Below are 94,019 nucleotides of genomic sequence, written 5' to 3'. Positions count from 1 at the left end.
CGCTATGACGCAGGGCGCTTTTCCTTTAACGTTGCAAAGGGCCGCTGTCCGCATTGCGAAGGCGAAGGCTTCGTGATGGTCGAGTTGCTTTTCCTGCCGAGCGTCTACGCTCCATGTCCGACCTGCCACGGCGCTCGGTACAATGCTGACACGCTTAAGATCAAGTACCGCAATAAATCCATCGCCGACGTGCTCGGAATGACTGTTGATGCGGCCTGGGAGTTTTTCGCTGACGAGCCCCCTTTGCATCGTTCGCTCACGATCGTGCGCGAGGTGGGTCTGGGTTATCTGAGGCTGGGCCAACCCGCGACCGAGTTGTCCGGAGGTGAGGCGCAGCGGATCAAGCTCGCAACTGAGCTTCAAAGGGTCCAGCGCGGCGATACCCTCTATGTCCTCGACGAGCCGACGACCGGACTGCATCCCGCTGATGTCGAGAGGCTCGTGGCTCAGCTCGATGGACTAGTCGATGCTGGCAACACTGTCATTGTGGTTGAGCATAACATGCGCGTTGCCGCGAGAAGTGACTGGATCATGGATCTCGGTCCGGGAGCGGGCGACGAGGGTGGGTATCTGGTTGCATCAGGGCCCCCACACGAAGTAGCAAAAGCATCAGGCAGTCGTACGGCACCTTATTTGTCGCGAGTTCTTGTTTGATGCACTCCAAGCCTTCAGATATCCTTGGACCAGAGCCGGCCCAAAGCGCGAGGTTTTCTCGATCAGAACTTAAGATCCGGCGCGATCATACCCCCGGTTTGTAGGATTATCCGAGCCCTCATCACGGCGGCGAGCTTGAACGTTCCTTGTAGCACCTCAGGCCGTCCTCTCTTGTTTCTCGCGGATCAAACGACCTTAGTCCGCTTTAGCAAGTGGAAGCATAGGACCGACTATTCGGCTTGTACCCGCAGGAGGCGACTATTGCAGTGACGAATTCACATAGCGAGGCTGCGCTGGCATCGCCATCGGTGGCCCGTAACCGCGATCCGATCTTGGAGGTCCTCCGGCAAGTTCTCCCCAGAGCAGGGAAGGTTCTGGAGATTGCCAGCGGGACTGGCGAGCATGCGGTCTACTTCGCCGCCGCGCTGCCGCACCTGACATGGCAGTCAACCGATCAGGACGAGTACGCCCTGAGCAGCATCGCCGCTCATCGCGCGACATCAGGGTTACCCAATCTCCTTGCCCCGTTGCGCTTGGATGCTGCAACCCCGGACTGGCCCGTAAGTCGAGCCGATGCCGTCGTGGCCATCAACATGATCCATATCTCACCGTGGCGTGCGACTCAGGGGCTGATGGTCGGGGCAGGCCGGATACTTCCGCCTAGCGGCGTGCTGTATCTCTATGGAGCTTATAGGGAGAACGGCGCGCACACAGCTCCGAGCAACGAAGTATTCGATCAGGATCTGAGGGGCCGGAACCCAGAATGGGGCATCAGAGATCTTGAGGAGGTCGTGGAGCTCGCAGGTAACTATGGGCTCAAGCTTGTCGAGCGCATTCGTATGCCCGCCAACAACCTCAGTGTCGTCTTCCGGAAGCAGGGGACCTGAGGCCAGCGGCAATGTCAGGGCCGTCAGGATCAGAGGCGCGCTGCCTGCAGCGCATGGCTGGCGCGGCTGTCATGGTCGTGCGGGCTCGGCCCTATGGGGCCAAAGTCACCCCTCAGCGCCTTCAGGGCATACCGTTCCGTCTCGATCTCACGAGCCGTGCGAAAGCCGAGCCGCCGCAGGATCGGCAGAGGCGGGCACCAGCCCTGGACGGCATGCTGGAACAGGAAGGCAGTCACCAAAGCGGGCAGGGCGAGCCAGCGCTTGTCCACGGTCGCGCCGAGCATCACCCCGGTAAAGGCCAGGGTCGAGGCGTTGGCCTCCAATGTCCGTTCAACATCCCACTCCTGATCAAGCTCGTACAGCCGGCGGCCGATCCTCTCGGGATGGGCCGCGTGCCAGCGGACGCTGTCCGCGATCTGCATCTCGATCTGGCGGTTGATGTCCTGGCTGGTGTGCCTGGGAACGCGGTCTACGGTGCTTGCAACCATGGTTCAGTCTTCCTGCAACAGGTAGGGAACGGGACGTGGGCGGGTCGGTTCCCAAGCAAGCTAAAGGCCGCGTGCTGACCCTTGAAAATATATAAGATAATGCTAAATTAGCTTAGTCTTATGAAGACGGATGGCCTTATGCCTGGCGTGGAAATCGACCTCGAAACATTCGAACAGAAGGCGACCGAGGTCGCGGACATCCTGCGCGCACTCGCCAACGAGCGGCGGCTGATGATCCTCTGCAAGCTGGTCGAATGGGGAGAGGCCAACGTGACCACCCTGACCGAGGCGGTGGGGCTGTCGCAATCGGCTGTTTCGCAGCATCTTGCCAAGATGCGGGATGAGGGCATCGTCGCCACCCGGCGCGAGAGCCAGACGATCTGGTACCGTATTGCCGATCCGCGCATCGAGCAGCTCTTCGCCACACTCTATGAGCTCTATTGCCAGCCAGCCAAGGCCAGAAAGTCCCGCTGATCGGAGGTCGCCATGGAAAACTTTACTCCAATATCTGCGCTCATCGGCGGTGTCCTGATCGGCGCGTCCGCGGCCCTGTTCCTGGTGCTGAATGGGCGCGTCGCCGGTATCAGCGGAATCCTAGGCGGACTGTTCCATCCGGCCCGCAGCGAGATCGGCTGGCGCTTGGCGTTCCTTGCAGGCCTGTTCGTGGCACCGCTGGTCTATACCACCTTCGGCGGTGTGCTGCCGCCCGTCGAGCTCGATGCGTCCGTGCCACTCCTGATCGTGGCGGGGCTGATCGTCGGCTTCGGCACGCGTCTTGGAGCCGGCTGCACCAGTGGCCACGGTGTCTGCGGCATCGGGCGCGGCTCGCCGCGCTCTCTCGTCGCTACGGGCATCTTCATGGCGACTGCCATCGCCACCCTGTTCATCACCCGCCACCTCATTGGGATGTAAGCCATGCTCCTGATCCTGTCTGCCTTCGCCGCCGGCCTGTTGTTCGGCCTCGGGCTGATCGTCTCGCAGATGGTCAACCCGGCCAAGGTGCTCGGCTTCCTCGACATCTTCGGCGCCTGGGACCCGAGCCTCGCCCTAGTCATGGGCGGCGCGGTCGTGGTGTCCGCGCTGGGCTATCTCGTCGCTAAGCGCCGTGGCGTGCCCGTGCTGGCGCCGCGCCTGGAGATCCCAACCCGGCGCGACCTCGACCCGCGCCTGATCGGTGGGGCCGCTCTGTTCGGCATCGGCTGGGGTTTGGTCGGGTTGTGTCCGGGCCCGGCGCTGGTCGGCCTGACTTTCGGTCCCTGGCCGGTGTTCGCGTTCGTCGCCGCCATGATCGTCGGCATGGCGGTCTTCCGCCTCGTGCCAGCCGATTGGCCCCAGGTCACCTTCCGCCGCGAAGCTCCTCGCATGGATGGCTGAGGCTTAAGCCCATCAATCCGGATCCCAAACCCTGCGTCATCCCTTGAGAACAGGAGCAAGCGTCATGTCTGCCCAGACCTCTTCACCCTTGCGCGGCCGACCCATCGTGAAGGGCTTCTACGAAAAACGCACAGGCAGCGTGCAGTACGTGGTCGCCGATCCTGAGACGAAGAAATGCGCAATCATCGACCCGGTGCTCGACTTCGATCCGAATTCCGGCGCGACCGCCACGATCCAGGCCGACAAGCTCCTCTCCCACATTGCGCGTGAGGGCTACACCCTGGAGTGGATCCTCGACACCCACCCGCATGCCGACCACTTCTCGGCGGCTGGCTACCTCAAGGACAAGACCGGCGTGCCCACTGCCATCGGCGAGAAGGTGGTCGAGGTGCAGAAGCTCTGGAAGATGATCTACAACTGGTCCGACAGTTTTCCGACGGACGGCTCGCAATGGGACCGGCTGTTCGCTGACGGCGAGCGCTTCAAGATCGGCAATCTGGATGTGGAGGTAGTGTTCACACCCGGTCACACGCTCGCCTCTATCGCCTACGTCATCGGTGACGCCGCCTTCATCCACGACACGCTCTTCATGCCCGATAGCGGCACGGCCCGGGCTGACTTCCCCGGCGGCTCCGCGAAGACTCTGTGGCACAGCATCGAGCGGATAATGGCCCTGCCTGACGACACGCGCCTGTTCACCGGTCATGACTACCAGCCCGGCGGACGCGGGCCACAGTGGGAGAGCACGGTGGCGCAGCAGCGACGAGAAAACAAGCACCTCGTGAAGGCGAGGACGGAGGAAGAGTTCGTCGCGCTGCGCGAGGCGCGTGACCGCGAGTTGCCGATGCCCAAGCTCATCCTGCACTCGCTCCAAGTGAACATCCGCGGCGGCCGCCTGCCGGAACCGGAGAAAAACGGCAAGCGCTACCTCAAGATCCCCCTCAACTCACTCGATGGCGCCTCCTGGGGCGAATGAAGGAGATGGGCATCGGGAATGTGACGCATGTCGCGGGTGGCTCTGCTGCCTTTCAGGAGGCGGATGCATCCATCGGAGAAAGCCGCTGAGTAATGCGCCCGGCTGCTCAGCCCCCGTGCTCACGCACCCGGTGCGCAAGGAGGTGAGATGATGGTCGTGGATCCCGAACCCTTCGAGGCCATGGATCGGGTCGTACAGATAGTCGCAACATGGGCCGAGTGCCCCGCAAGCGGTGGCGATCACCTGGGGCATGTCGGCCTCGGAGCTGGGGCGCACATAGTTCGAGACCGAGCGGTTGTTCGTGAAGGCGATGCAGAACGTGCCCTTCGGCAGGTGAGGACCGTGCAGCTTGACCCAGCGCGGTACATGGGGCGCCGGTCACCATCTCATGCTGCTAGACCAACTCCGAACTACCTCCCGCGCCCAATGTGAAATCCGTGAGCGAACTTGACGTCTTCCAGCCTTATGCTGCGCTATGCCGCAATCTCTTGTAGTCCGAAATTCCTCTGGCAAGGTGTAGAGCGAAGGACGCATCTTCGACTAGCTCCTTTCTATGCGGCAAGCGAAGTTGCAATCCCGTTGGTGCGGATTTATGACCGGTCCCGGTATGGCGAAGCGGAGCGTGGAGTATGACTGACGGTGCTCGGGTCTTAGATCCTTCCTTGCGCAACCGGATCATGTCGGCTGACGAGGCCGCCGCTCTCATTCTCTCTGGCACAAACGTTGGGATGAGCGGCTTCACTGGGGCCGGCTATCCGAAGGAAATTCCGCTCGCCCTCGCACGGCATATCGTGGCCGCGCACGAGCGTGGCGAGGCGTTCAAGATCGGAGTCTGGACCGGTGCTTCAACGGCGCCGGAACTTGACGGAGCGCTGGCCAAGGTTGATGGCGTCGAGATGCGTCTGCCTTACCAGTCAGATCCGACCTGTCGGCAGCGCATCAATGCTGGCGAGATGGACTATCTCGATATTCATCTCTCGCATGTCGGCCAGTTCGTCTGGTCCGGTTTCCTTGGCCAGCTCGACGTTGCCGTCATTGAGGTTGCAGCTGTTCTGGACGGAGGGCGCCTGATCCCTTCCTCATCAGTAGGCAACAACAAGACCTGGTTAGACCAAGCGGATAAGATCATCCTTGAGGTGAACCATAGGCAAAGTCTAGCTCTCGAAGGGATGCACGATATCTATTATGGGACCCGGCTGCCGCCACATCGCCAGCCGATTCCGTTGACGCATCCGAGGGACCGCATTGGGATCCCATATCTCACCTGTGACCCTAACAAGATTATCGCGATTGTCGAAACGAACAAAGCCGATCGAAATACTACCTTCACGCCCCCGGATGAAAACTCGCAGCTCATCGCTGGACATGTGATCGAGTTCCTGCAGCACGAGGTCAAGAAAGGCCGTTTACCGAATACGCTGCTACCTCTGCAATCTGGGGTCGGTAACGTGGCCAATGCTGTGTTCATGGGCTTGAAGGACAGTCCTTTCGAGAACCTCACCGCTTACACGGAGGTGCTCCAGGACGGCATGCTCGATCTCCTCGCCGATGGCAAATTGACCTTTGCCTCGGCGACAGCCCTGTCGCTGAGCCACGAGGCATTGGCGCGGTTCGAGGCCGGCATCGAGGAGTTCCGAAGTAAGATCGTTCTGCGTCCGCAGGAAATCAGCAATCATCCCGAGATCATCCGTAGGCTCGGGATAATCGCCATGAACGGGCTGATCGAAGCTGACATCTACGGCAACGTGAACTCCACCCATGTGATGGGGTCGAGCATTATGAACGGGATCGGCGGCTCCGGCGACTTCGCACGCAATGCCTACCTCTCATTCTTCATGTCGCCATCAGTCGCGAAGGGCGGAACAATCTCGTGCATCGTGCCAATGGTCAGTCATGTCGATCATACTGAGCACGACGTCCAAGTCATTGTCACGGAGCAGGGTCTTGCCGACCTTCGAGGCTTGGCGCCGCGACAGCGGGCACGGCTTATCATTGAGAAATGCGCCCACCCCCATTTTCGCCCAGCGCTGGAAGAATATTACCAACGCGCTTTGAAGGAAGCACCGGGCCGGCACACGCCACACATTATGGACGAGGCTCTCAGTTGGCATGCGCGCTATCTTCGACATGGATCGATGTAGTTCCTGACAGGGCGCCATCAATATAACGGACCGATTGGTCTGTTGCATGAGCCTTCATAGGGATGGGTAGCCAAGTAAGAAACAGTTCTAAGCCTCTGTTCAGGCACTGCCGCTTTCCTGGCGCGAGCCTCCTACGAGATCAGCTATAGCGATCTCGCCGGGATCGATGCGGGAGCGTGTGTCGAGGTCGACCCATCTGTCCTCGTGCGGTCGGGTTTCCACGATACTTTATAGGTCAAGAAGAGAGTGCGCTCGAACGAATGATTTCGCTCTGGCTCCTTCTGTGTAGATGACAGATAAGTGCCGGTTTCACGGAAGAAAAAATGCCTTCACGACCCCGAGGCCTGCCGCGATCACGCTCCACGGCTCTCTAGGTATACCCGAGCTGCTTTCATGGCGCTTTGGCATTGTGGTGACGTGTTCAGCACGTCCTCTGGCACGGCTCTACCGGTCCAGACATCAAGGGCGGTTGCGATCACCCAGAGAGGCTCGGCATAAGCTCGCTCAGCCAGTCTTGGCAGAGCGTTCTCAGCACATGTTCTCACCTCTGCAATGATGGCTTGAGGCGCTCGAACCTCAGCCAATCGCTTGTTCATTTCACCGTAGAGAGGGTCGATAACAAGTAGGTTGATGAAGAAAGCGATAATGTCCTGGACCATGTCCATCTCCGGCACTGGCGGTAAGATCGATTAGGATCCGACATCACGTAGGCGCCAGGCGGCTCACGTCAGAGGGGCCCGGATCAGGGTCCCTCCAAACGTAAGTATGGAGCACAGAGGTTCAAGGGCTGCCGGACTTCGAAATCTGCAGCGATGAACATTGGTGCGCGTGAGGCTCTATAGCCGACATTCATGAGCGGTTGAGGGGCGACGCCACGCATTTTCTTCAACATATTCGTCTGTCGCATGGCTGATCACCCCTGGACTGCTCCGGTCTTTAGATCTGGCTTGCGCCGTGGTAGCGGGCGAAGGTGGTCTGGCCCGAGGGGCCAAAGAGGATGACCTCGTAGGTGTCTGGTTTTGCTCCTGGGATCTCCATGCCCGGCGATCCGACTGGCATGCCGGGAACGGCAAGACCCTTTCCGTGGGGCTGCTCAGCCAGCAGTCGCTTGATGGCTGCTGCCGGTACGTGCCCTTCAATCGCGTAGCCACCAACCTCCGCGGTATGGCAGGAAGCGAGCTCGTCCGGCACGCCGAGGCGAACCTTGACCCGGTTCACCTCTGGCGTAGTGACGACCTCCATCGAGAAGCCAGCCGCCTTCATGTGGTCGACCCAGCCGTCGCAGCAGCCGCAATTTGGGTCTTTGGACACGACAACCTTCGGCAGGGCCGTCTTCGCGAATGCGCCGCCCGTCGCGAGGGCCACGCTGGAGACTCCGAGAACGGTGAGAAAATGGCGGCGATCTAGCATGATGGTTTCCTTAGGCTGCAGTCGGCGTATAGCCAGCGTTGGTCACGATGGCCTTGATGAAACTCAAATCTGTGGTGCCGCTGACCCATGCGAGACTGAAAGGCTGGACTGGCTTCGACTTCAGCACCCGGCAGGCCGGTTGCGATGGTTTTCTTGAACGCTCCGACGCAATGGCCGCAGATCATGTCCTCGACCCGCGAGGTCACGGCGTCAGGGGGCACTGCCTGAATGGCGTGAGTGCTGCATCCGCCCATGGTGGCTTCTCTGGTTCAACGGGATGGTGCACATCCTGCACTTTCCCACGATGGCAAGGTCAAGCTCTCATTCCCATCAAAGCCTCGTAGGCTGTAATACGTCTGGCGCCGCCTCAGCCGTCGTCCTCATCATCACCATCATCGGATCCGCCAGGCATCCGAGAGCCACCGGTTCCCATCATTCCTCGGCCCATCATCCCCGGCATTGTCATACCACGACCACCCACTCGGACGAGCACCTGCAGCCGCCGCTTCTGAGCCTCGTCGAGTGTCGCATAGAGCGGTGACGCGACATCCGCGAGCTTACGCATCGCGTCCGCTCCATTGCTCATCCGGTCCGCCATGGCTCGTAACATCTCAACCGGATCACTCGCCATCATTCCACGAGCTCGGCGCATCCCCTGCATATGGCTTGCGTGAAGGCTGGCGAGGTTCCTGATCGCGGTCTCGACAGGGGGCCACAATTTTTCCTGATCAGCGGACAGCTTCAGACCGGCGTGGATTGCCGCGATGTGAGCGTCAATGAAGGCATTCATGTCCTCGGGCGAGAACCGGCTCATCATTTGGCCCATGGGCATTTGTGCCCCGCGCCCGGCGAGGGGCATTTGAGGCCGGGCTGAAGGCGTCGACTGAGCCTGGGCTGCGGTAGTGCTGCCTGGATGGTGCTGCTCGTGATCGGCGGGCGCCTGGGCCAGCGCGGGGCCGGCGAGGACAATCAGGGCAGCGGTGAGGATAGGAGTTTTCATGGCAGGCTCTCCTTTTGGACCCGGCTTCTGAGATTGGGAAATGAGTGGGCCCGCTTTCCGGTTCAGCACAATGGAACTGGTCAGATCACATCCATCATTCAGGCTGTGAGGCAATCCGCTGGGATGGCGAAGGCTCCACCAAGCCCAAGAAGTCATTGGCTTCCACGAGACAGCAAGCGCCGTTGGCCAAGGTCACGACCTACCCCGCTTTCTGTCAGAGCTTGACCGTGCGCAGACGGACGGCGTTGCCGATTACGCTGACCGACGACAGAGCCATCGCGGCCGCCGCGATGATCGGCGAGAGCAGGATGCCGAAGAACGGGTAGAGCACACCCGCCGCCACCGGCACGCCGAGCGCGTTGTAGATGAAGGCGAAGAACAGGTTCTGGCGGATGTTGCGCATGGTCGCCCGCGACAGCCGATGCGCCCGCACGATCCCGGTGAGGTCGCCTTTCAGCAGGGTCACGCCCGCGCTCTCCATCGCCACGTCCGTGCCGGTGCCCATGGCGATGCCGACATCCGCCGCCGCGAGTGCCGGGGCGTCGTTGACGCCGTCGCCCGCCATGGCCACCACGCGGCCCTCGCGCTTGAACTTCTCGACCACGGCGCTTTTCTGCTCCGGCAGCACCTCCGCCTCGACCTCGTCGATCCCGAGCTGGCGCGCGACCGCCTTTGCGGTGGTCCAGTTGTCGCCGGTGAGCATCACGACGCGGATGCCTTCTTCCTTCAGGCCCGCTAAGGCCTCGGGCGTCGTTGCCTTTACCGGATCGGCGATGGCGATGGTGCCCGCCACCTTTCCGTCGATGCCAGCGAAAATGGCGGTTGCACCATCCTCACGCAGCTTGTCGGCCTGTTCCGCCAAGGGAGCCACGTCGATGCCGTGCTCCGCCAGGAACTTGGCGCTGCCGAGCACCACACGCCGGCCCTCTACGGTGCTGAACGCCCCCTTGCCGGTGGGCGAGTCGAAGTCTGTCACCGGGGCCGTCGTGATGCCCTGCTTCTCGGCGGCCTCTACGATGGCGATGGCGAGCGGGTGCTCGCTCGGGCGCTCGGCGCTGGCCGATAGGCGCAGCACCTCGGTCTCCGTGAAGTCCAGCGCCGGGACGATGGCCGTCACCGCGGGCCTGCCTTCGGTGAGCGTGCCGGTCTTGTCGACCACGAGCGTGTCGACCTTCTCCATGTGCTCCAGGGTCATTGCTAGAATCCATGTCCGACCTGCCACGGCGCTCGGTACAATGCCGACACGCTTAAGATCAAGTACCGCAATAAATCCATCGCCGACGTGCTCGGAATGACAGTTGATGCGGCCTGGGAGTTTTTCGCTGACGAGCCACCTTTGCATCGTTCGCTCACGATCGTGCGCGAGGTGGGTCTGGGTTACCTGAGGCTGGGCCAACCCGCGACCGAGTTGTCCGGAGGTGAGGCGCAGCGGATCAAGCTCGCGACTGAACTTCAAAGGATCCAGCGCGGCGATACCCTCTACGTCCTCGACGAGCCGACGACCGGACTGCATCCCGCTGATGTCGAGAGGCTCGTGGCTCAACTCGATGGGCTAGTCGATGCTGGCAATACTGTCATTGTGGTTGAGCATAACATGCGCGTTGCCGCGAGAAGTGACTGGATCATGGATCTCGGTCCGGGAGCGGGCGACGAGGGTGGGCATCTGGTTGCATCAGGGCCCCCACACGAAGTAGCAAAAGCATCAGGCAGTCGTACGGCACCTTATTTGTCGCGAGTTCTTGTTTGATGCACTCCAAGCCTTCAGATATCCTTGGACGAGAGCCGACCCAAAGCGCGAGGTTTTCTCGATCAGAACTTAAGATCCGGCGCGATCATACCCCCGGTTCGTAGGATTATCCGAGCCCTTCACCACACGCATCATTTGCAGGATCAAACGAGCAATAGGCCCAAATGTACGGATCGGGCAGGCTCTCCAGCCTCGCCGCATATGTCTCATCATCCTCGCCGACTTCTTGGGGGTGCCGGCCTGTCTTGAGCAAGAACTTCAGCGCAATCTCAACTGAACAGCCGAATTGCTCTGCGAGTGATCGTACGAGGATCATCGTCTCATCATCAATTCGCTGATAGCTCCTGATCATCCCCTGGCCTTATGACGCGTTCCAATGATAGTGTTTAGAACGTGTGAGATCCAGCTTCGGTGCCAATTCACCATTCCACCAGTAGGATCCATCGACGGTCAACTCACAAATGGTTAGGCGTGCAGTTCTAATTCTGCACGTGAATGCTATTCGACTAAACCACTGTTTAAGGATGACTTCATTTCAGGATCTTAAGAATCTCCTCGACCGCCTGGTTCTCTTTCAGGCCCCCCTGCTCATACCTACGCAAAGTGTCTCTAATCCTTGCTCGCTTCGACCGTGTCCCGTTGACTCGTTGGTCAATATCCGCCGCATGCAAGAGAACCTTTAGAGGTGGTTCAGGTCTCCGGAAATACCTTGATAGCTTATGTAACATGATCACGCCCATTCTTGCTGTTCGGTTACTAGCGCGCGGTGCAGCGTGAACAATGCCTCAAAGGCCCTGTACGCCAAGTGATAGAGCACGGGGTCGGCCGTGATGTCTGGATGACCAGCGAGTTGGTCATCGACGGCTTTCATCAAAACGGATGCCGCATGTGATGCGTCCGGATATTGCCCTATGTTTTTGGACTGCTGAATCCCTCTGAGGCGATCAAGGCGCGTTTCCTCAATAAGTTGATCAGGGTCAGACTGAAGCACCTTTGTTCTCCACTAAGAGCTAGCGATATGCTCCTGTTACTTTCGCCGTAGTTCTATCAATAAATCGTTAACCATAATCAGCTTCACATTTGGGCCAGAGCGTCCAGGGCGACCGGAAAGGGTCGCATAGCGTCATTCACGTTGTGCAAAATTCGCATCGATCACCTTGAGTTATTTCGCATGCCAACAGGGCCTACTCAGGACGTGCAAAGCAACGCTGCGAGCATGAGCCTTGAACAAATTGGATGAAACGTCAGGCGATTCCATCTGCTAAGATAACCGCAGGTTAGATATGGCCGATCGTGAGCAAAGGTTTTTCTATTATGCTACTGAGACGTTAGCCTGAAGGCGGCAGTCCTTATGTAGCCAGCTCTGAAGGAGCCACGATGAATCAGGGTAAGGCAGGCGGCTTTATGGCTTCATATATTGCAGTCACAACGTTGTAGAGCTGATCCATTCCGTCGGCAGGTTGCGAGTTGGTCTGTATCGTGATCAAGATATCGTCCTGTGCAAACCAGACATAGAGGGTGCGGTAGCCAAGGGTCTCGCCCTCGTAGAACCAGTGCGCTCCCATCGGTCCTAGTATCGCCTGGACCAAGCTAAGGGAGAAGCCGCGCGGGTCTTCGGCCGTTAACCGGTCGAGAGGTTCTCCAGTCCGGGTCGAGATCATACGTACCACTCACCCTGCTGCTTTGCTGGCACCACCCGACCGCCGAACACCGCTCGCATCCAACGGTCGACGTCTCGTGGGTTCGAAACTGCGCCGCCAGCAGCCTGGGTCCAGGATGAGCTCATGGCGCGCACATCCCGGCCCACCAGTGGCAAGTTCCAGGATGTCGCACAATCCTTAGGTTGATAGTCGGTGCAGGCTGGATTCTCGAAATAGCCGTGCGCCAGCCGCTGGACTACAGCCTGAGGGTAGGTGCCACTCTCGTAGAAAGTCGAGTGGAGCCCAACAGCCCGGATCACCAGTTCTTGAACGAGATCCCGGAATGACTTTCTGCTTGCCGTTTCGGCAATCATGCTGGCCAAGATGTAATTGGTATTGGAGTAGTGATAGCCTGTGGTTATGGGAAGGCTGCTAGTGGTGGGATACACCATCCTCACAAGTTCCTCCGCACTGAGGTCGCGTTGGGGCTCCTCAACCCACAAGCGCGACATCGCTTCAGTTTCGGAATAGTTCGGGATCCCGCTGGTCATGTTGAGCAAACGCCTGATGCTGACATCCCGCCAAGCGGAATACTCCGGCAACCACTTACCAATTGTATCATCGAGCGAAAGCGTGCCGGCTGCCTCGAGTTTGAGGATCACAGCGGCGGTGAACGATTTCGAAGTGCTACCCATCTGAAATAGGGTGTCCTGGCTGATGGGGCCGTCAGAGGATGATCGACCTGTGGTGCCAGCAAACGCCTCGATGGCCGGTCCAGGATCCCCGAAGCTGATATAAGCAGCAATGCCGGTGACCTTCTCCAGCGGGGCTCTCTCTACGAGCCACCTTTCGAGCGCTGCTTGCACCTTCTCAGGCTTGCTTGGCTCGGCATCTGCGCCGAAAATAAGCATCGACCCGATGGTGCCGATACATGCAGACAGAAGGACACTTACCCTGGCCATGGTCGTCTCCCCGATGCTCCAGAGTCGGGTGCCATTACAGCAGATCTATGGCCAAGCCAGCAACGTCTCCGCCGAAACAAAATAACGAGGCGCATCGGACTCGCTTACATTAAGGCGGGGCTTTACCATACACCGGTTTGCGCCAAACTCTGGCTGACGGTTTGGTTTTCACCACAACACCGACGAACAATCGCACTTGCCACTTCTCGGCCCGAACCGAAGGGCTACTGATCTGCTCAAAGCCGCATTTTGGAAACTGGAGGGAACATCCCAATCGGTCTTGAGCAGGCTTTGTGATACAAATCGGCTAAGAGGACGTCGCGCTGCAGTCGTGAGCGACAAGGAGAGAAAGCATGTCAAGATCACCCGGGAGCCGTCGTCCATCTGATCCGCTTAAGGCCGCAGAGGCTGCCTTCAAGAAGGCGACGACAAAACCGATCGAAGGTCCTACGAAGGCTCCTTCGATACCAGGAATGAAGGAGACAGTTACCCTGCGCATTGATCACGAGATACTCGAATATTTCCAGCAGGATGGCCCCGGATGGCAAGACCGCATTAATGCGGCGCTGCGGAAAGCGATAGGCAAGTAAGAAATTATCCTATGCGCGGGGCACTCACTCTCCCAAGTATAGCTATCGTAATCGCACTCCTGCTGGGAGGCGCGACTGCAGGAGCTTCTGCCCAGGATGCAAAGCCTGTTCATTATAGCTGTGCGGATGGTACAAGGCTTAGAGCCATGTTCTCTCATCCTGGTATTGGTACGGGATCTGTTAAGCTGGTTGAGATCGAGTCCCTGACCGAGACGACCCTCTCGCAAGCCGTCTCAGCGAATGGGGGCCGCTATATCCACGGTGATGTGGAGTTCTGGATCAAAGGAAGCGGCGCTACGCTGACAAAATCGGGGATAGTAACAAGCTGCAATACTAGCGGGTAACCTGCATCTTGAAACAGGTGTGACCGTCTTTGTGCGTTGACCGAACAACCACAAGACCACATCCAAAGGTTGCCCGGGATCCGACGCCGACGCTCGATAAATTGCCAAATCGCTCCGTTTGGGGCCTCCAGCGACGGGATGAGGTGCGAACCATCTCCTGATTGGAGGGGCACTACAAGCCAAGGCATGTCAACCCGAAGGATTGGATATGTGTAATGATGCAAAATTTATGATTTCCGCGTCAGTGCGCCTGCCTCACGATCTCTCAGGCGAGCCAAGAGATTGAGCAGCAATGGATCGCGTGGAGCGGCATGACTCGTCGCGCCTTGTCCCTTAGGGTATATTCCTTCCACGAGCATCCCAACACGGAGCGCCTCATGACCACCCTCCATCACTCCCTTTGGCGGGCTCTCGGCCTCAGTTTACTGGCTCTGACTCCCTTTGTGATGCCCGGCGCTCAAGCACAGCCCGCGGCTCCCGCGCTCGAAGCTCCCGCCGGCCGCGCTGCCAAGCAGGCGGGCACCGCTGCGCGGGACATGGTCGCCGCTGCGAATCCGCTGGCCGCGCAGGCAGGCCGCGAGATTCTAGCAGCTGGCGGCAGCGCAATTGACGCGGCGGTGGCGGTCCAGCTCGTACTGAACCTCGTAGAGCCTCAGAATTCCGGCATCGGTGGCGGCGCGTTCATCGTGCACTGGGATGGTTCGGATGTCGTGACCCTCGATGGGCGTGAGGTAGCACCAGCTGCGGCAAAGCCCGAGCGGTTTCTCGGGCGCGACGGCAAGCCGATGCCCTTCTACGATGCCGTAGTCGGCGGCCGGTCTGTTGGAGTACCGGGCACGCTCCGCCTCCTGGAGGTCGCCCACAGGCGCTGGGGCAAGCTCTCGTGGCCTCAGGTGATCGCCCCAGCCATGCGCTTGGCAGAAGAAGGGTTTGCGATCTCGCCGTATCTCAATGGGATTGTCACCCAGGACAAGTACCTCCAGAACGACCCTATCGCTCGGACCTACTTCTACGGCGAGGACGGGAAGCCGAAGCCCGTCGGCACGATCCTGAAGAACCCGGCGTTCGCGCGCACCTTGCGGGAGATTGCCGATAAGGGCGCCGATGCTTTCTATACCGGCGAAATTGCGGCCGACATTGTCGCGACCGTGACGCGCCATACCACAAACCCCGGCGACATGACTCTCAGGGATCTTGAGGGCTACAAGGTCGAAGAGCGAGCGCCAGTCTGCGGATCATACCGGACCTACCGGGTCTGTGGCATGGGCCCACCGAGTTCGGGCGGCGTGGCCGTCCTCCAGATGCTGAGCACCCTTGAGCCCCAGGACATGGCCTCTATAAGGCCTGGCCCCGATGCGGCACATTGGATCTCCGAGGCCGGACGCCTCGCCTTCGCGGACCGTGCTCTCTACCTTGCCGATCCGGGTTTCGTGAGCGTGCCGGTGCGTGGTCTAATTGATCCTGGATACCTGAAAACCCGCGCTGGGCTGGTGAGCCCTGATAAGTCTATGGGCCGCGCCAAGGCAGGTGACCCGCCGTTCCAGAAGACCGAGTTCCGCTTCGCGCCCTCCGATGGCGTCGAGTTCGGTACGAGCCATATCTCCGTTGTGGATCGAGACGGCAAAGCGGTTGCAATGACTACCACGATTGAAGACGGCCTCGGCGCTCGGATCATGACGCGAAGCGGCTTCCTGCTCAACAACGAGCTTACCGACTTCAACTTCGCCCCCGAGGAAGAGGGCAAGCCGGTTGCGAACCGGGTTGACACAAATAAGCGCCCCCGCAGCTCCATGGCACCGACGCTTGTGTTCGACGCCGATAACAAACTCTACGCGGTAGTGGGCTCGCCCGGGGGCAGCCAGATCATCACCTACGTGACGAAGACGCTTGTCGGTATCCTCGACTGGAAGCTCGACCCACAGGTTGCCGTCGACCTGCCAAATTTCGGTAGCCGCAACGGACCAACCGAGATTGAAGCCGGTACAGAAGCCGAGGCCTGGAAGTCAGCCCTCGAAGCTAAGGGGCATCAGGTGAGGGCAATCAGTATGAACTCCGGCATTCAGGCCATCGTAATCGGACCAAATGGCCTCACCGGAGGGGCCGACAGTCGCCGTGAAGGTGTAGCGATTGGCAACTGAACGAGCTCGACAGCATCGCGCTCTTATTTTCGATCCTTCGCACGGTTGGGAATAGACGCAGGACACGCTCATGCAGAATTCATGATTTGTGTTAATGCACCCGATGCAAGACTCGCTCTCACATACCCTTACTTCCATCAACAGCCCCGAGCGGCTCGCGTAGTAGGAAGTACAGCTCAAGCGGGTAATAGCAGACCTCACAAGGACACCAGAGTTTCCTTTGGTGACTCAGTGCGGGCCCTCGTGATTAGCGGACTGCTCCTCAGCAGTCTTATTGAGACTGACAGGAAGCTCTGCACCATACAACAGCGGGTGGTCAGGGAGTGTGCGCCGGCGCCGCTGTCCCGGGCACCGGCAGTGATCGAGCGCGTATCCGGTCATGTGCAGGCACAGATCATCGCCTTCACTGGAAGGCAGATAGAGCCCCTGCCTGACTACGGTCACATGACAGATCTCCTGGTCGGTGCCTATGTCTGGGGTCTTTTGGAGGGCTGCCTCCGTAATCTGCCGGGCGATGACGTCCCTGTCGGGGACGTGCATGCACGGACCGCCGTCATGGCGGCGGAAGTTTGCTCGCGCGTGCTCGGTCGGAAGCGAATGCGTTGGGTGCGCGGACAGCTTCCGCAATGGGACGGGCCGCGGACCCGCAATCTCCCCTATCGCTGGGCGCTGTCGCGGATGCGGCGCGACGGTGCCCGCGATGGCCGGTACCTAGCGGCCAGCGACCCGCTCTGCTTTGCTAAAGCTGGCAGTCTGTTGGCCATGCTCCTCGCAATGGCGGAGAAATAGGGCTCGCCTGTAGCGACTGTGCCGTCCGGGAGCCCGTGGTCGCGCGCCATCGATGGGGCCGGGCCCATGACACTTGCGATCCATACTCTTGGCACCTGTGGCGACGTGCAGCCCTACGTGGTGCTCGCCCGCGGCCTCATGACGGCGGGGCGAGGTAGTGCTGGCTACTGCGGCCCGGTTTTGAGGGATTCGTCGCCGCCCATGGCGTTCTGTTCGCCCCTTACCGGATGGCTCCCTCGACTTGACGGGCACACCTGAGGACCAACCTGCCCCATGAGGACTGAACGGGAACGGAGTGACCGCGTTGGGTGAGCGTAGCCGCCCTTGCATCCTCCCCGGAAAGGATCGTCCATGCTCGACGCCGTCATCCAATGGACCAACACTCTGATTTGGGATTATTTGCTGATCTATGTCCTGCTGGGTGCCGGCGCCTACTTCACAATCCGAACCCGGTTCATCCAGTTTCGGCTTTTCGGCCACTTCTGGTCTGCCCTCTCGCACTCGCGCGAAGGGGCCGGGCAGGGGATCTCAGGGTTTCAGGCCTTCTGCATTGGCTTGGCCTCGCGGGTCGGAACCGGCAACATCGCGGGCGTGGCGATCGCGCTGACCCTTGGCGGCCCGGGTGCCATCTTCTGGATGTGGATTGTGGCCCTCGTCGGCATGGCGACGGCCTTCATCGAGGCCACGCTCGCCCAGCTCTTCAAGGTGTCCCAGCCCGACGGCACGTTCCGCGGTGGTCCTGCCTACTACATCGAGCGCGGGCTGGGATCGCGGCTGTGGGGTTGCGTCTTTGCCGTCCTGCTGATCTTCACCTTCGGTCTAACCTTCAACGCCGTGCAGGCCAATACGATCGCCGACACTCTGAACTCCGCTCATGGCATTCCGCCTCTCTTCACCGCCATCGGTCTGGTTGTTCTCGCTGCCCCGGTGCTGTTTGGCGGCATGCGGGCCATCGCTCGTGTGGCGGAATGGATGCTGCCGATCATGGCCATGGCCTACATTGCGCTCGCGCTGCTGATCATCGGGCTGCATGTCCAGAGGATCCCGGAGGTACTCGCCTTGATTGTCAGGTCAGCGTTCGGGTTCGATCAGGCCGCCGCCGGGGTTTTCGGCGGGATCGCTGCCGCTCTCCTGAACGGCGTCAAGCGCGGCCTGTTCTCCAACGAGGCCGGGATGGGCAGCGCTCCCAATGCCGCGGCCACGGCTACCATCGGCCATCCGGCCACACAGGGCTTCATTCAGTCCCTTGGTGTCTTCGTCGACACGATCATCATCTGCTCGGCGACTGCGTTCATCGTTCTCGTCTCTGGTGTCTATGATCCAGCCCAACCTACGGCAGTCGCCGGCGCGAGCCTGACCCAGGCCTCGGTCGCGGCTTGGTTCGGCGACATCGGCATGATGTTCATGACGCTGGTGATCTTCCTGTTCGCGTTCTCCTCGATTCTCGGCAACTATGCCTATGCAGACGGCAATCTTACCTATCTTGGGGCATCCGTCCCGATAATTCAGGTGTTCAGGGTCGTCGTGTTGCTGGCCGTGATAGGCGGCTGCCTGGGCGAGCTGCCGACCGTCTGGGGACTAGCCGACGTAGCTATGGGCCTAATGGCGCTGGTGAACCTCGTAGCCATCCTTCTCCTGGGGCAGTGGGCGTTCGGGGCGCTTGCCGATTACGAACAGGCCCTGCCGAAGGGCACGCCCAAGTTTGACTCGAAGGCGAACCCACACCTTCCCGCCGCGATCAAGACGGGGGTGTGGAGCCGAGGCTGACCGAGTCGTGAGGGCGAACGTCTCTTAATGGTGCAGGGGTTGAGCCTGCGTGCGGTCGTGGGGTGGACGCTCTAACCGCCCCGAGGCGGATCCGTTCCTTCCCGGCGCTGATGCCCGTCGGTCCAGCGAGGGTTAGGGTGATCTGACGAGAGACAAGCTTGACGATCAGAGCCACTGCCGCTTGCCTTCGGCCGCCACAAGACCGAGGCTAGCGGCCCATGCTGCCGAGGGCCGACTGACAAGCCTGTTCGCAGCGTCGGCAGGATTCCGCGCAGATGCGGCAGTGCTCGTGCATGCCCGCATGGCTCTCGCATTCCTCCGCGCACAGGCGGCAGGCGGTGGCGCAGGCCTCAAGCATCTGGCGGATCACCTCCTCGTTCGACCCAGTCCGGCGGGTGGCCACGGAGCCGGTGGCGGCGCAGACGTCAGCGCAGTCGAGATCCAGACGGATGCACTGCGTCAACCGCTGCACCATGTCCTCGCCCAGGCAGGCATCGGCACAGGACGTGCAGACCTGGGCGCACGAGTAACACTCCTCAATGCAGCGGATGAGGGCGTTGTTGGTGTCTCCTTTCACGTGCGGGTGCGTGCTGATCATCTCCTGGACGTGCATGGGTATCCTCCGGCAAGGGTGAATGTCTCGGATGCAGCCCGGCGAGAGCAGGCAGCAACCCGTGCCCGCGGACGTCGAGGCAACATGCCGGGTAGGGGTATTGTTCCGACCCGGATCGCCGCCGCTTGCGTTGAGGAAGCGAGGACCGCCACGGCTGGATCGCTGTCGATGACGTGCGGCAGATCCCCCGCCTGCGCCGGATCGAGGGCCAGGTCCGCGGCCTGCAACAGATGATCGAGGAGGGCCGCTACTGCGGCGACGTGGTCGATCAGATCAATGCCGCGGTCGCGGCGCTCCACCGCGTCCAAGTCGACATTCTGCGGGACCACCTCAAGGCCTGCGTCGAGGCCAGCCTGTCCCGTGACCTGTCCGAGGGGGAGTGCCGATGGCTGACTGAGGAGGCAATGCGCCTGATGGAGATCCTGCGGCGCAAGGCATGACATCGCAGGTCCGCATGGGTCAGTGGCGGCGTCTCGGCCGGGAGAACTCCTCGGGCTGACCCTATTCGCCCTCGCCCTCGCCCACGTGCTCGACGGTGACCTCGTTCAGATGGCGCGGGGCCGGGGGGCTGTCGCCGGCCGGCCAGCCCTCGCGCTGGCGCGTCCGGTCGCCGTCGGCCTCCTCGGTCTGGTCGTGCAGCAGCACCATGGTGGTCAGGAACGGCAGGTCGATGCCGGCCTCGCCCAGCGCCCGCTTGACCGACTCAATCACGCGGCCACGGGCATGCACCACGTCGGCCTGCTGCGGCTCGGTCCACCAGCGCACCCGGATGTTCACGCTCGAAGCGGCCAGCTCCCAGGGAATGGCCTCGGGCGCCGGGCTGTCCGACACGCTCGGTAAGCTCGTAAGCGCGGTGCAGATCACTTCGCAGGCTTGTGCGATGTCGTCGCTGTTCCCGATCCCGACGTCGTACTCGCTGCGGCGCTGCCCGAAGGCGGTGTTGACGGTCACGGACTCGGTGTAGACGCTGCTGTTGGGGATGATCACCCGTTTGCCGTCGTAGGTCCGGATCAGGGTGGCCCGCGCCTCGATCGACTCCACCGTGCCCTCGTGCCTGCCGACCACGATCTGGTCACCCTGGCGGAAAGGTCTTCGTACGAGCAGCAGCAGGCCGGCGAGCCAGTTCTGGAGGATGTCCTTGAAGGCGAAGCCGATGGCAATCGAGCCGACCCCCAGGGTGGCCAGGATGTCGGCGGGCTTGACCGACGGGAACACGATGGTGGCGACGACGAGCAGGCCGAGGCCGATGACCGACCAGCGCGCGAAGCCGGCTAACAGGGCGGCGAGATCGGGACGGCCGCGATGGTTGAAGAAGCGGGATACGCCCGCCCGCGCTCCCCAGGCCAGCCCGAGAAAGATCAGGAAGACCACCAGCGCGATGCCGAGGTTGGGCAGGATCCACCAGAAGCCCTGGATGAAGCCCTCGATCCGATCCAGCGTGATGCTGGTGTCCGTTTCCATGTCGTCGCTCTCGGTTTGCTCTTGAGGCTCAGGCGGAACGTGTCCGGGCTGCCCCCGTTCCGGCATCGACCTGGAACGGTCGACGGTGCGCGGATCGCAAGTTCGTGAGCACGGCAAGGGGACGGATGGCGGGAAGGTGTCGTCCGCAGCGACTGACGCTACGGCTTGCGGACGGTGAGCAGGGTCGGCTCGCGCGCGTCATGGTCGGCCCCCTTGATGACCGCCATGGTCCCGTCCGTCTCCAGGATGACGGCCGCAACGTCGGCGACATCGGTCACCCCATTCGAGCGTAGCGCCGCCATGACCTCGTCACGCGTGATCCGCTGCGATCGAATGGCGCCTTCCAGGAACCTGCCTTGGTGCATGAGCAGGGTCGGTTCGCTCTTCACCAGGTTCTGGAACCCCGGCGAGCGCACCGACAACCAAGTGATCACGAATTGCAGAAGGACCAGCAACGCCATGGCCAGGACACCCTCGGCCAGGGCGATGGACTTGCTCAGGAGAACGGTGGCGAGGGTGGAGCCGAGCGCGACCGTGACCACGAGGTCGAACGCGTTCAGCTTGGTCAATGTGCGCTTGCCAGAGATGCGCAGGATCGCGACGAGGGCGACATAAGCCAGCGTGCCGACGGCCAGGACGCGTCCCAGCCCGGCCCACGAGTCAAAGAACATGGATGGTTCTCTCCTTGGGGCGGCCGATGGCCGCGATCCTCGCCCGCTCGATCATGACCAGCACCGCCTGGCGGTCGCAAGGAGCGAGCCGCGCGCCTCCCGCCGTTTCCGCGAGCTTGTCGAGTTCGCGGACCACCGCATCCCGCGCCTCCCGGGACGGAAGCACCGGCGCAAGCTGGCCTAGGACGTCAGCTATACGGATCAGGACGCTGGGGATTTCGCGCGCCGCCTGCCGGATCGCGTTGAAGGCGGCGTCCATGAGGCCCTGCACGTCCGAGCGCTGGGCGATGACCCGTACTGCCTTATCGTGGTCGCACAACACCGTCGGCTGGAGCGACCGCCCGAGAAGCTCCTCCAGGGCCGCTCCGAGACGATCGACCACCGCCACGGCTGTATACGGATCGTTGATGCCGGGCGACAGCGCCCGCAGGGCGATCTCGACGAGCTGGCGCTGGCCATGCTCCAGGTCCTGCCGGGCTGCGTTCCTCGCCCACCACGAAGGCACCCCTAATGGCTTCGGCTGCTCCGTCGCTTGGCGGCCGTTCGGCGTGGACGACGACGTGCTCTCCGCCTTTAAGGACGAAGTGCCCCGCCCGTATCTTCACCTGGAGGACGGCACTCTCCCGGCAGGCCACCGCCACGAGCCGGTCGTAGTCGACCACCTGGACGTAGCCGCTCCTCTCCAGCGATACGCCGGCAGTTCGTGGCGGCAGCACGGCAGGTACGGCCCTGGCGGCCCCGCCTTCCTTCTGGAGCATGCTGTCGATGCTGTGGTGAAGATCGTGCGCCACCCGCGCGACGATGCTATCGGCGACGATGGCACGGGCGACCTTGTGCACGTAGAACAGCAGGGCGAACAGGCACACGATCGTGAGGACGCTGCCGATCGTCACCCCGATGTGCGGCACGCCCTCGGGACCCAAGGTCCCGTCCAGGCTGCGAAGCACGACCTGGATCTGGCGGTCGCCCATGAAGATGGGGATCAGGCGCGGTCCGAGCTGATTGGCTGCGAGCGTCAGTATGACGAAGGTCACCGAGACCACGAGTGACGTCATGGTCATCAGGCCGGACAGCAGGCTCGCCAGGAGCCCCCGAGCGGTGTCAGCGTCGCCGCCGTAGAGCCACCACAACTCGTCGGCGTCCAACCCCTCGGGCAGGGATGGGGCGGACCCAAGAACCCAATAGGCAAGGCCCAGCGCAAGAAGGATCATGACCAGGGGCACGATCCAGAGCTGTCCACGCAGGAGGACGATGATGTTGCGGATGCGCTCCATGCACGGTCAACCGCGAAGGCCGGGATGGGATCCATCACGGCTCCATCGGCGCGGAGCCTTGCGGGAGCACCCGGCAGGAGGCGTGATGACGCATGCCTCGTTCCGAACCGTCGCGCCTAAGGAGAACCGGATCCCGTCAGGTCACAGATCGGCTTCGACATCGTCATGGAGTTTCTCCCGCTCGCGACGGGACCGGATCTGGTGCGTCCCGACCGAATGCCCTTTCAGGAGCAACCGGCCGGGACGCCGGATCACCTCGAACCGGCGTGTCGCCCCGGCCAGGAGATCCTCGGAGCCGTGCACCGCCACCACCTTCAACTCCAAGGCGACGAGCTTCTCCAGGCCATTCGGAGCGACAGCACCCCCCGGAAGCGCGGGGTCGATCAGGCTTTCAAAAGATCCCACGTCGACGAAGTGTCCCGCCAGCAACGGACCTTGCCGTGTCTTCAGGTCCAGGTCCGAGCGGCCTTCCAGCATTTCTGTCACCGGGGAACTCCAGCGTCCCTCAGTTGTCTCGGCAGTCGCGATGATGCTTTCGATGTAGATCGCCTCGGCGCTCATATTGCTGATTAGGCACCGGGCCTCAAGTCCCGATCCCGCGCCACGGTTGATCAGGATATTAGGCCGCTTCTGCCGACGATAGCTGCTGACGAACACCTGCAAGTAAGCGATCCAGACAAACAGCATCGCGATGTTCGCCAGGGCGCCGATGACTTGGTGATTGCTCGCAATCCAGTTCCACATGATCGTCCGCTTGCGGTTGGTTCGATTTCCATCTCGCTCCTGGAGGCCCCAGCAAAGGGCTCCGTCACCGTGAGGGCGGATCAGGCTCGTGTTCCGGGGCGCCGTGGAGAAGTTGCGCCGCCGGCGATTGGACGAGCAGAAGGTACCGCTCGAACTGGACAAGGACGTCGGCGATGATCTGTTCCTGGCTCATGCCCATGATGTCATAGCCGCGCCCGCTGCTCGAGAAGTAGGTGCGGGGCTCGTAGGGGTAGTCCGGCTTCCCTGCATCCAACAGAAATGTGGGCATCACCTGGGCGCTGCGGCTGACGCCGTAGATGAAGTCGCGGACGCCCTCGGCTGGGGTGCGCGGGGCGATACCGCCGTTATCCTCATCGACCACGTGGGAGGGACGACCGCGCGTGCACAGCTCCTTTGCGACCTGTTCGAGCGCCGGACGCACCTGGGTGGCAATGAACCCATTCACCTCGGCCTCGGTGGGAGCATGGAGGATGGCGCGAGGCGGCGCTGCCAGGTCGGGCCTGTGGCCGGCTGAGCCGCGGGAATGTGTGCCCTGTTGGCTTGAGCCTCCTGCTGGGCAAGGTCCGCGCGCATGCCGACCAGAAGCGACCAGACGAGTGCCAGCATGACAAGGGTGAAGGGCAGGGCACTGGCCACGGTGGCGGATTGCAGGGCGCCGAGGCCGCCGGCAAGGAGCAGGCTGGCCGCCACAACACCCTGAAGCACGCACCAGAAGACACGCTGGCCGGTGGTGGTCCGGATTTCGCCGCCCGCCGCAATGGCGTCGACGACCAGCGAGCCGGAATCCGCGGAGGTGATAAAGAAGATCGTGACCAGCAGCACGGCCAGGGCGGAGGTGACGCCCGTAAACGGCAGGTACTCGAAGAACTTGAAGAGGCCGACCGACACGTCGTCGGCAACAGCGGCACCCAAGGCGCCGCCTGCCACGCCCGTGTCCACGAACATCGCGGTGTTGCCGAACACGGTCATCCAGAAAAAGGTGAAGCCGGCAGGGATGAACAGCACGGCAGTAACGAACTCGCGTACGGTGCGGCCGCGCGAGATGCGGGCGATAAACATGCCGACGAACGGCGACCAGGAAATCCACCAGGCCCAGTAGAAGAGCGCCCAGGCATCGATCCAGGGCGTCGGCTCGTAGGCATAGATGTTGAAGGTGCGCAGCAGCAGCGTGTCGAGATAGAGGCCCGTATCAGCCGTCGATGAAGGCGCGTCTGAGCGAGCTCGAAGCCGAGAAGGCGAATCTCGCGACTCTGCAAACGTCATGTTCAATTGCGCCGAACATTTCGATGCACCCAAACCTTGCGGCGGTGTACCGCAAGAAAGTTGAGGACCTTGAGACGCTTCTTGAAGACGCTGCTCATAAAGACGAAGCGATGGAGTTGATCCGCTCCCTAGTCGACAAGATTGTTCTGACCCCGAAGGAGGGCGGAGGCGTAGACGCGCTGCTGCATGGTGACCTCGCGCGCATTCTCGCTCTTTCCTCAATCAGCGCTGAAGAGGCGAAGCTCCCCCGTGCAGTCGCGGTGGCAGGCTCCAAACGCAACGAAGCCCTACGCTCTCGGTATCATGCAAAAACCCCTGACGTTTTCACGTACAGGGGTTTTGGCTTCATTTGGTTGCGCGGACCTGAAACCGCCGACAGTTGCGCCTCTTGACGCAGTCTAGGGCGTGTTAGGGCTTGAACTCACTGTGTCTTGAGGCGCTTTGCTCTTCCTCATCTGGTGCAACAGCACGGGATCCAGCTTGAAATGACGTTTCTGGACGGCACCAGCGTGCGCATTCATCAGAAGGCGGCCGGAGCGCGCCGAAAAGGGGCTCTCAAGCTCAACGAAACCATCGTGAGGTGCTTGGCCGGTCTCGTGGGGGCTATGGCACCAAGGCTTGCGTGATCGCGGATGGACTGGGCCGTGCCATCCGCCTTCCGCATCGCGCCGGGTCAGGCGCACGAACTGCCGCAAGCCCTTCCACTGCTGGATAGCCTACTAGGGGTTCCGAGCTGGGTGCGTCCGATCGCGGCTACACCAGCCAGGCCTTTCGTGCGCATGTCTGGAGCATAGGTACCGACTAGCGATCCCGCCGCAGCGGCATGAGACGCCGGTCGCTTAGCCAGACTGGATCGACAACAATCGCAATATCGTCGAGCGCTTCTGGGCCAGGCTCAAAGAGCGGCGGGCCGTTGCAACCCGTTACGAAAAGACAGCCTCATCCTTCACGGACATTCTCTGTCTTGCTGCCGCTCTCGATTGGCTCAAGCACTAACAAGACCTAGGCGGCTATTGGCCAATCGCAGCCCGCCCGAGGCGAAAGCGATCATTGTTCGGCTGTGCTATCCAGCGTCCAGCAGCGGCTGCCCTCTTCGCGACCGGTCGTCTGAAGAGGGCAGCTACAGTCAAAAAAGATCACTCATACCTTTCATGATAATATTTCATCATGACAATATAATCTGCAATGTATTTCGCGTCATACCAAACACCGAACAGGAAGCTCGACCGGCGCCTGGTCTGGAACGGTAGGCCCAGGAAATAAATACCGGGCTCCTTGGAGACACCGGCCTCGTGGATTGGGTTGCCGTGCTCGTCGAAAATATCGAGATCGATCCAGCTGTAATCGCGCTTGAACCCTGAGGCCCAGATGATCGAGGTGATATTCGCCTCAGCGACATTCAGTTCCAGGATGGGGTTCTTCTCGTACTCGGTCTGCGGCGGCAGATTGCGGGCTTCCGGATATTCGGGAAGGTCGAGACCGTTATATTCAATGTACCGGTCGATCGCGTCGAGCGTATCCAGATAACTCTTGTTTCCCTGCTCGATATTCTCGGCGAGGTCATTGCCGAATAGGAGCTCGCCATCGTCGTAACCGGCAGTACGGCCGACCAGAATGGCACCTTTGGAAGCCAGCAGGCGATAGTCGATCGGCATCTTGGTGTGGACGCCGCTGATGGCCAGCGCGATGTTGCGGACGTTCTTGTCGCGGTTGACCGCGTCCCAGCGGCCGAGCACGCCGGTCCAGTATGCGCCTTCGCGGTCTCGATAGAAGCGCGGCGGGCGGATGTGGCGGCCGAGCGAAAGGTAGACCTTGCGGCCAGCTTCAACCAGTTCTTCAGCGATCTGACCGCCGGAAGCACCGGCGCCCACGACGAGCACGGCGCCTTCAGGCAGCTGAGCCGGATTCTTGTAGTTGACCGAGTGCAGCTGCACGATACCGGAGGTATCAGGCACGACGTTGGGGATCACCGGAACCTGGAACGGTCCAGTCGCAGCGACGATGTTCATCGCCTCGAAATCACCGGCTGAGGTCGAAACGAGGAAGCCGAGCTTCTTGGGGAGCTTCTTGACCGATCGAACCTCCACGCCGGTACGGACCGGAGCCTTGATGCGCTCGGCAAAGTTCGCGAGATAATCGACGAGGTTCTCCTTAGGCGTGAAGACATCCTGCGGAACGCTGTCGATCCTCTGGCTAGGCAGGCGGTCATGCCACGCGGGACCATTGGCGCGGAGCGAGTCCCAGCGCGCCGAACGCCAGCTTTCAGCGACGCGGCCCTTTTCCAGAACCACGTGGCTAAGACCAGCGTTGCCAAGGTGCTCGCTCATCGATAGGCCGGCTTGACCCGCTCCCACGACTACCGTGTTAACTTTTTCCATGGTTTCTCAATACCTTTCTATGGAATCCCCTAGCTCTGCCTTCGGCCGCCAAGGTAACGAGAGCGCAAAGAGGCTCCCTTCCGCCAAACCCCCGTGGTTTGTCGGCGCGCAAATTCGAGTTGTTTCGAGCTGAATGCTTAGAAGCCGACTACCGCTGCATCCCCCAACAGGCGCCGCTGTTTCATGACCGGCATGTTTTTTCGAATGACGGGAAGGCTCTCCATATCCAACGTAGTTTGGATGATCTCCGCACCCTTTCCTGCTCGCGCCAGAACTCTGCCCCACGCATCGACAATGACGGAATGGCCGTAGCAGCTCTTCTTCTGGCCATCGACAACCACAGATCCGCCCAGACCGCAGGCAATGAAGTGGCATTGCGTTTCAGCGGCCCTTGCTCGGGCCAGCAGCTCCCAGTGAGCTTCGCCAGTGACAGTGGTGTAGGCCGCCGGCAGCGTAATGATTTCAGCGCCTCTCAGTCGAAGTGCGCGGAAGAGTTCAGGGAAGCGACCGTCGAAGCAGATAGCGGTACCGAAGACGGTGCCTTCGAGTTCCCATGTAACGATCTTGTCTCCAGGCTTGATGTAGTCGGACTCGCGGAAGGCGCCGTTACCCAGATCATCGATGTCGAAAAGATGAATCTTGCGGTATTCGGCAATCACCTCACCTTCCCGATCAAAAACGACACTCACGTTCTCCACGCGATCTTCGCCCGGAACCGAGGCAAGGATGGTACCCGCTTGCACCGCGACCTTGTGGCGTTTCGCAAAGGACTGCGCCATCCGGAAGCCTGGTGTTTCACGCAGAGGCTGCGCGAGTTCCACTGACCGTTTTTGGTCCAGTCCGTAGTAGGAGAAATATTCCGGAAGAATAAGAAAATCGGGCCGCTCTGCCGCTTGCATCGCAGCCGCCATGGCGGCTTCCGCCAGAGGCACCGTAACCTCCGGGGAGAGACCCATTTCCGTTTGAATTGCAGCGACTCTCATCGTGCCGCCTCCTCAGATGCAAGAAGTTCCAGTGAGTTTGTCGCGCGTCCGCCGGAGTCGGGTTCCAGGACACGCTCGACGAATGAGGCCTTCTGTGGCTCGTACGTCTCCCAAAGGCGACGCAACTCGCGCAGAGGCTTGGGGGAATAATCGACCCGTAGATCCACGGAACAGAAGCCGCCATGCTCAGCGACCTTGATCGCTGACGACCGTAAGGGGAAGATTTCGCCACCTGCCTCTTCGGCGGCTTCGAGCGCTGCGAGCAGCCGCTCGGCAATTGTCTTGCCATCGGCCTCCACGGCCGCTGCGACCATGGCAGCTGGCACCCGGTCGTTCCTCAAGATATTGCCGACGGCGACCATCCCAGCCCCGGTTGCGTTCGCGTAAATCGGCTGCTGGTGAGCACCCTGACGCAGAGCAGTAGAACCATTCCGATCGACAATGGCGAGCTCGCGCCATTCGATGCCGGGCGCGCCCACCAGTTTATTCAACGCTTCCGATGCCGAGAGGCCGTTCCTCAGGTAACGGAGTGCAGACAGACCCAGCCGCGGGTCGGTTCGGTGCTGCGTGATGACCGCGCCAGCATCGTGATCGACGAAGAGGCAGCGGGCACCCATTGAGATCGAGGACGCCGCTCCGGCGATTCCGAAATGCCCGGTCTCCGGGCAGCGAAGAGCGATGGAAAAAGTCATCATTTCAGCCTCAACATGGCCCTATCAGGGGAGAACGGTGTCAAATCGACGCTCGGCTTTTGTCCCGCCATGAGCTCCGAGACGAGCTTGCCGGTGATGCCGCCAAGCGTGAGCCCCAAATGACCGTGACCACACGCGTAGACGATGCGGGGATCCCTGCGGGACGGTCCGATGAACGGGATTCCGTCCGGGGTTGAGGGGCGGAAGCCAAGCCAAGTGTCCTGCCTTTCGCCAAGCGCGGGCAACATTCTCCTGGCCTTCTCCTCAAGGACCTTGAGGCGCGACGGGCGGCCAGGCTTGTCGAGCCCGCCAAGGTCCACCGTGCCTGCGGCGCGGATCTGATGCGACAGAGGGGTCAGGAAGAAGCCGTCCGACGGATACATGACGGCATGCGTCAGCAGTGGCTCTTTGTAAGCGAAAGCAACGTGGTATCCGCGCTCGGTGTTCATGTTGAGCACATCCCCGATCTGACGGGAGAGGCTACGCGACCACGCGCCAGCTGAAACAACAACGCGATCGGCCATGATGGTCGTACCCTCCACGTAGATGAGCACGCCGTCACTTTCGCTTTTGATGTGTTCGGCCTTGGCAGAAACAAAGCGGCCGCCGTGACGCTGAATGACCTCGGCCAGTCCGCGGCAATAGGCTTCCGGGGTGTCAAGAACATAACAACCGGGAAAAATGGTCCCGCCTACGTAACCAGGAGCAAGGTTCGGCTCCAGCGCAGCGATTTCGTCTCGCGTCAAGAACTGCGCATCGATCCCTTCTGCGCGGCGTCGATCGTTCGACTTCTTGGCACTCTCGGCCTCTTGGGCGTCACGATAAAGGTGGATGCTCCCCTTGCCGCGCCCAAGACGAATGCCCGCGACCTCTTCCATCAGAGGTCCATGCCCTTGCTCAATGACGCGCATGAGTGAAGCCAACGCCGAGATCAGGTGATCCTGCCGGCTGCGGAGAGAAGCGGATAGGAAAGCTGCCAGCCACGGCGCCAAATCCAAGAGGTCAGCCCAATAAAGCGTCAGTGGCCCATCACGACGCAGAAGCATGCCCGGCACCTTCTGGAGGATACCAGGGGCTGCCGTGGGAAATATTCCCGAGGGTGCAATCGTCGCTGCATTGCCGAACGAGGCGGCATTCCTGAAAGGAACACCCGGCAACGGCGGCGTCGGGTCAACGAGCACGACCTCAACACCGTTGCGCTGCAGCCAGCGCGCGGTGGAGAGCCCCACCACACCGGCCCCGATCACCGCAACCGTCAGCCTGCTGCTGTCGCTGGTTTGCATTTTGGAAAGATTCCTCAGATCGCAGCGGTTACGATGATCTCCACATCGTAGCCTTCAGCCGCAGGGGGGACGACGCCAGCGGCGCGGGACGGCTGATTTTCCGGATCGACCCACTGCTCCCAAACTTCATTCATGGCGTCGAAATGAGCCCGGTCCGAGATCCAGACCGTCGCACGAAGGATTTTGGATTTGTCGGTCCCGGCTTCCTTTAGCCAACGGTCGACCTTCTCGAGCGCGACGCGGGTCTGATCCTGAATCGATTCACCCTTGTTCCCGCACATCCCAGCAACGTACGCGATGCCGTTATGGATGGAGACCATAGAGGTACGCTTCAGTCGTTCAATCCGGACTACTTCAGTCATTGTACTTCACCGAGTTTTCGGCCTATCGAGGCGGTAAGTTTCAAGAATTTGTCCACAAGGGCTGACGCTACAGTCTCAAGCTCTTCTGGAATCCCATGGCCTTTTCGAGCAACGCGACCGCAATGACCGAAAGGACGATCAAAGCCGTGGACATTGCCGCAACCGTCGGATCGTCGAAGTCCTTAATGTACTGATAGGCAGCGACAGGCAGAACCTTCGTCCGGTCATCCGTCAGGAACACCGCAATCGAAAAGTTATCGAGCGCCTCGACGAAAATGAACACCGACGCGGCGAGGACACCTGACTTGAGCTGCGGAATGACAATGACAAAAAAGGTGCGGATAGGCCCTGCGCCCAAGTTGCGGGCAGCCTCTTCGATCCGTGGATCGATCCCGAGGAGATTGGCCGAAAGCGCCCGGATGGCGAATGGGAGTGCGAAGACAAGCATACCCAGGCACAAGCCGAAGAGCCCGATGCGCACCCCGCCAGCGGACAGAAGTGCCAACAGCGACACGCCCGTCACGACGCCCGGAATAATGAGCGGCGAAAGGATGACCTGCTGGATCAGCGCTTTTCCCCGGAAATCAGCGCGGACGAGCGCATAGCTGGCCGGTATGCCGATCAACAGGCTGAGCGGCGTAACGATCAACGCCATCGTGAACGAGTTTTTCGCCGCATCCATGAACATGGATGAAGCATAGAACTTCTTGTGCCAGTCCAGGGTGAACCCCGTCGGCGGCCACTGAAAATACCGTGTGGGGCTGAACGAATGGAGGACGACGAAAGCCACCGGCAGCAGCAGGAACAGGACTGCTATTGCCGCCAGTGAGATGACGGCGACGCCGTATTTCGCCTCAAGATCACGTCTAAACATCACGAAACGGCCTTCTCAACTTTCTTGGCGACGAACGAAATCAACCAAATCGACACGAACGCGCTGATGAGAAACACAACGGCCGTCGCAGCCGCATAGGGGATGTCGTATTCCACGAACATGCGGTCGTAGATTTGATTAGCGATCATTCGAACTTTTCCGCCACCCAGCAGCATCGGGAACAGGAAAGACGCGAGAGCAACCGAATAGACGAGGACCAGCGTGACCATGAGGCCAGGCAACAGCATCGGCATGGTGATCCGCCAGAAGACGGTTGCCCGCCCCGCACCAAGGCTGCGCGCCGCTTCCTCGACAGACGGATTCAGATTCCGTACGGCACCGATCAACGTGAAAGCCGCGAAGGGCAGCAGGTAATGCGAGATCGCGATTCCGACGCCGGTCCAGTTGTAAAGAAACCGGATTGGCGCATCGACAATGCCAAGTCCCGAGAGTCCGAGGTTCACGAGCCCTTTGTTGCCGAGGAGGATGAGCCAGGAATATGCCCGCGTCACACTGCCTGAGAGGAAGGTGACGGCGATCGCCAGCATGATAATGTTGCCGACCCACTGCCGTTTGGCGCGTACAATGACCATTGCCATTGGCACCGCGATAGCGATCGTGATTAGCGAGATGACAAGGGACGCCCAGAGCGTGCTCAGTAGAACATACTGGTTCGATCCGGTGAAGAGAACCCGCCGGTAGTTTTCGAGCGTGAGTTCGCCGACAAACTGCGTCCCTGGAAGCCCCTTCAGGAAGAGGCTCGAGAACGCGAAATATCCGTACGCTGAGACGATGAAGAGGCCAACAATCAGCGCAGGCGTTATCAGAAATCTCGTAGGATCACTGCGCTGCACTATCATGCCCTCAGAAGCACGGTGTGGGCGGGGTCGAGCACCAGCTTTACTGGATGCCCCACGGTGAATCTTTCGAAATTGCTGCTCCTCGGAGTGTTGGCCTCGAACTTCAAGTCGTTGACCTCAACGTGATAGACGACACGTTCTCCGAGTTCGTGGGCAGTCTTGACTACCCCGGGAAGTCCAAGTCGCCCATCATCAGCGCGCACAACTTCAATATGGGATGGCCGAATGGCGACCTTGCACTCCCCGCCAGCGGCATGGCCGTCCATATTGCTGACGGGCATGGTGTGTCCCCCAAGCCCAATCGTGGCGTGGTGGGCGTCGGTTGAGACGATCCTTGCGTCAAAGATGTTCGGCACGCCCAGGAAGCGGGCGACGAATTCGCTTCTAGGTTTGTCGTAGAGCGCGATCGGCGTATCGATCTGCTCGATCTGCCCTTGGTTCATGACGGCGATATAATCGGAGAGGTAAAGCGCTTCGTCCTGGTCATGCGTGACGAGAATGGAGGTAATGCCCAGCTTCTTCTGAAGCTCGCGTAGCTCAAACTGCAGCCCTTCACGAAGGTGCCGATCAAGTGCACCAAGTGGCTCATCAAGCAGTAGAAGTTTGGGCTTGATGACCACCGCGCGTGCGAGTGCCACGCGCTGCTGCTGACCACCGGAAAGCTGGCTGGGATAGCGGTCGGCGAGATGAGCGAGCTGAACCATCTCGAGCGCCTCGCGCACTCGGGTCACCTGCTCTTCCTTTGTCACGCCGCGCATCTTGAGGCCGAACGCTACGTTCGCCTCGACGGTCATGTGCGGGAAAAGAGCATAGTTCTGGAAAACCATGCCGATGTCTCGGAAGTTCGGCTCGCTCCTGCTGATGTCCTTGCCGTCGACGAGGATCTGACCTGAAGTTACGTTCAAGAAGCCGGCGATCATTCGGAGAACAGTGGTCTTGCCGCAACCGGACGGCCCAAGAAGGGTCAGGAGCGAGCCGCTCGGCACGTCGAGATCGAGGTCGCGTACCGCGTCAAAGGAGCTGTAGCGTTTTGTCAGCTTCCTAAGTTGCAAAGTACTGCTTTGCAGGTTTTCCATAGCCGCCGTTCCATCAGATAATAAAGGGGGTAACCGGGCAGGATGGCCGCCCGGCCCACGTTCGAACCTAATAGGTGAGATTGTTAGCGCGATACGATGCCTTCGAAGCGCGCGATCCAATTAGAGATCTGATCGGCAATCTTCAGATCATCCAGCACCATCCGAGCGTCATCGGCGGGCGTGGTTTCAGCAAGGGATTTCGGAAGCTCAACACTTGCATGAACCGGGGTCATGTACTCCGCCTTCGCCAAAGCAGCCTGTTCGCTCTCCGACGCGATGAAATTGATGAACTTGGCAGCATTCTCTTGATTCTTGCCGTTCAACATCATCATGACATCGAAGTACATCGGCGCCGGCGCCGGCGTAATCAGCTTGACGTTGAGCCCTTCATCCTTGAGACGTCGATAATGGGCTGACTGTCCGATGAGGATCTTGCCTTCACCCTGCGCAAACGCCTGGCGAGCCTGCGAGTCAGATGTGTAGTAAAGCGCAACATTCTTGTTCAACTTTTCCAGCGCTTCGAAGCCTGGATCGACATTGTCGATCGTTCCGCCGTTGATCTGATTGGCGACCATCAGCAGCGATCCTTGGTAGATCGACATGCTTGGAGCGATGATCGACTTGCCGACTTCGGGCGACCACAGGTCTGACCATTTGGATATCTTAAGCGGGGCGGCATCGGCATCGTATATGATCCCGATGGGATAATAATACATGGCGACCCAGTTTTCATTATAGCTTCCGGGGATGAGCCCGGCAGTATTCGGCACCTTGGCAGGTGGGATCTTGGCGAAAAGTGCTTCGTCCTTAGACGCCGTTGCGGCGACGGAATTTGTCGTGAACCAGACATCAACCGTCGGATTATTGCGCTGGGCCTGCAGCTTGGCCAAGCCTTCGCCTGACGTCGATTGCGTGACGACGTTCACTTTGATCCCGGTAGCTTCCTCGAACCGCTTTGACGCCGGCTCAACCAGGCTCTGCCAGGTAGAACCCCAGATCTGGACGGTGACCTCCTTAGCTTGAGATACGGTCGGCAACAGTAAGGCACAAGCCGTCAGCAGAATTGCGCTGTAGTTCATTTTGATCCCTTTGGTTGGTTGAAGCCGCGGATCACATGAGCTCTCATAATTTTTTCGGCTTCATCTGCGTTCCGCGCCCTGAATGCAGCAAGAAGTTTCACATGATCTTCAATTGCTTCTCGCGATTGCTCCCGGCTTAAAGCCGCGAGATTGGCTTCACTGATAAAAAACCCTGCATAATTGTCGATTGCGTTCTGGAGTTCAGAGACTCCACACGCGTTGTAGATCCTCCCGTGAAATGCTGTGTTGTTGCGCACGCGCTCAGTATGCGCCTCCTCCGGAAGCGACTGCGCCAGTTTGATAGAAGCCTCTAAGAATTCGAAATCTTCTTGGTTGAGATTGGGCACCGCGAGTCTGGTCGCGTAGCCCTCCAGTGCGATGCGAATGGCGCGGATGCCGTCGAGGCATGACTTAACATCCGCTACGATAACGCCGGATGATGTCCGCTCGAGGAGCCTGTGCGAGAGGAGCCGCGTGAACGCCTCTCGAAGCGGTGTTCGGCTCACTCCGAGTCTCTGAGCGATTTCCGCTTCTTTGAGACGCAGCCCCGGCTCCAGCCTTCCGTCCAATATTAACGAGCGCAATAACTCATAAACAACATCCGCCGAACTTACCGGTGACAGGCGGCGCCCTGCCAGATCGTCTATCGCCTCAGCCCCCATAGCCTGTTTCCCCCAAAGTCTCAGGTCGCTTTTCAAGTTTTGGTCGCCGTTAACAGTTGACACTAAAGCATGCCGCAGCACGGCAGCTCGCCTTCCAGGCAGTGCGAAGGTCGCCGCCGTCACGACAAACATGAAGGCCGCTGCTGCTGGTCATCCTTTTCACTAAACGTCTTCGCTTTTCGACAACTCTGCGATCAACGTGGCGAACACGGCCCCGCGCCCCACCAGACTTTCGACGACAATCGTTTCATCACGAGAGCAGATGTCATTGCAGATGGGGCCGAGACCATCAATCGTCGGCACTCCCAATGCGCCACAGAAGCTGGCGTCTGATCCGCCTGCGACATTGGTCAACTCGAAGCACGGGGCACCGATTTCTTCGGATGCCTTTGCGACGATGTTGAACAACTCCTGGGTTTCGGGTGTCTTGGACCATGCCGGACGCGTCCAGCCGCCCTTGAGCACCACCGGCACCCGCTCGCTGGACACCTCAGCGACAAGACGCTCGACTTCTTGCTGCAGCTTTTCTGCGGCGTCTAGAGTGCGCGCCCGCATGTCGACATGGAGTTTGGCGTATCCCGGCACAACCTGCCGCGCATCTCCGCCCTGGAATATTCCGACATTGACGATGGTCCCGATATCGAGGTCCGTGAGGGCTTCGAGCTTCGGAACCAATATGGCGAGAGGGCGGATCGCAGATGCGCCTTTTAGATAGTTGGCAGCCGCATGGGCCGTCTTCCCGGTTGCCTCGATGTAGAATGCGCCGACTGCCCCACGGGAGGTAAAGTAGCCGCCATTCGGCCGCCCAGGCTCTAGGGTCAGCACCCAGTCGGAATTTTTAGCATGCTCCTCGATCCAGCCCCGGGAAAGCGGACTGCCCAGCTCTTCGTCGCTTACAACCAGAAACTTGATCTCTTCGAAGTCGGCGCCTCCGGCCTGTGAGGCAACTTCGATCGCGTTGAGAGCCAGAACGAGCCCCCCTCGCATGTCGCCGACGCCAGGGCCCGTAGCCAGATCACCCTTGATCTCAAAAGGCCAGCTTTCCAGCGTACCGCGAGGCCATACCGTATCCGCGTGACCGAGGATCATCAGCCGACCGTGCCCTTGGCCCTTTCGAACCGCAACGAGGCGATCTCCTCGTTCGGGCACCTGTTCATATTGGAGTTCGAACCCCTGCTTTTGCAGCCGTTCGCCGATCCAGCGAGATGTGAGGGTTACGCCTTCGACCTCATACGAGCCTGCTTCGATACCTACGAGTTCGGCGATATCCGTCAGCATTGTGTCAAGTCTTGCTGCAAAAACGCTATGGAACTCCGTTGCCAAGCTCACGACCTTCTCCATTCTTGTATACCGGAGTACAAGAGTACCCGCACACCTAGGCTTGTCAAGGATTTTTGCTGCGGCGGCAAGGGCGTGTGCCATCGGTAGAATGGCCGCAGGGTTGGCAATGAACGGGATGGTGCCTGCCTCTGCAACAAGGGCAAAAGGGATCTCCGCCCATCAAAAAGTGATTGTTCAGCAAGATGATGCGCAATCGGCTCCAAGCGGACCATAAGAGAATGGGAGCGTTTGAGACGGCATGCGGCGAGCAGAGCAATGTGCTCAATGGAGCCTAGCGCCGCCATTTTCCGCTCTGGAGCTTACTAGCCTGCGGCGGCTGAGGCGCCGCATACGCGATCATCGCCAAGGACGGTTACGGCTGCGCCGGACGCCATTCCAAGGACTTGTGCAGCAACGGCCGGACGATCAGCCGCCAAGAGATCGAGGCGCGCATTCTCACAGCCTGAAGCACAACTTGCTCACGCCGGAGTTGGTGGCGGAGTTCACGCGCGCCTACCAGGAGGAGGTCAACCGGCTGTCGAAAGAGGCGACTGGCAAGGCCACGGAGATCGAGACGAAGCTCGCAGGCGTTCAGCGCAAGATCGACGGCATCCTAAGCGCGATCGAGGACGGGCTGTATCAGCCCTCTATGAAGACCCGCCTTGCGGAATTGGAGGCGGAGAAGGCCGCTCTTCTGTCGCAGAAGAATGCGTCTGCGACCATCCCCAACGTATCGGTGCATCCGAACCTTGCGGTTTACCGCCGCAAGGTCGAAGAGCTGGAGAGCCTGCTTGAGGATGCCGCACACCGCGACGAAGCCATGGAGCTCGTTCGTACGTTGATCGAGACGATCGAGCTGACGCCAAAGGGACGGGGCGGTGGTCTCGATGCGGTTCTGTACAGTGACCTAGTGCGCATTCTTAGCTTGTGCTCGTCAGGACATCAGGCCGAGCGGCAACAAGTCCTTCGTCGCATCGTTTCTGCCTTCTCACCCGGGTCCGGATACGACAAAGCCCTCGCTGGGGTTACCAGGCGAGGGCTGTTGTTTTTGGTTGCGGGGACCTGAAACCACCGACGCTTTGGATGTCTGGCTCACCTTGCAATCAATCTCGATGCATGGAGCATCTCACAACTAACCTTGTACCCCCAGAGCATATTGGTCGTAGTATTCGTGCGGCACTTCGAGCTGACCCACTGAGTCAGGCCCTCGCAAGGTTGAAGCAACGTGCGAGAATGTAGATCCGTTGGTCTCGCGGGGAGTGATGTCCGTCGAGGAAGCCTTCGGCCGTCGATCCGCACATAGCCTCAAAAACGCGCGCCCTTCCAAGCGCATGGTTCGGAACGCTCTCTGACCAGTTCGTTCTTTTCGCAATTCAAGAGCGGCAGATCCCAGCCGCAGCCAGCCTCGCTTCTCTTGTCCTGATGCGCTCCCGGTGGGCCGTGTAGAGGCCGCTCGCCGCGATGACGAGCCCGCCGACGAAGGTCATGGCTCCGGGGACGGTGCCGAAGACGGCAAAGCCGAGCAACCCGGCAAACAGAAGCTGGACGTAGGAGAAAGGGGCGATGGTGGAGGCTGCGGTCTTGCGGTAGGCCAGGATAATGAGCCAGTGGCCCATCGTCGAGAAGCCCCCCATCAAGATGGCCAAGCCGATCTCTTCGGCTGAGGGTGTACGCCAATGGAACGGCACGAAGGCGGTCAGGGCGACCAGCCCAATCACCGCCGACCACGCCAAAGTCGCCTCGGGCTGTTCAGAGCTCATCCGGCGGGTGGTAATCGCAGCTACGGCCCACGAGAGTGCGGCGGCGATCGGCAGCAGCGCGGCCAGTTGGAAGGCTGCGCTACCAGGCTGGATAACGAGCATTACCCCCAGGAAGCCCACTGCTGCTGCAGCCCAGCGCCGGATGCCCACCGTCTCGCCAAGAAGCGGGATCGAAAGTGCGGTGATGAAGATCGGTGAGATGAAGTTGATCGCCGTGGCTTCGGCTACCTGAAGGTATCCCAGTCCGAGGATGAAGAACACGGCTGAGCCGGCCATGGCCAGCGCCCGAATGATCTGGAGGAGCGGGCGCGATGTGTGCATCGCCCTCGCGCCACGAGTGATGAATACCGTTGGCATGACTACGAGGCAAAACACGATGTAGCGCAGCCAGGTGACCTCGAGCGCCGGCAGCGTGCCTGTTAGACCCTTCGCAGTAACGTCACCCATGGCGAAGAAGGCTGTCGACAACAGCGTCAAGCCAATTGCGGCGAAGGTCGCGTCCTTGGCGGGAGCAGCGCTCCCCGCGGTCAACGTCGCTGAGACGCCCTCAGTGGATGGACAGCGGGCTACGGCGGAGGCGGTGGGAGGAGGGCTCATAGGAGATTGGACAGTCTCGGCGAGAATGTGGTGCGTCACGCGCTCTGGTAAACGGCACAATCAACCCAAATTGCTGAATCGTGTGTGAACTGGGCTTCGCCCCTCGTGCAGGTTACCCCTGCGCTAAAAGCATCGAGCTTGCGCCATGGTTGCAGCGCCCTGTCACCGGCTTGTGTTCGAGACATACCCATTTTCGGATTACACAACTTCCGGGACGATTTAATCCCTTACACAGTTCGGCATCGCCTTCCTCACCCCCTCTGTTGGCTCAGAGCGTCTGCTCCTAACACGAGGGCTGACCTTATCCCAAGTTCCGTTTTCTGGCGGTAAGCATACCTACATCCGCTCGGCTTTATGATACACTTTGACCCGTTTCGGGGCTTCTGATTTTTCACTGAGGCCCGTCCCCACTTGGTCTGCGCTCTACAGGGGGAACAACAAAGGCCTCGCACCGAGGACCTATCGTTTCTCTTCATCGTATGATCAGCGGCAACCAGGGAAACTTGCCACTGACACGAAACGGAAGACTCTCGATGCGAGGCTGGGATCTGTTGGAGCGAGGGGGCACAGGGTCTCAACAGATCCAAGTGGAAACCCGTTAATGCCGACCAGGATCTCCTGCTGGGCGTGGCAAAAGTCCATTTAGAAGGAGATCCACGGCAATCTCGAAATGCCGTTCCATGTCAATCGGTCGCCGATCCGAAAACAGAAGCATCGAGATGTTCAGAGACAGGGCAGGCGCGAGGAGGAGTTCGGGAAACTCCAAGATAGATGGCGAGCGGATCTCGCCTTTCGCGGCCCCTGCTTCCAGGCTCTCGCGCAGGCGTTTGACCACCGGCCCCATGAAGTTCTGGTGGTGCTCGTCGATCAGCTCCGGGAACCGACTTGCTTCGGCAATCAGAAGCCGAAAGATCTCCCTGCTGCGTGGATCGGTGGCAAGGATGCGGTACAGATAGCAGAGATAGGCGCGCAGGAATTCCGGTGCCGTGGACGAACTGCTTGTCGCGAATTCCTCGGCCTGAATGTGGAGCGGTCGCGAGAACTCCCGGACCATCGCCACGAAGACCTGTTCCTTGTTCTCGAAGTAGAAGTAGATCGTGCCCTTGGTGACGCCGGCGCGGGCAGCGACGTCCTCAAGACGCGTGGCTGCGTAGCCCTTCTGAACGAACTCCTCGAAGGCGGCGTCCAGGATCTCTCCGGGGCGCTCTGCCTTGCGGCGGGCTCTTACGCCTCCTGCCATATGGTGCTCCTCAACTTCCCCTCCACTCAATGCCCGTGAAGGCATGGCGCCACACGTCTTTCGGCACAACCATCCACAAGAGGCAGCAGATCAACCAACACGATGCCGTTTTTTAGCCAACCGTCGGCTGGAGCAGCGCAGTAAAGAATTGACTGACTCACAGGTCAATAACAGTTGACTGACTCGTGAGTCAATGAATATATGCGGCGCACCATCAATCAAACGAGTCCCTCGATGCTCCGCCCCACGATGCCGGCAACCCGTCTCCTTTTGTCTGCAGCTCTGCTCCTGACACCACTGTCATTCGCAAACGCGCAACAGCCTGCAGGAGGGCAAATGCCGCCCCCGCAGGTGACCGTGGCTGAGATCAAGGCCAAGGCGGTGACCGTAATCTACGAGTACGCGGCCCGCATCTCGGCACACCGCGAGGTTCAGGTCCGGGCCCGTGTCGGCGGGATTCTTCTCAAGCGCAACTTCAACGAAGGCTCGACCGTGAAGGCTGGCCAGGTGCTGTTCGAGATCGATCCCGCGCCGTTCGAGGCGGAACTCGCCCGTGCCAAGGCGCAGCTTCAGCAGGCCCAAGCCCAATACAACCAGGCTGTTCGTGACGCCGAACGTGCCCTCCAGCTCTTCGCCAAGGGGGCAGGCAGCGAAAAAGCCCGCGACGATGCGCTCTCTGCCAAGGAGCTTGGCGCAGCCGCCGTCGCGGCGGCCGAGGCACAGGTGCGAACGGCCCAGCTCAACCTCGACTATACCAAGGTCAAGGCGCCCATCAGCGGCATCACTAGCCTAGAGCAGGTGCCGGAAGGCAGTCTGATCGGCACGAGCGGCGACAGCGGCCTGCTGACCTCGATCACCGAGCTTGACCCTGTCTACGTCAATTTTTCGTTCGCCGACCGGGAAGGTGCTGAGATCCGCCGCCTCCTCGATGCCCAGTCCTCGAAAGGGTCCCCCTCCACGAACCTCAAGGTGAGGATCACCTTCGGTGATGGGCAGGTCTACGATCAGGAGGGCACCATCGACTTCACGTCGAGCAGCATCGACACCGAGACCGGAACCCTGCAGGCCCGCGCCGTCGTCAAGAATCCCGACCGACGCCTTGTCCCCGGACAGTTCGTGCGGGCGGCCGTGGACGGACTGATCCTCAGCGACGCCATCGTGGTCCCCGAAGCGGCCGTGATGCAGGGCCCGCAGGGGCAATTCGTCTATGCGGTGAATGCCAGCGGCCAGGCGGAGGTGCGTCCTGTCCAGCTCGGCCGGCAGGTCGAGGGCGGCTGGATCGCTGCCTCCGGCCTAAGGTTGGGTGACAAGATCGTCACCGAGGGCGTCATCAAGGTTCGTCCCGGCGCGCCCGTGACCGCATCGATGGCATCGGCCAGCTCCAATACCAATGTCGCGGTGAAGTAATGAACCCCCGCTTTTTTATCGACCGGCCGGTCTTCGCCGCGGTCATCTCCATTGTCATCGTCCTCGCCGGTATTCTGGCCCTTCGGGCGCTGCCGATCGCCCAATATCCTGAGCTGACGCCGCCCCAGGTCGTCGTGAGCGCCACCTATCCCGGCGCGAGCGCCGAGACGGTGGCCCAGACCGTGGCGGCGCCCCTGGAACAGCAGATCAACGGCGTCGAGGGCATGCTCTACATGCAGTCCTCGAACTCCAGCGCCGGCACGATGCAGCTGACCGTGACCTTCGCGCTCGGCACGGATCCGGACCAGGCCACCATCGACGTCAACAATCGGGTGCAGCGTGCAACGCCGCTTCTCCCTTCGGAAGTGACCCGGCAGGGCGTCACTGTGGCCAAGCGCTCGACCTCGATCCTCGGCATGGTCGCCATGTTCTCCAAGGATCCGCGCTACGACCGGACCTATGTCGGCAACTACGCCCTTCTCAATGTTATCGACGAGCTTAAGCGCATCCCGGGGGTGGGCGATGCCTCGGCCCTCGGCTCGCTCGATTATTCCATGCGCATCTGGCTGCGTCCGGACAAGCTGGCCCAATACAAGCTGACGCCTACTGACGTCGCCACAGCCATCCGCGAGCAGAATGCCCAGTTCGCCGCTGGTCGTTTCGGTGACGAGCCGACGGACAAGTCCGTGGCTTTCACCTACTCGGCCACGACCATGGGCCGCCTGCCGGATCGGGAGGCATTCGAGAACATCATCCTGCGCTCGAATGAAAACGCGGCGGCGCTGCGTCTCAAGGACGTCGCTCGCGTGGAGCTTGGTGCGCAGAGCTATACGGTCACAGCTGAACTGAACGGCACGCCGGCCGTGCCGATTGCGGTCTATCTTCAGCCGGGCGCTAACGCGCTCGCCACCATGGAGGCGCTGACCGCCCGGATGGACGAACTGAAGGGGGCCTTCCCGGAGGGCATCGATTATCAAATTCCCTTCGACACGACGAAGTTCATCAAGGTGTCCGTCGAGGAGGTCATCTATACCTTCATCGAGGCCATCGTGCTGGTTATCGCCGTCGTGTTCCTGTTCCTGCAGAACTGGCGTGCCACGCTGATCCCAGTAATTGCGGTGCCGATCTCGATCATCGGCACATTCGCCGGCATGTACCTGTTCGGGTTCTCGATCAATCTGCTGACCCTGTTCGGTCTGGTTCTGGCCATCGGCATCGTGGTCGACGACGCTATCGTGGTGCTGGAGAACGTCGAACGTATCATGTCGACCGAGCATTTGCCGCCGCGTCAGGCCGCCATCAAAGCCATGGGTGAGGTCACGGGGCCTGTCATCGCCATCGTTCTGGTGTTGTGCGCCGTGTTCGTGCCGGTCACCTTCATGGGCGGACTGGCCGGCGAGATGTACAAGCAGTTCGCTGTCACCATCGCGATCTCAGTGACGATCTCGGGCATCGTGGCGCTGACGCTGACGCCAGCCCTGTGCGCGCTGATCCTGAAGCCAGGACACCAGGAACCTGCGCTGCCGTTCCGCGTGTTCAATCGCGCATTCGAGCGGATGACCGCCGGCTATACAGCCGGTGTACGCTTCCTGGTGCGTCGCGTTGCCGTCGGCCTGCTGATCTCGGCGGGTGTAGTGGGCGCAACTGCCTACATGTTCATGACGATCCCGGGCTCGCTTGTGCCGGACGAGGATCAGGGCGTTCTGTTCAGCATCGCCGTGTTGCCACCGGCGGCTTCTCTGAGCCGCACACAGGCGGTGGTGGGCGCCGCCAGCGAGAACTTCCAGAACCACCCGGCCGTGGAGAACGTCTTCGCGGTGTCAGGCTTCGATCTGCTCTCGGGCAGCATGAAGACCAGCGCCGGCACGTCGTTCGTGTCGCTGAAGGACTGGGCCGAACGCGAGGCGCCGGAACTCGACGCCCGCAAGCTTGCGGGACCGTTCATCGGCATGAATGCCGGCATCAAGGACGGCATGGTGCTCGCTTTCAACCCGCCACCCATCATGGGCCTGAGCACCACGGGCGGATTTGAGCTCTACCTGCAGGACCGTACAGGCGGCGGCGTCGCCAGCCTCAACGCGGCCACCGCGAAGCTGGTCGAGGCCGCCTCCAAGCGACCGGAACTCGCCGGTGTGCGGACAACCTTCGACACGAACGTGCCGCAGTACAATATCGACCTCGACCGGGAGAAGGCGAAGGCTCTGAACGTACCGATCAACTCAGTCTTCGAGGCGATGCAGAGCACGTTCGGCAACCTGTACGTCAACGACTTCACGCTGTTCGGACGCAACTACCGCGTCATGCTGCAATCGGAGTCGAACTTCCGCCAGACCCCAGACGACCTGCGGCATGTCTTTGTCAAGGCAGCCTCGGGCAGCATGATCCCGCTGAGCACGCTCGTGACGGTGAAGCGCGTCATCGGTCCCGATCAGCTGGAGCGTTTCAACGCCTTTAACGCCGCCAAGGTGACCGGCAACCCGGCTCCGGGCTACACCTCGGGGCAGGCGATTGCGGCGATGCAGGACGTGGCCCGGGAGGCGATGCCAGAGGGATTCCAGATCGCCTGGACAGGCTCGGCCTATCAGGAACTGGAAACGGGCGGCACCGGGTCCCAGGCGATGATCTTCGGTCTCATCATGGTGTTCCTGATCCTGGCGGCGCAGTACGAGAAGTGGAGCCTGCCGCTCGCAGTCATCACGGCCGTACCCTTCGCCCTGTTCGGTGCGCTCATCGCCATTTGGCTGCGCGGCCTGACCAACGACGTGTATTTCCAGATCGGTCTGGTCACGCTGATCGGCCTCGCGGCGAAGAACGCGATCCTGATCGTCGAGTTCGCCGTCCTCAGACGCCAGGAGGGTGCGAACGCGGTCGATGCCGCCATCGACGCGGCGCGCTTGCGCTTCCGCCCGATCGTGATGACGTCGCTGGCCTTCATCCTCGGCGTTGTGCCGCTCGCCATCTCGACGGGCGCAGGCTCGGCAAGCCGCCACTCGATCGGTACCGGAGTGATCGGCGGCATGCTGGCCGCGACGTTCATCGCGACTTTCTTGATCCCGATGTTCTACCGCCTGATCGCGTGGCGCCAGCCGAAGCCCCGAGGGGACGAGGACGCGCTGCCGTCCGAGGCTTCATAGCAAGGCACGAATGGTCTGGCCGCTCAGCCGTCGAAGACGCCGCCAGACCACACCGATGCATCGCATTCCACCATGACAACACGACACGAATCTACATCCGTCTCGGCTCGTGACCGCATCCTGGATGCGGCTGAGGGACTAATCTGCACTTGCGGTATCGCAGGATTCACGCTCGACGCCGTTGCCCAGACCGCAGGGGTCAGCAAGGGTGGCCTCCTGTACCATTTCGGTTCTAAGGACAGCCTGATCTCGGGCCTGCAGCGTCGCATGGCCCTCCGGCTCGAACAGTCGCTTCAGGACGCGGAGCGTCGGCAGGAGTCTATCCTGGAAGCGTTCATCCGCGAGCTGCGCCAGGACTACGAAGCGGGCGGGCGCCGCTTCGCACCGCTGCTGCTGGCGCGCGAGCAGCAGAACCCATGCCAGGAACTGCAGGCCCTGATGGCATGCGTGGTGCGGCGGAGTGACGGGAGGGGAGGGAAGAAAGCAACCCTGCTCCTGTTAGCTTCCCTCGGGATGGTGCTCTCCAGTCTCGCGCGACTGCCCTGCACCGATCCGCAACAGGCCGCGGAGCTTTTTGACGAGATACAAGAGCTCGCTGCGACCGTTTCTGTCTGATGAAATTGCGGCTCCAGGCGTATCGACCCTCATCGAACCCGAACCTGGGAAGAGGCTGATATGCTAAACGCCTCACCGTGACATCCATCCTTCTCGCCCTTGCGATGCGCCCCAGGATGGCGTTGTTCACCAATCCGTTGTGCATACGGTTGGCGGCGTCATCAATGCGAGCGAACCTCTGATGCTGATCGTTCCCGAAACGAATGAGCTCTCCATTGAGGTGAAGGTATCTCCGCAGGATATTGACCAGGTTCAACCTGGGTTAAGCACGGCATTGCGTTTATCCGCTTTCAACCAGCGTTCGACGCCTGAGCTTTATGGTTATGTGAGTGTGATTGCGGCCGATTTGGTGACGGATCCCAGAAGCGGCCAGCAATATTACCCTGTCCGGCTTTCATTTGCGGCGGGCGAGCGTGAGCGTCTGGGTACGCTGCGGCTTGTTCCAGGGATGCCTGTTGAGGGGTTGATCCGGACGGGGTCTCGGACGGTTTTGTCCTATCTCACCAAGCCGGTGGTCGATCACGCGGTGCGGGCGTTCCGGGAGGAGTGAGGGTTTCTTCGGCGGGCTCACCGGGTCTGGATACGACAAAGCCTTCGCTGGGGTTCCCAGGCGAGGGCTGCTGTGTTTGGTTGCGGGGACCTGAAACCACCGACGCTTTGGCGCTCCAGGGAGGTTGGCTAAGTCATAGGATCTCTTGGCTTCAAGGGGGCTTACAGAGCATCTGACTCTTAAGCAGAGGGTCCTGGGTTCGGGTCCCACCACGCTCACCAAACCATCCCAAGCACTTAGATACTGAACAGGTTTGGTTCAATTCCCAGAAAACCGGATTGGAAAGCATATGGGACGCAAGCTCAACTGGAGTGAGCTACGTCCTCCGCTATTCCATTGGCTCACCCGCAAGTCCAAACATACGACTTGGTCCAATATGCGTCAGGAATCAGCCAAAGAGCGGACGTTGTCACGGCCAAGCTAAATGGCCGAGTTTGACACGATCCGGACATTTGCGACGGGGATGGCATGGCTGTTGGCTCCAGCCCGGATTGGGGCAGAAGCAGCTACACTCAGGATAACTTGCCCTCCGCGCCTTTCCGGGCCTAGCATGCCGGCAAAAGACGCTCCTGAGACCGGGACGGGAGGAAACGATGGGTCACCCCGGGCAGACACGCCGGGACGTGGTTTCATGCATCGCGGCACTATGCACGGTTGCGGGCACCCGTCGAGCCGCGGCCTCCCAGCCCGAGCTGAGGTTCGGTCTCACACCCGTCTTCCTCACATCCGATTTCGAGCTTCTCGACCGCTTGCGCTCCTACCTGGAGGACGCGACGGGCATCCCGGTCCGGCTGGTCACGCGGCGCACCTACCAGGAGATCACGTCCCTTCTTCTCTCGGGGCAACTCGACGCGGCCTGGATCTGCGGCTTTCCCTTCGTGGCCAACCATCCGAGGCTGGCGCTCGTCGCTGTTCCCCACTGGCAGGGCAAGCCCCTCTACCGCTCCTACCTCATCGCGGACCGGGATCGCCAGGTCGAAAGCCTCGACGACCTCAGGGGCGACGTCCATGCCTTCTCGGACCCCGACAGCAACTCCGGCTGGCTGGTCACGGCGGCGGCGCTTGCCCGCCGGAACCTGAGCCCTGAGCGGTTCTTCGGGCAGACGATCTTCACCTACGGGCACCGCAACGTCGTCAGAGCCGTGGCGTCGGGATTGGCGATGAGTGGCAGCATCGACGGGTACGTCTACGAGGTCATGCGCGAGACCGAGCCGGACCTCATCGCCAGGACCCGCATCGTCCGGCAGTCCGACCTCCTGGGCTTTCCCCCGGTCGCCTGCCCTGCTTCGGCGGCGGACGATCCCCGAACGAAGCGGCTCCGGTCGGCGCTCGTCGGCATGGGCGATGACGAGAGCGGGCGGACAGTGCTGCGAACGCTCCGGCTGGACGGGTTTGCGGTCGAGGACCCGAGCCTTTTCGATCCCATTGCCGCCGAGGTTGCCATCCTCAGGAGGACCGCGGGGTGAGGACTGTCCGGATTCCGCTCGCGATCAGGATCCCGGCTGTCGTGATCGTGTTCATGGCGGCGATTGCCGTGTTCATCTCCGAACGCGTGCTGACCCGGTTGCAGGAGGCGCAGACCCGGCATCTTGGTGACCTGGCGACGGTCTACCTGGACGGACTCGCCCCGGCGCTGGTGGCGCCGGTGGTCCGGGAGGACGTGTGGGAGGTGTTCGACATTATTGACCGGGCGCGGCAGACCCATGCGGACCTGAAGCCCATGGAAACCGTGGTTGCGTCCGCCGACGGCCGGGTCCTCGCATCGTCCGATCCCCGCCGGCACCCGTCCTGGTCGCCGCTGCCGTCCTCCTTCCTGGCAGAGCGGACGACGGCCCCGACGATCGCGAGCAACGAGACCGAGGGCAGGGCCGTCGCACGGCGCGACCTGTCCTCGGGGGACCGGATCGTCGGATCAGTCCATGCCTCGTTCGACATCACGCCCCTCCTGGCGGAGCGCCGTTCCGTCCTGATGACTCTGATCGGCACGAACGCGGCGCTGACACTCGTCCTGGCGCTGACGGCTTGGCTGACCGTCCGCCGGATGATGCGGCCGGTGCGCGTCCTGGCCTCCCATCTGATGGCCAGTCCGGAGGGTCCGGTCGAACCCATTCCGGAGACCCTGGTGACGACCGCGCCCCGTGAGTTCCGCGGCCTCTTCGCGGCGTTCAACAGGATGGCCGAGGCCGTGCGCGAGCGCGAGGCCCTGTCACGGCACCTCGCGGAGGAGGAGCGGCTGGCGAGCCTCGGCCGCCTGGCCTCCGGCATGGCGCACGAGATCAACAACCCTCTCGGCGGCCTCTTCAACGCCATCGATACCCTCAAGGAACACGGCGAGCGCTCCGACGTCCGGAAGCGCACCATCGACCTCATCGACAGGGGCCTCAAGGGCATCCGCGACGTCGTCCGCACGACACTGGTCACTTACCGGGCCGACCGCGACGCCCGCTCGTTGCAACGGGCCGACATCGATGACCTCAAGCTGCTGATCGAACCCGAGATCCGTCGCAAGGGCTTGGTCCTGCAATGGCGGAACGAGGGTTTCGACGAGGTTCGAGTGTCCCCCTCCGTGGTCCGGCAGGTCGTTCTGAACCTGCTCCTCAATGCCTGCCAGGCCACCCCGCCGGGAGGACAGGTGTCGCTCAGGGCAACCGTGGAGGACGCCCACCTCGTCGCGACCGTCGAGGACAGCGGATCGGGCCTCTCGGATTCCGCCCACGACGTGCTCGCCGGACGACGTGACCAAGCGGTGTCCGCGTCAGGGAGCGGCCTGGGACTGTGGATGGTGCGTCGCCTGGTCAGGGAGGGTAGAGGCACCATCGCCGTGACCCCGAGGCTGCCCAAGGGAACGACCATCCGAGTGGCCATACCGTTTGCCCGTGAGGAGGGACTCGCCGATGTCGCTTGAGGGACGCACCATCGCGCTCGTCGAGGATGATCCGATCATGGGCGAGGCGCTCATGGAGCGGCTCACGCTTGAAGGAGCCAAGGTACTCTGGTGGCAGGACTGCCGCAGTGCGCTTGAGAACCTGGCCGCGTTCGCCCCCGACCTCGTCGTCTGTGACATCCGGTTGCCCGACGGAACGGGCGAGGACGTGTTCAGGATGGCTTCGGCCCAGCCGGAGTGCCCGCCGTTCCTGTTCGCGACGGGGCACGGGGACATCGACCAGGCGGTCAGGCTGATGCGGAACGGGGCCGGGGACTACATCACGAAGCCGTTCGAGACGGGCCGCTTCCTCGACCGGGTCGCCCAGTTGCTCCGACCGATCGAGCAGGGCGCAGCCCCGGTCCTCGGCGTCAGCCCGCAGATGCACGAGGTCCAGCGCCTCCTCCAGCGGATCGGCCGGCTTCCGGCCCCGGTCCTGCTGACCGGGGAAACCGGGGTCGGCAAGGAAGTCTGTGCCCGGTACCTGCACGGCGTGCGCGGTGCCACGGCGCCCTTCGTCGCCGTGAACTGCGCGGCGATCCCGAAGGACCTGATGGAAAGCGAGCTGTTCGGGCACGAAAAGGGTGCCTTCACGGGAGCGTCCTCCCGGCATCTCGGCTACGCCGAGCGGGCCCGTGACGGGATCCTGTTCCTGGACGAGATCGGCGAGCTCGACCTGAAGCTGCAAGCGAAGCTCCTGCGGCTTCTCGAGGACCGTTCCTTCCATCGCCTCGGCGGCGAGACCGAGGTCGCGTTTCGGGCACGGCTTGTGTGCGCGACCAACGCCGACCTGCCGGCCCGCGTGAGGGAAGGGCGCTTCCGGGAGGACCTCTATTACCGGATCAACGTGTTGACCGTGTCCATCCCGCCGCTCAGGGAGCGCCCGGACGACATCGAGTGGCTCGCCGGGCGCCTCGTAGAGATGCTCGCCGACGACGTCGGGGTGGAGCTTGCCGGCCTCAGCGGCCATGCCGTCGACGAGCTGCGCGGGCACGATTGGCCGGGCAACGTACGGGAACTCCGGAACCGGATCGAGCGCGCGGTGTCGCTCTCGCCTGGACCGTGGATCATGCCGGGCGATCTCTTCCCTGATCGATGTCCCCCCCTCTCCGTGACCGATTCCAAGGCCGGATCGCTCGAGGCCGCGCGCGACGAGGCGGAGAAACGGGAAATCCTGCGGGCCCTACGCCAGAGCGGAGGCGCGATCGTCGAGGCAGCAGGCGCGCTCGGGATCTCTCGTACGACCATGTGGGAGAAGATGCGGCGGCATCACATCGAGGCCTCCCAAAACTAGGGTGAAACGTACTCAGCATCCCGACGGAGGGCTGTGTATTCACGGGACGTGTAGCGATCCCATGACCGAACCCCGCACCACGAGCCTCGCCAGCGCCCACCCGGAGGATTGGCCATCAGGCACGGGCGAGATGTCCGGTCTCATCCGGAACCCACGACTGGGCGGCAACGCCGCTCGGGCCGGTCGAGACGTGGCCGCAGAGCCCGGGGAGCGCCGTCGACCTGATCCACCCCAACGGCTTCCTCATGAGCGTCGTCCGGCATTCTCCAAGTTAGCTCGTCACATTGCTGAGGACCATCGGCAGTCCTCCGATGTCAGGATCAACTCCGTCTGACATCCCCGTGGCCGGGGGTGCCCTGTCGGCCATGTCTCCGTAAAAATACGGAGTTTCTCTTTGCCCCGCAGCAACGATAGTGGCCCAAGATGCCGTCAATTTCTTGGATAAGCGCAGCCTCAAGCAATGATGAACAATCATGGAGGGGAAACATGTCCAATCACGCGAGCCAGCAGTATCGAATGTACTCGCCCGGCCTTGACCTGATGATGAAAGAGGTCGCGCGGACGCTGGGTCACATCGATTTCGAGCATCAGGTCGAACTAGAAAAAGTCGAGAACAGCGCCAGCGCCAAGGAGCGCAAGCAGTACATCAGCGAAAGACTCAGGGCCGCCCACCACGAGAGGCGCCAGCCCTATGTCGACCTGTTGAATCGGCTTTGGATGCAGCAGCGCGGTCAGTCCTTCGCAGCCTGAGAGGATGGCCTCGTGGCTGATTCCAGGTGCCGATCCTGCCGCAGCCTTCAGGAGGGTTTCATGCAATCCACGTTTCACATCGGTCAGCTTGTCCGCCTGAGCGCTGATGTCGCTGACAGGGAGAAGGGACGCACTTACTGCGTCGTCAGCATCGTCGCGCCCGGAACCGAGCGTCCGCCGGCCTACCTGATCAAGACCATGACGGGTGGTGACAAGATCGTACGGCAAGAGGACATAAGGCCGGCCCCCGCTCATGCCCTCCCATAGGCGCATCTGGGCCATGGGCATTGCGGAGATCAAGGCAATGTCCCAATGCTGAGAGGAGCACATTCGGCGGCTCATGGGCGCCATCGCGTCGGGTCGGGTCCACACCCGTCACCTCGTGACGCATCGCTTCAAGCTCGACCGGATCGAGGAGGCCTGTGACATGCTCACTCATCAGCGCGACGGTGTGCTGAAAGTGGCAATCACGCCATGAATATCCCGAGCCGGGCAGGATGTCCGGTTGCAGTCGTGAGGGGCTGACGATGCACAATGCGACCGCCTTGGCCGGGGACGACCCGGGCCAGCACAGGCAACCGGAACCAACTCCATGGCATGCGGCAACGGCCAGTGGCACGCTGGCCGCGTTCGGCACACGTCATGAGGGATTGAATCCCGCCGAGGTGCGGCGGCGGCTCGAGCGGCATGGCTACAACCGGATGCCCGAAGGCGAGCGGCGCACCGCGCTTTCCCGCTTCCTGTCGCAGTTCAACAATGTCCTAATCCTTGTCCTCCTCGCGGCCGCCGTGGTGACTGCGCTTCTCGGACATGTGATCGACACCTCTGTGATCCTGCTCGTCGTTCTCGTGAACGCGGTCATCGGATTCGTCCAGGAGGGGCGGGCCGAACAGGCGCTGGACGCCATCCGCGCCATGATCTCGGCCCAGGCCTCCGTGATCCGGGACGGGCAGCGCCGGACGGTCAAGGCCGAGGAGCTGGTTCCGGGCGACATCGTGCTGATCGAGGCTGGCGATCGGGTGCCGGCGGATGTGCGGCTCCTCCGAAGCCGGAACCTGCGCATCGACGAGGCCATCCTCACGGGCGAGTCGGTCCCGGTGGAGAAGGAGACAAGCCCGGTCGCCGCGGATGCGGCGCTGGGCGACCGGACCTGCATGGCCTTCTCGGGCAGCCTCGCGGTGGCAGGGCAGGGAACGGGCATCGTCGTCGGCACCGGGGCGGGCACAGAGATCGGCCGGATCACCACACTGCTGGGCGAGGTGGAGACGCTCACCACCCCGCTCGTGCGGCAGATGAACCGGTTCGCCCGCATGCTCACGGGCGCGATCCTCGCCGTGGCGGCTGCCGTGTTCGGGTTTGCCGTCATGGTCCACGGAACCCCGTGGGGTGAGGCGTTCATGGCAGTCGTCGGCCTCGCCGTCGCGGCCATTCCGGAAGGGCTTCCCGCCGTGATGACAATCACGCTGGCGATCGGCGTGCAGCGGATGGCCGCGCGTAACGCCATCATCCGACGCCTGCCGGCTGTGGAGACCGTCGGCTCCGTCTCCGTGATCTGCTCCGACAAGACCGGAACGCTCACCCGGAACGAGATGATGGCGCGAACGGTCATCACGCCGGACGGGCGCTTCGAGGTGACCGGCAGCGGGTACGCTCCCGAAGGCGAGATCCTCTCGGGCGGCAAGGCCGTCGCCATGAGCGAGGATCCGGTCCTAACCGAGGTTGTGCGCGGAGCGTGCCTCTGCAACGACGCCGGCCTGCGCCGGACGGCGGCGGGATGGGCCGTGGACGGCGATCCGATGGAGGGGGCGCTGGTCTCACTCGCCATGAAGGCCGGCATGGACCCGCAGGAACTCAGGCGCTGGTTCAGCCGGGTCGACGAGATCCCCTTCGACGCGCAGCACCGCTTCATGGCCTCGCTGCACCTACTGCCGGAGGGCACCACCGTCCTCTACGTGAAGGGGGCTCCCGAACGGGTGATTGCCATGTGCGCCGTGGACCGTACCGCGTCAGGGGATCGGCCTTTGGACGCTGCTTGGTGGACAGCCCAGGCCGACGCGGCAGCCCGGCAGGGGCAGCGCGTCCTCGGGATCGCGGCGAAACGGCTGCCCCGGATTCCGTCCGATCCGCTGCGGTTCGCCGACGTCGAGGACGGCCTGACCATGCTGGGCCTGCTCGGCCTGATCGATCCGCCACGCGACGAGGCCCTCGCGGCCGTGCGGGAGTGCCAGTCCGCTGGGATCCGGATCAAGATGATCACCGGCGACCATGCAGCAACGGCGGGCGCCATCGCCGCGGCCATCGGCATTCGGGGCAGCGACGGCGCAGTGACCACGGGTGCCGCCCTCGACGGGATGGACGACGGCCGGTTCCGCTCCATCGTGCGCGAAGTGACCGTCTTCGCTCGCACCAGCCCCGAGCACAAGCTGCGCATCGTCCAGGCATTGCAGGCCGACCGCGAGGTAGTCGTAATGACCGGGGATGGGGTCAACGACGCTCCCTCTCTCAAGCAGGCCGACGTCGGCGTCGCCATGGGCCGCAAGGGAACGGAGGCGGCTAAGGAGGCTGCCGAGATGGTGCTGGCCGACGACAACTTCGCCTCGATCGTCGCGGCCGTGCACGAGGGTCGGACGGTCTACGACAACCTCAAGAAGGTGATCGCCTGGACCCTGCCGACGAATGGCGGCGAGGCGCTGGCGATCATCGCCGCCATGCTGCTCGGCCTGACCCTGCCGATCACGCCCGTGCAGATCCTGTGGGTCAACATGATCACGGCGGCGACCCTCGGGTTGACGCTCGCCTTCGAGCAACCGGAACCGGACGTGATGCGCCGTCCGCCGCGCAGGCGCGACGAGCCGATCCTGTCGGGCTTTCTCGTCTGGCGGATCGTGTTCGTGTCGATCCTGTTCGTGATCGCCGTCTTCGGCATGTTCGAATGGTCGATCCGGCGCGGCCTGCCGATCGAGGAGGCCCGCACGATCGTGGTGAACACCCTCGTGGTGCTGGAGATTTTTTACCTGTTCAGCGTCCGCTTCCTGCATGCGCGGTCCCTCTCATGGCAGGGGGTGCTGGGAACCCGGCCCGTCCTGATCGGCGTCGGAGCGGTGGTCCTGGCGCAGCTTGCCTTCACCTACCTGCCGCCGATGCAGGCGCTGTTCGACACCCAGGCGGTGTCGCTGCCGGATGGTGCGGCCATCGTGGCGACGGGCGTAATCCTGCTGTTCATCCTGGAAGGCGAAAAATGGCTCGTCGCCCGTGCGGGCCGGCTCACGCCAATGCTCAAGCAACACCGATCCACGTGATCGGCAAGGAGGAGGACACCATATGCTGCGCAGTATCCTGATCGCCCTAGACGGTTCACCGTCCAGCCTGCAAGCCGCCAGCCTCGGGCTGGAACTGGCCCGCCGCCACAAGGCTCACGTGGACGGACTGGGCATCGTTAACTCGGCCTGGATCCAGCGCCCTGAGGCCGTGCCGGTCGGTGGAATGGCCTACAAGACTGCCCTGGACCTGAAGGAACTCCAAAACGCGACCGAGCGGGTGGATGCAGTCCTCCAGGACTTTCGCGGGCGCGCCGAAAGGGTGGGCATTCCCTCGCTGGAGGTCCGCGAGGTCGATGGAAATCCCCTTCAGGTGGTCGGGGTCGAGGCGGTCTCCCATGACCTGATCGTGCTGGGCCGCAACAGCATGTTCGACGTAGGTGGCGAGATCTGCGAGCTACCTCTGTGCGTCGATCGCATCGTCCGGATCGAGCCTCGCCCGGTCCTGCTCGTGCCCGACGATGTCCCAGGTTTGGGGCAGGATACCTCGAAGGAGCCGGTGCTGGTGGCGTTCGACGGCAGCCCGGCCTCGTCGCGGGCGGTGCATATGTTCGCGCTCCTCGGTCTCGCCGCAGGTCGCGTCGTCCATGTCGTGACGCTCGATCAGTCGTCATCCGACCGGGCCGGGCAGACGGCGGAGCGCGCCTGCACCCTGCTTCGGCGGCATGCGGCGGCCGAAACGCATGCCATCGGCCTAGGCGACCGCGAGGCTGGCACTCCCGCGGAGACGATCCTGGGACTGGCGAAGGCGCTCAAGGCCGGCACAATCGTCATGGGAGCCTACGGCCACCGCGGCATCGGTGAGATCTTCGGGTCCTGCACCCGGGAGATCCTGAACGCCTGCCCGGCGGTCCTGTTTCTGTACCACTAGAACTGGCCCCCTTGCGATCCCTGGCGCGAATTGCGGTATTAGATGACGCGCAGGATCAGGGGGGCGCCATCGGCCGGGCAAGTTCACGTTCGGGGCGGCCTTCCATCGCCGTTGTGGCCATTTTCCGGCGTGAAGATGCGCACGCCGCCCAAGCTGAACTCCGCGATCACGGCCTGTGCCGCATCGGACAACAGCCAGTCGTGCCAGGTGACCGCTTCCTCCCGGCCATCCCGGGTCAGTGCGCTTGCATAATTGGTGCGCAGCACCGGGTCCCCGGGCACCAGCACCTCGAGACCCCGCTGGTTGGCCTGGGCCGCCCATGTCATACGTTCGACCAGGACATAGGCTCCGAGGTTTCCGGCCTGTCTGAGAACCTCCGCTTCATCACCCCGTGAACCGACGTACCAGGTCGAGCGGGTGTGGACGTTGACGCCCATGCCGTTCCACAAGGCAAGCTCACGATCCCGCGTCCCGCGAGCCGAGGCGATCCAGCGCACTGCCATCTTGATGTCCTTCAGGCCCCGCACGCGCGCCATCTCCGCCTGGGAACCCACCAAGATGACATCGCCACGGAAGACCGTTTGTGGTGGGAGATGTCCTTACGGCAGCCTGTCGAGCATACGACGGGGCAGAAGGACCGTATTGATCCCGGCCGTCGACGGGGCACCGTCCGGGTTCACCTCGGCCGCGGCCACGGCGATTTCGGTCTAAGCCGGAACGCGACGCCCAGCGACTGAACGAGCTGCATGAGGGGGCCGGCAGGAACCCCGACGGTGACCGTGCGCTCCTGGGCCGCGGCCCGCCCGAGGCAGAGAGATGCTGCCATCAGAACCACGATGGTCCGGTAAGGTATCATCTGATCTCCAACGACCTTGACGGGAGACATGAAGACAAGGGGCCTGCCCATTCTTCGTCCGTCCCGTGGCATTGCAAGGATGAGCCGTTGCCCATCGACTGGGCTCGGTTAGTTTGGCAGCATGGGGCCCATGCCCTTGGGTGACGGCCGGTACGCCTAGCCATTGTCCGCCGAGGACCCTGATGCAGGCAGGAGGTCGGCCTCGCGCACCACCCGCTCCATCGGCCCGCTCGCGGCCCTGATCCGGTAAAGGGGCTCGCCGTCCGGCCCGCAGGGAAGAGGGCGCAGGATCTCGTAGATCCCGGCATTCTCGAGAAGCCTCTCCCGTGGCCGCACGAGCTGGCCGACCTCGAACTTATGATCCATGACATTTCCTCCGCGTCTTTGGGCCGACCATGCCGGGACGGCTCAGTGGTCACTCGCAGCCTGTCTGCCCGCCGGCCGGGGTGGATCAGCGGACATCGTCGGCCAAGAGCCGATAGCCGACCCCCGTCTCCGTCTGGATGTGTTGAGGTCGGTCCGGCTGCTCCTCCAGCTTCCGGCGAAGCTGGCGCACGTAGATGCGCAGGTACTGCACGTCGACTTTCGGTCCCCATACCTCCTGCATGATCATACGGTGAGTGAGCACCTGGCCCGCATGGAGCACGAGCAGGCGCAGGATGTCCCACTCCTTGTTGGAGAGCTTCACCTCCGCCCCGCGCACCGTCACGCGGCGGCGGGTGAGATCGACGCACAGGTCGCCGTGCGTGAACAAGGGCTCGGCCCCCTGCCGCTGGACCCTATGGCGCAGGGCCGTGCGGATGCGGGCGACGAGCTCGGCCATGCCAAAGGGTTTGGTCACGTAGTCGTCGGCGCCGAGATCGAGCGCATCCACCTTGGCGGATTCCTCACCGCGGCTCGAGAGGACGATGATAGCCACCTTCGATCCCGTGGCCCGCAGCCGCCGGATTACCTCCAGGCCATCCTGGTCTGGCAGCCCGAGGTCGAGGAGGACGACCTCGGGCGCTTCGCGGGCGACGATGTCGAGCGCGGCCCGGGCGCTCCCGGCCTCAAGAATTCGGTAGCCTTGTGCGGTAAGGCTTGTGCGCAGGAGCCGCCGGATCGGCGGCTCATCGTCCACGACGACGAGCGGGATGGTGCCGTGGCTGCTCATTCGGCGGCATCCTCCCGGGGCATGACGGTAAAGACCGCCTCGGGAAACGTGATGGTGAAGACCGCCCCGGACCGATCTGTCCGGATGGCGGCGCGGATCGTCCCGCCGAGGACCTCAACGAAGCCGCGGCAGATCGACAGCCCAAGGCCGGTCCCGGCGCGTTGCCGGTCGCCCTTGTTCACGCGGTGGAACATCTCGAACACCCGTTCCAGTTCCTCGGCCGGGATTCCCGGTCCCTCGTCGCTGACGGTGAGTTCCACCTTCCGTCGGTCACCCGCGGCGCTAATCGCGATCCAAGATCCGGGCGGAGAGTATTTGGCGGCATTGTCTAGTAGGTTGACCAGCACCTGCTCGAACAGCACGACGTCTAGGTCGAGCATGGGAAGATCGGCCGGCAGATTCACGACGACCCGGTGTTCGCCGAGGAGGCCTTGGATGCGCTGCAAGGCCGCGCCGACGGCCTCGCTTAGGTCGACCGGCTCCCGCTTCAGCACGATCCCGCCGGCCTTGAGACGGGTCATATCGAGGAGATTGGCAACGAAGCGGGACAGGCGCTCACCCTCGCCTTGGATCGTGGCGGCGAGTTCCTCGCGTGCCGCCGCATCGTAGAGTTCGCCATACTGGCGCAGAGACGTGGCCGCTCCGGTGATGGACGCCAGCGGCGTCTTCAGGTCGTGCGAGAGCGAGCTCAGCAGGGCCGAGCGCAACCGTTCCGTCTCGGCGGCAAGGCGGGCCGCATCCATTTCCGTGGTCAGTCGGATGCGCTCGATGGCGACGGCGGCTTGGTCGGCCAGCGCCGCCAGCAACCGCTCCTTGTCAGGCGTCAGCGCTGTCCCGGCCCGGCTGACGCCAATGGCGCCGACCGGACCATGGCTGGTGCGCAGCGGCAGGAACAGGTGTTGCGCCGTGAGCAGCGCCTCGGTGCCCCGTTCTATCGACCCACTCCCGTCCCAGGCCATCCGGACAGCGTCCGTATCCGTCCCGCCGACACGATCAGCAGGCGGGTAGGCGGCTTTGACCTCGAGCCTGCCGTCGTCGTCGGGGAGCAGGATCACCACCTCAAGCCGCAGCATTGAGCCGATCTGCTGCCCCGTGGCCAACAGCAGATCGTCGAGACTGACGATCCCGGCGATCTTACGGCTGAAGGCATAGAGCGCCTCGGTCGTCTCGGCCCGGCTCTCCGCCGCGAGCGCCGCCGCGCGGGCTCGCGCAGCGAGGTGGCTCGTGATGACCGCAACGAGCAAAAAGAAGGGTACAGTTGCGATACTGGCCTTGTCCGTCACGGCGAAGGCGTAGACCGGAGCGATGAAGAAGAAGTTGTAGGCGAGCGCGCTGAGAAGGCAGGCCAGCAGCGACGGCCAGAATCCATATCGGACGGCGATCGCGATGATGGGAGCCAGGAAGACGAGGTCGACGTTCTCGATGCCGGTGATCGGATACAGGACGAAAGCGACCGCAAGGGCTGCCGCGATCGCCATGACCGTCACCGCGATCGGCCATGGACCCGGAAATCCGCCCAGGGAGCGGATGCCGATCCGGCCCCAGCGCTTTCGCTCCTTACTATCCTGCCAGTCGTTCGTCACGGCCCCTCCGCTCCCAGCGCCGCCACCATGACGTTGATGACAACGGAAGGCGAGGCATGAACCGGCCCCGCGTATAGGAATCTCATATATGAAACGGCCTTTCGGCCGTTTCCGCACCGCCGCCAGGCTGTAATCACCGGTTTTCCGGGCTAAGCGGGTCTAACCCTTTCCCGAAAAGGAGATCCGATGCACGCCCTGACGCCGCGGCCCCGCTCAGCCCTGCGAGGCTTTCTCAATAACGAAGCCTCCGGCGGCCTTGTCCTCATGGGAGCGGCGGCCCTCGCCCTCGTCATCGCCAACTCGCCCCTGGCGGGAAGTTATTTCGGGCTTCTCACGACTTACGTGCTGGGCCTGAGCGTCCTGCACTGGATCAACGACGCGCTCATGGCGGTGTTCTTCCTGCTGGTCGGACTGGAGATCAAGCGTGAGATGCTCGACGGCCAGCTCTCCACCTGGCCACGGCGGGCCCTGCCGGGTATCGCGGCGCTCGGCGGCATGGCCGTGCCGGCCGCCCTCTATCTCGCCTTCAATGCCGGACCCGATGGACATCCGCGCGGCTGGGCCATTCCGTCTGCCACCGACATCGCCTTCGCGCTCGGCGTGCTGTCGTTGCTCGGGCCGCGGGTGCCAATCTCGCTCAAGGTTTTTCTGACCGCGCTCGCCATCCTCGACGATCTCGGCGCCGTTTTGATCATCGCTGCCTTCTACACTGGCGACCTCAATGTCGAAGCGCTGGCAGGCGCGGCCGTCGTGCTGGTCCTCCTGTCGGGTCTCAACAGGGCCCGCTTCACCGACCTGAGACCCTACCTCCTGCTCGGCGCCATGCTTTGGTTCCTGGTACTGCTGTCCGGCGTTCATGCAACCCTCGCGGGCGTGGCCCTCGCGCTCACAATCCCGCTCCGGGCCTCACCCGGCAAGCCGGAGGATGCGGCCTCGCCGTTGCACCAGCTCGAGCATGTCCTCCAGCCCTGGGTGGCCTTCCTGATCGTACCGGTCTTTGGCTTCGCGAACGCAGGCGTGTCCTTCGCGGGGATGTCGTTCGGATCCCTCCTGAATCCGGTGCCGCTCGGCGTGGCGCTCGGGCTGTTCGTCGGCAAGCAGGTCGGCGTGTTCGCCTTCTCCTGGGTGGTCATCCGTGCGGGTTGGGCTGACCTGCCGGCCAACGCGACATGGACACAGCTCTACGGGGTCGCGCTGCTGTGCGGGATTGGCTTCACCATGAGCCTATTCATCGGGCTGCTTGCCTTTGCGACGTCGCCGGAGCTTCAGGACGCCACCAAGCTCGGCGTGCTGCTCGGGTCCGGCCTGTCGGCTCTCGCCGGGGCCGCCCTCCTGCGCCTGTCGAAGCCGGAGCGGGATCTGAAACATGCCTGACCATGACGGCGACACCGAACGGTCCGGCAAGGACTACGGGAGGAAATCATGAACCTGACCATCGGCATTGTGATGCTGGCCATCGGCCTCGGCATGATCGTGTTCGGACACCGCAACGGGTCGCGCCCACTCATGCAATCGCACCTCATCTTCGCGACCTATCCCGCCATGACCCTGGTGTTCCTGGCCATGGGTAGCCTTGCGATCGTGATAAACCTCTGAGGGCGAAAGTATGCGCGGGTAGACGTGAGTGCCGCGCATCGGGGCAAGACGGGAGGCGCATGATGCTGAACTGGTTCCGCAAGGGACTGAAGGCCAGGCCGGCGCCGCAGTCTCGGGCACCGGCAGTGATCGAGCGCGTATCCGGTCATGTGCAGGCACAGATCATCGCCTTCACTGGAAGGCAGATAGAGACCATGCCTGACTACGGTCACATGACAGATCTCCTGGTCGGTGCCTATGTCTGGGGTCTTTTGGAGGGCTGCCTCCGTAACCTGCCGGGCGATGACGTCCCTGTCGGGGACGTGCATGCACGGACCGCCGTCATGGCAGCGGAAGTTTGCTCGCGCGTGCTCGGTCCGAAGCGGATGCGTTGGGTGCGCGGACAGCTTCCGCAATGGGACGGGCCGCGGACCCGCAATCTCCCCTATCGCTGGGCGCTGGCGCGGATGCGGCGCGATGGCGCCCGCGATGGCCGGTACCTAGCGGCCAGCGACCCGCTCTGCTTTGCTAAGGCTGGCAGTCTGTTGGCCATGCTACTGGCATCGGCGGAGACGCGGGCTTGACATTGTCCGCCGCCCCCTTCGCGAACGTGCGACCGCCTGCCTTGGACCGGGCGGTCTCATGAGGCTTGCGATCCACACGCTCGGAACCCGTGGCGACGTCCAGCCATATATAGCGCTCGCCCGTGGCCTCATGGCGGCGGGGTGCGAGGTGGTGCTGGCCACCGCGGCCCGGTTCGAGGGATTCGTGGCCGCCTCTGGCGTTCCGTTCGCCCCCCTGCCGGATGACTTCCTCGACCTAATGGACACACCCGAGGGTAGGGCAGCCCTGTCGGGCCGCAACACGCTGACTTGGACCCTGCGGCTGGCTCGCCAAGTCCGTCCGATGATGCGCCGGCTGCTCGAGGCCCAGTGGGCGGCTGTGGGCGGAGCCGACGCCATCATCTATCATCCGAAGGCGCTGGGCAGCGTCCACATCGCCGAGCGACTCGGCATCCCGGCGCTCTGTGCCTTCACCCTGCCCGGGATGACGCCGACCCGGGCGTTCCCCAGTCCGATGCTGCCCTTCGCGGATCTCGGGCCACTCAACCGGCTCAGCCACGAGCTGTTCCTGCGCTTTGCCAACTCGCTGTTCCGCGAACCCGTCAACCGCTGGCGGGAGGAGGTGCTCGGGCTTCCGCCTTCCCGGCGCGATGACTGCATCCGCGGAGTGCCCGTGCCCCGGCTCTATGGCTTCAGCAAATCCGTGGTGCCGGAGCCGATCGACTGGGACGGGAACTCCGTAGTCACTGGCTACTGGTTCCTCGACGACGAGTCTTGGCTGCCATCGCCCTCCCTCCAAGGCTTCCTCCAGGCCGGTCCGCCGCCCGTGTATGTCGGCTTCGGCAGCGTTCCATCCGTCGACCCCGTACGCACCACCGCCATGATCTTGGAGGCTTTGGCACTAGCAGGCCAGCGCGGCATCTTGTCCAGCGGGTGGGGCGGCCTGGCAGCCGCGCCCCAATCGGAACATGTCTACATGCTTGATGCGGCGCCTCACGACCGGTTGTTCCCGCATGTGCGTGCCGTCGTCCATCATGGTGGCGCAGGCACCACGGCGGCCGGCCTGCGTGCCGGCAGGCCGACGGTGATTTGCCCGTTCTTTGGGGATCAGCCGTTCTGGGGGCGGCGCGTGGCCGACCTCGGCGTCGGGCCAGCTCCCATCGCCTTCAGGCATCTTACGGTCGCCAGGCTGGTGGAGGCCATCACGTCGGTCGTGGATGACGATGCGATGCAACTGCGGGCCGAGCGGCTTGGCGCGGAACTGCGGACGGAGAACGGCGTTGGGTCGGCCGTGGCGTTCATCCTGGAGCATCTAGCGACGTATGCCAGGGGTGCCGCATGATCGCCCAGCATTCGATCAACCGACAGGACAGCATGAGTCCCGAGATCGTGACCGGCCGCCATTCCGGTTCGGCACGGGGAGGACTGGTCAGGCAGGATCTGGGCTCCATTTCGAACTCGAAACCCGCGTGGGCACGGGGTATTCATGTTCAATCAGCGACGACTGACGCATAGGCTCGCCATCGGTTTCCTGATCAGCTTGGCGGCAGGACCCGCATCCGCAGTGCCCGGGGATGACGGGGCGCCGATCCTCCCGGAAACGTCCGACGGACTCATTCCTGTCCGGGTGGCCGGACCGTTCGAGTTCCCGTGGTCGATCGGGTTCCTGCCGGACGGATTGTTCCTGGTGACCGAGAAGCCGGGACGGCTGCGCCTCGTGAGGCCCGGTTCCAGGCCTCGCGAGATCATGGGCCTCCCTGCGATCCGGACCGGGGACCAGGGCGGGCTGCTCGACGTGGCGGTGGACCCGGATTTCACCCGGACCGGAACCGTGTACCTGTCCTATACGCACGGAACGCAGGACGCGTCGACCGTCAGGATCCTGAAAGCGCGGCTAGAACTGAAAACGCGGAGGCTCCTGGATCAGGCAGTCCTGTTCGAGAGCGACCCCCCGGCCAGCGCCAACGAGCAACTCGGCGGGCGGTTGGCCCTGACCAGTGATGGCTTCCTGTTCCTGTCGCTCGGCGACCGCTGGGAACCCCAGCGTGCCCAGGACCTGTCCGACCATGCTGGGTCGATCATCCGGATCCGCACCGACGGCTCGGTCCCCGATACGAACCCCTTCGTTGCAGTGCCGGGCGCGAAGCCCGAGATCTGGTCGTACGGCCACAGGAACCCGCAGGGGCTCGTCGGCGACGACCGGACCGGAGCGTTATGGGCCACTGAGCATGGTCCTCAGGGCGGGGATGAACTCAACCTGATACAGCCCGGCCGGAACTACGGCTGGCCGTTAGTCAGCCACGGTTTGAACTACGACGGCTCGCCGGTCGGCTCCGGCATTGCTGTCGCGCCAGAAATTGAGGGGCCGGCATACGTCTGGGTGCCGTCGATCGCGCCGTCCGGACTCACAATGCTCCGGGACGGGGAGCAAGCCTCTATCGTCTCGGGTGCCCTCGCGGGCCAGATGGTGGTGAGGCTTAGTATCGCGGGGAACAGTGTCATTGCCGAGCAGCGGCTGCTCGAGGGAATACTCGGCAGGGTCCGGGATGTGCGTCTGGGGCCAGACGGGTCGTTGTACGCCATCACCGACGACCCGGAGGGGCATCTCTATCGCCTGCTGCCGGCTACCGAGCAGGCACGGCGCGCCAGCGGTCGGCCGCCGCTCTGAAATGTCTCGAGAGGATTCCCATGGACCGAAGAGTCGCGATGGCATGTTTGGGGTGAACCCTCACAGCCTGCCGTATGTAGTCTGAGCCATTGTATGTTCGGATTTCCGGACATTCACCATCAAAGATGTTCGGAGATCCGGATGCGAAGGGCCAGCCCTCCATGGCAGGCGTGTCCACTTCCATGCAATTAACCTAGTTCAATCGACTGGCACGTATCTTGCATTGTTCCCCCAAGCAAAAACTCTGTTTGGAGGACGTCCATGAAACGATGCGATCTGCTTGTCGATCTCGGCCGCCGGAGGTTCCTGTCGGGAGCCGGCGTCGCCGCAGCCGGTGCCGCTGCCAGCGCGGTTATGCCGACACCGGCAGCCAAGGCCGCAGTGCCGATGGCCCGGGTGACCTACCCCTCCAATCGGCTCGGCAACGTGCAGGACCTCAAGGTCAACGAACCCATGGATGTCGCGTATCCGGACCCTGACGCGCCGGGCGTCCTCCTGAAGCTCGGGAAGCGCGTGCCGGGCGGCGCGGGACCGGACGGCGACATCGTCGGGTTCACGACCATCTGCCCGCACAAGGGCTATCCGCTTCACTACAATTCGGAGCGGCGCACCCTCAACTGCTCCGGCCATTACTCCGTCTTCGACTGCGAGGCGGGCGGCCAGGAGACCTGGGGCCACGCGACCCAGAACCTGCCGCAGTACTCGCTGCGCGTCGACGACAAGGGCGACATCTACGCCGAGGGTGTGGACGAGCTCATCTACGGCCGCCTGTCGAACGTGCTCTGAAGGAGGATCGCGCCATGGCTTACAAGAGACAGATCGACCGGCTGCCGATCATCCCGGCGGACGCCAAGGAACACAACGTGGTGTGCCACTACTGCATCGTCGGATGCGGCTACAAGGCCTACACCTGGGAGATCGACAAGCAGGGGTCCACCGACCCCGCCGGCAACAAGTTCAAGACCGACCTCTCGCAGCAGCAGGGCGCCGACAGCGAGGCCTGGTACGCGCCCTCGATGTACAACGTCGTCAAGCAGGACGGGAAGGACGTCCACATTGTCATCAAACCGGACAAGGGCTGCGTCGTGAACTCGGGCCTCGGCTCGATCCGCGGCGCCCGCATGGCGGAGATGTCGTACTCGGCCGTCCGGAACACCGAGCAGCAGCGCCTGACGGATCCCATGGTCTGGCGCTACGGCCAGATGCAGCCCACGAGCTGGGAGGATGCGCTCGACCTCGTGGCGCGCGTGACCGCCACGATCGTCGCCGAGCAGGGCGAGGACGCGCTCTTCGTCTCCGCCTACGACCACGGCGGCGCCGGCGGCGGCTACGAGAACACCTGGGGCACGGGAAAGCTCTACTTCTCCGCCATGAAGGTGAAGAACATCCGCATCCACAACCGGCCCGCCTACAACTCCGAGGTCCATGCCACCCGCGACATGGGCGTGGGTGAGCTCAACAACTGCTACGAGGACGCGGAGCTGGCCGACACCATCGTGGTGGTCGGAGCGAACTCCCTCGAGACGCAGACCAACTACTTCCTTAACCACTGGGTCCCGAACCTGCGTGGGACATCCGTGGAAAAGAAGCAGCAGCAGTTGCCGGGCGAGCCGCACGAGCCTGCCCGCATCGTCGTCGTCGACCCGCGGCGCACGGTCACGATCAACGCCTGCGAGGCGGAGGCCGGCAAGGACCGGGTCATGCACCTGGCCATCAACCCGGGCACGGACCTTGCGCTGTTCAATGCCTGGCTGACCTACATCGCCGACAAGGGCTGGGTCGACAAGGCGTTCATCGACGCCTCGACCAAGGACTTCGACAAGGCGGTGGCCGGCAACAGGACGACCCTGGAGGAGGCCGCGCGGATCACGGGGCTGACGGTCGACCAGATCCGCCAGTCGGCTGAGTGGATCGCGCAGCCCAAGGAGGGCGGCGCCCGCCGCCGCGCCATGTTCGCCTACGAGAAGGGGCTGATCTGGGGCAACGACAACTACCGCACCAACGGCGCGCTGGTGAATGTGGCCTTGGCAACGGGCAACATCGGACGCCCCGGCGGCGGGTGCGTTCGCCTCGGCGGGCACCAGGAGGGCTACTCACGCCCGTCCGATGCCCATGTCGGCCGGCCCGCGGCCTACGTCGACCAGCTACTGATCAGCGGCAAGGGCGGCGTCCACCACATCTGGGGCTGCGACCACTACAAGACGACGCTGAACGCACTCCAGTTCAAGCAGGCGTACAAGCGCCGCACCGACATGGTGAAGGACGCCATGTCGGCCGTGCCGTGGGGCGACCGCCCCAGGATGGTCGCGGCCATCGTCGACGCCATCCGGAAGGGCGGGCTGTTCTCCGTCGACGTCGACATCATCCCGACCCAGATCGGGCAGGCGAGCCACGTCTGGCTGCCCGCCGCGACGTCCGGCGAGATGAACCTGACGTCGATGAACGGCGAGCGCCGCATGCGGCTGACCGAGCGCTACATGGATCCGCCCGGGCGGGCCATGCCGGACTGCCTGATCGCGGCCCGCATTGCCAACCACATGGAGCGCGTCTTCCGCGAGATGGGAAAGGCCGAGATTGCCGACCGCTTCAAGGGCTTCGACTGGAAGACCGAGGAAGACGCCTTCATGGACGGCTACCACCAACACGAGAAGGGGGGCGAGTTCGTCACCTACGCGCGGCTGCGGGCCATGGGAACGAACGGCTTCCAGGAGCCTGCGATCGGCGTCGAAGGGCAGGGCGCGACCGCACAGGGCGGCACGACGACCGGGCAAACTCCCGGGATGGTCGTCGGCGGCCCAGCCATCGAGGGCGCGCGGGGCAAGGAGCCGGTCATGCAGGCCGAACCGACGTCGGCTGCGGCACCGCCGACGCCCCCTGCCGGGACCGAGCGAATCGTCGGCACGAAGCGGCTCTATGCCGACGGCAAGTTCAACACGAAGGACGGCAAGGCGATCTTCATGGAGACCCAGTGGCGTGGGCTCCAGGCCGCCGGGAAGGAAGAGGAGTCGAAGAAGTTCGCGTTCCTGATCAACAACGGCCGTGCGAACCACGTCTGGCAAAGCGCCTATCTCGATCAGGAGAACGACTTCGTCATGGATCGCTTCCCGTACCCGTTCATCGAGATGAACCCGCGGGACATGGCGGAACTGAACCTCAAGCCGGGCGACCTCGTCGAGGTCTACAACGACAACGGCTCGACCCAAGCGATGGCCTATCCCACCGATCGGGCGAGGCCGAAGCAGACCTTCATGCTGTTCGGGTACCCGATGGGCGTTCAGGGCAACGTGGTCTCGGCCGGGGTGAACGAGTTCATCATCCCGAACTACAAGCAGACCTGGGGCAACATCCGCAAGCTGGCGGATGCCCCGCAGGCGGTGAAGGGCCTGTCGTTCAAGGAGAAGGAATACACCCCGCCGGTGTAGCCCTTCCTCCGTGACTTCGGCCGGGCAATCACTGTCCGGCTGCCTTTCATGCGGTGCGCAAACCCCTGCGCGCCGTTCCTGTGATCGCTTGTTCGGGAATCGCCGTATGAATGCTCACGTGCCTGCCGCCGACGCCTGCTCGGAAGGCCCTAGCCTTGTCGACATCGACACCGCCTGCGCCCGTGCCGCGGCCTATGCGGACCCTATCGCGGAAACGGAAACGGTCGCTGTTCATGGCGCTGGCGGACGCACACTCGCCGAGGATGTTTCCGCAGGCGTCGCCATGCCGGCCTTCGACCAGTCGGCCATGGACGGGTACGCCGTCGCGCTCGGAGACACCATGCTTCCGGCCGGCACGCGGCTTCCGGTCGTCGGGCGGATCCCGGCCGGAGAGGCGGCCGTCCCGCTTTCGCCGGGGCATGCCGTCAGGGTCTTCACGGGAGCCCCGCTCCCCGCCGAAGCCGATGCCGTCCTGATGCAGGAGCATGGCTGGCGTGACGGCGACGATCTCGTCCTGCATCGTATGCTGCGGTCCGGCGACAACATCCGGCGCCGGGGGGAGGACATCGAACGAGGCGACAGTCTTCTCTCCTGGGGCGTCCGTCTCGACGCACGCCATGTCGCGCTCCTGTCGGCGCAAGGACGCTCCGCCGTGGCGGTGCTGCGCCGGCCCCGTGTCGCGGTCATCTCGACCGGGAGCGAACTCATCCAGCCCGGGTCGTCGCTCGTCGGCCCATCGGTCTACGACTCCAACCGCCCGATGGTCATGACGCTCGCCGCGCAGGCAGGCCTCGACGTCGTCGACGGCGGCTGGGTCCGCGACGATCCGGACGCTCTTGCAGCGATCCTGCAAGAGGTCTCCACCCAGTGCGATCTCGTCGTGACGACAGGCGGCGCCTCGGTCGGGGAGGAGGATCACTCCGCGCCCGCGGTCGCTCGGGCGGGCGGGGCCTGCGAGACGTTGAGGATCGCTCTCAAGCCCGGCAAGCCGGCCGTGGTCGGCCGGATCGGGGCGGCAGCCTATCTCGGCCTGCCCGGCAACCCGGTTGCGGCGCTGGTTTCGTGGCTCATCCTCGGAGGGGCAGTCGTCGCGGCGCTCGAGGGCCGGCCATTCCGGCGGCGCCCGGGATGCCCGATGCCCGCCGCCTCGCGGTTCGAGCGCCGTCCGGGGCGCACCGAGTTCGCCCCGGGCCGCCTCGTCGGAGACGGTGGCAGCCCCGCGGTCGAGATCCTGGGCCGCGGGGGTTCGGCAAGGCTCCGCCCCCTGGTCGAGGCGGACGGGCTTGTCGAGATCCATCCGCTGCATGCCCCGGTCGAGGCCGGTGACGTGATCCTCTTCCACCCCTTCCGCGACGGCTTCGCGGTCTGACCTCTCCCAAGAGCAACCCCTCGATCAGGAAATCCCATGTCCAAGCGTTTCGCCGCCGTCCTGCTGTCCTCTGGTCTCATCGGCTCGACCCTCGTATCAGGCCCTGCCAATGCGCAGGATGCTGCGGCCGGTGAGAAGGTCTTCGCCCAGTGCCGCGCCTGCCATCAGGTGGGCGAGACCGCCAAGAACGCCGTCGGCCCACACCTCAACGGACTGTTCGGCCGGCATTCGGGGTCGGTCGAGGGCTACACCTACTCCGCGGCCAACAAGAATTCCGGCATCACCTGGGACGAGGCGACCTTCCATGAGTTACATCCAGAACCCGCGCGCCAAGATTCCCGGCACCAAGATGGTCTATGCAGGGCTGAAGGACGAAAAGCGCATCAGCGACCTCGTCGCCTATCTCAAGCAGTTCGACGCCTCAGGTAAGAAACAATGATCGTTGCCTCCGACCTCATCCCGCATGGTCCGCAATCGCGCGGGCAATGCGGATGGGATCGAGCCCAAGGAACGGGGCACCACCGGGACCTGGCCCGGGCCTCACTTGGCATCCGGACGCCGGGCAGCCTATGTGGGGAGAGGGGCGCGTGATGGTGCGGTCCCGCGGCAACGGGAGGCTGCCTCATGACACAGGCCCAAACGGACGTGGTGATCGTCGGCGGAGGGCAGGCGGGTCTCGCCGTCGGCTACTACCTCAAGCGGGCCGGGCGCGATTTCGTCATCCTCGATGCGCAGGACCGCCCCGGCGGGGCGTGGCTCCACGGCTGGGATTCGCTGACGCTGTTCTCTCCGGCCGAATACGGCTCCCTGCCGGGCTGGCAGATGCCGCCGAGCGGAGGCGGAGGCTTCCCGGGCAGGGACGAGGTGATCGAATACCTCGGCCGCTACGAGCGCCGCTATGACCTTCCCGTGATCCGCCCCGCGCGGGTGCGAACGGTCGTGCGGGAGGATGGTGTCCTTCACGTCGAGGCCGACCAGGGCTCATGGCGTGCGCGTGCCGTGGTCAGCGCCACGGGAACATGGAGCCACCCCTACATCCCGGCCTATCCGGGTGCCGAGCTCTTCGAGGGCGAACAGATTCACTCGGCGCACTATCGCGATCCGGCGTCCTTTCGGGGCAAGACGGTGCTGGTCGTCGGCGGCGGCAACTCGGGGGCGCAGATCCTCGCCGAGGTCTCCCGGGTGGCCCACGCCACGTGGGTCACCGTCTCGCCGCCCCAGTTCCTGCCGGACGATATCGACGGCCGGGTGCTCTTCCGGCGGGCGACGGACCGCTACCGCGGGCAGGGGGACGATGGCGGCACCCCGGCCGGAGGGCTGGCCAACATCGTCATGGTGCCGCCGGTGCGGGAGGCGCGGGAGCGCGGCGCCCTGACCAGCGTGCGGCCCTTCACGCGCTTCACACGCACGGGCGTGGTCTGGGAGGACGGCTCCGAGACACAGGTCGACGCGGTGATCTGGTGCACGGGCTTCCGGCCCGCGCTCGACCACCTGCGCGGTCTCGGCGTCATCACGCCCGAGGGCCGGATCGAGGTCGACGGCAACCGCTCGGTCCAGGAGCCGCGCCTCTGGCTGATGGGCTACGGCGACTGGACGGGGTTTGCGTCGGCCACCCTGGTCGGCGCGACCAGGACCGCGCGCGAGCTGGCCCGCAACCTCCTCGCCGCCTTGGACGCAGAGGCCGTCGAAGTTTCCTGAGACGGGCCATACCTGCCGCACTTCCGAACGGATGGTCGGTTCTAATCCTCGGGCAGGGGCAACCCAGGGAGCAGCCTGATGGAAACCCGCATCGACGAGATCGGCGACCGCATCTACCGCCTCTCGACCCACGTGCCCGACATCGTGCCGCCGGCCGGCTTCGCCTTCAACCAGTTCCTCGTGCTCGGCGACGAGCCGCTCCTGTTCCATACCGGGTTGCGGAGGATGTTCCCGCTCGTGTCCGAAGCCGTGTCCCGGATCATGCCGATCGAGAACCTGCGCTGGATCACGTTCGGCCACTACGAGGCCGACGAGTGCGGCGCCATGAACGAATGGCTGGCCGTGGCCCCGAACGCGCAGGTCGCGCATGGGATGACCGGATGCCTGGTGTCGCTGAACGACATGGCGGACCGCCCGCCGCGGGTGCTGTCGAACGGCGAGGTGATCGACATCGGCGGCAAGCGAATCCGGTACATCGACACGCCGCACGTGCCGCACGGCTGGGATGCCGGCGTGATCTTCGAGGAGACCACGAGGACGCTGTTCTGCGGCGATCTCTTCACTCACCTGGGTAACGGCCCCGCGATCACCGAAGGCGACATCGTGGGCCCGGCGCTTGCGGCCGAGGACATCTTCTACGATACGAGCCTGGGCCCAAGCATCGCGCCGACCGTTCGCCGGCTGGCCGAGCTTGCCCCGCGCACCCTGGCCCTGATGCACGGCTCGTCCTATGTCGGCGATACGGTCGCGGCCCTGCACGACCTGGCCAGCGCCTACGAAAAACGCCTGCGTGCCGCCATGGCGGGGATGCCGGCCTGACGTCAGCTCCCCCGGGTCGTCACCCACAGCAGCCCGACGAGGGCAATGTTCAGGCAGGTCATCCCGGCGAGGAAGCCGAGGGCGGCACCCGGACCGCTCCATTCGATCAGGATCGCCCCGATCGAGGGAGACAATGCTTGGGCGAGCAGGCTGGGCATCGCCAGCTTGCCCATGAGCGAGGCGTATCCGTCCGGTCCGAACAAGGCGAGCGGCAAGGTGCCCTTGGCGATCGATCCGATCCCGTTCCCGGCGCCGTAGAGCGCCAAGGCAAGCGCCAGGATCGGGAACCCGAGGAGCAGCAGGATGACCCCGCCCGCGACCAGGGTGACGGAGGCCGCCATGGTCCAGATCGGATGGTAGTGGCGGCCGAAGGCCATCTCGATGACGCGGGCGCCGACCTGGGAGGGACCGACGAGCGCCCCGAGGCCGCCGGCCGCCGCGAGGCCGAGGCCTCGAGCCTGGAGGAAGGTGAGCAGATGCACCCCGATCATGGACGCCGTGACCGCACCGAGGGTGAGGATCGTGGCGAGCAGCGCGAATGCACGGATCCGCTTGGTCCCGGTCAGAGGGGGCGGTGAGGATATCCCGGGTTTCGCGCCGGATGCCCTGCCGACGGCCGCAACCGACCCGATGCCGGGCACGACGAAGGCGTGCAGCGGAAGGCATACGAGGACGTGGATTGCGGCGTAGGCCGCGCAGGCACCGCGCCAGCCGAAGTGCTCGACCAGCCAGGCGCTGAGGGGCCAGCAGACGGTGCTCGCGAAGCCTCCCCACAGGGTCAGGGTGGTGATCGCCCGCCTCGCATCCTTCCCGTGCAGCCGGCCAAGCGTGGCGAATCCGGCATCGTAGAGACCGGACCCCATGCCGAGGCCCATCACGAGCCAGGCCATCAGGTAGACGGGGAGGCTGTGGGCGAGCGCCAGCGTCGCGAGTCCGGCGGCGAGCAGGACCGAGCTGGCGACGAGGACCGGACGGCCGCCCCTCGCGTCGATGGTGCGCCCGACCCGGGGCGCGACCAATCCGGCTGCGAGCAGGCCGACGGACAGTCCGCCGACGACCCAGCCGAGCGACCATCTGGTGTCGGAGGCGATCGGATGTGCGAGCACGGTCGGCAGGTAGAAGGACGATCCCCAGGCTAAGATCTGGGTGATACCGAGGGCGGAGATGACCACCCTCGGGCACGGTTTCGGCATGGCGGGATCGCTCGCCAGGGACTCACTCACCGGATTCGACACGGGCGATCTCAGCAGCAGCCCGCAGGCTCCGCAACCTTTTCCGACGCCTTCGTGCCGCATCCGCAGCCCGACTGGCCCGCGGACTTGGCCTCGGCATCGGCGACGCAACAGGCATCGACCTGCGCCGGGGCGGAACCGCCGCAGCAGCCCGAGGATGCAGGCGCACCGTCGACGGGGAGGTTGGTCGAGCAGACGCCCGTCTCCGGCAGGACGAGGTGGACGTCATCCGCTGCCGCGAGGTCGCCGGCGATGGCCGCCACGACCGAGCGGACCTGCTCGTACCCGGTCAGCATCAGGAAGGTGGGCGCACGTCCGTAGCTCTTGATGCCGACGGTGTAGAAGCCCGGCTCGGGGTGGGCGAGTTCGCGATGGCCGTGCGGCGGGACGGACCCGCAGGAGTGCAGGTTCGGATCGATCAGCGGCCCGAGTGCCCTCGAGCTCTCCAGCCACGGGTCGAGATCGAGCCGCAGCTCGCGGGTGAGGTTCAGGTCCGGGCGCTGCCCGGTGGACGCCACGATCCGGTCGACGGGACCGATCTCGCGGAGGCCGTTCGCCGTCTCGCCTTCGACGATAACCTGCCCGCCAGCGGTCCTGACGCGGACTACGGAGAAGCCAGGCACCAAGGTAATCCGGCCGCTGTCGACGAGCGCCTTGAGCCTGGAGCCGAGCTCGCCGCGGGCCGGAAGCTGGTCGGCGCTTCCGCCGCCGTAGACCCGCATCAGGTTCTCGCCGCGGGTCGCCCATACGATCGACGTCCCGGGATTGCGCTCCGCCAGCTTCGCAAGGTCGAGGAGGACGTTCGCGGCCGAGTGCCCGGCGCCAGCGACGAGGGTTATCCTGCCCTCATAGGCAGCGCGGTCGCGCCCGAGCACGTCCGGTATGCCGTAGGCGATATGTTCGGCGTTCTCGGCCTCGCCCTCGGCGAGAATCCCGCCCGCACCCAAAGGATTCGGAGCCGTCCACGTCCCGGAGGCATCGATCACCGCCCGCGCCAGGTCACGCCGGATCGAGCCGTTGCCGTTGGAAACGGCGAGGACGAAGGGTTTGGTCTCACGGCCCTTGCTGAGCACCTTGTCAGCGCCCTGCCGGGTGATCGCCTTCACCGTGGCACCCGTCTCGATCACCGCCGTCATCTCCGGCGTCTCTGCCAAAGGCTTGAGGTAGGCCTCGTACAGGTCCGATCCTGTCGGCATCGCCTTGCCGGGCGGCTCCTGCCAGCCATGGGACTGGAGCAGCGCGCGGGCCACCGTGTCGGTGTTGTACTCCCACGGCGAGAACAGGCGGACGTGGCCCCAGTCGCGCACGTTGGCGGCGACCGTCTCTCCGGCCTCGTAGACCTTCGCGGGAAGGCCGCGCCGGATGAGATGGGCGGCGGCGGCGAGGCCGACCGGGCCTGCGCCGATGATGGCAACGGGGAGGGTGTCGAGCGAGGTCATGGAACGGCTCCTTGTCAGGATTGGCAGCACGGGACAGGTTGGGGGGAGAGGGTATTGCGCAGGCGGGCAACGAATTCGGCCCAGCGGCGTGTCGCTCCTGAGCAGCAAGCGGGGAGGAGCCGCTCCACGGGGACAACATGGAGTTCGATGCGCCGCAGGCCGATGTCGCGCAGGAGGTGGTCGTCCAGATCGCGCAGCGACAGCAGCTCGCGGTGCGTGGCGACGGGCCGTTCCCGCCCGAGGAAGGAGGAGAGCAGCGTGAGCATCGGTGTCTCCTATATCGCTATTTCCGGTATGATGGAAATATTGGGCAAAAAGAAATCAGGCGGCGTTCTCCGCCCGGTTTCCGCATCCGGCGTCGGCGCAGCACTCGTCGGCCAGGAAGCCGATGAGGCCGTTCATCGCCGGGTAGCTGGCCCGGCAGATCAGGGTCGTGGCCTGCCGCTCCTGCGTCACCAGCCCGGTCAGCAGGAGCCGCTGGAGGTGATGCGAGAGCGTCGAGCCCGGAATGCCGAGGCGCTCCTGGATCTGCCCGACGGGCAGGCCCGCTTCGCCTGCCCGGACGAGCGTGCGGTAGACCTGGAGGCGGGTGACGTTCCCGAGCGCTTCGAGCTGCTTGGCTGCTTGTTCGATATCCATGGAAATAAGATGTAGGAGTCCCGACCATGCGTCAAGCGATATTTCTGGATTGATAGAAATATATTGAAACGCATGGTTATTTTGCCGCCACGCTGAAACCCGCCGCGGGATCGACGGTTCACACGATTAACGTATGTTAGCCCGAGGTGGCCCGATCCGCCGCGACGGGCACGTCACACCAGTACCCAAGGAGAGTGCCGATGTCCCGCGACGCCTCAGGCGACGTGTGCCTGCCCTATGTCAACGACGTCCCTCCGGATGTCGCCACCTTCATGATCGCCCGCGCCTTCGCCGAGACCTACAGGGACGTGCTCGAGGCTCCGATCCCGGACCCGCTCGTCGCCATCCTGCGCCAAATGGAAATCAGGAGAGCCGACCATGACCGCCATGCAGCCTGAACCGCATGTCGCCTTGATCGTCGAGGACGATCCCAACGTTCGGGCCCTCGCAACCGTCCTGCTCAAGGAGACCCCTCTCGATGTGGTGGAGGTCGAGAGCGCCGAGGCCGCCTTGGATTGCCTCAAGGAGTGTGGGGGCGAAGTGGCGATGATCTTCGCCGACGTCCGCCTGCCGGGGGAGATGGACGGGGTCCAGCTCGCCAAGGCCGCATACACGCTCTGGCCGACGGTCAGGGTGGTGCTCACCTCGGGCGATCCCGGCGCGCTGTCCGATGACCTGCCGGAGTGCGTCACCTTCATGCCGAAGCCGTGGCGCGGCCTCGACGTGCTGGTGCAGGCGGAGAAGGCTATACATGACCCACAGCCGCCGGTGACGTGACATGGCACGGGATTCAATGGAAGACGCGCCTGTTGTTCTCCTGGTGGAGGACGAGCCGCTGGTGCGCATGACGGCCGCCGACGAGCTGGAGGAGGCGGACTTCCAGGTTCTGGAGGCGGCAAACGCCGATGTCGCCATGGCGGTGCTGGAGGCGCGCTCCGATGAGGTGCAGGTGCTGTTCACGGACGTGCACATGCCAGGATCCATGGACGGCATGGAGCTTGCCGAGCAGGTGCATGCACGATGGCCGCATGTCCGGCTGTTGATCTCCTCGGGCTACGCCCAGCCCGCACCGGACGAGATCCCGGATGCCGGGCGCTTCGTGCCGAAGCCCTACCGCGCCGCGACCATCGTCAGGCAGATCCATGAACTGGTGCATATGACGGAGCGCTGAGGCTCGGGCCGGCTGCCGTCCTATGCGCCACCGATCTCCTCGATGACGATGCCTGTGCCGCCGCAGATCGGGCACTCCTTGTCCCCGAGCTTTCCAGTGCCCTTGCACTCCCGGCAGACGTTCTCACCCGCCCCAGGCGTCTCCAAATCGGCTTGATCCCCGGGATTGAGCTTTGGCTTGTGGGGATGATCGTCACCTGACCTCTGGTCGGACATGGCCTTGGCTCCTGCAAACGCCCATCAGGGCAACGCCGCGACGAAGCCCAGGTTGCCCATCCAAGGCTGCCGATCCGTTCTACTCGGCCGCCTTGACCTCGTGCCTCATGGCTTCCGCGGCGAGGCGCCTGGCCTCCTTCTCCGCTGCCTCCTTGCGCTCGCTGTAGCGGTCGGTGAGGTAGTCGGAACGGTCGCGAGTCAGCAGCGTGAACTTCACCAACTCCTCCATCACGTCGACCACGCGGTCGTAGTAGGAGGACGGCCTCATCCGTCCGGCCTCGTCGAACTCCTGGAACGCTTTCGCCACCGAGGATTGGTTCGGGATCGTCACCATCCGCATCCAGCGTCCGAGCACCCGCATCTGGTTGACGGCGTTGAACGACTGCGAGCCGCCGGACACCTGCATCACGGCGAGCGTCCGGCCCTGCGTCGGGCGCACGGCGCCCACGGAAAGCGGTATCCAGTCAATCTGGGTCTTCATCACCGCGCTCATGGCCCCGTGGCGCTCGGGGCTGCACCAGACCTGGCCCTCGGACCAGAGCGACAACTCGCGAAGCTCCTGGACCTTGGGATGGTCGCTGGCGGTGGCGTCCGGCAACGGCAGCCCGCGCTGATCGAAGATACGGGTCTCGCAGCCGAAGTGCCGGAGCAGGCGCTCGGCCTCGAGGGTGAGGAGGCGGCTGTAGGACCGCTCCCGCAGCGAGCCGTACAGCAGGAGGATACGCGGTGGGTGCGTGGACACCCGGCGTGGCTCCAGGTTGCCAAGGTCCGGGGTGTCGAGGACCGAGAAGTCGATGTTGGGAAGGTCACTCACCGGGCTGGACTCCCCGCTTGGTGCTAGCCGATGGCATCCTGTGCCGCGCGGCGCCGCGCTCGTACCAGCCCTGGCTGCGGTTCACGATCCAGACCACGGACAGCATCACGGGCACCTCGATCAGCACGCCGACGACGGTCGCCAGCGCCGCCCCGGAGTTGAACCCGAACAGGCTGATGGCGGCGGCCACGGCGAGCTCGAAGAAGTTCGAGGCGCCGATCAGGGCGGAGGGGCCGGCGACGCAGTGCTGCTCGCCCGCGACCCGGTTGAGGAGGTAGGCCAGGCCGGAGTTGAAGTAGACCTGGATCAGGATCGGTACCGCGAGTATGGCAATGATCAGCGGCTGCGCCAGGATCTGCTCGCCCTGGAAGCCGAACAGCAGCACCAGGGTGGCGAGCAGGGACACCAGCGACAGCGGCTGCAAGACCCGGAGCAACCCGGTCAGGGACGCCTCGCCACCACTGGCCAGCAGGCGCGAGCGCAGGAACTGGGCGAGGATCACTGGGATGACGATGTAGAGCACGACCGAGAGCAGGAGCGTGTCCCACGGCACGGTGATGGCGGACAGGCCGAGCAAGAGACCCACGATGGGAGCGAAGGCGACCACCATGATCATGTCGTTGAGCGCCACCTGGCTCAGCGTGAAGTGCGGCTCGCCCTTGGTCAGGTGACTCCATACGAACACCATCGCCGTGCATGGGGCTGCCGCCAGGATGATCAGGCCAGCGATGTAGGAGTTGATCTGGTCGGCGGGCAGGTAGGGCTTGAACACGTATCCGATGAAGAACCATCCGAGCGCCGCCATCGAGAACGGCTTCACCGCCCAGTTGATGAACAGTGTCACGCCGATGCCGCGCCAGTGCTCCCGGACCTTCCCGAGTGCCACGAAGTCGATCTTGATCAGCATCGGGATGATCATGAGCCAGATCAGGGCCGCAACGGGCAGGTTGACCTTGGCGACCTCAAGCGCGCCCACGGTCTGGAAGAAGCCGGGGAAGGCATGGCCGAGGGCGATGCCGGCCACGATGCACAGGGCGACCCACAGGGTCAGGTAGCGTTCGAAGATGGACATCGAAAATTCCCTCAGGCGGTCGCCACCCGGCGCCCGTGCTCGTCGACGACCCGCTCGCCGTCTTCCTTGACGAATTCGCCCTGCTGGGGCGGCAGGAGGTCGAGCACGGCCTCGGACGGACGGCACAGACGCACGCCTTTCGGCGTGACGACGATGGGGCGGTTGATCAGGATCGGGTGGGCCATCATGGCGTCGAGGAGTTGGTCGTCGGTCAGGGACGGATCGTCGAGCCCGAGCTCGTGGTAGGGCGTGCCTTGCTCGCGGATGACATCGCGGACCGGAACGCCCATGCGGTCGATGAGCTGGCGCAGCAGGAGCCGCGTCGGAGGCGTCTTCAGGTACTCGACGACGTGCGGCTCGATGCCTGCGTTGCGGATCATGGCCAGCGTGTTGCGGGACGTGCCGCAATCCGGGTTGTGGTAGATGATGACGTCCATGGAAAAGCCTCAGGCCGAGCGGCGGTCGAAGGGGAGAACGGTGCCGGAGGTGGCGCCCTCGAGGCGGCCGATCTCCCGCAGGTGATGGGTGAGGGCGACCTGGTCGAGGCTCGCCACCGGCAGCGCCAGGAAGGCGGAGATCCGGTTCTTGAGGTATTTGGCGGCCTGGACGAAGGCCCGTTCCTTCTCGATGTCGGTGCCTTCGACTGCGGCGGGATCCTCGATGCCCCAGTGCGCCGTGGCGGGATGGCCCAGCCACACCGGACAGGCCTCGCCGGCGGCGCCCTCGCAGACGGTGAAGATAAAGTCCATGGCGGGCGCATCAGGTCCGGCGAACTCGTCCCAGCTCTTGGAGCGGAAGCCGTCGGTCGGGTAGCCGAGGCTGTCGAGCACCTTCAGGGCGAACGGATTGACCATCCCCTTCGGCTGGCTGCCCGCGGAGAACGCGTTGAAGTGCCCGGCGCCGTCCTTGCGCAGGATGCCCTCGGCCAGGATCGAGCGGGCGGTGTTGCCCGTGCACAGGAACAGCACGTTGTAGGGACGGTCAGCCATCGAGGGTCTCCTTCGGAGGACAGCAGGGGGCGAGGGCATCGATCAATGGAGCGCACACGCCAGGATGCCCGCCGCAGCAGTCCTTGAGCAGGAAGGTCACTACCTCGCGGAGCCGATCGAGGTCGGCTCGGTAGATGATCGAGCGGCTCCGGCGTTCGGAGCGGACGAGACCCGCCCGGGAGAGGATGCCGAGGTGTGAGGACATGGTGTTGTGCGGGACCGCGAGTTCCCGAGCGATGTCGCCTGCGGGCAATCCGTCGGGTTCGTGCGTCACCAAGAGGCGGAACACGTCGAGACGGGTCGGTTGCGCGAGCGCCGCGAGGGCCAGGATGACGTACTCTGATTCCATCTGTCGAGACTTATAGAATAGTCGTGCATTGTGCAAGCTGATTGACGCTCACATCAGTGAGGCCTCTCGCGAGGGCCGCTAGTGGCACCAGGCTGACCTTAGCCATAATTCCGCATTGGAGGCGTGAGCTGACCTTCACAGACAAGGGCTCAATGGCTCCCGTTGACCCAGAGCTGACTCTAGCTGTTCCGACACAGTTTATGTGCTGCCACGGTTCCGCAATTCCCGCTCTGCGAAACGCCGCGTTCGGTCGAGGTCTATTCTTCGGGCTCTGGAAGGGGCTGTGCCAAGCCGCCCGCAGCACCTATGCCCGTGTGAGGTTGGCTGATCTTGATGGCTGAGGGAAGCACTGGGACCGGAGCCTCGGCAGGTGTCTCGGTCTGGCCGGACGGCAGCACCGTCCGCACAGCGGCAACTAAATCGGCCGGCCTGTAGGGCTTGGGGATGAACATTGCGCCTGAGGGAAGCACCTTCGGCTCCGGTGCCATTCTGCCGGACGTCACCACAATTCCGATGTGGGGCCATGCCTGTTTCACCACACGGGCCAGGGTGAAGCCATCTAGGGAGCCGGGCATTTCCACATCGGTTACCAGGGCGCGAACGTCGGCTGTCGCTTCAAGCACGGTCAGGGCTTCATCGGCATTGACCACCTCAACGACTTTGAACCCGCCGTCTTCCCGCAGCACATCCGCAGCCGTCATGCGTACGAGAGCCTCGTCCTCCACAAGGAGGACGACCAGCGGCTGCTGACCATCTTGATTGGTGTTCATGGCCAACCCTTTTCCCACGTCTGCACTCAGACAGGAGTGCTGGGGCGCTCAGGGCTGGGTGGCTTGAAGCCAAAGCCGGCCGGAAGAACCGCGGCGGCTGGAACCCTTCATATTCCTCTATCTCGCGAGAGGATAGCGCAATCGTGCCGCAGCTCGGGAAGAGTTCCAGGCATGGGCCCGTGCGACTTATGCGGCTTGGCGCATCAGTTTCTGTTCCACCCAGGCTCCGGCCTCTTCGGGCGTCTTGAACAGGGGCGCGTTCTGGCTGTTGCACTTGCCGAAGCCGGCTTCCAGGTGCCACCAGCCCTTGTGCTCGGGGTCATGGTGCGTCCCGTCGAGGCGCACGAACACGGCGGCAAGTTGGTTGTCGGCAAGGACAAGCCTGCCATCAGTGTCATGGCCGTCGATGAGCACGCGAATAGTAATAAGTGAGATGTCGAGGGTCAAATCCTTCGCCCTCCAGGTTGGGTCGAAAGGTCAGTGCCAAATGGCCGGACACCTTGAAAACAAATTATTCTGTTAGAGCGCTTTGCTTTTGGCGCAATCTACATAGGTTAATCTAGTCACAATGAAAGTTAAATCCTGAATATAAAACTATTACCATGAATTGCCTTTGATCGATGAGGTTAATACTGGAGAATAACATAGATTAGTAACGGGCATTCGTTTGTGTGACAAGGTGGCATTATTATCAGCCACTGATCTTGGGCGCTGATACCTGATAGGTACGACGTGCTCCCGCCTGCCAACAGGGGGTGCCGTCATGCACTCACCGTTCACCCCGACTACAACCCAATGATCCGCGAGCTGGAGAGCATCTTCACGCTCACGGACGACGAGCGGCAGGCGCTGCTCGACCTGCCAATGCAGGTGCAGGTGATCAAGGCTGACCAGGACAATCGTGCGCGAGGGCGACCGTCCTTCCCGGTCCTGCCTGCTCCTGAGCGGCTTTGCCTGCGTCTACAAGCTCACGGTAGCCGGCAAGCGCCAAATCGTCTCCTTCACCCTTCCTGGTGACATTCCCGACCTCCAGAGCCTGCACCTGAAGGTGCTCGAAAACAGCGTCGGCACCATGAGCCAGTGCCGGGTGGGGTTCATCGCCCATGAGGACCTGCGCAACCTCTGCACCCGCTATCCCCGCATCACCGCCGCGCTCTGGCGCGAGACCCTGATCGATGCGGCCATCTTCCGGGAATGGGTGATGAATCTCGGCCGCCGTGAAGGCGTGAGCCGCATGGCCCATGTGCCGTGCGAGCTGATGACGAGGTTCTGCCGAGGAAACGGCCCGGTTGAGGTCAGCGGTGCTCCGTCTCCGCGTTGCCGCATCCGAGGACCGCATCCTCGCCACCAGGCTGAGGCGGGCGATCTCCCTCCCCGCATGAGCGCTGCTTCGGAGCATCGCTCAATCCGCTAACCTGAAGCTCACAGTGGCAATGGTCGCGCAGATTGCAGAAGGCGTTCCGATTGGCTCGTTGGCAGAAGTTTCAAGCTGGGCCGTAGCCGCTCGTCCGTACAGTCTTCGGCGACAGCTCACGTGGCGATTAAGCCTTCATCCGGGACCCAGGGCGCCTACTGCCTGCCTCTTCCTTCTGAGATGAACTCTCCTCAATGGTTGGATAGACGCCCGCCAGCACCTGATCGAAATGGCGGCGCAAGGCGTTATTGCAGCCGCACGACAAGGCATCGAGGGCATCCAGATCGCGGACCCGAACGCCACCCCTGCGGGTCTCCAGCAGATGCCGTCCCTTCAGGGACTGGATGACACGGCTGACGTAGCTTCGGCCAACCCCCATCATGCTGGCCAACTGCTCCTGGGTCAGGGGAATGTCATGATCGCCCGTCCGATCGATGGCGGCGATCAGCCATTTCACCGTCCGCTGCTCGATCGTATGGACCGCGTTGCACGCCACCGACTGGAACACCTGTGCCAGCATGCAGTCTGCATAGCGGGCGAACAGATGACGCAGGCTGGCGGATCTGGTTTCGAACTCCTCGAGATCCGCAGTCGAAAGGCGCAGGAAGGGCCCCGGGAACTGGATCTCGGAGCGAGCAAAGGCCGGCAGGCGACCCTGGCTCACGATGCCACCGACCGCCCCCTCGCGTCCGATCAGAGCCGTCTCGACGGTCAGACCATCCTCAAGCTCCACCACGAAGGACACCAGGCTTGGTCCGCAAGGGAAGTAGACGAACCTGACCTCATCCCCCGGTTGATACAGCTTAGCTCCAGCCTCGCCCTCCCATTCCTGGAGCGACGGCGCCACGATGGCGAGGTCTTCCGGCTTGAGAGCGCTCAGCAAGTTGTTGCTGGCGATTCTCGCCCTGATGCGTGAGGGGATCATTGGAGGGTGCATTAGGCGTCTTTTCTCCAGTGCTTCGGCAGATCTAACGCGCCAGGGCAGTCTACGTTCAATTGTGCACATAACCTGAGCCATGTGTGCACATGTGGACAGACAGATCGACAGCTCCTCTCTACAAGGACGCCCAAGCTACCCCTAAATGACGACCATACCCGGCTGTGAAACGGATCTGGATTTGAAGCGCAGCATGGGGGTTCGACCGTCGATCCAACCGAAACCGCTTATTTTTTGAGACTGTCCATGACGCTTTCGTCGCCTTCCGATGCCGCTCCGATCCCGACAGGGGTTCCAGGGCTCGATGACATTCTGGCCGGCGGGTATGCCGCCAATCGCGCTCATCTCATCGAAGGGCGGCCCGGCTCCGGTAAGACGACGCTGGGAATGCAGTTTCTGCTCGCCGGGGTCGAAGCGGGTGAGACCTGCCTCTACATTACCCTGTCCGAGAGCAAACGAGAGCTTCTGTCCGTCGCCTCGCGCCATGGCTGGTCGCTAGAGGGCATCGAGATATTCGAGCTTGTTCCGCCGGAACTGAGCCTCGACCCAAAACAGCAGCAAAGCCTGGTCTACTCCTCCGATCTGGAGCTCGGCGAGACGGTGCAGATGGCGCTGGCGGAAATCGAGCGGGTGAAGCCCCGGCGGGTCGTGTTCGACTCGCTCTCGGAGATCCGGCTTCTGTCCCAGGGCTCGCTGCGTTACCGCCGACAGGTGCTGGCGTTGAAAAGCTATTTCCTGCTCAATGACGCAACCGTTCTGATGCTCGACGACCTGACCTCTGACCAGGACGACCTCAATCTGCACTCGATCAGCCATGCGGTCATCCGCCTTGAGCAGGTCGTTCCAGCCTATGGCGCCGAGCGGCGCCGGCTCAGCGTCACGAAGATGCGCGGCACCGCCTTCCGGGGCGGCTACCATGATCTGGTCATTCAGCGCGGTGGCCTGCGGATCTTTCCCCGTCTGGTGGCCGCCGATCATCACAGGGATTTTGCCTTTGACGCGATCCCCAGCGGCATCGGTGAACTCGACACCATCCTTGGTGGAGGTCTGAGCCGTGGCACCAGCACCCTCGTCATTGGTCCGTCGGGAGCGGGCAAGTCCACGCTGGCGCTCGGCTATCTCTGGGCCGCCCTGGAGCGTGGTGAGCCTGCCCTGATGATCAGCTTCGACGAGACCATCGGCATTCTTCTGCAAAGAGCCAGGGGTGTCGGCTTCGACCTAGCGCCTCACGTTGAAGCCGGACGGCTTCACATTGAGCAGATCGATCCGGCCAATGTCTCGCCAGGCGAATTCACCGGGAGGGTCCGGGAGGCTGTCGAACGGGATGGAGCAAGGATTGTCGTGATCGACAGCCTGACCGGCTACCTGAATGCCATGCCGGAGCAGCCGTTCATCGTGCTCCAGATGCATGAGCTTCTCACCTACCTCAATCAGCAGGGCGTGGTGACGATCCTGATCCTGGCGCAACACGGCATGGTCGGCCAGATGGTCTCCCCGATCGACTTGACCTACTTGAGTGACGCGGTCGTGCTGCTTCGCTTCTTTGAGGCGAACGGCCGCATCCGGAGAGCGCTGTCGGTGGTGAAGCGGCGCACAGGCTCACACGAGGACACGATCCGCGAGTTCCGGATCGACAGCCAGGGATTGCGCGTTGGTCCGCCGCTGGAGCAGTTCCGGGGTGTGTTGACGGGCGTACCGACGTTTGAGGGCCAGCGCGCCTCGCTTCTTGAGGAGCGCGAGACCGACAATGACGCAGGCCGCTGACGTGTCCGTGCTGATCCTTGCTCCGCATGGACGAGATGGCGCGGTCGCATCGGGGATCCTTGAAGAGGTTGGGATCTTGGCGACAACCTGCCCCAACCTTGAGGCGCTTGTCGCAATGTTGGATGTGTCAGCCTGCGCGGTGATCACGGAGGAAGCGCTTCTCAATGCCGACCGCCGCGAACTCGCGGAATGGATTGAGCGGCAGCCGCCCTGGTCTGACTTTCCATTTCTCCTGCTCACCCATCGCGGTGGCTCACCTGTCGAACACCTCACCGCGTTGCTGGGGAACGTCACGGTTCTCGAGCGCCCGTTCCATCCGGCCGTTCTCGCAAACGCCGTTCGCTCCGCTCTCCGCGCCAGACTGCGGCAACGGGAGGTGGAGGCGCATCTCAAGGAGCGGCAGCGGACACACGAGCGTCAGGCCCTGCTCATCCGCGAGCTGCACCATCGGGTCAAGAACACTCTGGCAACTGTTCAGGGTCTCCTCGGGGCGACAGCCCGTTCCACGCACTCTGTCGATGAGTTCTACCGCTCGTTCGCGGACCGGATTGTCGCTCTTTCCAACACACATAACCTCCTGACCGAGGATTATTGGCAGACGGCGCCGCTGATCGAGATGTTCAGGAACGAGCTGGCTCATTATGACGACGGGGCGCAACAACGGATCAGCCTTGAGGGGCCGCCGGTGGAGCTTTCAGCCGATCTGGCCGTGCCCATTGGCATGGCCGTGCACGAGCTGACCACGAATGCGGCCAAGCATGGGGCCCTCTCGGCTCCAGGCGGGCAGATCTCTGTGGCTTGGAAGGTCAGTGATCTGGCAGCAGGGCGCCGGCTTACCATCGAGTGGGTGGAGCGGGGCGGGCCGCCAGTCGAGCAGCCGCGGCGCAAGGGCTTCGGCTCGACGTTGCTGCATCGGGTGCTGACACACCAATGTCATGCAACGATCAGCATCGCCTATGACCCCGAGGGACTGTCCTGTCACATGGATATTCCGCTGATCGAAGAGCGGCTTGTGCCGGAGTATTGATCAATGGGGCAGCCCAAATCACCGAATTGACCAGGCCTCTGAGCGGTCGGTGCAGCCGGCGGATGTCCCTTGATTGTCACGAGTTAGCAGCTAGATCCACCCCGTCACCGGATCCTTTCCCATGTCCCGCAACCTCTCTCCGACCGCTGAACTGAATGCGTTCATCCGCGGGCAGGTCGCCTCGGGTCAGTACCAGAATGCCAGCGAGGTCGTTCGGGCCTGCCCGCGTCTCGTCCAGCGGCAGGAACAGTGTGGCTGGCGCAAGACGGCAGTTTCCGGAGCAGACCGCATCGATGGATGATAGGCCAGTGCCCGCAGCCGATCGCGGCTTCCTTGTCGATGGCGGGACCATGGGCGCGCTGATGCGCGGGCACGACTGGTCGACATCGCCTCTCGGAGCGCCGGAGACCTGGCCACAGACCCTGCGTACGGTGACCAGCCTGCTGCTTACCTCCAAGTTCCCGATGTTCGTCGCCTGGGGTGAGGGGCTAGGCTTTCTCTATAACGACGCCTATGCCGAGATCCTTGGAGCCAAGCACCCCGCGGCCCTTGGCGAGCGCTTCCACGACATCTGGGCAGAGATCTGGCCGGACATTTCCCCGCTGATCGACGCGGCGCTGGCCGGTGAGGCGAGCTATCGGGAAAACCTGCCGCTCCTCGTGAAGCGCAAGGGCTTCGATGAGGAGGCCTGGTTCACCTTCTCCTACTCGCCCGTCCGAGACGAGAGCGGCCAGGTGGCCGGCATGTTCTGCGCCGTCGCCGAGACAACGGGGCAGGTTCTTGCCGAGCGGCGCCAGTCCTTCCGCATCAAGCTCGAGGAGGCTCTCGGCGACCTCACAGATCCCCGCGCCATCATGGCGGCGGCGGCCGAGGCACTTGGGCTGTACTTGAGAGCAAACCGGACGGGCTACAGCGAGGTGCAGGCGGACGGCGAGACCATCGTGTGCGAGACGTGCTATGCCGATGGGGTCGAGCCTCTCATCGGGACCTTCGCGCTCAGCAGCTTCGGACCGGAGAGCATCGCGCGCCAACGGAGCGGGCAGACCGAAGTTTGCGACAGCATCGCGGCCGACCCGAGGCAAACCCATGCGACCTGGGCCGCCATCGAGACCGATGCGTTTGTGTCGGTGCCGCTGGTCCGGGACGGCCGCTTCACGGCGTCGCTCTACGTTAACTTCCGCGATGCCCACCAGTGGTCGTCCGAGGAGGTCGCGCTCATTGAGGACGCGGCTTCGCGGACCTGGTCGGCGGTGGAGCGGGCACGCGCTGAGGAACATCTGCGCGAGAGCGAGGCGCAGTTCCGGCTGATGGCGGATGCCGTCCCGCAGATCGTTTGGATCACGGATGGGGAGGGACGGACCCAGTTCTTCAACCGCCAATGGAGCAGCTATACCGGCGTAACATATGAGCCGACGACGGCAGCCGATGTGGCAGCGAACTACGTTCACCCGGATGACGGCATGGCAACGATGGCCGCGTTCAACGAGGCCAGACGGACAGGCGGCACCTTCTCCGTCGAGCATCGCATCCGTTCTGCGGCGGGGGAATACCGCTGGTTTCTCGTCCGTGGCGAACCGTACCGCGATCCGGGCACCAGCGAGATCGTTCGCTGGTTCGGCGCGTCCGTCGACATCCACGACCGCAAGCTCATGGAGGAAGCCCTGCGCGAGAGCGAGGAACGCCTTCGCGACCTGAATGCGACGCTTGAGGAGCGCGTCGCCGCGCGCACGGCCGAGCGCAATCACCTCTGGACCCTGACGGAGGACATGCTCGCCCGCGCGGATTACGGGGGCCAGATGAGCGCGGTGAACCCTGCCTGGACGAGGGTGCTGGGATGGTCGGAGCAGGAGTTGCTCACCAACCCCTATGCCGACATCATCCACCCCGACGACGTCGGGGTGACCGTGGCTGCACTACTGTCGATGGGGGAGACCAAGCAGCCAACGCGTTTCGAGAACCGGATCCTGACGTCAAGCGGGGAGTGGAAGCCGATCGGCTGGACCGTCTCGCCCGAGCCGGACGGCCAGAACTTCATTGCCGTCGGCCGCAACCTCGCGGACTACAGGGCGCGAGAGCAACTGCTTCTCGAAGCCCAGGAGGCGCTGCGTCAGTCGCAGAAGCTAGAGGCGGTAGGCCAGCTCACGGGCGGGGTGGCGCACGACTTCAACAACCTGCTCACCATCATCCGCTCGTCTGTCGAGTTCCTGCGCCGGCCCGACCTGCCCGAGGAGCGACGACGCCGCTACATCGACGCCATCACTGACACGGTGGATCGTGCCGCCAAGCTGACCGGACAATTGCTGGCTTTCGCCCGCAGGCAGGCGCTCAAGCCCGAGGTGTTCGACGTGCCCGAGCGGATCCAGGCAGTCACGGACATGCTGCGCACCATCGTGGGAAGCCGCATTAAGACCATCACGGATATCTCTTGCGAGCGCTGCTTCGTCGAGGCCGACGTCGTCCAGTTTGAGACGGCGCTCGTCAACATGGCGGTGAACGCCCGGGACGCCATGGACGGGGAAGGCACTCTGACGGTACATGTCGATGCCCTTGCCCATATGCCGTCGATACGCGGACACGCGGGCGCTCCCGGGAAGTTCGTGGCAGTATCCATCAGCGACACGGGATCCGGCATTCCTACCGACAAGCTGAGCCAGATTTTCGAGCCATTCTTCACGACGAAAGAAGTCGGCAAGGGCACGGGTCTGGGCCTGAGCCAAGTCTATGGTTTTGCCAAGCAGTCGGGTGGCGATGTCGCCGTCGAGAGCGGGCTCGGGAAAGGCACAACCTTCACTCTCTACCTGCCGAAGGTTGAGCGCGAGGCTGGCGCTGACGAGACTGCCGTCTATGCCCGGACAGGTGGGCAGCAGGAGGATGGCCGGGGTTGCCGTGTGCTCGTGGTCGAGGATAACCTTGAGGTAGGGCAGTTCGCAACGCAGCTCTTGCAGGATCTCGGGTACGAGACGGCTTGGGCCGCGAATGCCACCGAGGCTCTCGATCTGCTCGAGAATAACCACACCCGCTTTGACGTGGTTTTCTCGGACGTGGTGATGCCCGGGATGAGCGGGATCGAGCTTGGGCGGGAGATCCGGCAGCGGTATCCAGCACTTCCGGTGGTACTGACCTCCGGCTACAGCCATGTGCTGGCAGAGGAGGGACGGCACGGCTTCGAGTTGCTGCACAAGCCCTATGCTGTTGAGGACGTCTCGCGGGTGCTCCGCAGGGTGACCCGCAGGAGCGGCTCAGGCTAGCCTTGCTCATCTGGACGGAATGATCTTGGCAAGGCTGTAGGTCTGGTTGTGGCACTTTGCAGAAGTTCAAGAGATGTCCGGAGTGGTAGTACTAGCCGACCTTCTTCAAGCCTTGCTCCTCGGCCGCCTTCGAATACGCTGAGCCTCTGTTCGAGACAGTCTCGTCGCATTTTGGATCCCCCTATATGCTCTTCCGCATCGGCACGCCGACACCAGTGCCGAACGGAGAATAAACAGGATGCAGGGTCAAAGGCTTTTGGAGTGGCTCAAGCACGACTTGCGCGACGTTGAGCATCGTCCTTCCAGCGAGGCTCTGACCGAACTGATCGAGGACACTAGGCGCATCATCACACTGTACCTGGAACGCCCCGAGAAGCTTCGTCCCTCAATGGTAGCGAATGAGCTGAACAAACTGGCAAAGGGTTTGGAGAAAGCGGCCAAAGCCGCGGAGAAGCTCGGGAAACAGGGGTTGCTTCTGATTGTAGCCGCATCTGAGACCAATCTGGACGCGAGCGATCTCGATATGCCGAGGCACATTCTTTATCTTCAGCGTATGGCCGTTTGGAGCCGCAAGGCGGCAGAGGTTGCTGACCAGCAGAGCCAATCGGCGCGGAGCCACAAAGGCGGTAGCACACCTGATCAGAACCTTCGTGAACTCATCACCCTTCTTCTGGTTGCGTATCAGGAGATCCTCGGCATCAAACCATCTCACACGATCGATCCCGATACCGGCCTCGTCGAGCGTGGTGCCAGTGCATTCATCAAGCAAGCTCTCGGCCTCTATTGGCCGGAGCACACGTTCAAGCATCGGCTGATTGATGAGACCGTGAGGCGTTCGCTGCTCGTACGGGAGCTGGAGTATTTCGATCCTCCACCGCTCTCTTCGTCATGAGTGCGCAAAAAACTCTCCGTTAACGATTTATCCCTGCTGTGCTGATTGCGCGACGGTCGTGCCCATTGGAGGACTTCAGTGGGCACGACAGCACATGATCAGCAACAAACACAGACTTTGCGGCATCAGGCGAACTCGCCTGGGGCACTGATTGAGTTTGTTCGGCTGCTGGCCCGTCAGGCGGCCCGTGAAGCATTCGCCCGAGCCGAACTAGCTGCTGCCTCCGAGTCCGATCATTCCGAACCGGAGGATAATCATGAAGCCGAAGACTGAGCCGCTGCTCACCCTGCAGGATCTTGCTGCCCGCTGGCAGGTGAGCCTCAAATCCGTGCGCCGCATCGTAGCCCGCGGTGAACTCAAAGTGCACCGCATCGGTGCCCAGATCCGCATCTCGCCGAAGGATGCGGACACCTACGAGAAGCTCCATCGCGCGTAGGAACAGTGGCCACCAAGGAGCTTTCCTGTCCAACCATGTCAATAACTTAGCGGCTGTCGGGAGAACGCCCCCGGCTGAACGCCGTAGGACCAGAAAGCTGCTATTTCCCGAATAGGCCCACCTGTCCACGCCTGTCCTCCCGAGGCCAGAGCTGACCATGCGAGACGATCCCGATGAACCATGTCGACCCCAAATTTCTGGCCCGTAGCAAAACTGCCTTTCTCTCCGAGCATCAGACCACTCTGGCGGATGTGAAGCGGCTTGCCGAAGACGACCAACACCTGACCGCCATCCAGCGCCGAGACCTCGTTTCGGCTCTGAACCGCGTCGAACAGATGTTCGAGAGCCCCCTGGACAAGTTGGAAGCGAGCCCGCGCCGGGTGCGTGAGCTGTTCGCCTCCAGGAGTGCCGCCCAAGTGAACCTGTCCGAGAAGACCTTCGCCAACATCCGCTCACTCGTGACCAAAGCTGTCGCGCGTTATGGCCAGCCGATCTTACCGCTGACCAAGCGCATCGCCATCGCGCCGTCCTGGCAGACACTGCTCAATCGCATCGAGCCCGCTTATCAGCGCCAAGCCCTCTATCGCCTCACTACCTACTGCTCAATCATGGGCATCCCTCCGGAGGAGGTCACGACCCAGACACTCCCGGGTCTCTTTGGGGCGCTCGAGGTGGAAGAGGCGATCAAGAACCCCAAGGATGTTCTCAAGAACACCATCGTCAATTGGAACCGCTCGGCCCGCACCATCCCCGGCTGGCCCCAGGTAATCCTGTCCTCGCCGTTCAAGCAGAAGCCATATACGCTGGCCCTGAGCACGTTCCCGGTCTCGTTCCAAGCGGATGTGGAAGCCTGGAAGCAGCGTATGGCTGATCCCGATCCGCTCGACGAAGAGGCGCCGGCGCGCGTTCTACGGCCCGCCACGATCGAACACCGCATCGACAACTTCCGTCAGTTTGCCTCGGCTCTCGTCCACACCGGCCGTTTGCCGGTCGAGGCGATCACCTCCTTGAGCGTGCTGTTCCAGCCGGAGGCGTTCAAGTCTGCTCTCCGCTTCTTCCTGGATCGCTCGGGCAAGAAAACCCAGCGCGTGCACAACCTCGCCCGGTCCATGCGCCTGATTGGCAAACACTATGGCCGATTGGACGAGGCGACGCTCGCGACCCTTGAGAAGGTGAGTCGCAAGCTCGATCCCGGCAACCGCTGCCAGATGACGGACCGCAACCGCCAGCGCCTCGGCCAGTTCGATGATCCGCGCAATGTTGGCCGGCTGCTCACTTTTCCGGAGCGGGAAGCCAAGCGAGCCCTTACTGAGAAGAACCCGCTGCGGGCCGCGAAGCGGATGGAGCGGGCCGTGGCCGTCGACCTGCTCATTCATTGTGGCCTGCGGATCGGCTCCCTGCGGACGCTCGAGATGGCCGACTTCACTTGGCTCAGCTCGGGCCGGGCTGTTCTCGTCGTCCGGGCGGAGCGCACCAAAACGGGCCGGCCGCTGGAGTTCGAACTCAATCCTGAGGTCACCGTGCGCCTGAAGCACCACATCGCCGCGTTCCGCTCGCGCCTTCCGCAGGCGGAAGGCCCGTTTCTGTTCCCCGGGCCCAGTGGCGGGCCGCGGTCACAGACCGCGATGGCCGATGCGATCCGCCGGGGCATGCGGCAGACCGGCCTGGAGATGAACCCGCATCTGTTCCGCCATGCGATTGCGAAGATCGCGGTCGAGGCCGATCCTGGTGCTTATCTCGCCGTCTCGCGTGTTCTGGGCCACACGACGCTCGACACCACCATGGGCCATTATCTCGGGACCGAGTCCAAAGCCGCCGGCCGGCACGTTGACCGCCTGCTCGATGAGGCGAAGGCCAAAGCGTCGAAGGGGAAGCGCTGATGGTCAGGCCGGTTGATCCGATGCGTCGCGCTCTGCCGGTGTCCGAATGGCCGCAAATGGACCAGGATGCCTGGGCGACAGCGCAAGCTAACGGGGATATTTTCGACGAGGGCGGACATGCCGCTCATTGGGCCCCGCGCACTCGCCTGACTAACATCCAGCATTATGGCCGCTGGCTCGGTTACCTGCGCTGGACCAGCACGCTTGATCAGGCCTCTGCACCAGCCGGTCGTGTCACGCGCCAAGCGGTTCGCACTTACAACTGCCATTTAGAGGGGCTTGTGGCTCCACGCACCCGCCTGTCGATGCTGCTGGGATTGAAGGTGATGATGCAGGCGATGGCGCCAGATCGGAACTGGCGCTGGCTGCAGGAGGCCTGCAACCGGGTCCAGATCAATGCTCGCCCCAGTAAGGATAGGCGGGCAAGAATGCGTCCGACCGCCGAGATCTTTGCAGCCGCAATTGCGGAGCTGGAGCGCATACCCGCTGATTCCCTATCGATTGATCAGGCGGTCGCCTACCGCGACGCCCTGATGCTCGCCCTTTTGGCTGTCCGTCCATTGCGAGTGAAGAACTTCTCCGCCTTGGAGTTGGGACGCCATCTCAACAGCACCGATCGCGGCTGGCTGATCTCCATTCCAGCCGAGGAGACCAAGACCCGTCAGCCGGTCAGCTTCGAGCTACCGGAGCCGCTGGTGCCCTGGTTCGAGCGGTATCTCGCCGAGGTTCGGCTCCTGTTTCCGCAAGCGCAGGAATCGACAAGGCTCTGGCTCGGCAAGGAGGGCGTCCTGCGCGACCCTCACGCTGTCTATCACCGCGTCACCAAACTGACCCGTCGCCTGTTCGGGGCGCCGATCAACCCGCACCTGTTGCGCGACTGTGCCGCCTCGAGCCTAGCCGCCGTCTCGGCCGATACGGCTCGCGCGGCTGCGCCGCTGCTCGGGCATCGGCATTTTTCCACCACCGAGCGCCACTACATCCAGGCCAACAACCTCGCGGCGAGCCGTCGGGTCAGCGCGCTGCTCGATCAGCTCAAGAGCAAATTGGGAGAGGACGCATGAAGCGCGCCGCCATCTATGCCCGCTATTCGAGCGAGAACCAGCGCGATGCCTCGATCGAGGATCAGATCGAGGTCTGCCGCCGCTATGCCGCGCAACAGGGGCTTCAGGTCACGGCCACCTTCCAAGACCGCGCGCTCTCCGGCGCCAGCAGCAATCGTCCTGGTTACAGGACCTTGTTCGCAGAGGCGCGTCGGGGCGCGTTCGACGTGGTGATCGTCGAGGCGCTCGATCGCCTGGCGCGCAAGCTCTCGGATGTGGCGAGCCTGCATGACGAACTGCAGTTCCACGGCATGAGCCTGCATGCGGTCAATGTCGGCGCAGTGACCACGATGCATGTCGGCATGCTGGGCACAATGGCGCAGATGTTTCTCTCGGATCTGCGCGAGAAGACCAAGCGCGGTCAGTTGGGCCGGGTGCTGCAGGGGCGGGCTGCTGCCGGCAAGGCCTTCGGCTACGATGTGGTCGAGGATACCGAAAGAGGAGGGCGCGTCATCAACCCGGGTGAGGCCGCTGTGGTCGAGCGGATCTTCGCGCTATTCGCCCATGGCGTGAGCCCGCGCGCCATCGCCCGCCGGCTGAACGAGGAGCATGTACCCGGTCCCGAGAACCGCCCGTGGCAGGACACCACCATCCGTGGCCAGAAGGAGCGCGGGACCGGCATTCTCAACAATGAACTCTATATTGGCCAGCTGGTCTGGAACCGCTGCTCCTATGTGAAGGATCCGAGGACCGGCAAACGGGTGGCGCGGCCGAACCCGCCGGAGCGCTGGGAGAGGGCAGACGTTTCGCACCTGCGCATCATTGACGATGCGCTCTGGCACGAGGTGAAGCGCCGACAGGAGAAAACCGCGTTCGAGATGGGGCGGGATGAGAGCGGCAATGCGCTCAATCGCGCTCACCGGCGCCGTTTCCTGCTCTCGGGTCTGCTCGTGTGCGGCTGCTGCGGCGCGGGTTACACGATCATGGCGAAGGACCGCTATGGTTGCGCCGGGCGTCGCTCGAAGGGCATGTGCACCAACGAGCGCACGATCAGCCGCCGGGAGATTGAGGCGCGGATCCTCAAGGCCCTGAAGCAGAACCTGCTGACACCGGAGCTGGTGGCGGAATTCACCTATGTCTACCAGGAGGAGGTCAATCGGCTGACAAAGGAGGCGAGTGGTAGAACGGCAGAGATCGACGGAAAGCTCACAAGCGTTCAGCGCAAGATCGACGGCATCATGCGCGCGATCGAGGACGGGCTCTATCAGCCGTCAATGAAGGCGCGCTTGACCGAGTTGGAAGCGGAGAAGGACGCTCTCCTGGCTCAGAAGGACGCTGGTTCGACGATACCCAATGTTTCGGTGCATCCAAACCTCGCGGCCGTGTACCGCCGCAAGGTGGAAGAGCTTGAGACACTTCTGGACGAGACGGAGCACAAGGATGAGGCGATGGAGCTCATCCGCTCGCTGATCGACAAGATCGTACTGACGCCGAAGGAGGAGGGCGGTCTCGATGCAGTTCTCCACGGCGACTTGGCGCGTATTCTCGCTCTTTGCTCAGCAGGCGCTGAAGAGGCGAAGCCAGTCCTCGCTGTCCGTGTGGCGGGCTCCAGGCAAGCAAAAACCCTCGAAGGCGAAGCCATTCGAGGGTTTTCACTGTCAGTGGTTGCGGGGACAGGATTTGAACCTGTGACCTTCAGGTTATGAGCCTGACGAGCTACCGGGCTGCTCCACCCCGCGTCACTCAGGGCCGGTGTGGCAGGCCACACCGGCAAGAGGGAAGACAAACACAAACCGCGGCGCTTGTTTTCACAAGACACCGCGGTGTGGTTGTCAAAAGATGTAAAGAGGCGTTTGTCCTTGGCAGGCCCGGCAATGACCTACTCTCCCGGGTCTTGAGACACAGTACCATCGGCGCTGAGGAGTTTAACGGCCGAGTTCGAGATGGGATCGGGTTCAGGCTCCTCGCTCAAATCACCGGACCGGCGAAGGACAAACGGCAAGC

At 63.1% G+C, this 94,019-nt stretch carries 89 protein-coding genes, 1 tRNA gene, 1 rRNA gene and 8 pseudogenes; 53 read left to right on the top strand and 46 right to left on the bottom strand.

The features are described 5' to 3' along the window. A pseudogene (locus tag BLP10_RS14630) lies at positions 1 to 654 on the top strand (excinuclease ABC subunit A); the annotation flags it as partial. A 266-nt stretch (positions 655 to 920) separates the two neighbouring features. Next, positions 921 to 1,541, top strand: coding sequence for a DUF938 domain-containing protein (locus BLP10_RS14625; protein WP_210183624.1), 621 nt, complete (start codon positions 921 to 923; stop codon positions 1,539 to 1,541). 29 nt (positions 1,542 to 1,570) lie between these two features. Here the strand turns inward: BLP10_RS14625 and BLP10_RS14620 are convergent, their stop codons facing one another. Next, positions 1,571 to 2,029, bottom strand: a complete 459-nt coding sequence (locus BLP10_RS14620; protein WP_091135922.1) for a hypothetical protein — start codon at positions 2,027 to 2,029, stop codon at positions 1,571 to 1,573. 138 nt (positions 2,030 to 2,167) lie between these two features. Here BLP10_RS14620 and BLP10_RS14615 point away from each other — a divergent pair, with 138 nt between their 5' ends. From BLP10_RS14615 to BLP10_RS14600, 4 genes are all read left to right on the top strand, one after another. Then, entirely contained in the window at positions 2,168 to 2,503 is a 336-nt protein-coding gene (locus BLP10_RS14615; RefSeq protein WP_091136407.1) for an ArsR/SmtB family transcription factor, read from the top strand. Between the two features lie 12 nt (positions 2,504 to 2,515). Then, on the top strand, positions 2,516 to 2,941 hold the full coding sequence (locus BLP10_RS14610; protein ID WP_091135918.1) for a YeeE/YedE family protein: 426 nt from the start codon (positions 2,516 to 2,518) through the stop codon (positions 2,939 to 2,941). Positions 2,942 to 2,944: 3 nt separating this feature from the next. Then, the gene (locus BLP10_RS14605) at positions 2,945 to 3,403 is read left to right on the top strand and encodes a YeeE/YedE family protein (protein WP_091135915.1); all 459 of its coding nucleotides are present in this window, start codon (positions 2,945 to 2,947) and stop codon (positions 3,401 to 3,403) included. Between the two features lie 64 nt (positions 3,404 to 3,467). Beyond that, positions 3,468 to 4,379 carry an MBL fold metallo-hydrolase gene (locus BLP10_RS14600; RefSeq protein WP_091135911.1) on the top strand — a complete coding sequence of 304 codons (912 nt, stop codon included), beginning with the start codon at positions 3,468 to 3,470 and terminating at the stop codon, positions 4,377 to 4,379. Here the strand turns inward: BLP10_RS14600 and BLP10_RS24035 are convergent. After that, a complete protein-coding gene (locus tag BLP10_RS24035; protein ID WP_425286957.1) occupies positions 4,350 to 4,691 on the bottom strand; it encodes a hypothetical protein in 342 nt (113 codons plus the stop codon). The genes BLP10_RS14600 and BLP10_RS24035 overlap by 30 nt on opposite strands. A gap of 317 nt (positions 4,692 to 5,008) precedes the next feature. Between BLP10_RS24035 and BLP10_RS14590 the strand changes: the two genes are divergently transcribed. Beyond that, the gene (locus BLP10_RS14590) at positions 5,009 to 6,520 is read left to right on the top strand and encodes a succinyl-CoA:acetate CoA-transferase ScpC (protein ID WP_091135904.1); all 1,512 of its coding nucleotides are present in this window, start codon (positions 5,009 to 5,011) and stop codon (positions 6,518 to 6,520) included. A 353-nt stretch (positions 6,521 to 6,873) separates the two neighbouring features. Here the strand turns inward: BLP10_RS14590 and BLP10_RS14585 are convergent, their stop codons facing one another. From BLP10_RS14585 to BLP10_RS14570, 4 genes and pseudogenes are all read right to left on the bottom strand, one after another. Continuing rightward, complete coding sequence (locus BLP10_RS14585) at positions 6,874 to 7,179, bottom strand: hypothetical protein (RefSeq protein ID WP_139165504.1); 306 nt, start codon at positions 7,177 to 7,179, stop codon at positions 6,874 to 6,876. 277 nt (positions 7,180 to 7,456) lie between these two features. Next, on the bottom strand, positions 7,457 to 7,930 hold the full coding sequence (locus BLP10_RS14580) for a DUF411 domain-containing protein (RefSeq protein ID WP_091135898.1): 474 nt from the start codon (positions 7,928 to 7,930) through the stop codon (positions 7,457 to 7,459). Positions 7,931 to 8,297: 367 nt separating this feature from the next. After that, entirely contained in the window at positions 8,298 to 8,930 is a 633-nt protein-coding gene (locus BLP10_RS14575) for a Spy/CpxP family protein refolding chaperone (RefSeq protein ID WP_175493919.1), read from the bottom strand. A gap of 214 nt (positions 8,931 to 9,144) precedes the next feature. Further along, positions 9,145 to 10,128: pseudogene (locus tag BLP10_RS14570) on the bottom strand (HAD-IC family P-type ATPase); the annotation flags it as partial. A gap of 6 nt (positions 10,129 to 10,134) precedes the next feature. Between BLP10_RS14570 and BLP10_RS14565 the strand changes: the two are divergent. After that, a pseudogene (locus BLP10_RS14565) lies at positions 10,135 to 10,677 on the top strand (excinuclease ABC subunit A); the annotation flags it as partial. A 730-nt stretch (positions 10,678 to 11,407) separates the two neighbouring features. Here BLP10_RS14565 and BLP10_RS14550 read toward each other — a convergent pair. Further along, positions 11,408 to 11,668, bottom strand: coding sequence for a hypothetical protein (locus tag BLP10_RS14550; RefSeq protein ID WP_091135884.1), 261 nt, complete (start codon positions 11,666 to 11,668; stop codon positions 11,408 to 11,410). A gap of 666 nt (positions 11,669 to 12,334) precedes the next feature. Beyond that, positions 12,335 to 13,279 carry a serine hydrolase domain-containing protein gene (locus BLP10_RS14540; protein WP_091135878.1) on the bottom strand — a complete coding sequence of 315 codons (945 nt, stop codon included), beginning with the start codon at positions 13,277 to 13,279 and terminating at the stop codon, positions 12,335 to 12,337. A gap of 353 nt (positions 13,280 to 13,632) precedes the next feature. Between BLP10_RS14540 and BLP10_RS14535 the strand changes: the two genes are divergently transcribed. From BLP10_RS14535 to BLP10_RS14515, 5 genes are all read left to right on the top strand, one after another. Then, the gene (locus BLP10_RS14535; protein ID WP_091135874.1) at positions 13,633 to 13,869 is read left to right on the top strand and encodes a BrnA antitoxin family protein; all 237 of its coding nucleotides are present in this window, start codon (positions 13,633 to 13,635) and stop codon (positions 13,867 to 13,869) included. 11 nt (positions 13,870 to 13,880) lie between these two features. Next, positions 13,881 to 14,213 (top strand): MliC family protein, encoded by a 333-nt coding sequence (locus BLP10_RS24030; protein ID WP_091135870.1) that lies wholly within the window; start codon positions 13,881 to 13,883, stop codon positions 14,211 to 14,213. A 377-nt stretch (positions 14,214 to 14,590) separates the two neighbouring features. Next, positions 14,591 to 16,351: a gamma-glutamyltransferase gene (gene ggt, locus BLP10_RS14525; RefSeq protein WP_091135867.1), complete on the top strand. Its 1,761-nt coding sequence runs from the start codon at positions 14,591 to 14,593 to the stop codon at positions 16,349 to 16,351. Positions 16,352 to 16,795: 444 nt separating this feature from the next. Further along, positions 16,796 to 17,140: a hypothetical protein gene (locus BLP10_RS22880; protein WP_139165503.1), complete on the top strand. Its 345-nt coding sequence runs from the start codon at positions 16,796 to 16,798 to the stop codon at positions 17,138 to 17,140. Positions 17,141 to 17,491: 351 nt separating this feature from the next. Beyond that, positions 17,492 to 18,907, top strand: coding sequence for an alanine/glycine:cation symporter family protein (locus BLP10_RS14515; RefSeq protein WP_091135861.1), 1,416 nt, complete (start codon positions 17,492 to 17,494; stop codon positions 18,905 to 18,907). A gap of 208 nt (positions 18,908 to 19,115) precedes the next feature. On the opposite strand, the gene BLP10_RS14510 is transcribed toward BLP10_RS14515, so the two are convergent. Beyond that, positions 19,116 to 19,520, bottom strand: a complete 405-nt coding sequence (locus BLP10_RS14510; RefSeq protein WP_091135858.1) for a four-helix bundle copper-binding protein — start codon at positions 19,518 to 19,520, stop codon at positions 19,116 to 19,118. A gap of 173 nt (positions 19,521 to 19,693) precedes the next feature. On the opposite strand from BLP10_RS14510, the gene BLP10_RS14505 reads away from it, so the two are divergent. Continuing rightward, complete coding sequence (locus tag BLP10_RS14505; protein WP_244510547.1) at positions 19,694 to 19,960, top strand: metal-sensitive transcriptional regulator; 267 nt, start codon at positions 19,694 to 19,696, stop codon at positions 19,958 to 19,960. Between the two features lie 61 nt (positions 19,961 to 20,021). On the opposite strand, the gene BLP10_RS14500 is transcribed toward BLP10_RS14505, so the two are convergent. The 5 genes and pseudogenes from BLP10_RS14500 to BLP10_RS14475 all read right to left on the bottom strand — a co-directional run. Further along, a complete protein-coding gene (locus BLP10_RS14500) occupies positions 20,022 to 20,981 on the bottom strand; it encodes a mechanosensitive ion channel family protein (RefSeq protein ID WP_210183623.1) in 960 nt (319 codons plus the stop codon). Between the two features lie 158 nt (positions 20,982 to 21,139). Beyond that, positions 21,140 to 21,652, bottom strand: coding sequence for a DUF421 domain-containing protein (locus BLP10_RS14495; RefSeq protein ID WP_091135849.1), 513 nt, complete (start codon positions 21,650 to 21,652; stop codon positions 21,140 to 21,142). Then, positions 21,642 to 22,863 (bottom strand): annotated as a pseudogene (locus BLP10_RS14485) (DUF2254 domain-containing protein). The gene BLP10_RS14495 and the pseudogene BLP10_RS14485 overlap by 11 nt, the downstream one beginning before the upstream one ends. Before the next feature lie 204 nt (positions 22,864 to 23,067). Further along, positions 23,068 to 23,670, bottom strand: coding sequence for a hypothetical protein (locus BLP10_RS14480; protein ID WP_091135839.1), 603 nt, complete (start codon positions 23,668 to 23,670; stop codon positions 23,068 to 23,070). A gap of 64 nt (positions 23,671 to 23,734) precedes the next feature. Further along, positions 23,735 to 24,876: pseudogene (locus tag BLP10_RS14475) on the bottom strand (BCCT family transporter); the annotation flags it as partial. 101 nt (positions 24,877 to 24,977) lie between these two features. Here BLP10_RS14475 and BLP10_RS14470 point away from each other — a divergent pair. Next, positions 24,978 to 25,346: a hypothetical protein gene (locus BLP10_RS14470; RefSeq protein ID WP_091135836.1), complete on the top strand. Its 369-nt coding sequence runs from the start codon at positions 24,978 to 24,980 to the stop codon at positions 25,344 to 25,346. 84 nt (positions 25,347 to 25,430) lie between these two features. Further along, positions 25,431 to 25,950 (top strand): annotated as a pseudogene (locus tag BLP10_RS14465) (IS5 family transposase); the annotation flags it as partial. A gap of 140 nt (positions 25,951 to 26,090) precedes the next feature. Here the strand turns inward: BLP10_RS14465 and BLP10_RS14460 are convergent. The 11 genes from BLP10_RS14460 to BLP10_RS14410 form a co-directional block, all read right to left on the bottom strand. After that, positions 26,091 to 27,332: a flavin-containing monooxygenase gene (locus tag BLP10_RS14460; RefSeq protein WP_091135833.1), complete on the bottom strand. Its 1,242-nt coding sequence runs from the start codon at positions 27,330 to 27,332 to the stop codon at positions 26,091 to 26,093. A gap of 137 nt (positions 27,333 to 27,469) precedes the next feature. Beyond that, complete coding sequence (locus BLP10_RS14455; protein WP_091135830.1) at positions 27,470 to 28,315, bottom strand: nitrilase-related carbon-nitrogen hydrolase; 846 nt, start codon at positions 28,313 to 28,315, stop codon at positions 27,470 to 27,472. Continuing rightward, positions 28,312 to 29,010, bottom strand: a complete 699-nt coding sequence (locus BLP10_RS14450; RefSeq protein WP_091135827.1) for a DUF1028 domain-containing protein — start codon at positions 29,008 to 29,010, stop codon at positions 28,312 to 28,314. The genes BLP10_RS14455 and BLP10_RS14450 overlap by 4 nt, the downstream gene beginning before the upstream one ends. Next, positions 29,007 to 30,290 (bottom strand): NAD(P)/FAD-dependent oxidoreductase, encoded by a 1,284-nt coding sequence (locus tag BLP10_RS14445; RefSeq protein WP_091135825.1) that lies wholly within the window; start codon positions 30,288 to 30,290, stop codon positions 29,007 to 29,009. The genes BLP10_RS14450 and BLP10_RS14445 overlap by 4 nt, the downstream gene beginning before the upstream one ends. A gap of 14 nt (positions 30,291 to 30,304) precedes the next feature. Then, on the bottom strand, positions 30,305 to 30,652 hold the full coding sequence (locus BLP10_RS14440) for a RidA family protein (RefSeq protein ID WP_091135822.1): 348 nt from the start codon (positions 30,650 to 30,652) through the stop codon (positions 30,305 to 30,307). 67 nt (positions 30,653 to 30,719) lie between these two features. Next, on the bottom strand, positions 30,720 to 31,526 hold the full coding sequence (locus tag BLP10_RS14435) for an ABC transporter permease (protein ID WP_091135819.1): 807 nt from the start codon (positions 31,524 to 31,526) through the stop codon (positions 30,720 to 30,722). Then, on the bottom strand, positions 31,526 to 32,380 hold the full coding sequence (locus tag BLP10_RS14430) for an ABC transporter permease (RefSeq protein ID WP_175493918.1): 855 nt from the start codon (positions 32,378 to 32,380) through the stop codon (positions 31,526 to 31,528). Before BLP10_RS14430 ends, BLP10_RS14435 begins: the two co-directional genes overlap by 1 nt. A gap of 2 nt (positions 32,381 to 32,382) precedes the next feature. Next, the gene (locus BLP10_RS14425; RefSeq protein ID WP_091135813.1) at positions 32,383 to 33,462 is read right to left on the bottom strand and encodes an ABC transporter ATP-binding protein; all 1,080 of its coding nucleotides are present in this window, start codon (positions 33,460 to 33,462) and stop codon (positions 32,383 to 32,385) included. A gap of 83 nt (positions 33,463 to 33,545) precedes the next feature. After that, positions 33,546 to 34,541: an extracellular solute-binding protein gene (locus tag BLP10_RS14420; protein ID WP_091135810.1), complete on the bottom strand. Its 996-nt coding sequence runs from the start codon at positions 34,539 to 34,541 to the stop codon at positions 33,546 to 33,548. After that, complete coding sequence (locus BLP10_RS14415) at positions 34,538 to 35,335, bottom strand: GntR family transcriptional regulator (RefSeq protein ID WP_091135806.1); 798 nt, start codon at positions 35,333 to 35,335, stop codon at positions 34,538 to 34,540. Before BLP10_RS14415 ends, BLP10_RS14420 begins: the two co-directional genes overlap by 4 nt. 30 nt (positions 35,336 to 35,365) lie before the next feature. After that, the gene (locus tag BLP10_RS14410; RefSeq protein WP_175493917.1) at positions 35,366 to 36,532 is read right to left on the bottom strand and encodes a M20 family metallopeptidase; all 1,167 of its coding nucleotides are present in this window, start codon (positions 36,530 to 36,532) and stop codon (positions 35,366 to 35,368) included. Positions 36,533 to 36,998: 466 nt separating this feature from the next. Here BLP10_RS14410 and BLP10_RS14405 point away from each other — a divergent pair, with 466 nt between their 5' ends. Further along, a complete protein-coding gene (locus BLP10_RS14405) occupies positions 36,999 to 37,589 on the top strand; it encodes a hypothetical protein (protein WP_091135800.1) in 591 nt (196 codons plus the stop codon). 307 nt (positions 37,590 to 37,896) lie between these two features. On the opposite strand, the gene BLP10_RS14400 is transcribed toward BLP10_RS14405, so the two are convergent. Together BLP10_RS14400 and BLP10_RS14395 are read right to left on the bottom strand one after the other, a co-directional pair. Then, a complete protein-coding gene (locus BLP10_RS14400; RefSeq protein ID WP_244510546.1) occupies positions 37,897 to 38,814 on the bottom strand; it encodes a DMT family transporter in 918 nt (305 codons plus the stop codon). A 664-nt stretch (positions 38,815 to 39,478) separates the two neighbouring features. After that, a complete protein-coding gene (locus tag BLP10_RS14395) occupies positions 39,479 to 40,120 on the bottom strand; it encodes a TetR/AcrR family transcriptional regulator (protein WP_091135792.1) in 642 nt (213 codons plus the stop codon). A 234-nt stretch (positions 40,121 to 40,354) separates the two neighbouring features. On the opposite strand from BLP10_RS14395, the gene BLP10_RS14390 reads away from it, so the two are divergent. From BLP10_RS14390 to BLP10_RS14340, 12 genes and pseudogenes are all read left to right on the top strand, one after another. Beyond that, positions 40,355 to 41,527 (top strand): efflux RND transporter periplasmic adaptor subunit, encoded by a 1,173-nt coding sequence (locus BLP10_RS14390; RefSeq protein ID WP_091136403.1) that lies wholly within the window; start codon positions 40,355 to 40,357, stop codon positions 41,525 to 41,527. Then, positions 41,527 to 44,661, top strand: coding sequence for an efflux RND transporter permease subunit (locus BLP10_RS14385; protein ID WP_091135789.1), 3,135 nt, complete (start codon positions 41,527 to 41,529; stop codon positions 44,659 to 44,661). Before BLP10_RS14390 ends, BLP10_RS14385 begins: the two co-directional genes overlap by 1 nt. 72 nt (positions 44,662 to 44,733) lie before the next feature. Next, entirely contained in the window at positions 44,734 to 45,276 is a 543-nt protein-coding gene (locus tag BLP10_RS23860; protein ID WP_091135785.1) for a TetR/AcrR family transcriptional regulator, read from the top strand. 181 nt (positions 45,277 to 45,457) lie between these two features. Next, complete coding sequence (locus tag BLP10_RS14375) at positions 45,458 to 45,826, top strand: beta-barrel domain-containing protein (protein WP_483127767.1); 369 nt, start codon at positions 45,458 to 45,460, stop codon at positions 45,824 to 45,826. A gap of 593 nt (positions 45,827 to 46,419) precedes the next feature. After that, the gene (locus BLP10_RS14370; RefSeq protein WP_091135777.1) at positions 46,420 to 47,292 is read left to right on the top strand and encodes a substrate-binding domain-containing protein; all 873 of its coding nucleotides are present in this window, start codon (positions 46,420 to 46,422) and stop codon (positions 47,290 to 47,292) included. Further along, entirely contained in the window at positions 47,289 to 48,731 is a 1,443-nt protein-coding gene (locus BLP10_RS14365) for a sensor histidine kinase (RefSeq protein WP_091135774.1), read from the top strand. Before BLP10_RS14370 ends, BLP10_RS14365 begins: the two co-directional genes overlap by 4 nt. Beyond that, on the top strand, positions 48,703 to 50,043 hold the full coding sequence (locus tag BLP10_RS14360) for a sigma-54-dependent transcriptional regulator (RefSeq protein WP_342026175.1): 1,341 nt from the start codon (positions 48,703 to 48,705) through the stop codon (positions 50,041 to 50,043). The genes BLP10_RS14365 and BLP10_RS14360 overlap by 29 nt, the downstream gene beginning before the upstream one ends. Positions 50,044 to 50,529: 486 nt before the next feature. Then, positions 50,530 to 50,793 carry a hypothetical protein gene (locus BLP10_RS14355; protein WP_091135766.1) on the top strand — a complete coding sequence of 88 codons (264 nt, stop codon included), beginning with the start codon at positions 50,530 to 50,532 and terminating at the stop codon, positions 50,791 to 50,793. Between the two features lie 60 nt (positions 50,794 to 50,853). Beyond that, a complete protein-coding gene (locus BLP10_RS14350; protein WP_091135763.1) occupies positions 50,854 to 51,060 on the top strand; it encodes a hypothetical protein in 207 nt (68 codons plus the stop codon). 52 nt (positions 51,061 to 51,112) lie between these two features. Next, a pseudogene (locus BLP10_RS23395) lies at positions 51,113 to 51,271 on the top strand (NAD(P)-dependent alcohol dehydrogenase); the annotation flags it as partial. Positions 51,272 to 51,320: 49 nt separating this feature from the next. Next, on the top strand, positions 51,321 to 54,092 hold the full coding sequence (locus tag BLP10_RS14345) for an HAD-IC family P-type ATPase (protein WP_091135760.1): 2,772 nt from the start codon (positions 51,321 to 51,323) through the stop codon (positions 54,090 to 54,092). A 22-nt stretch (positions 54,093 to 54,114) separates the two neighbouring features. Beyond that, positions 54,115 to 54,981: a universal stress protein gene (locus tag BLP10_RS14340; RefSeq protein WP_091135757.1), complete on the top strand. Its 867-nt coding sequence runs from the start codon at positions 54,115 to 54,117 to the stop codon at positions 54,979 to 54,981. 83 nt (positions 54,982 to 55,064) lie between these two features. Here the strand turns inward: BLP10_RS14340 and BLP10_RS14335 are convergent, their stop codons facing one another. The 4 genes from BLP10_RS14335 to BLP10_RS14315 all read right to left on the bottom strand — a co-directional run bounded on the left by BLP10_RS14335 (position 55,065) and on the right by BLP10_RS14315 (position 58,573). Further along, the gene (locus BLP10_RS14335; RefSeq protein ID WP_139165501.1) at positions 55,065 to 55,538 is read right to left on the bottom strand and encodes a substrate-binding domain-containing protein; all 474 of its coding nucleotides are present in this window, start codon (positions 55,536 to 55,538) and stop codon (positions 55,065 to 55,067) included. Positions 55,539 to 55,993: 455 nt separating this feature from the next. Beyond that, positions 55,994 to 56,203: a hypothetical protein gene (locus BLP10_RS14325; protein ID WP_091135746.1), complete on the bottom strand. Its 210-nt coding sequence runs from the start codon at positions 56,201 to 56,203 to the stop codon at positions 55,994 to 55,996. Between the two features lie 85 nt (positions 56,204 to 56,288). Continuing rightward, on the bottom strand, positions 56,289 to 56,990 hold the full coding sequence (locus BLP10_RS14320) for a response regulator (protein ID WP_091135743.1): 702 nt from the start codon (positions 56,988 to 56,990) through the stop codon (positions 56,289 to 56,291). After that, a complete protein-coding gene (locus BLP10_RS14315) occupies positions 56,987 to 58,573 on the bottom strand; it encodes an ATP-binding protein (RefSeq protein WP_091135740.1) in 1,587 nt (528 codons plus the stop codon). The genes BLP10_RS14320 and BLP10_RS14315 overlap by 4 nt, the downstream gene beginning before the upstream one ends. 186 nt (positions 58,574 to 58,759) lie before the next feature. Here BLP10_RS14315 and nhaA point away from each other — a divergent pair, with 186 nt between their 5' ends. The 11 genes and pseudogenes from nhaA (at position 58,760) to BLP10_RS14265 (ending at position 70,687) form a co-directional block, all read left to right on the top strand. Beyond that, positions 58,760 to 59,947 (top strand): Na+/H+ antiporter NhaA, encoded by a 1,188-nt coding sequence (nhaA, locus tag BLP10_RS14310; protein WP_091135738.1) that lies wholly within the window; start codon positions 58,760 to 58,762, stop codon positions 59,945 to 59,947. Between the two features lie 48 nt (positions 59,948 to 59,995). Then, positions 59,996 to 60,169 (top strand): hypothetical protein, encoded by a 174-nt coding sequence (locus BLP10_RS23215; RefSeq protein WP_175493916.1) that lies wholly within the window; start codon positions 59,996 to 59,998, stop codon positions 60,167 to 60,169. Positions 60,170 to 60,228: 59 nt separating this feature from the next. Next, complete coding sequence (locus BLP10_RS14305) at positions 60,229 to 60,732, top strand: hypothetical protein (protein ID WP_091135734.1); 504 nt, start codon at positions 60,229 to 60,231, stop codon at positions 60,730 to 60,732. Positions 60,733 to 60,790: 58 nt separating this feature from the next. Then, entirely contained in the window at positions 60,791 to 62,053 is a 1,263-nt protein-coding gene (locus tag BLP10_RS14300) for a glycosyltransferase (protein ID WP_091135731.1), read from the top strand. Between the two features lie 144 nt (positions 62,054 to 62,197). After that, positions 62,198 to 63,379: a PQQ-dependent sugar dehydrogenase gene (locus BLP10_RS14295; RefSeq protein ID WP_091135729.1), complete on the top strand. Its 1,182-nt coding sequence runs from the start codon at positions 62,198 to 62,200 to the stop codon at positions 63,377 to 63,379. A gap of 261 nt (positions 63,380 to 63,640) precedes the next feature. After that, a complete protein-coding gene (locus tag BLP10_RS14290) occupies positions 63,641 to 64,165 on the top strand; it encodes an arsenate reductase (azurin) small subunit (RefSeq protein WP_091135725.1) in 525 nt (174 codons plus the stop codon). A 14-nt stretch (positions 64,166 to 64,179) separates the two neighbouring features. Further along, entirely contained in the window at positions 64,180 to 66,801 is a 2,622-nt protein-coding gene (locus BLP10_RS14285; protein WP_091135722.1) for an arsenate reductase (azurin) large subunit, read from the top strand. A gap of 106 nt (positions 66,802 to 66,907) precedes the next feature. Further along, the gene (locus BLP10_RS14280) at positions 66,908 to 68,170 is read left to right on the top strand and encodes a molybdopterin molybdotransferase MoeA (protein WP_091135719.1); all 1,263 of its coding nucleotides are present in this window, start codon (positions 66,908 to 66,910) and stop codon (positions 68,168 to 68,170) included. A gap of 36 nt (positions 68,171 to 68,206) precedes the next feature. After that, a pseudogene (locus BLP10_RS14275) lies at positions 68,207 to 68,609 on the top strand (c-type cytochrome). A gap of 185 nt (positions 68,610 to 68,794) precedes the next feature. Next, positions 68,795 to 69,868 (top strand): ArsO family NAD(P)H-dependent flavin-containing monooxygenase, encoded by a 1,074-nt coding sequence (locus tag BLP10_RS14270; protein ID WP_091135716.1) that lies wholly within the window; start codon positions 68,795 to 68,797, stop codon positions 69,866 to 69,868. 78 nt (positions 69,869 to 69,946) lie between these two features. After that, a complete protein-coding gene (locus tag BLP10_RS14265; protein WP_091135712.1) occupies positions 69,947 to 70,687 on the top strand; it encodes an oxygen-binding di-iron domain-containing protein in 741 nt (246 codons plus the stop codon). Positions 70,688 to 70,689: 2 nt separating this feature from the next. Here BLP10_RS14265 and BLP10_RS14260 read toward each other — a convergent pair whose 3' ends face one another. From BLP10_RS14260 to BLP10_RS14245, 4 genes are read right to left on the bottom strand one after another with little or no spacing between them, the layout of a single operon-like run. Next, positions 70,690 to 71,880, bottom strand: coding sequence for an MFS transporter (locus BLP10_RS14260; protein ID WP_139165507.1), 1,191 nt, complete (start codon positions 71,878 to 71,880; stop codon positions 70,690 to 70,692). A gap of 50 nt (positions 71,881 to 71,930) precedes the next feature. Beyond that, a complete protein-coding gene (locus BLP10_RS14255) occupies positions 71,931 to 73,358 on the bottom strand; it encodes an NAD(P)-binding domain-containing protein (protein WP_091135708.1) in 1,428 nt (475 codons plus the stop codon). 14 nt (positions 73,359 to 73,372) lie between these two features. Then, complete coding sequence (locus tag BLP10_RS14250) at positions 73,373 to 73,624, bottom strand: DUF1127 domain-containing protein (protein WP_091135705.1); 252 nt, start codon at positions 73,622 to 73,624, stop codon at positions 73,373 to 73,375. A 55-nt stretch (positions 73,625 to 73,679) separates the two neighbouring features. Continuing rightward, complete coding sequence (locus tag BLP10_RS14245; RefSeq protein ID WP_091135703.1) at positions 73,680 to 73,997, bottom strand: ArsR/SmtB family transcription factor; 318 nt, start codon at positions 73,995 to 73,997, stop codon at positions 73,680 to 73,682. Positions 73,998 to 74,197: 200 nt separating this feature from the next. Here BLP10_RS14245 and BLP10_RS23565 point away from each other — a divergent pair, with 200 nt between their 5' ends. The 3 genes from BLP10_RS23565 to BLP10_RS14235 are packed head-to-tail and all read left to right on the top strand — an operon-like array spanning position 74,198 to position 75,168. Next, a complete protein-coding gene (locus BLP10_RS23565) occupies positions 74,198 to 74,395 on the top strand; it encodes a hypothetical protein (RefSeq protein ID WP_244510542.1) in 198 nt (65 codons plus the stop codon). Then, positions 74,376 to 74,774 carry a response regulator gene (locus BLP10_RS14240; protein ID WP_244510541.1) on the top strand — a complete coding sequence of 133 codons (399 nt, stop codon included), beginning with the start codon at positions 74,376 to 74,378 and terminating at the stop codon, positions 74,772 to 74,774. The genes BLP10_RS23565 and BLP10_RS14240 overlap by 20 nt, the downstream gene beginning before the upstream one ends. A 1-nt stretch (position 74,775) precedes the next feature. Further along, the gene (locus BLP10_RS14235; protein ID WP_244510539.1) at positions 74,776 to 75,168 is read left to right on the top strand and encodes a response regulator; all 393 of its coding nucleotides are present in this window, start codon (positions 74,776 to 74,778) and stop codon (positions 75,166 to 75,168) included. A 20-nt stretch (positions 75,169 to 75,188) separates the two neighbouring features. On the opposite strand, the gene BLP10_RS14230 is transcribed toward BLP10_RS14235, so the two are convergent. The 8 genes from BLP10_RS14230 to BLP10_RS14195 form a co-directional block, all read right to left on the bottom strand. After that, entirely contained in the window at positions 75,189 to 75,383 is a 195-nt protein-coding gene (locus BLP10_RS14230) for a hypothetical protein (RefSeq protein WP_091135701.1), read from the bottom strand. A 79-nt stretch (positions 75,384 to 75,462) separates the two neighbouring features. Next, a complete protein-coding gene (gene arsH / locus BLP10_RS14225) occupies positions 75,463 to 76,197 on the bottom strand; it encodes an arsenical resistance protein ArsH (protein WP_091135698.1) in 735 nt (244 codons plus the stop codon). Further along, positions 76,190 to 77,269: an ACR3 family arsenite efflux transporter gene (arsB, locus tag BLP10_RS14220; protein ID WP_091135695.1), complete on the bottom strand. Its 1,080-nt coding sequence runs from the start codon at positions 77,267 to 77,269 to the stop codon at positions 76,190 to 76,192. Before arsB ends, arsH begins: the two co-directional genes overlap by 8 nt. Before the next feature lie 11 nt (positions 77,270 to 77,280). Next, entirely contained in the window at positions 77,281 to 77,706 is a 426-nt protein-coding gene (gene arsC / locus BLP10_RS14215) for an arsenate reductase (glutaredoxin) (protein ID WP_091135691.1), read from the bottom strand. Between the two features lie 9 nt (positions 77,707 to 77,715). Continuing rightward, entirely contained in the window at positions 77,716 to 78,258 is a 543-nt protein-coding gene (locus tag BLP10_RS14210) for an arsenate reductase ArsC (protein WP_091135688.1), read from the bottom strand. After that, a complete protein-coding gene (locus tag BLP10_RS14205) occupies positions 78,251 to 78,607 on the bottom strand; it encodes an ArsR/SmtB family transcription factor (protein ID WP_091135684.1) in 357 nt (118 codons plus the stop codon). Before BLP10_RS14205 ends, BLP10_RS14210 begins: the two co-directional genes overlap by 8 nt. Before the next feature lie 257 nt (positions 78,608 to 78,864). Continuing rightward, positions 78,865 to 79,377: a response regulator gene (locus BLP10_RS14200; protein WP_091135680.1), complete on the bottom strand. Its 513-nt coding sequence runs from the start codon at positions 79,375 to 79,377 to the stop codon at positions 78,865 to 78,867. 186 nt (positions 79,378 to 79,563) lie between these two features. Then, on the bottom strand, positions 79,564 to 79,824 hold the full coding sequence (locus BLP10_RS14195) for a hypothetical protein (RefSeq protein WP_091135676.1): 261 nt from the start codon (positions 79,822 to 79,824) through the stop codon (positions 79,564 to 79,566). Positions 79,825 to 80,278: 454 nt separating this feature from the next. Between BLP10_RS14195 and BLP10_RS14190 the strand changes: the two genes are divergently transcribed. Continuing rightward, a complete protein-coding gene (locus BLP10_RS14190; RefSeq protein ID WP_210183622.1) occupies positions 80,279 to 80,791 on the top strand; it encodes a Crp/Fnr family transcriptional regulator in 513 nt (170 codons plus the stop codon). A 127-nt stretch (positions 80,792 to 80,918) separates the two neighbouring features. On the opposite strand, the gene BLP10_RS14185 is transcribed toward BLP10_RS14190, so the two are convergent. After that, positions 80,919 to 81,674 carry a Crp/Fnr family transcriptional regulator gene (locus tag BLP10_RS14185; protein WP_342026170.1) on the bottom strand — a complete coding sequence of 252 codons (756 nt, stop codon included), beginning with the start codon at positions 81,672 to 81,674 and terminating at the stop codon, positions 80,919 to 80,921. 300 nt (positions 81,675 to 81,974) lie between these two features. Between BLP10_RS14185 and BLP10_RS14180 the strand changes: the two genes are divergently transcribed. From BLP10_RS14180 to BLP10_RS24025, 9 genes are all read left to right on the top strand, one after another. Then, positions 81,975 to 83,492, top strand: coding sequence for an ATPase domain-containing protein (locus tag BLP10_RS14180; RefSeq protein ID WP_091135672.1), 1,518 nt, complete (start codon positions 81,975 to 81,977; stop codon positions 83,490 to 83,492). Then, positions 83,476 to 84,519 (top strand): sensor histidine kinase, encoded by a 1,044-nt coding sequence (locus BLP10_RS14175; RefSeq protein WP_091135669.1) that lies wholly within the window; start codon positions 83,476 to 83,478, stop codon positions 84,517 to 84,519. The genes BLP10_RS14180 and BLP10_RS14175 overlap by 17 nt, the downstream gene beginning before the upstream one ends. A gap of 121 nt (positions 84,520 to 84,640) precedes the next feature. Further along, positions 84,641 to 84,820 (top strand): ribbon-helix-helix domain-containing protein, encoded by a 180-nt coding sequence (locus BLP10_RS14170; RefSeq protein WP_091135666.1) that lies wholly within the window; start codon positions 84,641 to 84,643, stop codon positions 84,818 to 84,820. A gap of 49 nt (positions 84,821 to 84,869) precedes the next feature. Beyond that, entirely contained in the window at positions 84,870 to 87,767 is a 2,898-nt protein-coding gene (locus BLP10_RS23210) for a PAS domain S-box protein (RefSeq protein ID WP_244510562.1), read from the top strand. A gap of 238 nt (positions 87,768 to 88,005) precedes the next feature. After that, the gene (locus BLP10_RS14155; RefSeq protein WP_091135659.1) at positions 88,006 to 88,659 is read left to right on the top strand and encodes a hypothetical protein; all 654 of its coding nucleotides are present in this window, start codon (positions 88,006 to 88,008) and stop codon (positions 88,657 to 88,659) included. Between the two features lie 256 nt (positions 88,660 to 88,915). Next, entirely contained in the window at positions 88,916 to 89,095 is a 180-nt protein-coding gene (locus BLP10_RS14150; protein WP_091135656.1) for a helix-turn-helix domain-containing protein, read from the top strand. Positions 89,096 to 89,268: 173 nt separating this feature from the next. Beyond that, positions 89,269 to 90,975 (top strand): tyrosine-type recombinase/integrase, encoded by a 1,707-nt coding sequence (locus BLP10_RS14145; protein ID WP_091135652.1) that lies wholly within the window; start codon positions 89,269 to 89,271, stop codon positions 90,973 to 90,975. Beyond that, positions 90,975 to 92,036, top strand: a complete 1,062-nt coding sequence (locus tag BLP10_RS14140; RefSeq protein WP_091135649.1) for a tyrosine-type recombinase/integrase — start codon at positions 90,975 to 90,977, stop codon at positions 92,034 to 92,036. The genes BLP10_RS14145 and BLP10_RS14140 overlap by 1 nt, the downstream gene beginning before the upstream one ends. Continuing rightward, the gene (locus tag BLP10_RS24025) at positions 92,033 to 93,721 is read left to right on the top strand and encodes a recombinase family protein (RefSeq protein WP_091136393.1); all 1,689 of its coding nucleotides are present in this window, start codon (positions 92,033 to 92,035) and stop codon (positions 93,719 to 93,721) included. Before BLP10_RS14140 ends, BLP10_RS24025 begins: the two co-directional genes overlap by 4 nt. Here BLP10_RS24025 and BLP10_RS14130 read toward each other — a convergent pair. Together BLP10_RS14130 and rrf are read right to left on the bottom strand one after the other, a co-directional pair. Further along, positions 93,678 to 93,754: transfer RNA gene (locus BLP10_RS14130), tRNA-Met, on the bottom strand. The two genes, BLP10_RS24025 and BLP10_RS14130, sit on opposite strands and share 44 nt — an antisense overlap. 127 nt (positions 93,755 to 93,881) lie before the next feature. After that, a 5S ribosomal RNA gene (rrf, locus tag BLP10_RS14125) occupies positions 93,882 to 93,996 on the bottom strand. Positions 93,997 to 94,019: the final 23 nt, after the last annotated feature.

This window comes from Microvirga guangxiensis (genome assembly GCF_900102135.1).
GTDB classification, from domain to species: Bacteria; Pseudomonadota; Alphaproteobacteria; order Rhizobiales; family Beijerinckiaceae; genus Microvirga; species Microvirga guangxiensis.
Note: the sequence above shows the minus strand (reverse complement) of the source record. Positions and strands in the feature narration are given on the sequence as shown.

Bases quoted from the DNA above. Each gene is read 5' to 3' on its own strand.
- BLP10_RS23565 (WP_244510542.1), top strand. From the start codon at position 74,198: ATGTCCCGCGACGCCTCAGGCGACGTGTGCCTGCCCTATGTCAACGAC.
- BLP10_RS14320 (WP_091135743.1), bottom strand. From the start codon at position 56,990: ATGAGCAGCCACGGCACCATCCCGCTCGTCGTCGTGGACGATGAGCCG.
- BLP10_RS14535 (WP_091135874.1), top strand. From the start codon at position 13,633: ATGTCAAGATCACCCGGGAGCCGTCGTCCATCTGATCCGCTTAAGGCC.
- BLP10_RS14590 (WP_091135904.1), top strand. From the start codon at position 5,009: ATGACTGACGGTGCTCGGGTCTTAGATCCTTCCTTGCGCAACCGGATC.
- BLP10_RS14585 (WP_139165504.1), bottom strand. From the start codon at position 7,179: ATGGTCCAGGACATTATCGCTTTCTTCATCAACCTACTTGTTATCGAC.
- BLP10_RS14440 (WP_091135822.1), bottom strand. From the start codon at position 30,652: ATGACTGAAGTAGTCCGGATTGAACGACTGAAGCGTACCTCTATGGTC.
- BLP10_RS14370 (WP_091135777.1), top strand. From the start codon at position 46,420: ATGGGTCACCCCGGGCAGACACGCCGGGACGTGGTTTCATGCATCGCG.
- BLP10_RS14340 (WP_091135757.1), top strand. From the start codon at position 54,115: ATGCTGCGCAGTATCCTGATCGCCCTAGACGGTTCACCGTCCAGCCTG.
- BLP10_RS14350 (WP_091135763.1), top strand. From the start codon at position 50,854: ATGCAATCCACGTTTCACATCGGTCAGCTTGTCCGCCTGAGCGCTGAT.
- BLP10_RS14605 (WP_091135915.1), top strand. From the start codon at position 2,945: ATGCTCCTGATCCTGTCTGCCTTCGCCGCCGGCCTGTTGTTCGGCCTC.
- BLP10_RS14145 (WP_091135652.1), top strand. From the start codon at position 89,269: ATGAACCATGTCGACCCCAAATTTCTGGCCCGTAGCAAAACTGCCTTT.
- BLP10_RS14390 (WP_091136403.1), top strand. From the start codon at position 40,355: ATGCTCCGCCCCACGATGCCGGCAACCCGTCTCCTTTTGTCTGCAGCT.
- BLP10_RS14230 (WP_091135701.1), bottom strand. From the start codon at position 75,383: ATGTCCGACCAGAGGTCAGGTGACGATCATCCCCACAAGCCAAAGCTC.
- BLP10_RS14260 (WP_139165507.1), bottom strand. From the start codon at position 71,880: ATGCCGAAACCGTGCCCGAGGGTGGTCATCTCCGCCCTCGGTATCACC.
- BLP10_RS24030 (WP_091135870.1), top strand. From the start codon at position 13,881: ATGCGCGGGGCACTCACTCTCCCAAGTATAGCTATCGTAATCGCACTC.
- BLP10_RS23210 (WP_244510562.1), top strand. From the start codon at position 84,870: ATGGGCGCGCTGATGCGCGGGCACGACTGGTCGACATCGCCTCTCGGA.
- BLP10_RS14170 (WP_091135666.1), top strand. From the start codon at position 84,641: ATGTCCCGCAACCTCTCTCCGACCGCTGAACTGAATGCGTTCATCCGC.
- BLP10_RS14180 (WP_091135672.1), top strand. From the start codon at position 81,975: ATGACGCTTTCGTCGCCTTCCGATGCCGCTCCGATCCCGACAGGGGTT.
- ggt (WP_091135867.1), top strand. From the start codon at position 14,591: ATGACCACCCTCCATCACTCCCTTTGGCGGGCTCTCGGCCTCAGTTTA.
- BLP10_RS14150 (WP_091135656.1), top strand. From the start codon at position 88,916: ATGAAGCCGAAGACTGAGCCGCTGCTCACCCTGCAGGATCTTGCTGCC.
- BLP10_RS14290 (WP_091135725.1), top strand. From the start codon at position 63,641: ATGAAACGATGCGATCTGCTTGTCGATCTCGGCCGCCGGAGGTTCCTG.
- BLP10_RS14450 (WP_091135827.1), bottom strand. From the start codon at position 29,010: ATGATGACTTTTTCCATCGCTCTTCGCTGCCCGGAGACCGGGCATTTC.
- BLP10_RS14325 (WP_091135746.1), bottom strand. From the start codon at position 56,203: ATGGATCATAAGTTCGAGGTCGGCCAGCTCGTGCGGCCACGGGAGAGG.
- BLP10_RS14515 (WP_091135861.1), top strand. From the start codon at position 17,492: ATGCTCGACGCCGTCATCCAATGGACCAACACTCTGATTTGGGATTAT.
- BLP10_RS14255 (WP_091135708.1), bottom strand. From the start codon at position 73,358: ATGACCTCGCTCGACACCCTCCCCGTTGCCATCATCGGCGCAGGCCCG.
- BLP10_RS14420 (WP_091135810.1), bottom strand. From the start codon at position 34,541: ATGAACTACAGCGCAATTCTGCTGACGGCTTGTGCCTTACTGTTGCCG.
- BLP10_RS14395 (WP_091135792.1), bottom strand. From the start codon at position 40,120: ATGGCAGGAGGCGTAAGAGCCCGCCGCAAGGCAGAGCGCCCCGGAGAG.
- BLP10_RS14575 (WP_175493919.1), bottom strand. From the start codon at position 8,930: ATGAAAACTCCTATCCTCACCGCTGCCCTGATTGTCCTCGCCGGCCCC.
- BLP10_RS14235 (WP_244510539.1), top strand. From the start codon at position 74,776: ATGGCACGGGATTCAATGGAAGACGCGCCTGTTGTTCTCCTGGTGGAG.
- BLP10_RS14600 (WP_091135911.1), top strand. From the start codon at position 3,468: ATGTCTGCCCAGACCTCTTCACCCTTGCGCGGCCGACCCATCGTGAAG.
- BLP10_RS14200 (WP_091135680.1), bottom strand. From the start codon at position 79,377: ATGAACACCAATCAAGATGGTCAGCAGCCGCTGGTCGTCCTCCTTGTG.
- BLP10_RS14280 (WP_091135719.1), top strand. From the start codon at position 66,908: ATGAATGCTCACGTGCCTGCCGCCGACGCCTGCTCGGAAGGCCCTAGC.
- BLP10_RS22880 (WP_139165503.1), top strand. From the start codon at position 16,796: ATGACAGATCTCCTGGTCGGTGCCTATGTCTGGGGTCTTTTGGAGGGC.
- BLP10_RS14175 (WP_091135669.1), top strand. From the start codon at position 83,476: ATGACGCAGGCCGCTGACGTGTCCGTGCTGATCCTTGCTCCGCATGGA.
- BLP10_RS14615 (WP_091136407.1), top strand. From the start codon at position 2,168: ATGCCTGGCGTGGAAATCGACCTCGAAACATTCGAACAGAAGGCGACC.
- BLP10_RS14250 (WP_091135705.1), bottom strand. From the start codon at position 73,624: ATGCTCACGCTGCTCTCCTCCTTCCTCGGGCGGGAACGGCCCGTCGCC.
- BLP10_RS14455 (WP_091135830.1), bottom strand. From the start codon at position 28,315: ATGAGAGTCGCTGCAATTCAAACGGAAATGGGTCTCTCCCCGGAGGTT.
- arsB (WP_091135695.1), bottom strand. From the start codon at position 77,269: ATGTCCATCTTCGAACGCTACCTGACCCTGTGGGTCGCCCTGTGCATC.
- BLP10_RS14355 (WP_091135766.1), top strand. From the start codon at position 50,530: ATGTCCAATCACGCGAGCCAGCAGTATCGAATGTACTCGCCCGGCCTT.
- BLP10_RS14375 (WP_483127767.1), top strand. From the start codon at position 45,458: ATGCTGATCGTTCCCGAAACGAATGAGCTCTCCATTGAGGTGAAGGTA.
- BLP10_RS14240 (WP_244510541.1), top strand. From the start codon at position 74,376: ATGACCGCCATGCAGCCTGAACCGCATGTCGCCTTGATCGTCGAGGAC.
- BLP10_RS14155 (WP_091135659.1), top strand. From the start codon at position 88,006: ATGCAGGGTCAAAGGCTTTTGGAGTGGCTCAAGCACGACTTGCGCGAC.
- BLP10_RS14480 (WP_091135839.1), bottom strand. From the start codon at position 23,670: ATGTGGAACTGGATTGCGAGCAATCACCAAGTCATCGGCGCCCTGGCG.
- BLP10_RS14345 (WP_091135760.1), top strand. From the start codon at position 51,321: ATGCACAATGCGACCGCCTTGGCCGGGGACGACCCGGGCCAGCACAGG.
- BLP10_RS14460 (WP_091135833.1), bottom strand. From the start codon at position 27,332: ATGGAAAAAGTTAACACGGTAGTCGTGGGAGCGGGTCAAGCCGGCCTA.
- BLP10_RS14540 (WP_091135878.1), bottom strand. From the start codon at position 13,279: ATGGCCAGGGTAAGTGTCCTTCTGTCTGCATGTATCGGCACCATCGGG.
- BLP10_RS14435 (WP_091135819.1), bottom strand. From the start codon at position 31,526: ATGTTTAGACGTGATCTTGAGGCGAAATACGGCGTCGCCGTCATCTCA.
- BLP10_RS14300 (WP_091135731.1), top strand. From the start codon at position 60,791: ATGAGGCTTGCGATCCACACGCTCGGAACCCGTGGCGACGTCCAGCCA.
- BLP10_RS14620 (WP_091135922.1), bottom strand. From the start codon at position 2,029: ATGGTTGCAAGCACCGTAGACCGCGTTCCCAGGCACACCAGCCAGGAC.
- BLP10_RS14210 (WP_091135688.1), bottom strand. From the start codon at position 78,258: ATGGCTGACCGTCCCTACAACGTGCTGTTCCTGTGCACGGGCAACACC.
- BLP10_RS14295 (WP_091135729.1), top strand. From the start codon at position 62,198: ATGTTCAATCAGCGACGACTGACGCATAGGCTCGCCATCGGTTTCCTG.
- BLP10_RS24025 (WP_091136393.1), top strand. From the start codon at position 92,033: ATGAAGCGCGCCGCCATCTATGCCCGCTATTCGAGCGAGAACCAGCGC.
- BLP10_RS14385 (WP_091135789.1), top strand. From the start codon at position 41,527: ATGAACCCCCGCTTTTTTATCGACCGGCCGGTCTTCGCCGCGGTCATC.
- BLP10_RS14285 (WP_091135722.1), top strand. From the start codon at position 64,180: ATGGCTTACAAGAGACAGATCGACCGGCTGCCGATCATCCCGGCGGAC.
- BLP10_RS14580 (WP_091135898.1), bottom strand. From the start codon at position 7,930: ATGCTAGATCGCCGCCATTTTCTCACCGTTCTCGGAGTCTCCAGCGTG.
- BLP10_RS23215 (WP_175493916.1), top strand. From the start codon at position 59,996: ATGAACCTGACCATCGGCATTGTGATGCTGGCCATCGGCCTCGGCATG.
- BLP10_RS14245 (WP_091135703.1), bottom strand. From the start codon at position 73,997: ATGGATATCGAACAAGCAGCCAAGCAGCTCGAAGCGCTCGGGAACGTC.
- BLP10_RS14305 (WP_091135734.1), top strand. From the start codon at position 60,229: ATGATGCTGAACTGGTTCCGCAAGGGACTGAAGGCCAGGCCGGCGCCG.
- BLP10_RS14205 (WP_091135684.1), bottom strand. From the start codon at position 78,607: ATGGAATCAGAGTACGTCATCCTGGCCCTCGCGGCGCTCGCGCAACCG.
- BLP10_RS14510 (WP_091135858.1), bottom strand. From the start codon at position 19,520: ATGCACGTCCAGGAGATGATCAGCACGCACCCGCACGTGAAAGGAGAC.
- BLP10_RS14445 (WP_091135825.1), bottom strand. From the start codon at position 30,290: ATGCAAACCAGCGACAGCAGCAGGCTGACGGTTGCGGTGATCGGGGCC.
- BLP10_RS14415 (WP_091135806.1), bottom strand. From the start codon at position 35,335: ATGTTTGTCGTGACGGCGGCGACCTTCGCACTGCCTGGAAGGCGAGCT.
- BLP10_RS14495 (WP_091135849.1), bottom strand. From the start codon at position 21,652: ATGTTCTTTGACTCGTGGGCCGGGCTGGGACGCGTCCTGGCCGTCGGC.
- BLP10_RS14610 (WP_091135918.1), top strand. From the start codon at position 2,516: ATGGAAAACTTTACTCCAATATCTGCGCTCATCGGCGGTGTCCTGATC.
- BLP10_RS14500 (WP_210183623.1), bottom strand. From the start codon at position 20,981: ATGGAAACGGACACCAGCATCACGCTGGATCGGATCGAGGGCTTCATC.
- BLP10_RS14270 (WP_091135716.1), top strand. From the start codon at position 68,795: ATGACACAGGCCCAAACGGACGTGGTGATCGTCGGCGGAGGGCAGGCG.
- BLP10_RS14265 (WP_091135712.1), top strand. From the start codon at position 69,947: ATGGAAACCCGCATCGACGAGATCGGCGACCGCATCTACCGCCTCTCG.
- BLP10_RS14470 (WP_091135836.1), top strand. From the start codon at position 24,978: ATGCACCCAAACCTTGCGGCGGTGTACCGCAAGAAAGTTGAGGACCTT.
- BLP10_RS14140 (WP_091135649.1), top strand. From the start codon at position 90,975: ATGGTCAGGCCGGTTGATCCGATGCGTCGCGCTCTGCCGGTGTCCGAA.
- nhaA (WP_091135738.1), top strand. From the start codon at position 58,760: ATGCACGCCCTGACGCCGCGGCCCCGCTCAGCCCTGCGAGGCTTTCTC.
- BLP10_RS14425 (WP_091135813.1), bottom strand. From the start codon at position 33,462: ATGGAAAACCTGCAAAGCAGTACTTTGCAACTTAGGAAGCTGACAAAA.
- BLP10_RS23860 (WP_091135785.1), top strand. From the start codon at position 44,734: ATGACAACACGACACGAATCTACATCCGTCTCGGCTCGTGACCGCATC.
- arsC (WP_091135691.1), bottom strand. From the start codon at position 77,706: ATGGACGTCATCATCTACCACAACCCGGATTGCGGCACGTCCCGCAAC.